General features: G+C 30.8%; 124 protein-coding genes, 2 pseudogenes and 1 other annotated feature (2 of these 127 cut by a window edge). Of the genes and pseudogenes, 25 read left to right on the top strand and 101 right to left on the bottom strand.

What is annotated here, in order from left to right; translation table 11 throughout:
- Positions 1 to 153, top strand: partial view of a sensor histidine kinase gene (locus P8F83_RS09790; RefSeq protein WP_326514456.1) — the final stretch only. The gene continues 1,329 nt to the left of window position 1, outside the view; the window shows 153 of its 1,482 coding nt (coding positions 1,330–1,482); its start codon lies beyond the left edge, outside the window; it ends in the stop codon at positions 151 to 153.
- 120 nt (positions 154 to 273) lie between these two features.
- On the opposite strand, the gene ymfI is transcribed toward P8F83_RS09790, so the two are convergent.
- From ymfI to glyA, 4 genes are all read right to left on the bottom strand, one after another.
- On the bottom strand, positions 274 to 1,017 hold the full coding sequence (gene ymfI, locus P8F83_RS09795) for an elongation factor P 5-aminopentanone reductase (RefSeq protein ID WP_326514457.1): 744 nt from the start codon (positions 1,015 to 1,017) through the stop codon (positions 274 to 276).
- A gap of 8 nt (positions 1,018 to 1,025) precedes the next feature.
- Positions 1,026 to 1,964, bottom strand: coding sequence for a dipeptidase (locus tag P8F83_RS09800; protein ID WP_326514458.1), 939 nt, complete (start codon positions 1,962 to 1,964; stop codon positions 1,026 to 1,028).
- Positions 1,965 to 1,976: 12 nt separating this feature from the next.
- Positions 1,977 to 2,834 (bottom strand): metallophosphoesterase, encoded by an 858-nt coding sequence (locus P8F83_RS09805; RefSeq protein WP_326514459.1) that lies wholly within the window; start codon positions 2,832 to 2,834, stop codon positions 1,977 to 1,979.
- Positions 2,835 to 2,920: 86 nt separating this feature from the next.
- Positions 2,921 to 4,153, bottom strand: coding sequence for a serine hydroxymethyltransferase (gene glyA, locus P8F83_RS09810; RefSeq protein ID WP_326514460.1), 1,233 nt, complete (start codon positions 4,151 to 4,153; stop codon positions 2,921 to 2,923).
- Positions 4,154 to 4,315: 162 nt separating this feature from the next.
- Here glyA and P8F83_RS09815 point away from each other — a divergent pair, with 162 nt between their 5' ends.
- Both P8F83_RS09815 and P8F83_RS09820 read left to right on the top strand, forming a co-directional pair.
- Positions 4,316 to 5,083, top strand: coding sequence for a threonine/serine exporter family protein (locus P8F83_RS09815; protein ID WP_326514461.1), 768 nt, complete (start codon positions 4,316 to 4,318; stop codon positions 5,081 to 5,083).
- Between the two features lies 1 nt (position 5,084).
- On the top strand, positions 5,085 to 5,519 hold the full coding sequence (locus P8F83_RS09820; RefSeq protein ID WP_073019913.1) for a threonine/serine exporter family protein: 435 nt from the start codon (positions 5,085 to 5,087) through the stop codon (positions 5,517 to 5,519).
- A 26-nt stretch (positions 5,520 to 5,545) separates the two neighbouring features.
- Here P8F83_RS09820 and P8F83_RS09825 read toward each other — a convergent pair whose 3' ends face one another.
- From P8F83_RS09825 to P8F83_RS09935, 23 genes are all read right to left on the bottom strand, one after another.
- A complete protein-coding gene (locus P8F83_RS09825) occupies positions 5,546 to 5,815 on the bottom strand; it encodes a metal-sensitive transcriptional regulator (RefSeq protein ID WP_021801350.1) in 270 nt (89 codons plus the stop codon).
- Between the two features lie 192 nt (positions 5,816 to 6,007).
- Positions 6,008 to 6,622 carry an acetate uptake transporter gene (locus tag P8F83_RS09830; protein ID WP_326514462.1) on the bottom strand — a complete coding sequence of 205 codons (615 nt, stop codon included), beginning with the start codon at positions 6,620 to 6,622 and terminating at the stop codon, positions 6,008 to 6,010.
- Positions 6,623 to 6,791: 169 nt separating this feature from the next.
- A complete protein-coding gene (gene aspS, locus P8F83_RS09835) occupies positions 6,792 to 8,573 on the bottom strand; it encodes an aspartate--tRNA ligase (protein WP_326514463.1) in 1,782 nt (593 codons plus the stop codon).
- Between the two features lie 16 nt (positions 8,574 to 8,589).
- The gene (gene hisS / locus P8F83_RS09840) at positions 8,590 to 9,843 is read right to left on the bottom strand and encodes a histidine--tRNA ligase (protein ID WP_326514464.1); all 1,254 of its coding nucleotides are present in this window, start codon (positions 9,841 to 9,843) and stop codon (positions 8,590 to 8,592) included.
- Between the two features lie 12 nt (positions 9,844 to 9,855).
- Positions 9,856 to 11,283 (bottom strand): coproporphyrinogen III oxidase, encoded by a 1,428-nt coding sequence (locus tag P8F83_RS09845; RefSeq protein WP_326514465.1) that lies wholly within the window; start codon positions 11,281 to 11,283, stop codon positions 9,856 to 9,858.
- Positions 11,284 to 11,293: 10 nt separating this feature from the next.
- On the bottom strand, positions 11,294 to 11,893 hold the full coding sequence (locus P8F83_RS09850; protein ID WP_326514466.1) for an MBL fold metallo-hydrolase: 600 nt from the start codon (positions 11,891 to 11,893) through the stop codon (positions 11,294 to 11,296).
- 12 nt (positions 11,894 to 11,905) lie between these two features.
- Positions 11,906 to 12,355: a D-aminoacyl-tRNA deacylase gene (gene dtd, locus P8F83_RS09855; protein WP_326514467.1), complete on the bottom strand. Its 450-nt coding sequence runs from the start codon at positions 12,353 to 12,355 to the stop codon at positions 11,906 to 11,908.
- 16 nt (positions 12,356 to 12,371) lie between these two features.
- Positions 12,372 to 14,549, bottom strand: a complete 2,178-nt coding sequence (locus P8F83_RS09860) for a RelA/SpoT family protein (RefSeq protein ID WP_286907807.1) — start codon at positions 14,547 to 14,549, stop codon at positions 12,372 to 12,374.
- A gap of 107 nt (positions 14,550 to 14,656) precedes the next feature.
- A complete protein-coding gene (locus P8F83_RS09865; RefSeq protein WP_286907809.1) occupies positions 14,657 to 15,175 on the bottom strand; it encodes an adenine phosphoribosyltransferase in 519 nt (172 codons plus the stop codon).
- 13 nt (positions 15,176 to 15,188) lie between these two features.
- Positions 15,189 to 16,055: a DHH family phosphoesterase gene (locus P8F83_RS09870; RefSeq protein WP_286907811.1), complete on the bottom strand. Its 867-nt coding sequence runs from the start codon at positions 16,053 to 16,055 to the stop codon at positions 15,189 to 15,191.
- Between the two features lie 287 nt (positions 16,056 to 16,342).
- Positions 16,343 to 17,191, bottom strand: coding sequence for a protein translocase subunit SecF (gene secF, locus P8F83_RS09875; protein ID WP_326514468.1), 849 nt, complete (start codon positions 17,189 to 17,191; stop codon positions 16,343 to 16,345).
- Between the two features lie 4 nt (positions 17,192 to 17,195).
- Positions 17,196 to 18,452, bottom strand: coding sequence for a protein translocase subunit SecD (gene secD, locus P8F83_RS09880; protein WP_326514469.1), 1,257 nt, complete (start codon positions 18,450 to 18,452; stop codon positions 17,196 to 17,198).
- A gap of 46 nt (positions 18,453 to 18,498) precedes the next feature.
- Complete coding sequence (gene scfB, locus P8F83_RS09885; protein WP_326514470.1) at positions 18,499 to 19,863, bottom strand: thioether cross-link-forming SCIFF peptide maturase; 1,365 nt, start codon at positions 19,861 to 19,863, stop codon at positions 18,499 to 18,501.
- A 69-nt stretch (positions 19,864 to 19,932) separates the two neighbouring features.
- Complete coding sequence (scfA, locus tag P8F83_RS09890) at positions 19,933 to 20,070, bottom strand: six-cysteine ranthipeptide SCIFF (RefSeq protein WP_021801337.1); 138 nt, start codon at positions 20,068 to 20,070, stop codon at positions 19,933 to 19,935.
- Between the two features lie 262 nt (positions 20,071 to 20,332).
- On the bottom strand, positions 20,333 to 20,698 hold the full coding sequence (locus P8F83_RS09895; RefSeq protein WP_021801336.1) for a TIGR04086 family membrane protein: 366 nt from the start codon (positions 20,696 to 20,698) through the stop codon (positions 20,333 to 20,335).
- A 55-nt stretch (positions 20,699 to 20,753) separates the two neighbouring features.
- The gene (gene yajC, locus P8F83_RS09900; RefSeq protein WP_326514471.1) at positions 20,754 to 21,032 is read right to left on the bottom strand and encodes a preprotein translocase subunit YajC; all 279 of its coding nucleotides are present in this window, start codon (positions 21,030 to 21,032) and stop codon (positions 20,754 to 20,756) included.
- Positions 21,033 to 21,048: 16 nt separating this feature from the next.
- Positions 21,049 to 22,191 carry a tRNA guanosine(34) transglycosylase Tgt gene (tgt, locus tag P8F83_RS09905; RefSeq protein WP_326514835.1) on the bottom strand — a complete coding sequence of 381 codons (1,143 nt, stop codon included), beginning with the start codon at positions 22,189 to 22,191 and terminating at the stop codon, positions 21,049 to 21,051.
- A gap of 209 nt (positions 22,192 to 22,400) precedes the next feature.
- Positions 22,401 to 23,426 (bottom strand): tRNA preQ1(34) S-adenosylmethionine ribosyltransferase-isomerase QueA, encoded by a 1,026-nt coding sequence (gene queA / locus P8F83_RS09910; protein ID WP_326514472.1) that lies wholly within the window; start codon positions 23,424 to 23,426, stop codon positions 22,401 to 22,403.
- 14 nt (positions 23,427 to 23,440) lie between these two features.
- Entirely contained in the window at positions 23,441 to 24,472 is a 1,032-nt protein-coding gene (gene ruvB / locus P8F83_RS09915; RefSeq protein ID WP_238902333.1) for a Holliday junction branch migration DNA helicase RuvB, read from the bottom strand.
- A gap of 10 nt (positions 24,473 to 24,482) precedes the next feature.
- Complete coding sequence (gene ruvA, locus P8F83_RS09920; protein ID WP_326514473.1) at positions 24,483 to 25,085, bottom strand: Holliday junction branch migration protein RuvA; 603 nt, start codon at positions 25,083 to 25,085, stop codon at positions 24,483 to 24,485.
- Positions 25,086 to 25,235: 150 nt separating this feature from the next.
- Positions 25,236 to 26,144 (bottom strand): PhzF family isomerase, encoded by a 909-nt coding sequence (locus P8F83_RS09925; RefSeq protein WP_326514474.1) that lies wholly within the window; start codon positions 26,142 to 26,144, stop codon positions 25,236 to 25,238.
- Positions 26,131 to 26,754 (bottom strand): GNAT family N-acetyltransferase, encoded by a 624-nt coding sequence (locus tag P8F83_RS09930; RefSeq protein ID WP_326514475.1) that lies wholly within the window; start codon positions 26,752 to 26,754, stop codon positions 26,131 to 26,133. The genes P8F83_RS09925 and P8F83_RS09930 overlap by 14 nt, the downstream gene beginning before the upstream one ends.
- A gap of 220 nt (positions 26,755 to 26,974) precedes the next feature.
- Positions 26,975 to 27,991, bottom strand: a complete 1,017-nt coding sequence (locus P8F83_RS09935; protein ID WP_326514476.1) for a PDDEXK nuclease domain-containing protein — start codon at positions 27,989 to 27,991, stop codon at positions 26,975 to 26,977.
- Between the two features lie 261 nt (positions 27,992 to 28,252).
- Here P8F83_RS09935 and P8F83_RS09940 point away from each other — a divergent pair, with 261 nt between their 5' ends.
- Positions 28,253 to 28,909, top strand: coding sequence for an FBP domain-containing protein (locus P8F83_RS09940; protein WP_326514477.1), 657 nt, complete (start codon positions 28,253 to 28,255; stop codon positions 28,907 to 28,909).
- Positions 28,910 to 28,962: 53 nt separating this feature from the next.
- Here the strand turns inward: P8F83_RS09940 and P8F83_RS09945 are convergent, their stop codons facing one another.
- From P8F83_RS09945 to P8F83_RS09970, 6 genes are all read right to left on the bottom strand, one after another.
- Entirely contained in the window at positions 28,963 to 29,631 is a 669-nt protein-coding gene (locus P8F83_RS09945; RefSeq protein WP_326514478.1) for a DUF3990 domain-containing protein, read from the bottom strand.
- A gap of 117 nt (positions 29,632 to 29,748) precedes the next feature.
- Entirely contained in the window at positions 29,749 to 30,642 is an 894-nt protein-coding gene (locus P8F83_RS09950) for an MBL fold metallo-hydrolase (protein ID WP_326514479.1), read from the bottom strand.
- A 59-nt stretch (positions 30,643 to 30,701) separates the two neighbouring features.
- Complete coding sequence (locus P8F83_RS09955; RefSeq protein ID WP_326514480.1) at positions 30,702 to 31,358, bottom strand: pentapeptide repeat-containing protein; 657 nt, start codon at positions 31,356 to 31,358, stop codon at positions 30,702 to 30,704.
- 23 nt (positions 31,359 to 31,381) lie between these two features.
- Positions 31,382 to 31,828, bottom strand: a complete 447-nt coding sequence (locus tag P8F83_RS09960) for a GNAT family N-acetyltransferase (protein WP_326514481.1) — start codon at positions 31,826 to 31,828, stop codon at positions 31,382 to 31,384.
- Positions 31,829 to 31,838: 10 nt separating this feature from the next.
- Entirely contained in the window at positions 31,839 to 32,747 is a 909-nt protein-coding gene (locus P8F83_RS09965; RefSeq protein ID WP_326514482.1) for a GNAT family N-acetyltransferase, read from the bottom strand.
- Positions 32,748 to 32,831: 84 nt separating this feature from the next.
- On the bottom strand, positions 32,832 to 33,725 hold the full coding sequence (locus tag P8F83_RS09970; RefSeq protein ID WP_326514483.1) for an AraC family transcriptional regulator: 894 nt from the start codon (positions 33,723 to 33,725) through the stop codon (positions 32,832 to 32,834).
- A gap of 133 nt (positions 33,726 to 33,858) precedes the next feature.
- On the opposite strand from P8F83_RS09970, the gene P8F83_RS09975 reads away from it, so the two are divergent.
- Positions 33,859 to 34,536, top strand: coding sequence for an HAD family hydrolase (locus tag P8F83_RS09975; protein WP_326514484.1), 678 nt, complete (start codon positions 33,859 to 33,861; stop codon positions 34,534 to 34,536).
- A 58-nt stretch (positions 34,537 to 34,594) separates the two neighbouring features.
- Here P8F83_RS09975 and P8F83_RS09980 read toward each other — a convergent pair whose 3' ends face one another.
- Complete coding sequence (locus P8F83_RS09980; RefSeq protein WP_286907856.1) at positions 34,595 to 35,188, bottom strand: hypothetical protein; 594 nt, start codon at positions 35,186 to 35,188, stop codon at positions 34,595 to 34,597.
- A 65-nt stretch (positions 35,189 to 35,253) separates the two neighbouring features.
- Positions 35,254 to 36,075 carry a patatin-like phospholipase family protein gene (locus P8F83_RS09985; protein ID WP_315108279.1) on the bottom strand — a complete coding sequence of 274 codons (822 nt, stop codon included), beginning with the start codon at positions 36,073 to 36,075 and terminating at the stop codon, positions 35,254 to 35,256.
- A gap of 188 nt (positions 36,076 to 36,263) precedes the next feature.
- Between P8F83_RS09985 and sufC the strand changes: the two genes are divergently transcribed.
- The 5 genes from sufC to sufU are packed head-to-tail and all read left to right on the top strand — an operon-like array spanning position 36,264 to position 41,156.
- Positions 36,264 to 37,016: a Fe-S cluster assembly ATPase SufC gene (gene sufC, locus P8F83_RS09990; protein ID WP_286907860.1), complete on the top strand. Its 753-nt coding sequence runs from the start codon at positions 36,264 to 36,266 to the stop codon at positions 37,014 to 37,016.
- Positions 37,017 to 37,025: 9 nt separating this feature from the next.
- On the top strand, positions 37,026 to 38,432 hold the full coding sequence (sufB, locus tag P8F83_RS09995; RefSeq protein WP_021801312.1) for a Fe-S cluster assembly protein SufB: 1,407 nt from the start codon (positions 37,026 to 37,028) through the stop codon (positions 38,430 to 38,432).
- A 10-nt stretch (positions 38,433 to 38,442) separates the two neighbouring features.
- Positions 38,443 to 39,534: a Fe-S cluster assembly protein SufD gene (gene sufD / locus P8F83_RS10000; protein ID WP_326514485.1), complete on the top strand. Its 1,092-nt coding sequence runs from the start codon at positions 38,443 to 38,445 to the stop codon at positions 39,532 to 39,534.
- On the top strand, positions 39,527 to 40,747 hold the full coding sequence (locus tag P8F83_RS10005; protein ID WP_286907864.1) for a SufS family cysteine desulfurase: 1,221 nt from the start codon (positions 39,527 to 39,529) through the stop codon (positions 40,745 to 40,747). The genes sufD and P8F83_RS10005 overlap by 8 nt, the downstream gene beginning before the upstream one ends.
- Entirely contained in the window at positions 40,734 to 41,156 is a 423-nt protein-coding gene (gene sufU, locus P8F83_RS10010) for a Fe-S cluster assembly sulfur transfer protein SufU (RefSeq protein WP_073019981.1), read from the top strand. The genes P8F83_RS10005 and sufU overlap by 14 nt, the downstream gene beginning before the upstream one ends.
- Before the next feature lie 142 nt (positions 41,157 to 41,298).
- Here the strand turns inward: sufU and P8F83_RS10015 are convergent, their stop codons facing one another.
- The 19 genes from P8F83_RS10015 to P8F83_RS10105 all read right to left on the bottom strand — a co-directional run bounded on the left by P8F83_RS10015 (position 41,299) and on the right by P8F83_RS10105 (position 56,448).
- Positions 41,299 to 41,649, bottom strand: coding sequence for a DUF2200 domain-containing protein (locus tag P8F83_RS10015; protein WP_073019982.1), 351 nt, complete (start codon positions 41,647 to 41,649; stop codon positions 41,299 to 41,301).
- Positions 41,650 to 41,666: 17 nt separating this feature from the next.
- Complete coding sequence (locus P8F83_RS10020) at positions 41,667 to 42,542, bottom strand: carbon-nitrogen hydrolase family protein (RefSeq protein ID WP_315108292.1); 876 nt, start codon at positions 42,540 to 42,542, stop codon at positions 41,667 to 41,669.
- A gap of 169 nt (positions 42,543 to 42,711) precedes the next feature.
- The gene (locus tag P8F83_RS10025; RefSeq protein ID WP_326514486.1) at positions 42,712 to 43,455 is read right to left on the bottom strand and encodes an ABC transporter permease; all 744 of its coding nucleotides are present in this window, start codon (positions 43,453 to 43,455) and stop codon (positions 42,712 to 42,714) included.
- The gene (locus P8F83_RS10030; protein WP_326514487.1) at positions 43,442 to 44,173 is read right to left on the bottom strand and encodes an ABC transporter ATP-binding protein; all 732 of its coding nucleotides are present in this window, start codon (positions 44,171 to 44,173) and stop codon (positions 43,442 to 43,444) included. The genes P8F83_RS10025 and P8F83_RS10030 overlap by 14 nt, the downstream gene beginning before the upstream one ends.
- Positions 44,174 to 44,236: 63 nt before the next feature.
- Positions 44,237 to 44,998, bottom strand: coding sequence for a MerR family transcriptional regulator (locus P8F83_RS10035; RefSeq protein WP_326514488.1), 762 nt, complete (start codon positions 44,996 to 44,998; stop codon positions 44,237 to 44,239).
- A gap of 83 nt (positions 44,999 to 45,081) precedes the next feature.
- Positions 45,082 to 45,504: a VOC family protein gene (locus tag P8F83_RS10040; RefSeq protein WP_326514489.1), complete on the bottom strand. Its 423-nt coding sequence runs from the start codon at positions 45,502 to 45,504 to the stop codon at positions 45,082 to 45,084.
- A gap of 34 nt (positions 45,505 to 45,538) precedes the next feature.
- The gene (locus tag P8F83_RS10045) at positions 45,539 to 46,087 is read right to left on the bottom strand and encodes a GNAT family N-acetyltransferase (protein ID WP_326514490.1); all 549 of its coding nucleotides are present in this window, start codon (positions 46,085 to 46,087) and stop codon (positions 45,539 to 45,541) included.
- Between the two features lie 101 nt (positions 46,088 to 46,188).
- On the bottom strand, positions 46,189 to 46,494 hold the full coding sequence (locus P8F83_RS10050; protein ID WP_315108303.1) for an AzlD domain-containing protein: 306 nt from the start codon (positions 46,492 to 46,494) through the stop codon (positions 46,189 to 46,191).
- A complete protein-coding gene (locus P8F83_RS10055) occupies positions 46,491 to 47,204 on the bottom strand; it encodes an AzlC family ABC transporter permease (RefSeq protein ID WP_326514491.1) in 714 nt (237 codons plus the stop codon). Before P8F83_RS10055 ends, P8F83_RS10050 begins: the two co-directional genes overlap by 4 nt.
- 220 nt (positions 47,205 to 47,424) lie before the next feature.
- The gene (locus tag P8F83_RS10060; protein ID WP_326514492.1) at positions 47,425 to 47,796 is read right to left on the bottom strand and encodes a nuclear transport factor 2 family protein; all 372 of its coding nucleotides are present in this window, start codon (positions 47,794 to 47,796) and stop codon (positions 47,425 to 47,427) included.
- 12 nt (positions 47,797 to 47,808) lie between these two features.
- Positions 47,809 to 48,216 carry a FosX/FosE/FosI family fosfomycin resistance hydrolase gene (fosX, locus tag P8F83_RS10065; RefSeq protein ID WP_326514493.1) on the bottom strand — a complete coding sequence of 136 codons (408 nt, stop codon included), beginning with the start codon at positions 48,214 to 48,216 and terminating at the stop codon, positions 47,809 to 47,811.
- A gap of 66 nt (positions 48,217 to 48,282) precedes the next feature.
- Entirely contained in the window at positions 48,283 to 49,359 is a 1,077-nt protein-coding gene (locus P8F83_RS10070; protein ID WP_326514494.1) for a serine hydrolase domain-containing protein, read from the bottom strand.
- 32 nt (positions 49,360 to 49,391) lie between these two features.
- Positions 49,392 to 50,009, bottom strand: a complete 618-nt coding sequence (locus tag P8F83_RS10075; RefSeq protein ID WP_326514495.1) for a class I SAM-dependent DNA methyltransferase — start codon at positions 50,007 to 50,009, stop codon at positions 49,392 to 49,394.
- Positions 50,010 to 50,155: 146 nt separating this feature from the next.
- On the bottom strand, positions 50,156 to 50,884 hold the full coding sequence (locus tag P8F83_RS10080) for an ABC transporter ATP-binding protein (protein ID WP_326514496.1): 729 nt from the start codon (positions 50,882 to 50,884) through the stop codon (positions 50,156 to 50,158).
- A complete protein-coding gene (locus P8F83_RS10085; protein WP_326514497.1) occupies positions 50,877 to 51,647 on the bottom strand; it encodes an ABC transporter ATP-binding protein in 771 nt (256 codons plus the stop codon). The genes P8F83_RS10080 and P8F83_RS10085 overlap by 8 nt, the downstream gene beginning before the upstream one ends.
- Complete coding sequence (locus P8F83_RS10090) at positions 51,647 to 52,705, bottom strand: branched-chain amino acid ABC transporter permease (protein ID WP_326514498.1); 1,059 nt, start codon at positions 52,703 to 52,705, stop codon at positions 51,647 to 51,649. The genes P8F83_RS10085 and P8F83_RS10090 overlap by 1 nt, the downstream gene beginning before the upstream one ends.
- A 2-nt stretch (positions 52,706 to 52,707) precedes the next feature.
- A complete protein-coding gene (locus P8F83_RS10095) occupies positions 52,708 to 53,601 on the bottom strand; it encodes a branched-chain amino acid ABC transporter permease (RefSeq protein WP_073019999.1) in 894 nt (297 codons plus the stop codon).
- An 18-nt stretch (positions 53,602 to 53,619) separates the two neighbouring features.
- Positions 53,620 to 54,780: an ABC transporter substrate-binding protein gene (locus tag P8F83_RS10100; protein WP_326514499.1), complete on the bottom strand. Its 1,161-nt coding sequence runs from the start codon at positions 54,778 to 54,780 to the stop codon at positions 53,620 to 53,622.
- 627 nt (positions 54,781 to 55,407) lie between these two features.
- Positions 55,408 to 56,448, bottom strand: coding sequence for a MarR family transcriptional regulator (locus P8F83_RS10105; protein WP_326514500.1), 1,041 nt, complete (start codon positions 56,446 to 56,448; stop codon positions 55,408 to 55,410).
- 148 nt (positions 56,449 to 56,596) lie between these two features.
- On the opposite strand from P8F83_RS10105, the gene P8F83_RS10110 reads away from it, so the two are divergent.
- A complete protein-coding gene (locus P8F83_RS10110) occupies positions 56,597 to 58,237 on the top strand; it encodes a SulP family inorganic anion transporter (RefSeq protein WP_326514501.1) in 1,641 nt (546 codons plus the stop codon).
- A gap of 101 nt (positions 58,238 to 58,338) precedes the next feature.
- On the opposite strand, the gene P8F83_RS10115 is transcribed toward P8F83_RS10110, so the two are convergent.
- The 12 genes from P8F83_RS10115 to hflX form a co-directional block, all read right to left on the bottom strand.
- The gene (locus P8F83_RS10115; protein ID WP_326514502.1) at positions 58,339 to 58,689 is read right to left on the bottom strand and encodes a hypothetical protein; all 351 of its coding nucleotides are present in this window, start codon (positions 58,687 to 58,689) and stop codon (positions 58,339 to 58,341) included.
- Positions 58,690 to 58,708: 19 nt separating this feature from the next.
- Complete coding sequence (locus tag P8F83_RS10120; RefSeq protein WP_326514503.1) at positions 58,709 to 59,542, bottom strand: SGNH/GDSL hydrolase family protein; 834 nt, start codon at positions 59,540 to 59,542, stop codon at positions 58,709 to 58,711.
- A gap of 120 nt (positions 59,543 to 59,662) precedes the next feature.
- Positions 59,663 to 60,019 carry a FlxA-like family protein gene (locus tag P8F83_RS10125; protein ID WP_326514504.1) on the bottom strand — a complete coding sequence of 119 codons (357 nt, stop codon included), beginning with the start codon at positions 60,017 to 60,019 and terminating at the stop codon, positions 59,663 to 59,665.
- Positions 60,020 to 60,194: 175 nt separating this feature from the next.
- Positions 60,195 to 60,644: a MarR family winged helix-turn-helix transcriptional regulator gene (locus P8F83_RS10130; protein ID WP_326514505.1), complete on the bottom strand. Its 450-nt coding sequence runs from the start codon at positions 60,642 to 60,644 to the stop codon at positions 60,195 to 60,197.
- A gap of 133 nt (positions 60,645 to 60,777) precedes the next feature.
- On the bottom strand, positions 60,778 to 60,990 hold the full coding sequence (locus P8F83_RS10135; protein ID WP_073020010.1) for a hypothetical protein: 213 nt from the start codon (positions 60,988 to 60,990) through the stop codon (positions 60,778 to 60,780).
- A gap of 86 nt (positions 60,991 to 61,076) precedes the next feature.
- Positions 61,077 to 61,913: a deoxyribonuclease IV gene (locus tag P8F83_RS10140; RefSeq protein ID WP_326514506.1), complete on the bottom strand. Its 837-nt coding sequence runs from the start codon at positions 61,911 to 61,913 to the stop codon at positions 61,077 to 61,079.
- Between the two features lie 293 nt (positions 61,914 to 62,206).
- The gene (locus P8F83_RS10145; protein WP_073020012.1) at positions 62,207 to 62,944 is read right to left on the bottom strand and encodes a YebC/PmpR family DNA-binding transcriptional regulator; all 738 of its coding nucleotides are present in this window, start codon (positions 62,942 to 62,944) and stop codon (positions 62,207 to 62,209) included.
- Between the two features lie 117 nt (positions 62,945 to 63,061).
- A complete protein-coding gene (locus P8F83_RS10150) occupies positions 63,062 to 63,712 on the bottom strand; it encodes a YigZ family protein (RefSeq protein ID WP_326514507.1) in 651 nt (216 codons plus the stop codon).
- Positions 63,713 to 63,722: 10 nt separating this feature from the next.
- On the bottom strand, positions 63,723 to 65,129 hold the full coding sequence (pdxR, locus tag P8F83_RS10155) for a MocR-like pyridoxine biosynthesis transcription factor PdxR (protein ID WP_326514508.1): 1,407 nt from the start codon (positions 65,127 to 65,129) through the stop codon (positions 63,723 to 63,725).
- 113 nt (positions 65,130 to 65,242) lie between these two features.
- Positions 65,243 to 66,127 (bottom strand): nucleotidyltransferase domain-containing protein, encoded by an 885-nt coding sequence (locus P8F83_RS10160; RefSeq protein WP_326514509.1) that lies wholly within the window; start codon positions 66,125 to 66,127, stop codon positions 65,243 to 65,245.
- Positions 66,128 to 66,161: 34 nt separating this feature from the next.
- Positions 66,162 to 66,383, bottom strand: a complete 222-nt coding sequence (locus tag P8F83_RS10165; RefSeq protein WP_073020015.1) for a hypothetical protein — start codon at positions 66,381 to 66,383, stop codon at positions 66,162 to 66,164.
- Positions 66,384 to 66,448: 65 nt separating this feature from the next.
- Positions 66,449 to 68,236: a GTPase HflX gene (gene hflX, locus P8F83_RS10170; protein ID WP_326514510.1), complete on the bottom strand. Its 1,788-nt coding sequence runs from the start codon at positions 68,234 to 68,236 to the stop codon at positions 66,449 to 66,451.
- Between the two features lie 198 nt (positions 68,237 to 68,434).
- Here hflX and hpt point away from each other — a divergent pair, with 198 nt between their 5' ends.
- From hpt to P8F83_RS10185, 3 genes are all read left to right on the top strand, one after another.
- Complete coding sequence (gene hpt / locus P8F83_RS10175; protein ID WP_021801272.1) at positions 68,435 to 68,956, top strand: hypoxanthine phosphoribosyltransferase; 522 nt, start codon at positions 68,435 to 68,437, stop codon at positions 68,954 to 68,956.
- Between the two features lie 91 nt (positions 68,957 to 69,047).
- Positions 69,048 to 70,058, top strand: coding sequence for a sugar ABC transporter substrate-binding protein (locus tag P8F83_RS10180; RefSeq protein WP_326514511.1), 1,011 nt, complete (start codon positions 69,048 to 69,050; stop codon positions 70,056 to 70,058).
- A gap of 10 nt (positions 70,059 to 70,068) precedes the next feature.
- Positions 70,069 to 71,076 carry a sugar ABC transporter substrate-binding protein gene (locus tag P8F83_RS10185; RefSeq protein WP_326514512.1) on the top strand — a complete coding sequence of 336 codons (1,008 nt, stop codon included), beginning with the start codon at positions 70,069 to 70,071 and terminating at the stop codon, positions 71,074 to 71,076.
- A gap of 105 nt (positions 71,077 to 71,181) precedes the next feature.
- Here the strand turns inward: P8F83_RS10185 and yunB are convergent, their stop codons facing one another.
- The gene (gene yunB, locus P8F83_RS10190; protein WP_181600823.1) at positions 71,182 to 71,820 is read right to left on the bottom strand and encodes a sporulation protein YunB; all 639 of its coding nucleotides are present in this window, start codon (positions 71,818 to 71,820) and stop codon (positions 71,182 to 71,184) included.
- Positions 71,821 to 71,913: 93 nt separating this feature from the next.
- Between yunB and P8F83_RS10195 the strand changes: the two genes are divergently transcribed.
- Entirely contained in the window at positions 71,914 to 74,346 is a 2,433-nt protein-coding gene (locus tag P8F83_RS10195; protein WP_326514513.1) for a transglycosylase domain-containing protein, read from the top strand.
- 42 nt (positions 74,347 to 74,388) lie between these two features.
- Here P8F83_RS10195 and P8F83_RS10200 read toward each other — a convergent pair whose 3' ends face one another.
- From P8F83_RS10200 to P8F83_RS10210, 3 genes are all read right to left on the bottom strand, one after another.
- Positions 74,389 to 74,967: a hypothetical protein gene (locus P8F83_RS10200; protein ID WP_326514514.1), complete on the bottom strand. Its 579-nt coding sequence runs from the start codon at positions 74,965 to 74,967 to the stop codon at positions 74,389 to 74,391.
- A 63-nt stretch (positions 74,968 to 75,030) separates the two neighbouring features.
- Complete coding sequence (locus P8F83_RS10205; protein ID WP_326514515.1) at positions 75,031 to 75,414, bottom strand: hypothetical protein; 384 nt, start codon at positions 75,412 to 75,414, stop codon at positions 75,031 to 75,033.
- A 38-nt stretch (positions 75,415 to 75,452) separates the two neighbouring features.
- Entirely contained in the window at positions 75,453 to 75,845 is a 393-nt protein-coding gene (locus tag P8F83_RS10210) for a DUF2721 domain-containing protein (protein WP_021801267.1), read from the bottom strand.
- A gap of 222 nt (positions 75,846 to 76,067) precedes the next feature.
- Between P8F83_RS10210 and P8F83_RS10215 the strand changes: the two genes are divergently transcribed.
- Together P8F83_RS10215 and P8F83_RS10220 are read left to right on the top strand one after the other, a co-directional pair.
- Positions 76,068 to 76,457, top strand: coding sequence for a YtxH domain-containing protein (locus P8F83_RS10215; protein ID WP_326514516.1), 390 nt, complete (start codon positions 76,068 to 76,070; stop codon positions 76,455 to 76,457).
- A 1-nt stretch (position 76,458) separates the two neighbouring features.
- On the top strand, positions 76,459 to 76,773 hold the full coding sequence (locus P8F83_RS10220) for a DUF948 domain-containing protein (protein WP_238902380.1): 315 nt from the start codon (positions 76,459 to 76,461) through the stop codon (positions 76,771 to 76,773).
- A 22-nt stretch (positions 76,774 to 76,795) separates the two neighbouring features.
- Here the strand turns inward: P8F83_RS10220 and P8F83_RS10225 are convergent, their stop codons facing one another.
- Positions 76,796 to 77,872, bottom strand: a complete 1,077-nt coding sequence (locus P8F83_RS10225; RefSeq protein ID WP_315108338.1) for a GNAT family N-acetyltransferase — start codon at positions 77,870 to 77,872, stop codon at positions 76,796 to 76,798.
- 214 nt (positions 77,873 to 78,086) lie between these two features.
- Here P8F83_RS10225 and P8F83_RS10230 point away from each other — a divergent pair, with 214 nt between their 5' ends.
- The 4 genes from P8F83_RS10230 to P8F83_RS10245 are packed head-to-tail and all read left to right on the top strand — an operon-like array spanning position 78,087 to position 82,367.
- Entirely contained in the window at positions 78,087 to 78,626 is a 540-nt protein-coding gene (locus P8F83_RS10230) for a helix-turn-helix domain-containing protein (protein ID WP_021801263.1), read from the top strand.
- A gap of 15 nt (positions 78,627 to 78,641) precedes the next feature.
- A complete protein-coding gene (gene potA / locus P8F83_RS10235) occupies positions 78,642 to 79,691 on the top strand; it encodes a spermidine/putrescine ABC transporter ATP-binding protein (protein WP_315108341.1) in 1,050 nt (349 codons plus the stop codon).
- Entirely contained in the window at positions 79,684 to 80,520 is an 837-nt protein-coding gene (locus P8F83_RS10240) for an ABC transporter permease (protein WP_326514517.1), read from the top strand. The genes potA and P8F83_RS10240 overlap by 8 nt, the downstream gene beginning before the upstream one ends.
- Positions 80,520 to 82,367, top strand: a complete 1,848-nt coding sequence (locus P8F83_RS10245; RefSeq protein WP_326514518.1) for an extracellular solute-binding protein — start codon at positions 80,520 to 80,522, stop codon at positions 82,365 to 82,367. The genes P8F83_RS10240 and P8F83_RS10245 overlap by 1 nt, the downstream gene beginning before the upstream one ends.
- 52 nt (positions 82,368 to 82,419) lie before the next feature.
- On the opposite strand, the gene ndk is transcribed toward P8F83_RS10245, so the two are convergent.
- Complete coding sequence (ndk, locus tag P8F83_RS10250) at positions 82,420 to 82,818, bottom strand: nucleoside-diphosphate kinase (RefSeq protein WP_326514836.1); 399 nt, start codon at positions 82,816 to 82,818, stop codon at positions 82,420 to 82,422.
- Between the two features lie 142 nt (positions 82,819 to 82,960).
- Here ndk and P8F83_RS10255 point away from each other — a divergent pair, with 142 nt between their 5' ends.
- Positions 82,961 to 83,233, top strand: a complete 273-nt coding sequence (locus tag P8F83_RS10255) for an acylphosphatase (RefSeq protein ID WP_181600834.1) — start codon at positions 82,961 to 82,963, stop codon at positions 83,231 to 83,233.
- A gap of 32 nt (positions 83,234 to 83,265) precedes the next feature.
- On the opposite strand, the gene P8F83_RS10260 is transcribed toward P8F83_RS10255, so the two are convergent.
- The 22 genes and pseudogenes from P8F83_RS10260 to P8F83_RS10365 form a co-directional block, all read right to left on the bottom strand.
- Complete coding sequence (locus tag P8F83_RS10260; RefSeq protein WP_326514519.1) at positions 83,266 to 84,240, bottom strand: glycoside hydrolase family 73 protein; 975 nt, start codon at positions 84,238 to 84,240, stop codon at positions 83,266 to 83,268.
- A 102-nt stretch (positions 84,241 to 84,342) separates the two neighbouring features.
- Positions 84,343 to 86,013 (bottom strand): 2-isopropylmalate synthase, encoded by a 1,671-nt coding sequence (gene leuA / locus P8F83_RS10265; RefSeq protein ID WP_326514520.1) that lies wholly within the window; start codon positions 86,011 to 86,013, stop codon positions 84,343 to 84,345.
- Positions 86,014 to 86,133: 120 nt separating this feature from the next.
- Positions 86,134 to 86,325, bottom strand: a binding site (T-box leader).
- Positions 86,326 to 86,368: 43 nt separating this feature from the next.
- Complete coding sequence (gene speE / locus P8F83_RS10270) at positions 86,369 to 87,214, bottom strand: polyamine aminopropyltransferase (RefSeq protein WP_326514521.1); 846 nt, start codon at positions 87,212 to 87,214, stop codon at positions 86,369 to 86,371.
- Between the two features lie 14 nt (positions 87,215 to 87,228).
- Positions 87,229 to 87,648 (bottom strand): adenosylmethionine decarboxylase, encoded by a 420-nt coding sequence (speD, locus tag P8F83_RS10275; RefSeq protein ID WP_021801253.1) that lies wholly within the window; start codon positions 87,646 to 87,648, stop codon positions 87,229 to 87,231.
- A 360-nt stretch (positions 87,649 to 88,008) separates the two neighbouring features.
- Positions 88,009 to 88,575 carry a hypothetical protein gene (locus P8F83_RS10280; protein WP_021801252.1) on the bottom strand — a complete coding sequence of 189 codons (567 nt, stop codon included), beginning with the start codon at positions 88,573 to 88,575 and terminating at the stop codon, positions 88,009 to 88,011.
- A gap of 127 nt (positions 88,576 to 88,702) precedes the next feature.
- Positions 88,703 to 89,653: a hypothetical protein gene (locus tag P8F83_RS10285; RefSeq protein WP_238902389.1), complete on the bottom strand. Its 951-nt coding sequence runs from the start codon at positions 89,651 to 89,653 to the stop codon at positions 88,703 to 88,705.
- Between the two features lie 209 nt (positions 89,654 to 89,862).
- On the bottom strand, positions 89,863 to 90,819 hold the full coding sequence (locus P8F83_RS10290) for a D-2-hydroxyacid dehydrogenase (protein WP_326514522.1): 957 nt from the start codon (positions 90,817 to 90,819) through the stop codon (positions 89,863 to 89,865).
- Positions 90,820 to 90,855: 36 nt separating this feature from the next.
- Entirely contained in the window at positions 90,856 to 94,509 is a 3,654-nt protein-coding gene (metH, locus tag P8F83_RS10295) for a methionine synthase (protein WP_326514523.1), read from the bottom strand.
- A 164-nt stretch (positions 94,510 to 94,673) separates the two neighbouring features.
- Positions 94,674 to 95,549 (bottom strand): annotated as a pseudogene (locus P8F83_RS10300) (metal ABC transporter permease); the annotation flags it as partial.
- Between the two features lie 260 nt (positions 95,550 to 95,809).
- A pseudogene (locus P8F83_RS10305) lies at positions 95,810 to 96,679 on the bottom strand (metal ABC transporter permease); the annotation flags it as partial.
- Between the two features lies 1 nt (position 96,680).
- Positions 96,681 to 97,430 carry a metal ABC transporter ATP-binding protein gene (locus P8F83_RS10310; protein ID WP_326514524.1) on the bottom strand — a complete coding sequence of 250 codons (750 nt, stop codon included), beginning with the start codon at positions 97,428 to 97,430 and terminating at the stop codon, positions 96,681 to 96,683.
- A gap of 40 nt (positions 97,431 to 97,470) precedes the next feature.
- Positions 97,471 to 98,400, bottom strand: coding sequence for a metal ABC transporter solute-binding protein, Zn/Mn family (locus P8F83_RS10315; protein WP_420022621.1), 930 nt, complete (start codon positions 98,398 to 98,400; stop codon positions 97,471 to 97,473).
- Positions 98,401 to 98,426: 26 nt separating this feature from the next.
- Entirely contained in the window at positions 98,427 to 99,062 is a 636-nt protein-coding gene (locus P8F83_RS10320) for a metal-dependent transcriptional regulator (RefSeq protein ID WP_326514526.1), read from the bottom strand.
- Between the two features lie 347 nt (positions 99,063 to 99,409).
- Positions 99,410 to 99,709 carry a hypothetical protein gene (locus tag P8F83_RS10325; protein WP_315108358.1) on the bottom strand — a complete coding sequence of 100 codons (300 nt, stop codon included), beginning with the start codon at positions 99,707 to 99,709 and terminating at the stop codon, positions 99,410 to 99,412.
- A 29-nt stretch (positions 99,710 to 99,738) separates the two neighbouring features.
- Entirely contained in the window at positions 99,739 to 100,137 is a 399-nt protein-coding gene (locus tag P8F83_RS10330; RefSeq protein WP_021801247.1) for a hypothetical protein, read from the bottom strand.
- 109 nt (positions 100,138 to 100,246) lie between these two features.
- Complete coding sequence (locus tag P8F83_RS10335; RefSeq protein ID WP_315108360.1) at positions 100,247 to 101,047, bottom strand: ZIP family metal transporter; 801 nt, start codon at positions 101,045 to 101,047, stop codon at positions 100,247 to 100,249.
- 72 nt (positions 101,048 to 101,119) lie between these two features.
- Positions 101,120 to 101,665 (bottom strand): phosphatase PAP2 family protein, encoded by a 546-nt coding sequence (locus P8F83_RS10340; protein ID WP_326514527.1) that lies wholly within the window; start codon positions 101,663 to 101,665, stop codon positions 101,120 to 101,122.
- Between the two features lie 98 nt (positions 101,666 to 101,763).
- The gene (locus P8F83_RS10345; RefSeq protein ID WP_286908643.1) at positions 101,764 to 102,147 is read right to left on the bottom strand and encodes a YkvA family protein; all 384 of its coding nucleotides are present in this window, start codon (positions 102,145 to 102,147) and stop codon (positions 101,764 to 101,766) included.
- Between the two features lie 71 nt (positions 102,148 to 102,218).
- Positions 102,219 to 102,860 carry a carbonic anhydrase gene (locus tag P8F83_RS10350; protein ID WP_315108470.1) on the bottom strand — a complete coding sequence of 214 codons (642 nt, stop codon included), beginning with the start codon at positions 102,858 to 102,860 and terminating at the stop codon, positions 102,219 to 102,221.
- 37 nt (positions 102,861 to 102,897) lie between these two features.
- Positions 102,898 to 103,248, bottom strand: a complete 351-nt coding sequence (locus P8F83_RS10355) for an arsenate reductase family protein (RefSeq protein WP_326514528.1) — start codon at positions 103,246 to 103,248, stop codon at positions 102,898 to 102,900.
- Positions 103,249 to 103,356: 108 nt separating this feature from the next.
- Positions 103,357 to 104,217 carry a 2-oxoacid:ferredoxin oxidoreductase subunit beta gene (locus tag P8F83_RS10360; protein WP_326514529.1) on the bottom strand — a complete coding sequence of 287 codons (861 nt, stop codon included), beginning with the start codon at positions 104,215 to 104,217 and terminating at the stop codon, positions 103,357 to 103,359.
- Positions 104,217 to 105,896, bottom strand: a complete 1,680-nt coding sequence (locus P8F83_RS10365; protein ID WP_326514530.1) for a 2-oxoacid:acceptor oxidoreductase subunit alpha — start codon at positions 105,894 to 105,896, stop codon at positions 104,217 to 104,219. Before P8F83_RS10365 ends, P8F83_RS10360 begins: the two co-directional genes overlap by 1 nt.
- 359 nt (positions 105,897 to 106,255) lie before the next feature.
- On the opposite strand from P8F83_RS10365, the gene P8F83_RS10370 reads away from it, so the two are divergent.
- Positions 106,256 to 106,801 (top strand): hypothetical protein, encoded by a 546-nt coding sequence (locus tag P8F83_RS10370; protein WP_326514531.1) that lies wholly within the window; start codon positions 106,256 to 106,258, stop codon positions 106,799 to 106,801.
- A gap of 101 nt (positions 106,802 to 106,902) precedes the next feature.
- Positions 106,903 to 107,412 (top strand): flavin reductase, encoded by a 510-nt coding sequence (locus P8F83_RS10375; RefSeq protein WP_326514532.1) that lies wholly within the window; start codon positions 106,903 to 106,905, stop codon positions 107,410 to 107,412.
- Positions 107,413 to 107,543: 131 nt separating this feature from the next.
- Here the strand turns inward: P8F83_RS10375 and P8F83_RS10380 are convergent, their stop codons facing one another.
- Positions 107,544 to 108,284 carry an SDR family oxidoreductase gene (locus tag P8F83_RS10380; protein WP_326514533.1) on the bottom strand — a complete coding sequence of 247 codons (741 nt, stop codon included), beginning with the start codon at positions 108,282 to 108,284 and terminating at the stop codon, positions 107,544 to 107,546.
- Positions 108,285 to 108,426: 142 nt separating this feature from the next.
- Here P8F83_RS10380 and P8F83_RS10385 point away from each other — a divergent pair, with 142 nt between their 5' ends.
- A complete protein-coding gene (locus P8F83_RS10385; RefSeq protein ID WP_326514534.1) occupies positions 108,427 to 109,356 on the top strand; it encodes an AraC family transcriptional regulator in 930 nt (309 codons plus the stop codon).
- Between the two features lie 95 nt (positions 109,357 to 109,451).
- Here P8F83_RS10385 and P8F83_RS10390 read toward each other — a convergent pair whose 3' ends face one another.
- The 6 genes from P8F83_RS10390 to P8F83_RS10415 all read right to left on the bottom strand — a co-directional run.
- Positions 109,452 to 110,570 carry a TMEM165/GDT1 family protein gene (locus P8F83_RS10390; RefSeq protein ID WP_326514535.1) on the bottom strand — a complete coding sequence of 373 codons (1,119 nt, stop codon included), beginning with the start codon at positions 110,568 to 110,570 and terminating at the stop codon, positions 109,452 to 109,454.
- A 691-nt stretch (positions 110,571 to 111,261) separates the two neighbouring features.
- Positions 111,262 to 112,980 carry a dihydroxy-acid dehydratase gene (ilvD, locus tag P8F83_RS10395; RefSeq protein ID WP_326512706.1) on the bottom strand — a complete coding sequence of 573 codons (1,719 nt, stop codon included), beginning with the start codon at positions 112,978 to 112,980 and terminating at the stop codon, positions 111,262 to 111,264.
- Between the two features lie 10 nt (positions 112,981 to 112,990).
- A complete protein-coding gene (locus P8F83_RS10400; protein WP_326514536.1) occupies positions 112,991 to 113,995 on the bottom strand; it encodes a sugar kinase in 1,005 nt (334 codons plus the stop codon).
- A 1-nt stretch (position 113,996) separates the two neighbouring features.
- A complete protein-coding gene (locus P8F83_RS10405; protein ID WP_326514537.1) occupies positions 113,997 to 114,611 on the bottom strand; it encodes a bifunctional 2-keto-4-hydroxyglutarate aldolase/2-keto-3-deoxy-6-phosphogluconate aldolase in 615 nt (204 codons plus the stop codon).
- Positions 114,612 to 114,676: 65 nt separating this feature from the next.
- A complete protein-coding gene (locus P8F83_RS10410; protein ID WP_326514538.1) occupies positions 114,677 to 115,162 on the bottom strand; it encodes a PTS sugar transporter subunit IIA in 486 nt (161 codons plus the stop codon).
- A 13-nt stretch (positions 115,163 to 115,175) separates the two neighbouring features.
- Positions 115,176 to 115,343, bottom strand: partial view of a 6-phospho-alpha-glucosidase gene (locus P8F83_RS10415; RefSeq protein ID WP_238902404.1) — the final stretch only. Its footprint extends 1,161 nt past the window's final position; 168 of the gene's 1,329 nt are visible here — the last part of the coding sequence; its start codon lies beyond the right edge, outside the window; it ends in the stop codon at positions 115,176 to 115,178.

Raw genomic sequence — 115,343 nt, forward strand, 5'->3', positions numbered from 1 at the left:
AGAGTAAGAGATAAAAACTCATCAGGTTTAGGATTATCTATAACCAAAGGAATTCTTGATCTTCATAACAGTTCCTACGGAATACAAAACACTTCAAATGGAGTACTATCATACTTCACTTTAAACTTAAGTGCAGATGAGAAACTTGAGTAATTGAAATTTTAAAATTGAGAATCAACATTAAATAGAGAAATTCATGAAATGAATTTCTCTATTTAATTGACTATTCTTCTCTACTAATTGTCAATTAATATATTAGTTCTCAACTCTCGACTAAATAAATCCACCATCAACTGTTATTATTTGTCCAGTTAAATAAGAACTTTCATCACTACATAAATAAGAAACTACTTCTCCTATTTCTTGAACCTTTCCAAACCTTCCTATAGGGATCTCCATTTCTAAGCTTTCTCTATCTTCTTTACTCATCCAACTATTCATTTCTGTATCTATAACTCCTGGAGCTACCCCATTAATTCTAATATTACTAGGGGCCATTTCTTTAGCTAAAGCCTTAGTAAAAGAGTTTATTGCCCCTTTTGTGGAAGAATATACAGCTTCACAAGAAGCTCCTTGAACTCCCCATATTGATGATATATTAACTATTGAACCTTGTTTTCTTTCTGTCATATGAGGTAAAACAGCATGGCTCATATTTAAAGTTCCCTTCATATTAGTATCTATTAGTTCATATACTTCTTTAATGTGCATATCCATAAAAAGTCCTACTTTAGATATACCTGCATTATTTATAAGTATATTAATCTTCCCAAAACTATTTATAACTTCCTGAGCTAATGTTTTACACTCGTCATATATACTTACATCAGCTTTTATTATATGTCCATATCCACCTGCTTCTTTTAAAAGTTCAAGTGTTTTTTCTGCCCCAGATTTATTGCTTTTATAGTTTATTACGACGGTTGCTCCTCTTTTTGAAAGCTCTAAAGCTATTCCTCTTCCGATCCCAGAAGAAGCTCCTGTAACAATTGCTACTTTACCTTTTAAACTGCTCATTTATCCTCCTAAGCTAGTACATCCTTTAATACTCTTAATGCATTTTTATAAAATATCTTCTCAATTTCCTCTTCTTTAAATCCATTTTTAAGAAGTTCTTCTGCTAAAATCGGCATTTTTGATGCATTTTTTATTTCAACCTTATTATCTATCCCATCAAAGTCGCTTCCTAAAGCTATTACATCTACTCCTCCAACATTTTTAATGTGTTTTAAATGAAGTATCATATCTTGAATTCTAGATATCTTGCTGCCACCTAAAAAAGGAGCACAAAAGTTTAATCCCATAATTCCACCTTTTTCAGAAAGAATCTTAATCATATCATCTGTTAAGTTTCTTGAGTGGTTTGTTATAGCTCTGGCATTAGAATGAGTAGCTACAAAAGGTTTTATACTTTCTCTACTTACATCATAGAAACCACCATCAGATAAATGAGAAACATCAACAATAATTCCTAAGTTATTCATTTCTCCTATTAACTCAAATCCAAAGTTTTTAAGTCCCTTGCTTGAACACTCTTTTATACAATTAGGATAACCTATAGAATTCTCAAAGTTCCAAGTTAAAGTTATACCTCTTATACCTTTATCGTATACTTTATAGAGGTTTTCTATATCTCCTTTTAAAACTTCACCTTCTTCTATTGTATATAAACATCCTATTTTACCTTTATCTTCGATAGCTTTTATATCTTCAAATCTTTTTATAACTTCTATATCCTCTTCATTTAATTTGATCTGATTTTGGAAGTTATGATACATAGAATCAAATTTCTCAAATGAATCTATTTCCTTATTTAGTTCAACAAAATAGGCAAAAAACTGAATCATAGCATTTCCTGTTTTAAGTTTTTCTATATCTACTGTACCATTACTCTTTTTTAGAGAATTTTCTCTATTATCAAGTATAAATGAAGGTGTGTCACAATGCATATCTATAAATTTCATAATATATTCTCCTTAATAATTTATGATTTTTCTCGTCAATATAATTTTACCATCATCTCCTAAATCTAAATACCATTTTATTAAATTTAATTTTCCTTCTATATATTCAATGGTAGTTATATGATTTGGATACACGCAACAACCGTCATTATAATAATACCCGCTTTCATGATTACCTAATCTTGCTTTATGGGTATGACCTGCTATAACTTTTTTATTATTTTTAATACTCCAATTAAGTATTCTCTTATCAACTACTTTTCTTCTAGCTATGTTTTGTGCTGGTAAAGTTGGAGTCTTTATGCCAATTGACTCAACTCTAGCCCATACATTTCTTAATAAGAAACAAGATATTCTCCAAAAGGTGCTATTTATCTTATCTATTTGATGACCATGAAAAACAAAAAATTCATCTTCTCTTATTTTGAACTTTAAAGCCTCATAAAAATCTAAATCTCCATATAAAGCTTTAAGTGTTTTATAAAATTTCTCATCCTCACTTCTCTGTAAAAGACTAGTAAATTCATGTTTGTATTTTTTTACAATATCGTGATTTCCCCAAAACAGATAAAGCCTATGCTCCTTCTTAAACTTTAATAAAATTTTAAATATTTCTTCATAATAATAACCTATATATCTGTAATCTTTATTTCTCCATAAATCATCACCATCACCTATCTCTACAAGCTTAAAATTATTTCTCAAATAATACTTAAGTGCACCTTTATAGGTATTGTAATTATTCATCATTGGATCTTTATAACTTCCATCTCCTCTATGACAATCACTTATAAATACTACTTTGTCCTTGCCTTCTAAAGTTATAGTTTCAGCTTTTTTATATAATTCATCTATTATCTTAGTATACATAAAACCTTTTTAATTTATTGCTATACATTAATCTTATGTTTTTTAAAGAAAAAAATCACCATATTAAATATGATGATTTTTTATTCTTAATATAGTGGATGTTTTTCACATAGAGCTTTAACTCTTTGTTTAGCTTCCTCTAAATTTCCTTCTTTATTTTCAATTACGTAGTTTATGATACTTGCAACTTCCTTCATATCTTCTTGATTGAAGCCTCTAGTAGTTACAGCTGCTGTACCTATTCTTATTCCTGAAGTTACAAATGGACTTCTTGTTTCGTTCGGAACAGTATTTTTATTTACTGTTATACCTACTGAATCTAATAAGTTTTCAGCTTCTTTACCTGTTATATCTTTATTGTTTAAATCTAAAAGTATAAGGTGATTATCTGTACCATTTGATACTATCTTAAATCCAAACTTAACTAATTCTTCTGAAAGTACTGAACAGTTCTCAACTACGCTTTTACCATACTCTTTAAAAGATGGGTCTAATGCCTCTTTAAAACATACCGCTTTTGCTGCAATTATGTGCATCAATGGACCACCTTGAATTCCAGGGAAGATATTCTTATTTAAGTCCTTTGCATACTTCTCTCTGCAAAGTATAAGTCCGCCTCTAGGTCCTCTTAAAGTTTTATGAGTTGTTGAAGTTACAAACTCAGCATATGGTACTGGATTTGGATGAACTCCAGCAGCAACTAGACCTGCTATATGAGCCATATCTACCATAAATAAAGCTCCAACTTCATCACATATTTCTCTAAATTTCTTAAAATCTATAGTTCTAGAATAAGCAGAAGCTCCAGCCACTATTAGTTTTGGCTTACACTCTAATGCTATTCTTCTAACTTCTTCATAGTTTATTTCTTCTGTTTCTTTATCTACTCCATAAGAAACAAAGTTAAATAACTTACCTGAAAAGTTTACTGGTGAACCATGAGTTAAATGTCCTCCATGGCTTAAATCCATACCTAAAACTGTATCTCCTGGATTTAAAACAGTAAAATAAACTGCCATATTTGCTTGAGAACCAGAGTGTGGTTGAACATTTGCGTGTTCAGCACCAAATAATTCTTTAGCTCTTTCTATAGCTAGTTCTTCAACTTCATCAACTACGTGACATCCTCCATAATATCTTTTTGATGGATATCCTTCAGCATATTTGTTAGTAAGATATGATCCCATAGCTTCCATAACTGCCTTAGAAGTAAAGTTTTCTGATGCAATTAATTCAATTCCATATTGTTGTCTTTCTAACTCTTTTTCAGTTAGTTTTGCTATTTCTGGATCAACTTTTTGTAGATTTGTAAAATCCATTTTAACACCCCAATTTCTATAATTTCGTAGACTAAACATGATTTGACATCATATATGGTATTGTATCATATATGACTTTAAAAATAAAACAACTTTCTCTATTCTTTTTTGAAATTACTATGCTATAATACATTCAGAATATCTTAAATCGAGGGGATTTTTATGGACATAAATAAGATACTATACGTAGCTACTTTTGCTGGCAGAATAATACTAGAAAGCGGTGGAGAAACTTATAGGGTTGAAGAAACCATAAATAGAATATGTACATCCTTTGGAATGGATGATGCAGATAGTTTTGTAACTCCAACTGGAATAATGGTATCAGCTTTTCACAAAGATAAAGGAACAGTTTCATTAATTAAAAGAGTTAAATATAGAACTGTTAACCTTGAAAAGGTTCATATGGTTAACGACTTATCAAGAAGTATAGGTCAGCAACATATGACTGTAGCCGAAGTTAATAAAGCTTTAAAAGAAATAGATAAAAGTTCAAGATATGGAACTAAAACAACTTTGTTTTTTTCTGCTTTAGGAGCTGCTGGATTTTCTGCTTTATTTGGTGGAGATATCAAAGACTTCTTTTCAGCATTTTTTATAGGTTTAATAATAAAAGCATTTTCTATATTAAGCAGTAATTTATTAATAAATGACTTTTTTATAAATAGTATAGGTGGAGCTATTGCAGCCTTATTAGCACTAATTTGTGTTAACTTAGGACTCGCATCTAATTTAGATATGACTATTATAGGTTCAATTATGCTTCTGGTTCCAGGTCTTGCTATTACAAATGCCATAAGAGATACCATGGCAGGTGATTTAGTAGCTGGGCTTACTAGATCTGCTGAAGCTTTTTTAATAGCTTTAGCTATAGCAATTGGAACAGGTGTGGTTTTAAGTTTTTGGTTTAATTTATATGGAGGAATATAGGATGTTAAAAGAAATCTTAGTTTCATTAATAGCAACCTTTGGATTTGGAATAATCTTTAATATACATGGAAAAAATCTTATATTTGCATCTTTAGGTGGAGGTTTAGGCTGGATTGTTTATAAAACTGCCCTTAACGATGGTTTATCTTTATCCTTATCTCTGTTTTTAGCTTCAACTATTTTTTCAAGTTATTCAGAGATATGTGCTAGAATATTGAAAACCCCTGTTACAACCTTTGTAATATGTGCTTTAATACCTTTAGTTCCTGGTGGAGGAATGTATTACACAATGTATGAAGTTGTACAAGGCAACATAGATAAAGCCCTTAGCCTAGGATTAGAAACATTAGCTTCTGCTGGTGCTTTAGCCCTTGGAATAATCTTCGTGTCTACCTTAACTAGACTAATGAGAAATTATCCTTTAAGACAAAAATAGAATTGACAACCGTCAATTCTATTTTTTTATTTTACAAAACTATTTAAGGTTTTTATTAAATTTTCTAATCCCTCTTCGTTATCGCTGCCTTCTTCTATCCCTATGCAATTTCTAGCATAGTCTTCTAGAATAAGTCCTCCTACTTTGTTTATAGCAGCTCTTATAGCTGATATTTGGACTAAAACATCTGAACAGCATACATTTTTATCTATCATTCCTTGAATACCTTTAACTTGGCCTTCAATTCGCTTTAATCTTGTTAATATATTCTTCTTCAAAGCTTCATCATTTTCCATAAAATCATCTCCTTTATATAATGTCTCGCTATTATAAATTTGCTATCTATATAACAGGAGCCGCTATACCCATACCTGGTATATAACTAGTATATATTATAATCATTATTTTATGCAATAATAGATTAGGTCTATATATCTATAAAAATAAACCTTAGAACACAAATCTAATGTATTCTAAGGTTTTATTAATTATTTTTTAAATATTCCAAATGGTTTTCCAACTGGTAAAAATACTTTCCCAAAGTGTGGATTAAGTACTGCTGCTGCAGAACCATAAAAAGAAAATAACGCTATCAACAGTTCTGAGTAGGCTGCTAAGTTATGTGTAAACTCTGTAGCTATTTTAAAAGATGAAAGAGTTAATCCTAAAAATAAGAAATCAATTAAAACAAATATTATAAATAAAACCTTATGTGTTTCCATTGCTCCTACTGTCATAAAAATTGAGAATATTAAATATCCTAAATATGCAAATCCAAGTTGTTTAGGATCTACGCTTGAAGCTAAAGCAGCTCCAAATACTCCATTTTTTATCATCCAAGATGTTCCTACTGCAAGCCAAAAGAAACCAAAGGCTCCAAAAGCCGTTGTTCCAAAAACATTTTGTCTTTTTGAATCATTAAAGCAAGCAAATAATTGTGCAAATCCTCCTAAGAAAATCGCCCATGGTAAAACAAAAGATACTCCATCTGTTAAACCAAGTTTTTGTGAAGAAGCTACGATTGTTACCATAGCAAGTCCAAATAGTCCTAATGCTGATGGATCAGCGTTTAGGATTTTTACATTTTGTGTTTGATTGTTCATGGTTACCCCCACTATTTTATTTATTAAATCCAGAGTATAATTTATCAAAATTTGTCGAACTTGTCAAAGGTTATATTTTCATTATATAAGATTAAAATTTTTAACCTTGAAGATTTATAAATATATAAGAAAAAAATCCAGCCTCATACGAGACTGGATTTTCATTTAATTATTCAACATTTATCTTAGCAATACCAAGTTCTGATAATTGTTTTTCATCAACAACATTAGGTGCTTCAGTCATTGGACAGAAAGCATTTTGGTTTTTAGGGAAGGCAATAACATCTTTTATGTTATCTGTTCCAGCTAAGAACATTATCATTCTATCAAGCCCAAAAGCCAATCCTCCATGTGGTGGTGGACCATACTTAAATGCTTCAAGTAAGAAACCGAATTTCTCCCAAGCACTTTCTTTCGTAAATCCTAAAACTTCAAACATCTTAGCTTGAAGAGAACTATCATGAATTCTTATAGAACCTCCACCAAGTTCTTCTCCATTTAGAACTAAATCATAAGCCTTAGCTCTAACTCTGCCTGGTTCTGATTCTAAAAATTCGATATCTTCATCCATAGGTGATGTAAATGGATGGTGAGCTGCAAAATATCTGCCCTCTTCTTCGTCATATTCAAATAGTGGGAACTCAGTTATCCAGCAGAAATTAAATTCATTTTTATCCTTAATTAAGTCAAACTTCTTAGCAAGTTCTAGTCTTAATTGACCTAGTCCTTGGAATACTACAGAGTTTTTATCTGCTAGTATTAATATCATATCTCCTTTTTCTGCTTTCATCTTACCAATTACAGCATTCATTTCTTCTTCTTTTAAGAATTTTGATATAGGAGATTTTATTTCATCTTCTTTTAATTGAATCCAAGCTAATCCTTTAGCCTTAAAGGTCTTAACGAATTCACCTAATCTATCAATATCTTTTCTTCCCATGGAAGCTCCACCTTTTAAGCATAAAGCTCTAACTGAACCGCCATTTTCAATTGCATCTTTAAACACTTTAAAATCGCAAGCTTTAACTTCATCAGTTAAATCAGTGATTTCCATTCCAAATCTTAAGTCAGGTTTATCTGAACCGTATTTCTCCATAGCTTCTTTATAGACCATTCTTTTTATAGGAAGTTTAACATCTGCTCCTATAACATCTTTAAATACTTTTTGAATTAAACCTTCATTAACAGCTATAACATCATCTTGCTCAACGAAACTCATCTCTAAGTCTATTTGAGTAAATTCTGGTTGTCTGTTTGCTCTTAAATCTTCATCTCTAAAACACTTAACTATTTGAAAGTACTTATCGAATCCTGACACCATAAGTAATTGTTTAAATAATTGTGGTGATTGAGGAAGTGCATAAAACATTCCTGGATAGTTTCTTGAAGGAACTAAGTAGTCTCTAGCACCTTCTGGTGTACTTTTTGTAAGCATAGGAGTTTCAACTTCTAAAAATCCATTATCAATTAGATAGTTTCTAACAGAGTTAGTTGCTTTACTTCTAATCATGAAGATTTTTTGCATATCTCCTCTTCTTAAATCTAGATATCTATATTTAAGTCTTATATTTTCAGCTGCATCTAAATTATCCTTTATGTATATAGGAGGAGTTTCAGATTCTGATAATATCTTAATAGATTCTCCTTTAAGTTCTACCATACCTGTTGGCATATTTGCATTTGGAGATTCTCTTCTAATAACTTCTCCAGTTACAGCTATACAATATTCCGGTCTTACTTTGTCAGCTTTCTCAAAAGCTTCTTTATTTATCTCTTCACCAAAAACTACTTGTAAAATTCCAGTTCTATCTCTTAAATCAAGGAATTCTAATCCACCTAGATTTCTATTTCTTTGAACCCATCCCATAACAGTAACTTTACTGCCTATATGTTCTTCTCTAAGTTCACCACACATAATGGTTCTTTTTAATCCATTTAAGGCTTCGCCCATGCTTTTGTCCTCCTAATTACTTTACTATTATATTCTTAATTTCCTCTAAGGAATCTAATTTAACTTCGAATATTTCTCCATCACTCATTCTCTTAAGCTTTGCAGTTTTATTAGTTATTTCATCTTCACCTAATATCATTGAATATGATGCGTTTATTCTGTTGCTATGTTTCATCTGAGCTTTTACACTTTTTTTCATGTGATCACATTCACACTTAACTCCAAGTTTTCTAAGTTCATAAGTTAATGAGAAAGCTTCTAATCTAGCCGCATCTCCAATTGAACCTATAAAAATATCCATGTAGTTTGGCTCAGGAATTTCTATTCCCTCTTCTTCTAAAGTTAAAAGAAGTCTTTCAAGTCCTAATCCAAAACCTATAGCTGGAGTTTCAGGACCGCCCATTTCGCTTATTAGGTAGTCATATCTTCCACCACCACAAACAGTAATATCTTTATTTATAATTTCAAAAACGGTTTTAGAATAGTAATCTAAGCCTCTAACTATTTTAGAATCTATTTGATAGTTAATGTGCATAACTTCAAGATACTTCTTTAAATCATCAAAGTGATCATTACATTCATCACATAAAAAGTCTAAAATTACAGGCGCATCTTTAGTGATTTCCTTACACTTCTTTTCTTTGCAGTCTAAAATTCTCATAGGATTTTTTTCAAATCTACCCTTACAAGTTTCACAAAGACCGTCATAGTTTGCTTCTAAAAACTCTCTTAATGCCTTATTAAAATTAGGTCTGCATTTAGGGCATCCAAGACTATTTATGTTTAAAGTTAAGCCTTTTATTCCAAACTCCTCTAAAGCTCTCATAGCTAAAGATATAACCTCTGCATCTACAGAAGCTTCTTTTGCTCCAAAAACCTCAATCCCATATTGATGGAACTGTCTAAGTCTTCCCTTTTGCATTTTCTCATATCTAAAACAAGGTGTAAAATAACAAAGTTTTGTTGGCTGTGGATCTGCATAAATAGAATTTTCTATAAATGCTCTTACAGCTGGAGCTGTTCCCTCTGGCTTAAGAGTTATACTTCTTTCTCCCTTATCTAAAAAAGTATACATCTCTTTTTGAACTACATCAGTAGTTTCTCCAACTCCTCTTAAGAAAAGTTCTGTATGCTCAAAAATAGGAGTTCTTATCTCCTTAATTCCATACTCTTCAGATAATTTTTTTAATTTCTCTTCTACAAAATGCCACTTGTACCCATCCTTAGGCAACATGTCTTTAGTACCTTTTGGCGCTTGAATCTTCTCCATTAAATATCCTCCCTACTTATATAAGGTATTAAGTAAACTAATTTTATTCTCTATCATCTCATCTATTCTGTTAATGTACTCATTAACATCTTTAACATTTGCAGTTCTCTCTATTCGATTTTCATCTTTAAAAACAACCTTAGATACTGCATCTGCTCCTAACGCTATTATAGTTTCTATGTCTTCAATCATAACTATGTTATAAATACATTCACTACCCTCTTTAGAATACCCTATATTCTCCATATTTCCAACCATATTTTTCTGTCTATACATATAGTAAGGGTTCATTCCTAACTCTTCTGATAGCTCTCTTGTTTTATCGTACATCTCTTTTAGTTCTTCTTGTTTAGGTCTATAAAGTTTTCTTCCTAAAACTAATTCTTCATGTAACCTTGATGCACGTTTTATAGACATGCCATGAACTGTTAAAGAATCCGGTTTTAAGTCCATTATTTCTTTATAAGAATTATTAACTTCTTGTATTCCTTCTCCTGGAAGTCCTACTATTATATCCATGTTTATATTTTCAAAACCTAACTTTCTAGCTAAGTTAAATTTCTCAACTACAGCTTCTTTTGTATGACCTCTACCTATAGTACGAAGAGTTTCATTGTTCATACTCTGAGGGTTTATACTTATTCTAGATACTTGGTAGTTTTTCATAGTTATAAGCTTCTCTTCAGTTATAGAATCTGGTCTTCCACACTCAACTGTAAACTCTAAAGGTTTAAAAGGAGTTATAATCTTTTCATATATAACCTTCATTAAATCTTCAAAGTCTTCATTATTTACGGATGTTGGAGTACCTCCTCCAAAATAAACAGTATTTACTTTAATAGACTTACTTAAGATATATTCATTTATAGCATTGATTTCTTTCTTTAAGGCTTCCAAATAAGTTGGTACTTGTTTCTTACAAGCAGAGATTGGATTAGACGCAAAAGAACAGTAAAGACACCTAGTTGGGCAGAAAGGCATTCCTACATAAATGCTAACTTGGTCTTTACTACTCTTTAAAAATTTCTCTTCTCTTTTAGCAACTTCAATACACAACTTGCTTTTTTCAGCTGAAGCTAGATATGATTCTTTATAAGTGGCTACAATCTCATCTTCACTTTTTCCATCTTTAAGTAAAGATGATGCTATTTTGCTTGGTCTTATACCAACCATTGTTCCCCAAGGATGTTCTTCTCCTGTAACTTCAGTTAAAAACTTAAATACACCTCTTTTTATGGACTCTTTTTTATTTTCCTTAAGCTCATAAGCTTTTTCATGGTCCTTATGATTTAAGGTCATCTTGTCTGATTCAATAAATACCTTAAAGTCATTAGACTCTGACTTATTTATCAAAACATCTTCAAGCAGATAAAATATATTAAATATTAGAAATACGTCGTATCTAAAATTCTCATCATTAAGTTCTATATTAATTGCCATTCTTTTTCCCCTATCTAATAAAAGGATTGTTCTTTTTTTCAAATCCTATGGATGATTTAGGTCCATGTCCTGGATATACAACTACATTATCATCAAGTACAAATAACTTTTCCTTTATACTTTTTGTAAGAGTTCTTGAATCTCCACCATCAAAGTCTGTTCTTCCAACACCTAGTTGAAACAAAGTATCTCCTGAAAAAAGATGGACATTATCTATAAGAAAACTAATTCCTCCTGGTGAATGTCCCGGTGTATGAATACACTTAACTTCAAAACCTGCTAGGTTTAAAACATCTCCATCTTTGATTAATCTATCGGCTTTAGGAAGTTTACCAAAAACATAAGCTCCATCCATATAAATTATCTCATCTTCGCAAATATAAAAAGGAGCTCCTGTTAGATTTTTCATGTCAACTACTCCACCTACATGATCAAAGTGCCCATGAGTTAAAAGTATTGCTTCTATTTTAGCTCCTAAAGAGTTTATTATATTGTTTAGATACTCCGCATCTCCACCTGGATCTATTATGAAGCCTTTTTTTGTTGCTTCATTTACTATGATGTAACAATTAGCTCCAAGTTGACCAGCTTCAACTCCTTTTATAAGCATAGTTCATTCCTCCTAAAAATTCTTTTTACTATCTAAAAGTAAGGTAACAGGTCCATCGTTTATTATCTCAACTTCCATATCAGCTCCAAACTCTCCAGTTTGAATTTTAAGGCCTTCTGTTTTACAAAGCTCTATAAAATCATTATATAGTTTTACAGCATCTTCTCCACCTAAGGCTTCTATAAAACTTGGTCTTCTTCCTTTTCTTGCATCTCCATACAAGGTAAATTGGGATATTATAAGAAGTTCTCCCTTAACATCCTTTACAGAAAGATTCATTTTATCATTTTCATCAGAGAAGATTCTTAAATTAAAAATCTTCTCTTTTATATATTTAAGATCTTCATCATTATCGTCTTTAGTTATACCAACTAGCACATTGATGCCTTTTGATATCTCACCTACTGTCTCTCCACTAACTTTAACACTACTTCTCTTAACTCTTTGTACTACCGCTCTCAAACTCTTAGCACTTCCTTTAGTTATTCATTCTATAAACATCAAGAACACCTTTAAGTTTTCTTAACTTTTTCATTAAATCTTTTAGTTGATCGATACTATCTATTTTGATTTTTATGTTAGTAACAGTTAAGTTTCCTTTTAGGGTTTTAGCATTTACTGCATTTACACTGATTTTTGCTTCACTTAAAATCAGCATAACTTCTGCAAGTAGACCCATTCTATCTTCTGCCTCTACTTGAAGTTCAGCAGTATAAGCTGTTCCTTTGGAAACTCCCCAACTTACTTCAACTATTCTTGTTTCTTCGTTATCTTCAAGCTCTTTAACATTTAAGCAATCTTTTCTATGAACTGAAACACCTCTACCTTTAGTTATGTATCCAATAATGTCATCCCCAGGTACAGGGTTACAACATTTTGCAAATCTTATCATTATATTACTTAAGCCTTTAACAGTTATTCCATAAGACTTATTAATATTTTTCATTTTTTGTGCTTTAGCAGCATTTTCTTCAATAGTTTTATTTATATTTTCTAAAACTTGCTTATCATCTGGAGCTACTTCTTCTTTAAGTCTTCCTAAAACCATAGAAGCTGATACTACTCCAGTTCCCACTGCTGCATATATGTCTTCTTGATTGTGGAGATTATATCTCTTTAAGAACTTTTCGTATAACTCTCCTTTAGTTAGTTCAGAAAAAGTTACAGCCTGTCTTTTAGCTTCTTTTTCAATTAACTCTTTCCCTTTATATATATGCTCATCTCTTTGAGCTCTCTTAAACCATTGTTTTATCTTGCTTTTTGCTTGATTACTCTTAACAATACTTACCCAATCTATATTAGGTCCTTTAGCTGTGCTACTTGTCATAATCTCTACAATCTGACCAGTTTTTAAATTATAATCAAGTGGAACCATCTTTCCATTAACTTTAGCTCCTACACATCTATTTCCAACATCGGTATGTATCTTATAAGCAAAATCGATAGGTGTAGATTCTGAGGGAAGGTTTATTACAACTCCTTTAGGAGTAAAAACAAATATCTCATCGGAAAACAAATCTATTTTAAAACCTTCAATGAATTCTTCTGCATCTGAGGTCTCTTTACCCCATTCAAGCATATCTCTAAGCCAAGTTAACTTTTGTTCAAAAGTTTCTCCCTTGGAGTTATCCCCTTCTTTATACTTCCAGTGAGCTGCTATACCATACTCAGCTGTTTTATGCATTTCAAAGGTTCTAATCTGAATCTCAAAGGTTTTTCCTTGTGGTCCTATAACTGTTGTATGTAGTGATTGATACATATTAGGTTTAGGCATAGCTATATAGTCTTTAAATCTACCTGGAATAGGTTTGTATATAGTGTGTACTATCCCTAAAGATGCATAACAGTCTTTAACTGAATTAACTAAAATTCTAATGGCAGTTAAATCAAAAATCTGCTCTATGCTTTTGTTTTTGTTAACCATCTTTTTATAGATACTATAAAAATGTTTTGGTCTTCCTTCAATATCCGATTCAATTCCTGATTGAGATAGCTTATCCTTCATTTCTTGAATTATATCATCTATAAAAGCTTCTCTTTCTTTTCTTTTTTCTGCTATCTGATGAACAAGATCGTAATATTCTTGTTGATGCATATATCTAAAAGCTAAATCTTCTAGCTCCCATTTAATCTTTGATATACCTAATCTATGAGCTAAAGGAGCGTAGATATCCAAAGTTTCTTTCGCCTTTTGTTTTTGCTTTTCCTCGCTCATGTATTTGAGAGTTCTCATATTATGAAGTCTATCTGCAAGCTTTATAATTATAACTCTAATATCTTTAGCCATTGCTAAAAGCATTTTTCGTACATTATCAGCCTGCTGTTCTTCTTTTGACTTATATTTTATCTGTCCAAGCTTAGTTACCCCTTCAACTAAGTCTGCAACTTCTTTATTAAAAAGCCTTTCTAGATCAGCATGACTATATTCGGTGTCCTCAATTACGTCATGAAGTAATCCAGCTACAATAGTATTCGTATCCATCCCAAGTTCAGCTAAAATGCCTGCAACATCTAATGGATGAATTATGTACGGTTCTCCAGACTCTCTTTTTTGAGTTGAATGTGCTTCATTAGCCAAATTATATGCTTTCTCTACTAGAGAACAATCTATGTTATTGCAATTTATATTGATTTTTTTCATTAAGTTATCAAGCATATGGATTACTCTCCCCTAAAATAATATAATTAAATGCAAAGGCTGGTATAAATACCAGCCATATTTACCTTATATTATATATCAACAGATATTGTTTTTCAAGAAATTTAAATATCATACTTAAGCAAAGTCATTATATCATGACCTACTAATTTATCTCTGCCTTTTAACTCTTCTAATTCAATAACAAAGTTTAGAGAAACAACTTCTCCACCAACTTTTTCAACGAGTTTAGTAACCGCTTCTATAGTTCCACCTGTAGCTAAAAGATCATCAACTATAGCTACTCTTTGTCCAGGTTTAATAGCATCTTCGTGAATCTCTAATGCATCAGTACCATACTCTAAAGCATATTCTATTCTTGTTGTTTTATAAGGAAGTTTACCAGGTTTTCTAACTGGTACAAAACCTATTCCTAAAGCATAAGCTACAGGAACTCCAAATATAAAGCCTCTTGCTTCTGGTCCAACTATTAAATCTACATTTTTATCTTTTAAATAACTTACCATTTGGTCGATAGAATATCTAAACGCTTCCCCATCTCCAATTAAAGTACTTATATCTTTAAAGCTTATACCAGCTTTAGGAAAGTCCTCTATTATTCTTACTTTTTCTTTCAAATCCATTTTATGAATCCCCCTAATTAATTGTAGATAATTTTTTTTTCTCAAAATTAAGATATTTAACAATCTGCTCAGCTCTATCTTTATCAGAAGTTGTTAAAAGCTCAACTACTATTTTTGCAGTATCCATTTTGCTAACTGAGCTGCTTTTAGGCTTAAGTAATTCTAAAATACTAACTATGTTATGTTTTTCTATGGCTTCTATATTTAAATACTCAAGAATTGAGCTTAATCCATAGTTATCTGTTTGCTTTAAATATGTAAGTCCTTCCTTTAAAAAAACCTTATTCTCACCAGTTTCTTCACTTGCGTTATAAACGCTGCCTAAGAAAATCAGATCTAAGTACCTGTTTATACTTTTCATATTATAGTATATTGCTATAGCCTGCATAAGTTTAAAGGTTAAAGCAGAAATTGATAAATTTTTATATCTGTATGAACATCCTATTTGATTTGGATTTATGTAAATTGTGTTATATACTTTCTTAGGTTTTATGTTTTCTAGTACAATTGTTTCTATATTCAAAGATTCGCAGAGTTCTAACTCCTTTGTACTCTTAAAGGTACATCCAACAGTAATCAGTAAATCTGCTCCTAGAAAGTGTATTCTATTTTTTATATCCTCTTCTTTTATAATATGCTCAGAATTTGAGGTTTCCTCGATACAATATTCTACATCACCATTTAAATATTTAAGTATGAGAATTAGAGAAGATAAAGCGCAAATACCATCTACATCACATCGTCCGTAAACCACAATCTTTTTTCTAGAGTTTATAGCGTCTACTAGTTTCTCTATGGCTTTATTCATATTTTTTATTATAAAGGGATTATATCCTGATATATAATTCGGGCGATAAATCTGCTCCCATTGTTTGCTCATCTCTAAACTCCTCCATATTTATCTAAGGCTAGATGCTATTAATATAACATTTTATCTAATATTTGAATTATTTTCATTTGATTAGTTTGTCTATTATAGCACTAAGCTTATGGTTAAGTTTAACCATAATTCCATGGATTATAATCCACTAAAATTAAGCTTCACCTGATAGAAAACATCTATATTATAAATGAATTTAACCTATTTTACAAATACTTTTCATAGAAATAGTTAACCTCCAGTAAAAAATACTGGAGGTTTTTGTAAAATAAGTATTTTTAATCTTATTATTTTCTATTTTTTAGCAATACCCATACTGGACTCGCTATAAATATAGATGAATATGCTCCACATGCAATTCCTATTATTAATGGGAATGTGAATTCTCTAACAGATGGAACAAGTACATTAACTGCTGTTATAGTTATTAATGTAGTTAAAGATGTAATTATAGATCTAAAATAAGTTTGAGTTATACTTACATTAGATACTTCAGCATGAGAAACTCTACGCATCTTCTTCTGATTTTCTCTTATTCTATCAAATATAACTATAGTATCATTAATTGAATATCCTATTATAGTTAATATAGCAACTATAAATGGTGTGTTAAGCGGAATATTAAATATTGCATATACCGTAACAGTTATTACAATATCATGTAATAGTGCAACAATTGCTGCTACTCCAAAGTTAAATTCAAATCTTATAGCTATATATATAAGCATTGCAACTGCTGCAATTCCAAGTGAAATTAGAGCGTTTCTAGTTAAATCAGCACTAACAGAAGCTCCAATCTCTTGTTGGTTTAATAGAGCATCGTCTTTAAGTGAATACTTTTCTTTTAATTCTTTCATAAGTTCTGAAACCTTATTTGAATCAAATTCTTTAGCCTTAACTTCTAATTGAGTATCATTTAAAGTATTAGTTTCTGCATCATCTGCATATTTTTTTACTATTTCATCAACTTCTGTTTTATTAAATTCAGCTCCCATATCAATAGTTATTTTAGTTCCGCCTTGAAAATCAAGTCCAAGATTAAGGCCACCTCTATAAACCATAGCGCCTATGCCTATGGCTATAACTAAAATTGAAATACCAAACCACAATTTAGTTTTTTCTATTATCTTTAGCATGTCCTTACCCCCTTTTAACCCTGAAGCTCCAAAGTTTACTTAAAAGCCCCATCTTAGCAGCTAAATTCATAAGCGTTCTTGTTACAACTATTGCTGTAAACATTGATACTACAACCCCTATTAAAAGAGTAGTAGCAAATCCTTTAACTGCTCCGGTACCAACAAAGTACAATACTAAAGCTGCAATTATTGTAGTTAAGTTTGAATCAACTATTGATGACATAGCATTATCAAAACCTTCTTTAACGGAACTTAAAGGTGATTTACCTTTTTTAATTTCTTCTCTTATTCTTTCAAATATAAGTACATTTGCATCAACTGCCATTCCTATAGTTAATAAGAAACCTGCAATTCCTGATAAGGTTAATGCTGCTTTAATAGATGCAAAAATAGTAAGTACTAATGTAGTATAAAGAAGTAACGCAATCGATGCTAAAGCTCCTGGAACTCTATATAAAACTATCATAAGTAAAAATATTAATCCTATTCCTATAATTCCAGCTTTCACTGCATTAGGAAGAGCTGTTGCACCAAGTTGAGCCCCAACAGTTTCAACTGAAGCTACTTTAACTGGTACTGGAAGCGCACCTGCATTTATTACTCCAGCTAAGTTCTTAGTTTCTTGTAAACTACTATTCCCTGTAATTGTAGCAACTCCGTTGCTTATAACACTGTTAACTGTAGGAGATGTTAATAATTCATCATCCATATAGATAGAGATTTGTTGTCCTACATACTTTGCTGTTGCATCTGCAAACTTTTTAGTTCCTTCATCTGTTAATTCTAAACTAACAACTGGCTTACCTGTTTGCTGATCAACTTGAGAACTTGCTTTTTTAACATCTTGCCCTTTTAATATTACATCTTTTGCTTCATTTGGAGCCACAAATTTTAATTCCCCAGTTTTATTTAAACTATCAACTATTTCTTTAGAGTCAAATTTTCCTGGGATATCAATTCTGATTCTATTATCCCCTTCGGTAGTTACTACAGTTTCAGAAACTCCAACTTTATTTACTCTTAAAGAAAGTAATTCTTTAGTTTTGTCTAAATCATCCTTTGATACATTATCAGAGGTAATTTCCATTCGTACTGAAACTCCTCCTTGAAGATCAAGACCTTTAGTTATAGCTTTGTCGATATTTTTATATTCGTACCCAAATAGCTCAACTCCAAAAAAAGTTACATAGGTAAAAAGGAATATAAAACCACAGATTAATAAAAATAATATAGTGCTTTTGCCTTTTCCTTTTGTTCTCATTTTTATCCCCCTTGGTTATTTATTTTTTAATAGGAGAGTATCCTATTTAATCTACCATAGTTTGTGCTTTAAGTCCTATAGCGCATTCAATTCTCTTTTTCTGCATTTCACATCCAACTTCATAAGGAACATGGATATCATTATTAAAATTAAAGTTATTCGCTTGGCATCCTCCACTACAGTAGAATCTAGCCCAGCAGTCTTTACATTTAGGTTTATTGTATATATGAGCTTTTTTAAATGTTTTAGATAGGTCACTATCTATCTCCCCATCATTTATGTTTCCAAGTAAGAATTCCTTGTTACCAACAAATTGATGGCATGGATATATTTCACCATCTGGAGTTATAGCTACATATTCAAAACCAGCTCCGCAACCTGATATTCTCTTATAAACACATGGCCCACCATTTAAATCTATATTAAAGTGATAGAACTTGAAGGAATCACCTTCCTTGTGTCTTCTAAGCATTTCATTATATAAAGAATCATATTGTTCAAAAATCTTTGGAAGATCTTCTTTTCTAAGTGCTAGTTCGTTATCCTCTGGTAATACCACTGGTTCAACAGAGATTTCTCTAAAACCTTCATTAACTAAAGACATAACATCTTCATAAAAGTCTGTGTTGTTTCTAGTAAAGGTTCCTCTTACATAGTACTGTTTAGATTTATCTCTTTTATCAACCATTGATTTGATTTTAGGTAATATTCTGTCATAGCTTCCTGATCCATCTCTTCTGATTCTTACTGCATCATTAACAGACTTTCTACCATCTATGGATAATATTATGTTTCCCATATTTTTATCCATATATTCCATTATTTCATCATTTAAAAGAGTTGCATTAGTAGTCATGGTAAATCTTATGTTTTTCTTGTGTATCTTTTCTTGTTCTCTAGCATAATCTACTATCTCTTTTATTGTATCAAAAACCATTAAAGGTTCTCCACCAAAAAGGTCAACTTCTATATTTTTTCTTGGGCCAGACTTCTCTATAACAAAGTCTATAGATCTTTTACCAGTTTCTGCACTCATAGGTTTTCTACAACCTTTGTATTCACCTTCTTCTGCAAAACAGTATTTGCATTTAAGGTTACAGTCATGTACTACATTTAAGCAAAGCGCTTTTATATAGTCCCTATCTTCATCATTTTGGGCAATTTCTTCATAGTAATCTTTTGAATATAAAGCCTCTTCATTAACTAATTCAACTAAATCCTCATAGGCTTCATTAATTTCTTGTTCTGAATATACACCCTTATATCTTTCAACCACTTCATTAACTGGTGCTAATCTATCATTATCTATTAGTAAATCAAATATAAGCTTGTCAACTAAATGAATACTTCCTGAATTAACATCTATAACATAATAATTATCTTCAAGTTTAAACTTATGAATTAAACTCATTTTTTTCCTCCTAACTACAATTGTGGCAGTAACATAAGTTACTGCCACTTTCTCATACCTACACTTAAATTAGTTTTCACATGCTAAGTTAGCAACTGTACAAGATGTTTTACATGCTGATTGGCATGAGTTTGCACATTCCTTACAGCCTGGCTTACAAAGACTATTTTTTAGGCTTGACTTATTAATAGTTTTAATATGCTTCACGTCATACTCCTCCATTCTGATACAATTCCATTAAGATTATAGCATAGTTTTTTCTTAAGATAAAGTGAAACTTTTCATATGGAGTTTTAATCTTCCATATGAATTTAGTTGAACTAATCTAGAGTCGTGCCACTGTTATCTCCCATCTTAATTCGGTATGGGAGTGTTACAGTGGCTAGACATCAGATAAAGAAGTTTATTCTTCAATTGGGTTTTAGAACCATACTATATTGTTAATAGTTTTTAAACTCATTTAATTTTTCTATAGATTTATTCCAAGCATTCCAGAAAGCAGTCCTATAGCTACTGCAAATATGAATCTGTAAAAGTCAAATAATCCAAGTGCCATAGATCCAGTTGCTATTGAAGATATGATTCCGATAAGAATATAATATAGAATTCCTACTAATAATCCTACTAACCATCCTTTAGAACCATTTCTTTTTGCTGAATAAATGGAACCAAACACTATACTTATACAAGTTACAACAACATATCCTACATATAGTGCTTTGGTTGAAAGATCCATAAAGCTCATTATCATAGCTAATATCAACATCATAACTATGGTTGATATAAATGAGACAAATACCCCTTTCCCTGAATTTTTGATTAAATCAACTCCCAAAATTAAACACCCCCTTACATTCACTATAATTATATGAACATAAGGGGTGAAGTTATTACATATTACTCTCTTCTGTTAATAAAGATGATATTCCTTGTTTACTAAATGTAAGTCTGACATTGTCAGGCTCAACCTCTATTACTACATTATCCTTTTCTATAATCACTACTTTCCCTATTAACCCACTTCTAGTAATTATTCTGTCGTTAACTTTTAGTTCTGACAACATATTGTTGTAAGCTTTTTTTCTTTTCTTCTCAGGAATAATCAATACTCCATAAAATACTACAAGAATACCTACTAATATCAATATTTGTAATTGACCACCACTCATATTTCTTTACCCTTTCTTAAGCTCTTCCACCCCAAGCTTCAAGCTTTTCTCTCTTAAACTCATCAAAATAGTCTCCATCTATAGCTTTTCTTATATCTTCCATAAGTTTATTGTAGAAATACAGGTTATGTAATACACAAAGTCTCATAGCTAACATTTCTTTTGCCTTAAATAAATGTCTTATGTATGCTCTAGTGTAGTTCTTACAAGTTGGGCATTCACAGCCTTCATCTATAGGAGCTGAATCTAACTCAAACTTAGCATTCATTAAGTTTATCTTTCCACTCTTTGTAAATACATGACCATGTCTTCCGTTTCTAGCAGGAAGTACGCAGTCAAAGAAATCTACTCCTCTTTCAACTGCTTCTAATATATTACTTGGGAGACCTACTCCCATTAAATATATAGGTTTATCTTCTGGAAGATGAGGAACTACTGCATCTATTACTCTATACATCTCTTCATGAGTTTCTCCAACTGCTAAACCTCCTATAGCATATCCATCTAAGTCCATCTTTGCTATAGTTTTAGCATGTTCTTCTCTTATATCATCATAAACTCCACCTTGATTTATTCCAAAAAGCATCTGCTCTTTGTTTATAGTATCAGGTAGTGAGTTTAATCTATCCATTTCAACTTTACATCTTTCAAGCCATCTTGTAGTTCTAGCTACAGACTTTTCTACATACTCTCTAGTTGATGGATTAGATACACATTCATCAAAAGCCATAGCTATAGTTGAAGCTAAGTTACTTTGAATCTGCATACTTTCTTCTGGTCCCATGAAGATCTTCTTTCCATCTATATGTGAGTTAAAGTAAACTCCCTCTTCTTTTATCTTTCTCATAGCTGAAAGTGAAAACACTTGGAATCCACCTGAGTCTGTAAGTATAGGTCTATCCCAGTTCATAAACTTGTGAAGGCCACCTAAGTTACTAACAACTTTATCACTTGGTCTTAAGTGCAGATGATAAGTATTAGATAACTCAACTTGACAACCTATTTCCTTTAAATCCATAGATGAAACTCCGCCTTTTATAGCAGCTAAAGTTCCAACATTCATAAAAACTGGAGTTTCTATAGTTCCATGAGGAGTTTCAAATCTTCCTCTCCTTGCTTTTCCGCTTTTCTTTAAAAGTGTATATTTCTTTGACACGATATGCTCTCCTAACTATTAGTATTTAATTTATAAACTAGTTTCTTCAACTTTAACTAAGTTTAGCAATCTTTGATAGACTTTTGCAGACTTTAATAATCTTTAACAATCTTTGTCAAACTTTAATGATATTTTACTGACTTTGCAAAGTTAACTGAATAAGTTTAATGAAGTTCGTACCTCATTGTCAACTCTCAACCATCAACACTAAACTATTTAATAAACATAGCATCTCCAAAGGAGAAAAATCTATATTTCTCTTCTACTGCTGTTTTATAAGCTTTCATTACATTATCCTGACCAGCTAAAGTTGAAACTAACATGATCAAAGTTGATTCTGGTAAGTGGAAGTTAGTTATCAAGTTGTCAACTACTTTAAACTTATAACCTGGGTAGATGAATATGTTAGTCCAACCTGAAGCTTCTTTAACTTCTCCATTCTCATCTCCTACAGTTTCTAAAGTTCTTGTTGAAGTTGTTCCAACTGAAATAACTTTGTTTCCTCTCTTTTTAGTTTGGTTTATTATGTTGGCAGTTTCTTCTGATAATACATAAAACTCTGAATGCATATCATGTTCTTCTATGTTCTCAACTTTAACTGGTCTAAAAGTCCCAAGACCTACATGCAAAGTTAGATAAACTACATTTACACCCTTAGCTTTTATTTTCTCCAAAAGTTCTTCTGTAAAATGAAGTCCAGCAGTTGGAGCTGCTGCAGAACCTTTCTCTTTTGAATATACAGTTTGATATCTCTCTTTATCTTCTAAAGCCTCATGTATATATGGAGGAAGAGGCATCTCTCCTAAATCATCTAATACATTTTCAAAAAGTCCTTCATAATAAAACTTAACTATTCTATTACCATTATCTAAAACTTCCTGAACTTCTGCTGTAAGTTTACCATTTCCAAAAGTAAATCTAGCCTTAGGTTTAGCTTTTTTACCGGGTTTAGATAGACATTCCCACAAATCTTCTCCAACTTTCTTAAGAAGTAAAAACTCTATCCTTCCACCTGTACCTTCTTTTTCTCCAATAAGTCTTGCAGGTAATACTCTTGTGTTATTTAAAACCAAGGTATCTCCTTCATTAAAATACTCTATTACATCATAAAAATGTTTATGAGAAACTTCACCTGTTTCTCTATCTAACACCATAAGTCTTGAACTTGTTCTATCCTCTAAGGGATGTTGAGCTATAAGTTCCTCTGGCAAATCAAAGTAAAAATCTTCAACTTTCATATCTAGCACCTTCTCTAATCAAATAATGTAGTTTGACTTTCATCCTTATTTTCAATCTTAATTCTTCCCAAATGTGTATAAGCCTTCTTAGTTGCCATTCTTCCTCTAGGCGTTCTTATGATGAACCCTCTTTGAAGAAGATAAGGTTCATAAACATCCTCTATTGTACCAAGTTCTTCTCCAACAAAATATGAAAGAGTTTCTATACCAACTGGGCCTCCGTTAAAGTTATCTATAATAGCTTCTAATATCTTGTTGTCAACTCTATCGAAACCTTCTTCATCAACCTCTAAAAGTTCTAAAGACTCTTTTGCATCTTTAATGTCTATGAAATCATGTTCTTTAACTTCTGAGTAATCTCTAACTCTCTTTAGAAGTCTGTTAGCTATTCTTGGAGTTCCTCTTGATCTTCTTGCAACTTCATAAGCACCTTCAGGCGTAATACTGCAACCTAAGATATCTGCACTTCTCACTATGATTTCTCTAAGTTCTTCATTTGTGTAATACTCCATAGATGAAAGAATTCCAAACCTATCTCTTAAAGGAGCAGTAAGCATACCAACTCTAGTTGTTGCTCCTATTAAAGTAAACTTAGGTAACTCAAGTCTTATAGACTTTGCTGAGGCACCTTTTCCTATAATGATATCTAAGGCATAGTCTTCCATAGCAGGATAAAGTATTTCCTCAACACTTCTGTTCAGTCTATGTATTTCATCAATAAACAAAACATCAAACTCATTTAAAGAAGTCAAAATAGCAGCTAAATCTCCTGCTCTTTCTATTGCAGGTCCAGAAGTAACCTTTAAATCTCCACCCATCTCCTTAGCTATAATATTGGCCAAAGTTGTCTTTCCTAAACCTGGCGGCCCATATAAAAGTACATGGTCTAAAGCTTCTCTTCTTTTTTTAGTTGCTTTTATAAAAATATTAAGTTTTTCCTTTACCTTCTGTTGTCCTATATACTCGCTGATTTTCTGAGGTCTTAAACTTAATTCGCCTTGGGAATCTTCTAGAATTTCTTCTCCTGTAGTCATTCTATCATCCATTTCCCCACCCCTATCTCATAAGCATTTTTAAACACTCTTTTATTATATCTTCAACTGATTTATCAACATCAGCATTAGAAAGAGCCTTCTGAGCTTCTTTCTCAGTATATCCTAGTGCCATTAATGCACTTAAAGCTTCATTAATATTGTTAGCGTAAATATTATTCATATCAATATCAATTGAAGCATCTTTATTATCTAAAAGCTCATCTGCTTTAAACTTATCTTTAAGCTCTAATATAACTCTCTGAGCAGTCTTTTTACCTATTCCAGGTGCTCTTACTACATGTTTTTCGTCACCTATCATTATAGCATACTTAAGATTATCGACCGTGCTTATAGATAAAAGCGATAAAGCAGCCTTAGCTCCAACTCCATTAATAGTTAAAAGTATATTAAACATATCAAGTTCTTCTCTAGATAAAAATCCATATAAACCTATAAAGTCCTCCCTAACTATCTGTTGAATATAGATAGTTATTTCTTCATCAAGCTTTGGGAGTTTAGCTAAAGTAGAGCCAGACGTGAAAATTTTATATCCAATTCCATTATTCTCGACTACTATATAATCCTTATTTATCCCTTTATGTAAACCTCTAATATATTCGTACATTTTCTCACCTCAACCTTTAAAAACCTACATAATACTTTAGCATTTATGGAGTATTTTATCAATAAGAATGCGAAAATTTGTTTGGAGGGTAGAAATGAAAAAACACCTATGACTATTTTCACAAGTGCTTTCTCTAGATTAAATTAAACTTTAATCATTTAATATAAGTTCTGATTTAAATACTATTACAGCATTTCCAGATATTTTTACTTCTTTAGGTTCTTCATCTTTTATGCCAACCTCTACTTCTATAATACCTGGCCTTTTCATAGCTTCACCTTGCTTTGCTTTAAACTTAAAGGAAGAGTTATCGTGTTTAACAAGATTATGATGGACTAAATATGCCCCTAAAGGCCCATTTGCATTTCCTGTAACAGGATCTTCATTAATTCCTATACTAGGTGCAAACATTCTTCCATGAACTAAAATATCACTGTCCTCTGAATCAACCGTAAAAACATAATATCCATTGCAATTTATAATACTACTTAACCTAGATAGACCAAAATAGTCTGGATTTAAGTTATTTAAAACAACCTTATCTTTAATCCCGATCATGACTTTAGAGTGTCCCGTAGATACAATTTGAATTTTATATTCTTCAAGTAAATCATCCTCTTTTATATGTAAAGCTTCTAGAAGACTTTCTTTGTTTTTATCTTCAATAATATCACCAAATTCAATCTCTCCTTGAGTCATGACAATTCTATAATCTTCATCTTCCCTTATTATATCAACAGGTAAAATTCCAGCTCCAGTTTTGTGGTATATTCTCATGCTATCTAAATTATTTTCAATTCCTCTTACATAGTGAGCTGCAATAGTTGCATGTCCACAGATTGGAACTTCATTTTTAGGAGTAAAAAAACGTACATGTACATCATACTCATTGTTATCTTTTGAAAATATAAACGCAGTTTCTGAATTATTTAGTTCTCTAGCAATTTTTTGCATCTCATCATCTTTTAATCCATCTGCATTAGTTATAACACCTGCTGGATTTCCAGAAAGCTTTTCTTTAGTAAATGAGTCAACTTGATATAAATTATATTTTCTCATCTTTTTCTCCTATAATATATTCACTTTTACTAAGTCTATAATAAAAATATTCTTTACCTTCAATTTCAATCTTATCTATTAATCTAAATCCACATTTTCTTATGACATTATTTGAAGCTAAATTATAGGTTAATACCGTTGCATTTAACATCTCTGTATTGGTATTCTCAAAAATATATTTTATTAAGCCTTGAGCAGCTTGAGTTCCATACCCCTTACCTGTATATTCATTAGAAATAGCATGCCCTATTTCCCTATTTGGTGGAGGTAATTCCTCTTTTAAACCTGAATTGATCCACCCTATAAGTTTATTACTCTTTTTCAATATAACCCCTAATCGAAAAGCACGTCCTTTAACCTTAGAGATATCAGGAACAGAATCTAAAAACTCTCTATTCTCTTTAATTTCATATTTAATTAACCATTCTCTACGTGTCTCCTTAGTTGCTATCCAATCAGGTAAAAACTCTGCTATTTCTGGTTGTAAGGTAATATTATATATATCCTCCAGATCCTCCATTTGGAATTCTCTTAGTATAATATCCTTACAGTTTATAGTAAAAATATTTGCTGAATTTTCATTATCAAAGTTTGTACAATTAGTGACCATTATAATCTTCCTCTCTTTCAGTTTCTAAACAAACCCTCTCATTTAACCCATATTTGTTTAAAATATCTTTTATCTCATGCATATGTTTTTAACATACCCTTTCATGATAACATCAAAATTTTTATTGAAACAACCTAATGATTAACTCCTAAATAAACCTGCACTTGTAAAATAATGTTTTTGTAGATTAATTTAGAATAGATAAGTACTAAACTTATGATTATTCTAAAGTATCCTCTATTTCTTCTATTGTTGGTAATGTTCCCTTTAATTCCTCTGGTATTTTTTCTAACAGCTTATATTCACTAACACCTATTGGTTTTGTCATGTCTTTAAGGGAGTATTCTGCTACAAGTCTATTCTTCTCTTTACAAAGTATTATACCTATTGACGGATTATCTATTTCAGTTTTTAATATATCATCTACAGCCGAGAGATAAAAATTCAACTTACCTGCATATTCGGGTTTAAACTTGCCAGTTTTTAATTCTATTACCACATAACATCTTAATTTCAAATTATAAAACAGAAGATCTAAGTAGTAATCATCTCCACCAACTTGCAGCTTATATTGATTGCCAATAAAAGCAAATCCTGATCCTAACTCTAATAAAAATTTAGTAACTTTCTTTACTAATTGATTTTCTATGTCTCTTTCGTTCATTTCTTCTGTCATTGTAATAAAGTCAAATATATATGGATCTTTTAAAGTTTCTATAGCCAACTTATTATTAGGAGCTTTTAGTTTTTCCATAAAATTTATTGTTTTTAAATCATTGTTTTGTCTCTCAAATAGCTTGCTTTCAATTTGGTGAACTAAAGTATTCCTGCTCCATCCGTTTTCTATGGTTTTATAGACATACCAATCTCGCTTTTCTTTCTCTTTAACTTTTTCCAATAACGTAATATTATGATACCAAGGAATTTGTGCAAGTACCTCTTGCACAAATTTAATATCAATATATCCCTCTGCAAACTTCCTCATATACTTTAGATTTCTTGGAGAAAATCCCTTTAATTCTGGAAATTCCAACTTAATTTCCTTTGCTATATTATCAATAACCTTAGCTCCCCAACCCTCTTTTTCTTGATATTCTAAAATAGTTCTTCCTATCTTCCAATATAAAATTAATAACTCCTTATTTACAGCCAATAAAGCCTTTTGTCTTGAGGTTTTTATTTGATTTTTTATGCCACTTATCAAATTTTTATATTCACTAGATTTTTCTATGCTCATATTAAAAGTTACCCTACTTTCTTTAATCTTTTTTATTAAATATTTCGCTCTCATTTTCTCAGTTCATCATTCTAATATTATATCACATTACATATTTGTATTAATATACACACTACTCATTCATCATCAACTTCTCACTACATTCAATCATAATCTTTACAGAATTATTTATTGATTTGAATCCAACCTTGGTCCATGATAAACTTTCACTTGTAGAAATAATATTTTGCAGATTAATCGGAACAGAGAGGTAATAATTTTATGAATACTTTTATTAAAAAATATGAATATAACTACATAAAGAGATGTTTAAAAGATTTAAAGAATTCTTTTAAAGGTTGTGTGGATAATGATATAATTGCTGCTAGTAAAATTTATATACAAGATAAGATATTTAACGTATTTTCATCATTGTCCGAAGATGAGAGGGCTCTTTTAGATATTACAAACTTAACTAAGTCCACTGAAGTTGATGAATATCTAGTTAAATTAGAAGAGTATGTTTATGGAATGCAAAAAATTACAGTTGCTCAGTTAAAGAAACTCTTTAAGAAAGAAAAAAAACTTAAACTTCCAAACCAGGAGGATCAAGATTCAAAAAATGTGTATTTAGGTTGGGTTGATGAGTCAGTTAGAAAGCTATTTATAGCTTATAAGTTAAATGATAGTCTTGTTGGTATGTCTTGTAGAATATCAAATCCAGATCCAAATTCACATATATGTGTACTTTGTAATAGAATTGGTAAAGAAAGCGAAGTAGCTTTTGTATCCCCTATATGCAAAACCTCAAACTCTTTTGACGGAGCCTATAAATCTATAGGTTTTGATATTTGTTTGGATAGCAGTAAATGTAATGATAGAATAGAATCTATAGAAAAGCTTGAAAAAATATTAAAAGAAGTTAATGATATAAAATAATATTTTTACACTAAAGGACTTACCATTTAAGGGTAAGTCCTTTAAATTTAAAATCATTGAATTTTATTGTTAAGTATATCCTCTAGATTTAAAACAATACTTTTTAAACTTACACCATTATTTTCATCATAAATAAAAAACTTAAGTTCAATTATATTACCAGTATTTCGAGCTTTATTAAAGTCTTCCTGAGTTATATCAAAATATTCATGCATAGGGGATTTTAGATATTTTGTACTTCTTTTTGAATGAAAGGAAAATTGATTGTTTTTTAATGTAGATTTTAAATACATTCTAAAAGTTTCCTTATCAATTTCACCTTTATCGTAGTTATTAAGTATTGATATAAGCTCTGCTGTAGCCATATATCCACTGACTAAATCATATCTAAAGTCCTTATTATGATCTCCTTTAGTGTTTTTATCTCCCACTAAATTTTTTCTAGCAAATCTAAGCCAAGTCTCAGATGCTCCACGAAAACGCCTATACCTTATTTTTGTATCTTTAAATATTTTGTTATCTAGATTGAAAGTGGTCACAACTGCTTTAATCTCAGGATTATACTCCTTACCCATATGACTTATAGCTATCCTTTTAGCCCATATTATTGCCTGTTCTTTAATGTTTGTAGTATAAAATCCAGTACCAAAGTCAGCAGAAGTTCTACTTTTTTTGTAATCAACTGTAGTTACTGCTATATCAGAACCATGATACAAGTACATATAACTCCTCCATAATTTTTTCCATATTATATTTATCCATTAATTATAGTATTTTAGAAAATTGAAAATGTTAATGTACTTATTTATTTAAAGTTTAAAGCTTTCTTTAAGGTCTGCTTATAGCGGTGAATACTTTAAGAAGCCGTCTTCCATAATTAGTTTGATTTTTTCTATATCATTTAAGTACTCTATGTAAGATTTAAGCATTCTTTCAACGGTGTAATATTTATATGTACTTCCTACCTTGATGTTTAGATTTTCAAGTACAACTTTCATGATACATTCAAATGTCATGGGCCTATCTATAAGTTCATATATAGCCATGGCCCTACTCTCATAGAAATCAATATTATCATCTATTAGTTTTGTGATGTCATCATATATTCCTTTATGGGCTACAACATATTTACTGCATTTAATATCATAAAGTTTAGCTTTACTTTTCATATCTTCACTCAATATAAAGGCATAAGGAAGCTTTGATCCCTTCATAACCTCATAACTTATAAGTGCATCTCCTACATAGAAAACATCATCTGGGGTCATTATGCATATGTGTGATGGACTATGTCCAGGTGTATGAAGAATATTGAAATTAACACCACATACTGATATTTCTTTTTGATGTTTTTCTATTATGATATCTGTTTTAAATATCATATGTTCATGATGTTCTCTTACATCTCTTATAGTTTGTTCTCCATAATAAAGTTTAAGATTATCAAGTGAACTACTTATAACAGCTTCAAGTTCACTCATAGCAATTATAGAATTATGTTTTTCCTTGATGTAAAAATTATTACCAGCATGATCAATATGAAAGTGACTATTTATTATAGCTACTACCTTAAATTTGTTATTTTCTAAAACTTCCTCTATTCCTTTTCTTTCACCTTTTGCCCAGCCACTATCTAACATTATTATTTCATTCTCATTAATTTTATAAAATGGAATATAAGTCATTCCAGTATCTATACAATAGGTATTTCCTTTAACTTCTAGTATCTTCAATTTAACTTCTCCTTCTGTAAAAAAATAAGCAGAGTTAAAAGAACTCTGCTTAACTAACCTTATTCTTTGATTATAAGTCCAAGTAATCTTGAAAAATCCATAGCCTGCATAGGAGATACTATGGCACCTTTTATGTCATCTATACTTAAGCTTACTCCTTCAAACTCACAATCGCTTATATCCATTCCATTTAAACTAGTTCCAGACATTTGACTTAGTTTAAAATCACATCTTCTGAAACTTACTTTATTTAGCTTGCAATACTGAAAACTACTATTTTCAAATATTGAGTCAGTTATAGCAACATTTTTCATTTCCCCATAATTCATAAGAACAAACTTGCCATTACTGTTTTCTATATGAACATTCTGAAGAGAAGAATCATTAAGTTTTAACCCTATAAGTTTGCAGTTTACAAACTCTGTTCTATGTATAACTGCTCCACTAAAGTCAGCATTAGATAAGTCACAGTTCTCAAATCTTACATCAGTAAGTTCTAAAGACTCTAACTTAACTCCGTTAAAGTCTACTCTACTAAATACAACTCCTTCAAAGTTAACACTACTTGCTTCACTTACTTCGACTTCACACTCAGTTATGTAAAGATTCTCTATTACGCTTTCATCTTCAAGTCTAAGTTCATTTATACTTTTATCTTCAATTCCTTTAACTAACTGAGGTTTAGCTATTTTTATAGTTTTTTGACTAGTACTCATATTTTCTCCTCTTACCTTAACCTTTATAAACTTAATTCCATAAATTCATCTGTTTCTTTAAATCCAAACTTCTTATATACTGGTCTACCTAATTTTGATGCATGAAGCCACATTTTAAATATACCTGCTTTTTTAGTTTCCTGAACTAACATTTCTAAAAGTTTAGATGCTATCCCTTGACCTCTATACTCATCTTTAGTGTACATATTAGTTATATAAGCTTTTTTACCTGTTTTATTTGTGTAACTTGGTGGAAAATCATAAAAAACCACAGCTCCAGTAGCTACAATTTCTCCTTTGTCTTCTACAACCAATTCAGTTAACGTATTATTTTTTATTTTCTCATGAAAGAATATTTTTAGTTCATAATCTATATTTTTATCTGGCGATATGCCTTCATCTATTAGTTGTTTTTTTCTAAGCTCTATCAAAATATCAATTTCATCAACTTTAGCTTTACGATAGTTCATATCTCTTCTCCTAAAGTTTCATTTCATAATAATCCATTACAGAGGTTTCAACAAATCCACAAGACTTATATAAATTAAGTGCATTAGGATTTTCGCTATCTACTTGCAGCATAACTTCCTTAGCTCCATCTTCTAAAAGAGTATTAACTGCAAATTTTAACATCTCTCTTGCATACCCTTTTCTCCTATGCTTTGGTAAAACCCCAAGTCCATAAATTCCACCTTTATCAGTTAACTCAAGACGAATTTTTCCAATTATTTCATTGTCCTTTTCAGCTAAGTAAGTTCTAATACCCTTCTTTTCCTCTTCTTCCGGAAGTATCATTTTTTCTTTATCATTTTCTTCTGGAACTTCTTCTCCAAAATAAATAGCATCCTGTTTTGCAAGTTCATAGGCATCTTCATTATTAGCTTTTCTAAAAGTTAAGTTTGATAGTCCTTTTGATGTTTCTGATGGGCCTTCTTGCCTAAAATACATTTCATATTCAGTATGGTTATATGTCGCACCTAAGTTTTTTATAAATTCTTGTCCTTCCTTTGATGTTCTATCACTTAATAAAAACATATTATTTGAATTTCTTCTTTTCCATTCATCAATTACTAACTCACTTAACTTCTTAAAAACACCTTGTTTTCTGTAATCTGGATGTACCATTCCATTAACCTCAATAGGTGTGTTAAATCCACCAAAGCTTCCAATCCCTATGTACCCTATGAGTTTTTCTCCATCAAAGTACATAAATTCATTTGTATTGTTTGTTATCTTTGAGCTTTCATTTGATGATGCAAGTTTATAATCAAGTTCTAGCTTTAATGCAACCTTATCAATACACTCTTGTTGTAACTTATTTATTACTTTATAATCTTCTTTATTTATATTTTCCTTAAGCTTGATCCATGGATTTTCTATGTTCTTCATAGTCCACCTCCTGATAATAATTCTATCTCTTCCACCATTTTACTCTCATAAAATACTAGTGTCTATTTAATTTTTTGTACAGAATCATTTGTTAACACCCAGCTTCTTATACTCTCTAGGCGTTACTCCTATATACCTCTTAAAAACTTCTGAGTAATAACTTGCATTTGAAAACCCAACAGCTAAAGCTATTTCTGTAATAGATACATTCTCCTTAAGTAAAATTACCATACTTCTCTCAACTCTATATCTTAACAAATATTCAAAAGGGGTTTCCTTCATATACCTTTTAAATGAATGACTACATTCGCTTTTAGAAATATTAGCTGATTTAGCCATATCTTCTAATGATATTTTTGAGCTAAAGTTTTTGTGGATAAAAGTTACCACATTTTTTATATAATCTATACTTTTAGGATTGTTGCCTTCCTCTTTAAGAATAGATTTTGTATTTTGATAAAACACACCCCATATATTAATCAGAAGTGCAGTTATTTCAATTTCATAACAAGGGGATTTTTCTTCATAAATGAATATTATCTTTTTGATCATCTCTACTATTTTATTTTCCCACTCATTATTAGCTTTAAATAAATACAAGGAAAGTTTATTACAATCTAATATGGGCTGAACATACTTTTTTTGAATCGCAGTTTCTTCAACTCCAAGCAAATCTGGATTAAAAGTTATAACCTTATAATGACAAGGCTTACCATCAATAGCACTTCCTAAATGTAGTGCTTTAGAATTAACAAAAGAGCAGTCACCAGCAGAAAGCACAGTTTCATGGTTATTTGCTTGATATAACATTTCACCTTCATAAACATAGGTTAATTCAATCTCTTTATGCCAATGACAATTAAAGTAGTTATTTTTATAATTTAAAATACTTTCGTCACTTACCTTTAAGGGGAGCTCTGTTGTACCATGTAAAATTATTTCCATATCGTTCTCATTTGTAACAATTACCTTTTCCATAATAGCTCCCTCCTAGTTTTAAGATTTGCAATATTGTTATATTTATATGCAATAATATTATATTTTCTATCCATATAATTGCATTATACTTATAAATATAACAGGAATCAATAAGTCAGGGGAGGATTATAATATGAATAATATAGGTGTAGTTTTTGATTTTAATGGTACACTTTTTCATGATTCTGATAAACATGAAAAAGCATGGAGACAGTTTTTTAAAAATGAATTTAATCGTGATGTAAATGATGAGGAATTTAAAAAATATGTTCATGGTCGCAATGGTGATTTCACATTAAAATTTTTATCTGGAAAACCCTTAACAGATAAGGAAGTTTCCTCATACTTAGAGATTAAAGAAGAAATTTATAGAGAGCTTTGTTTATCTGATAAATCTAACTTTCATTTAGCTACTGGTGCTGAAATTCTTTTGGATGAACTTAAAGAAAGAAACATTCCAATCACAATAGCAACAGCCTCTCAACTTACAAATCTAAAGTTCTATATTGAAAGCTTCAATTTAACTAGATGGTTTGATGTGGACAAGATTGTATATGATGATGGTACAGTTCTTGGCAAACCTAACCCTGACTACTATATAAAATCATCTAAAAAAATAGAAATATTACCTCAAAACTGCATTGTATTTGAAGATGCTATTTCTGGGATTCAAGCTGCTTATAGTGCTGGAATAGGCAAAATAATTGCTGTCACTTCTTCTAAAAACGAATCAACATTTCAAAATATGGTTGAAGTTTACGATGTAATTCATAACTTCCATGATTTTGATAGATTTCTTTTAAGACCATAATTCCCAAAATGAAAAATGCGCAATAAAAAAACCGTTACAAAAAATAACGGTTTTTCTTCTATGATAGGAATTCACTTAATTTTTCTTCAGCATCCTCTTTTGTTGTAAAAGAGAATTCAAAATTAACTATCTTTTCTTGGTCTAAGTCACTTAATTCTTTAACCATCTTATAATTTTTAAATACATCCTTTGATTCATCTTCTATAGTAGGTTTTCCACTGCTATCAGCTTTATATATAGCAAAGTATCCATCTTTTTCGCCTAAGTAATAGCTGTTAGGAGTTAATTTCTTTACTGTACTCCTACTGAAGACCATCTGTTCTTCCCCTTCTTTTTCTAAGGAGTAGTTCTTATTTTCTAATGTATTTAAAAGTTCATCTCTATTAATATCTCCAGTTATAGAGTTTTCGCTCTTATAATCTTTAAGCTTCATTGACTTTTCAACCTTATCATTGTTCTTAAATATAAGGGTAATAGAGTCCTTTAAGCTTTTATCTTTTTCATTTAATAGCTGTTCTTCTTTAACTTGTTCTTGCTCAACTTCATATTTGTGACGTATATATTTTGAAACCCCTACATAAGTACCTGCAAAAACTAATACCAAAAATAAAGAACTTAAAATAATTACTGGAATAAGCTTTCTTTTATTCATAATAATCTCACCTCTTAGGTGTGATTATGTCCATTATTATCCAAAATATTCATTTTAATAGTAATTTATCTGATTTTTTTACCATCTAAATATCCTAATTTATATAAACCCTCTAACTTATTTTTATCTTTTGTAAATCTATCAACCTGAAGTTTTTCGCTAGGTCTTATAACTATAGCTTTACCTTGTTTCTCAAGCTCATCAATTAAATCTAACTGCTTGTTATAAACCTCATGTCTAGTTTCCATAAGCTTAATTAAATTAGGATACTTTTTATAAAATCTTTTTGCAAGTCTAATGGACTTATCTTTTTCTTTTTTATAACCTAAGTTTCTTGTAAGAACTACTACAAATTTTTCATATCCATCTCTTAATGCCTTCTCTATTGGAATTGGGTCTGCTATTGCTCCATCTAAAAGTTTTTTATTCTCATATTCAACAATTGGAGAAACTAATGGAAGAGATGAAGAAGCTCTAACTATTAAGTTAGGATCATTAAGCTCCTTTTTATTATAATATATTGACTCTCCTGTAACTATGTCCGTTACCCCAATATAAAAATCTCTATTATCATTTTCAAAAGTTTCATAATCAAATTTAACTAAGTTGTTTGGAATTTCATCAAATATAAAATTCATGCCGAATAATGATTTTTCTTTAAAATAATTCCTAAAACTTAAATATCTTTTATCATTTATGTAGTCAATCATTATTCTTCTATTTCTTCCCCTTTGTTTTGAAATATATGAAAAAGCATGACAAGCTCCTGCCGATACTCCTGCTACATAAGGAAAATTAATATCATTCTCCAAAAAATATTCTAATACTCCTGCTGTGTATATGCCTCTCATTCCGCCGCCTTCTAGAACTAATGCTGTATCTTTCATATGATTCACTCCTATAATTTATTCTATCTTTAAATTATAACAAACTATTTTAAAAATTATAACATAATTTATGTAACCATTGGAAATTTATATATGTATACTCTGTTTTACTATTGACTTACTAAGTTTTGGGTGATACTATAAAATAAATCAGAGTAAAATTATCGGAATTAAGAGGTGTTCGTTTTATGAAAGAAGTTTTAATTGATATAAAAAACTTAAAAACTAAAGTTGAAGATAAAGAAATCTTAAAAGGCTTAGATTTAAAAATTAATAAAGGTGAAGTTCATGTAATTATGGGACCTAATGGAGCAGGTAAATCTACCTTAGCTTACGCTATAATGGGTCATCCTAAGTATGAAGTATCTGAAGGCTCAATTTCCTTTGAAGGTGAAGATATATCAGAGTTAAAGGTAAATGAAAGAGCTAAAAAAGGTATCTTCTTATCCTTCCAGAATCCAGAAGAAGTTCCTGGAATAACAGTTGAAAACTTTATACGTTCTTCTAAAAGTTCTGTTGAAGATAAACCAATAAGTCCATTTGCTTTTAATTTTAAATTAAAAAATCAAATGAAAAACTTAAGCATTCCTGAGACTTATGGAGAAAGATATTTAAATGTGGGCTTCTCTGGTGGAGAAAAGAAGAAAAATGAAATTCTTCAAATGCTTCTGCTAGAACCTAAACTTGCTATATTAGATGAAACAGATTCTGGTCTAGATGTAGATGCAGTAAAAATTGTTTCTCAAGGGGTTTCAATGTTTAAGAAAGAAGATAATTCTATATTAATCATTACCCATAACACTAAAATATTAGAAAATTTAAAAGCTGACTTTGTTCATGTTTTAATCGATGGAAAAATAGTTAAAACTGGATCTGAAGATCTTATAAGTGAAATCAACGAAAATGGTTTTAACGGCTTTAAAAATCTTATAGAAAAGTAAGGTGATAATATGGAAAAGAGAAAAACCTATGTAGAAGACGTAGATAGAGGCATATATGATGTTAAAAATGAAGATAAATTTAGTTATAAATCAGATAAAGGGTTAACAAAGGAAGTTATATTATCTATTTCCAAGGAAAAAAATGAACCCGATTGGATGAGGGACTTTAGACTTAAGTCTTTAGATATATATAACTCTATAGAAGTTCCTACTTGGGGTCCTGATATAAGCGACCTTGATATGAACAACATAGTTACTTACGTTAAACCAGACACTTCAATGAAACATACTTGGGATGATGTTCCCGATGAAATAAAAAATACTTTTGAGTTATTAGGTATTCCTGAAGCCGAGAGAACTTCCCTAGCTGGAGTTGGCGCTCAATATGATTCAGAAGTTGTATATCATAGTATCAAAGAAGATCTAGTTAAGTTAGGTGTAGTTTACACTGACATGGAGACAGCTGTAAGAGATTACGAGGACATAGTAAAAAAATACTTTATGAAATTAGTTCCTCCTCAAGACCATAAGTTTGCAGCTCTACATGGTGCAGTTTGGTCAGGAGGTTCTTTTGTTTATGTACCTAAGGGAGTTGAAGTTGATATTCCACTTCAATCTTACTTTAGATTAAACTCTCCAGGAGCTGGTCAATTTGAACATACTCTAATAGTTGTTGAAGAAGGTGCTAAACTTCATTTTATAGAAGGTTGTTCAGCTCCTAAGTACAATGTAACTAACCTTCATGCAGGTTGTGTTGAACTTTTTGTTAAAGAAGATGCAACTTTGAGATACTCAACTATTGAGAACTGGTCGAGAAACATGATGAACTTAAACACTAAAAGAGCTTCTGTTGACAAAAACGGAAAAATAGAATGGATATCAGGCTCTTTTGGCTCAAAAGTTTCTATGTTATACCCAATGAGTATATTAAAAGGTGACGGTGCTTCTTCTGAGTTTACTGGAATAACTTTCGCATCATCTGGTCAAGAGCTAGACACAGGTACCAAGGTAATTCATGCAGCTCCTAACACTTCATCCACTATAAACTCAAAATCTATATCTAGAGATGGAGGTAAGGCAATCTACAGAGGAGTTGTTAGAATAACTCCAAATGCAGTTAACTCTAAATCTACTGTTTCTTGTGAATCTTTAATGCTTGATAACAAGTCAATTTCAGATACTATACCAGTAGTTCAGATTGAAAATGATGAAGTTGATATCGGACATGAAGCTAAAATAGGAAGAATATCTGATGATGCTATCTTCTACTTAATGTCTAGAGGTTTAAGTGAAGATGAAGCTAAAAAGATGATAGTTAGAGGTTTCGTTGAACCAATTTCTAAAGAACTTCCACTTGAATACGCAGTTGAAATGAACAACTTAATTAACTTAGAACTTGAAGGTGCTATAGGATAGGAGGGATACAATGTCATTACAATTAACTAACTTAAACGAAATACCAGTAAAAACTTTTAGATGGCTTGGAATAAACAATGTTTCTTTAAAAGATGTTGAAGTTCCAACTATAACAGAGTTTAAACACAACTTTGAATCAGTTGATGCAGACTCTTACAATCTAGACTTCTCTTCTCCTAAGTTTCCTAAAGTTCTAGACTTTGAAAGAGAAACTTATGGAGTTTCTGAAGGAGTACTTAATCAAGTTAACAAAGAAGCTAACTCTAGCTTTTACTTAAATATAAAGAAGTCAGTTTTAGAAACTATCATAGTTAATTACAAGTTAGACTCTAAAAGTCCAACTCTAATAGCTAATAACTTCATCTTAGCTGAAGAAGGTTCAACTGCTACTGTCATAGTCAATCTTGATTCAACTGAAGACGAGTTTAACTATGCTAACTCTTTAATTAAGATCTATGCACAGAAAAACTCACAAGTAAATGTAGTTGTAATTCAAAGATTAAATGGCAAAAGTGTGAACTTAACATCTTCTGTATCTATACTTGAAGAAGATGCTAGAGTTAATTATAGTTTCATCGACTTAGGCTCACTTAACTCACTTTCTAGTTACTACTCTTACCTAAATGGAGAAAACTCTAACTCTAGTTTAGACTCTCTTTATATAGGTGAAGGTAAAAAGATAATAGACATCAACTACTCTCTTATTCAAAGAGGAAAGTCAACTTTAGGAGTAATAAACTCCAAAGGAGCTCTATTAGATGAAAGTAAAAAAATCTTTAGAGGTACATTAGACTTTAAGAGAGGTGCATCAGGCTCTATAGGAAAAGAAGAAGAGTATGTTATGCTACTTTCCCCTAAAGCTAGAAACAGTTCAATTCCACTACTTTTATGTAGGGAAGATGATGTCCAAGGAGAACATGCAGCTTCTGCTGGAAAAATAGATGAAGACACTCTATTCTACTTGATGAGTAGAGGTTTATCTTTAGAAGAAAGTAAAAAGTTACTCATTTTAGCTCACTTTACACCAATTATAAATAATCTGCCAGAGAGTTTAAGAGAAGATTTAGTTAATTCAATAGAGGAGAAACTTAAAAATGTCTAACAGTTATAAAGATTTATTTCCGCTAATTAAAAATAATGAAAATCTAATCTATCTTGATTCGGCAGCAACAAGTCAAAAACCTTATACTGTAATAGAAGCTTTAAATGAATATTATCATAAATCCAATGCCAATCCTCATAGAGGCGCTTACGGCATTTCAATAGACTCCACTAACATTTATGAAGCAGGAAGAGCCAAGGTTAAGGAACTTTTAAACCTTCCTTCCTCTCATGAGGTTATATTTACTAAGAATAACACTGAAGCTTTAAACCTAGTTGCTTACTCCTACGGATTAACCTTTATTAATGAAGGTGATGAAATTGTTGTTTCAATAACAGAACATCACTCAAACTTAATCCCTTGGCAGCAGGTAGCTAAAGTTAAAAAGGCAACTTTAAAATATCTTTATATTAATGATAACTATGAAATAACTCAAGAAGAGATAGATGAAAAGATAACTTCAAAAACAAAGTTAATAGCTGTAGGTCAAGCTTCCAATGTACTTGGAACTATAAATCCAATAGAAGCTATAATAAAAAAGGCACAAGAAGTTAATGCAAAAGTTATTGTAGATGGAGCTCAAGGAGTACCTCATATAAAAACTGATTTATCTAAATATACTCCTGACTTCTATACCTTCTCTCCTCATAAAATCTTTGGTCCAATGGGTATAGGAGTATTGTGTGCAGATAAAAAACTATTAGATGAAATGCCTCCATTTATGTACGGTGGTGACATGGTTGAGTATGTATATGAACAAGAAACTACCTTTGATGAAGTTCCTCATAAGTTTGAAGCAGGAACTCAACATGTAGAAGGCGTTTATGGTTTAACTAAAGCAATAGATTTCATTAATACTATCGGATATGAAAAAATACACACATATGAACAAGAACTTTTAGAATATGCTCATGAAAAACTTAATTCTCTTTCCTATGTTAAGATAATAGGCCCAAAAGAGGCCCATGATAAGGTTGGTGTTGTTTCATTTGTAGTTGATGATATCCATCCTCATGATTTAGCTACCATACTAGATTCAAAAGGTATAGCATTAAGAGCTGGTAATCACTGTGCTCAACCACTTTTAAGATACTTAGGTGTAAATGCAACCAACAGAATCAGTTTATCTATTTATAATGAAAAAACTGACATTGATAAACTTGTAGATGCCTTAAACTATGCAAGGAGGTTATTTGGACATGGACATGAGTAAACTATACACAGAACTTATAATGGAACATAACAGCTCCAAAAGAAATAAAAGAGAACTTGAAAATCCAGACAAAACAGAAAGAGGTCATAACCCTTCCTGTGGAGATGAGATATCACTTTCAGTAAAATTTAATGGAGACATCATAGAAGATATGGCTTTTACAGGTAGCGGCTGTGCCATATCACAAGCTTCAACTTCTATTATGATAGATCTAATCAAAGGTAAAAGCAAACAAGAAGCTTTGTCCTTAGTAGAAACTTTTATCTCCATGATAAAACGCGAAATAACAAATGAAGAAGAACTTCTAGCTCTAGAAGACGCTATGGTATTTCAAAACATCCAAAACATGCCTGCAAGAGTAAAGTGTGCAGTACTTGCTTGGCACACTTTAAAGGAATCACTCAAATAAATTAAGAGTTAAAAGAGAATAGTTAAGAGTTATGGGTAAAATTCCTTAGGAATTTTTGATTAATTAAAGTTTTTGCTTCTGCAAAAATCATCCATTACTATTAACTCTTAACTATTCATTATTAGACTAATTTCTGAACTCTCTATTTTCTTAATATTTTCTCCATGGTTTTACCTTTGGCAAGCTCATCAACTAACTTATCTAGATATCTGATTTTTTGCATTAATTCATCCTCTATTTCTTCTACTCTATATCCGCAAATTACTCCTTTTATAAGTGAAGCATTTGGATTAATATGAGGTGCTTCTTTAAAGAAGGTTTCCATATCCACTTCATTAATTATTTGCTTATGTAACGAATCTTCATTATACCCAGTAAGCCAAAAAATAACTTCATCCACTTCTTCTTTTGTTCTTCCTTTTCTCTCAACTTTTTGTATATAGAGTGGATAAATCCTCGAGAAAGGCATTGCGAAAATTTTTAAATTCTTCATTTTTTATTTCTCCTTTACTATTTCCTATAGTCTTTTCTTATAAATGGCTCCTCAATGTTTTCAGAAATCAGCAATTTATATTTCTGTGGATGGCGGTATGCATTTCCATGAACTTCACTATTTCTATACTTTCTGATTTCATCAACAGGAAAATCAGCTATATAAATCCCCTCTTGTTCACCTGCTTCAATAATAAGAGTATCTCTTGATTCAGAATCGGAAGGGCTATAAGCCATACCATCAAAAGCTGTAGAATGACCATTACAATCTGGTTTGCCTTTAGGATAATTTACAGTAGCAATTCCAACCATATTCTCATAAGCTCTTCCCCTTAATTGTGAAATGCGGTTTATTTCCATAGGGCAAGCATTAGGAACTAAAATAATCTCTGCTCCCTTTAGCATAAGAATCCTTGCACTCTCTGGAAATTCTCTATCATAGCAAATCATTGAACCGATTTTTACATTTCCTTGCTCTGTATCTAAATCCCCAACATAAAAATCATCCCCTGGTGTTAATCGACATTCATCTCCAAAATCACAAGTATGTACTTTTGCATAAGTAAATACCTTATTTCCAAAACGATCAAACAAACAAATACTGTTCCTTGGTAATGGATCATACTTTTCTAAGAAAGTTATTCCGATTGCCATATTAAGTTCTTTTGCAATCTTCCCAAAGGAATTAACAAATGTACTATCACTAGATACAGCACTTGTCTTCAGCTCATCTATATCTTCTGGAATATTATACCCAACGCTCCACATTTCAGGAAACAATGCAATATCTGCACCTATCTCTTTAGATTTTCTGCAATACTCTAATCCTTTTTGTAAGTTTTCTTCTAAACTGTCTTCAGGCATAATTTGCAATAGTGCAACCTTTAAATTCATAATTTTATACCTCCCCACAAGACTTAGATTTCTTATATCCTTACTTATAATCATATCATTTTTTACTTGCAAATCATAACAATAATCATATTATCAAACTAACAGGTTCATCAAAATATCAAAAAAGGCCTCTCATAGTCTATCAAACCATGAGAGCCCATCAAATTAATTACTCCCACTTAAAAAATTTTATAGAAATGCTTATACATATAACTGCGATAACAATCATCAAAGTTGCTGGAATTAAAACGCTATCTGCAGCCAATCCAAGAGAGGCAGCTTTAAGAAGTTTTATTCCTTGGGTTAAAGGTAATATATCAGCAACCTTTTGAAGGGCTACGGGCATTACTTCATAAGGAAGAGTAGCTCCAGAAAATATAAGCATTGGAAAGTACAACAAACTTGCCGTCGCACTTGCAACTTTCATGTTTGGAGCAATCCCTCCTACTAATACTCCTATGCTGAACATAGACAACATTACTAGAAAATATGCCCCTAAAAAATGAATCCAGGAACCTTGAACCTGATAATCAAAAAATAATGCTCCTACTATATAAATAAGAACAAAAGAAGTAATTGAATAAAGAGCATAAATAACAAGTTGGACTGTTAGTATGAGTGTTGGGCTTATAGGTGTAACTTTAAAGCGTTTTAGTATCTTTCTATTTCTATAATCGGATACTACTAAAGGCAGCCCCATAACCCCACCAGCACAAATAGCTATAGTTGATATCCCGCTAAAAGATTGAGCCAACAAAGTATATTCTGCCCCCTCAAAAGCAGGTTTATTTCCAAATACTAAACCCAAGATAACAATCACGATTACAGGCATAAATATAGCAAAGATAAGCATATCCATTCCCCTTAGGGATAATTTTAACTCTGTTTTAAATAAGGCTTTAAATACTTTCATTTTCTTCCTCCTCATCTGTATACCAAAGGTAAACATCTTCAAGTTTTTCATATGGACTTCTTGTAATTGCCTCAGTTACTGTACCATGAAAAACACTTTTTCCATCTTTCAAAATCATGATTCTATCACATAAAACTTCAACCTCATCCATAAAATGAGAACTTAATAAGATAGTAATTCCTTTCTTCTTTAATTCAGAAAGATTCTTCCATACCTCTCTTCGTGCCTTAGCATCCAATCCAGTAGTTAATTCATCTAAAAATATAACCTGTGGATTAGGAATTAAAGCGAGAACTATAAAAAGTCTCTGCTTCTGCCCCCCAGAAAGTTCACTAACCATGTTTTTCTGCTTATCAAAAAGTCCAAATTGTTTTAAAAGAACTCTATAGTCCTGTGATGTTTTATAAAGAGAGGCTGTAATTTCACAAAACTCACCAACCTTTATTTTATCTTGATAATTAGCTTCTTGAAATTGAACCCCTGCCCTTTCAAATAACTTTTTCCTATGAACTTTAGGGTTCATTCCTAAAATAGATACTTTTCCACTATCCTGCTTCTTTGTTCCCAAAATACATTCAATTGTTGTGCTTTTACCTGCACCATTAGCACCTAATAATCCAAACACTTCTCCATGGTAAATAGATAAATTAATATTCTCTACCGCTTTAATATCTCCGTAAGACTTATATAGCTCCTTTACTTCAATGGTTGCTTCCATACAGATTAATCCCTCCTCTGCTTTTCTTTCATAAAAAGAATAACACCAGAACAAAGTCTGGTGTCAAAGTGTATGCTTTATATAAAATTGCTTTTTCATTTTATCAAGCTGAATCAGCATAATTTTCGCATTTTTTTCAGCAAAGTTTAGTGATGTAAGTAGTTTGTCACATACAGAAATTACATATTCATCTTCATTTGGAGTGTCAATAACCTTACGAATATTAGCTTCTGGATTTCTGTCTAGTACATTTAGCATTCTTAAAATGGATGAAAGAGAATAATTTGCAAAGCGTAAAGAACGTATTATCTTTAGCAATTTAAGATCCTCATCTCTATACACTCTATATCCATTTTCTTTTCGCTTCACCTTAAGCAAACCATTCATTTCCCAATTTCTTAATGCGTCTATTGAGACATTAAGATAATCGGCAGCCTCTTTTCTTGTAAAACAGTTTGTATCTTTTTCCTCCACTTTACTTGATAATAACTCCTTAGTAATTTCTATGGCTTCCTCAGCATTTTTCTGTTCATTTTTAATTTTCTCAAGATAGTCTTTAGTTAAATAAAATGCCTCATCAAACTTACCAAGTACAGAAGTCTTTATAATAGAAATAGCTTGCTTTCTAAGACCATTTTGCACAATTTCGATCTCTAGAGCAGTTCTTGCAAGTTTAATCTGCTCAACATGAAAATCTGTAAAAACACGATACCCATTTGCTTTCCTCTCTGCTTTAGGAATAAGTCCAAATTTTTCATAAAGCCTTACTGTATTTGGATGAATTCCAATAACACGTGCAACCTCTGATGTTTTATAAGTATTCATTTTATCACCACCATTCTATAATTATAATATAACTATGATAAAGTCTGGTGATATAGTGGATACTTTTTTTATCATTTAATATCTTATTTAACTCTTTTAAACATAGGATGATTTTCATTAAACTCAACCAAATCCCACAAATTTCCGTACAAGTCCTTAAACACTGCAACTATTCCGTAATCCTGCTCTTTAGGTTCTCTAACAAACTCTATTCCTTCTTTTCTCATTTCATTATAGTCACGCCAAAAATTATCAGTTCCTAAAAATAGAAAAACTCTTCCTCCTGCTTGGTTTCCTATAAAAGGCTCTTGTTCAACCTTAGATGCTCTTACGAGTAATATTGTTGTTCCATTAGAACCTGGTGGAGATACTACCACCCATCTTTTGTCTTGCTTTTCTTGATAGGTATCTTCTATCAATGTAAAATTTAGTTTTTTTGTGTAAAATTCTATTGCCTCGTCATAATCTTTTACCACTAAAGCTATATGCACAATTGACTGTATCATACTATTTTCTCCTTACTCTTTTATACCTTAACTTCTATATCATTTTCCCCATTATGATTTCATCATGATATGTCCCATCTTTAAGTTTAAAAGCATTTTTCACAGTTCCCCAAACTTCAAAACCATGTTTTTTGTATAATGCAATTGCCTTCTCATTATCTGAAAACACACCTAGTTCAATCTGCTCATATCCAATTTCCTTTGCTTGATTGATTACTTCTTTAACAAGTGCATTTCCAATTCCATTATTCCAATACTTTTTCTTTATAGAAATTCCAAACACTGCTCTATGTTTTTGTTTAATACAATTACCTACACAGTTTATTCCTACACTACCTGCAACTTGATTATCAATAAATGCCGCAATCATCATATTTGTTTTACTATTTAGATTATCTTTAAGAAATTCTATTTCCTTATCAATTGTAATATCAATTTCCTCAGCATATCTAACCATAAAATGTGTTTCATCTGATGATATCTTTAGATATTCAATCATTTTTTCTGCATCATTTTCATTAGGACTTCTTAAAATACAAGTTGTACCATCTTTTAGTTTTATTTCTTTTTCTCTAAATTCCATTAAAACTCCCCCTTAAATTACTATTAATATTTGATATCAGACATTAAACTAAATACTCAGTTCATCAAGCCATGAAAAAGCCCATCAAGTTATCAAAAAAATCATCTCAAACTTATAACAACTAAAGAAGTAACTATTCCAACTGCAACTGATAATATCAAACTGCCTTTTATCCATGAACATATGGCCGATGCAGCTAGTCCAACAAAAGTTGGTACTAAAAGTTCTCCTTTTGACTCCATAACCCCTCTAACAATAAGTGCACTTAATGCTGTATAGGGTATGTATTTTAAAAATCTCTCAACCATTGGATTAATAGGTTTATCTGATAAAACAACTAACGGAACTAATCTAGGTATATAAGTTACTAACATCATTCCAATTATAAGAACTAAATAACTTTTCATTTTGCTCCCTCCTCTGGCTCTTTTATTAAAATAACACCAATAAGAGTAGCAACTATTATAGTAAATATAAGACTCCATTCACTTGGAATAATCTTAAAATAGGATATTAAGAAATATATTCCCCCGGAAATAAGTGATATAAATAAAACTCCACTAGATTTTTTAATCTCTGGCATAAGTATTGCCATAAACATTGCATAAAGTCCAATCCCCAAACTACTTTGAAGCGATTCTGGAAGTATAGTTCCGACTAAGTACCCAGCTATTGTTCCACATATCCATGATACATAGGACATTCCCTGCATTCCTAATAAAAATGGAACATTAAGTTCTCCCTCTTTAAGTGATGAAATAGAAAAAGTCTCATCTGTTACCCCAAAAGCAATAAAATAAAGCCACTTTCTTTTTACATTCTTAAGCCTTAACGCTAAAGATGCACTCATCATTCCATGTCTCAAATTAAGTAAAAATGTTGATAGTATTATACTACCTGTCCCAATGCTGGCTTTAATTAAGTCTAGAGCCATAAACTGACTTGCACCTGCATAAACAAACACCGAAAACAGAAAACTATCTAAAAGTGATATGTCTGTTGACTTAGATAACAATCCAAAGGCCATAGCCACTGGAAAATATCCAACTACCACAGGTATTGAAGTTATAACTCCATCTTTAAAACTACTTTTAACTTCATATGTTCTTTCCACCATTTGCCCCTCCTTGTTGAAAATAACACTTCTATTATATCATAAAAATAAGACCACCAAATGGCAGTCTTATAATACTACTTGCTTTAACTTAGTTCATTTTTAATAGCTTTGACTTCTTCAATAGTTAACCCCGTACCTTTAGCAACAATATCTAGATCCAATCCCATCAGCAAGAAGTTTCTAGCGTTTTTCTCTACTAACATCTCAAATCCCCTTTGATTTAGTTATATGGAAAATATATTGGAACCTTAGATTGATATTCCTTAAGTTCTATTATCTTATCCTCTTCACTAAAAGTAATCCATGATACTCCGTTAAACCCATCCACTTTTCCTTTATACTCACATTCAAAATACCACTGGCATACTAATATGTTATCATAAACTACATGTTCTTTTATATCCCAAACAAGTACTATCCCCTTTTCATTCCAGTCTTTAAACCACTTTTCGACTTGATCTAAACCTTTGTAAGCTGGTCCATAACACTCACTATAAAACACATCTTTATCAAAAACTTCTTCTAATATTGAAAAGTCTTTCTTTATCCAGCAGTTAAAATATCTTTTTACAATATCAAGTTTATTTTTCATAATACCCTCCATTTAACATAATTTATTGTACTTAAGCAATCTTTCTGATAAAGTTCCAGTATGTAGTTCAAATAAATGGTTATCGAAATCATAAAAATACAACGAGCGACCTTCTCCTTCAACTCTTGCTCTAGGTGTTTTTAAATCAACTCCTAATGAACTTACTCTTTTTTCATAAATATCAAACTCTTCATCTGGTATTTTAAATGCAGTGTGGTTATATGTACGCTCTTCCAAAGATTCCCCTTCCATTATTACAATCCACTGATTGCTTATTTTAAAAAACTTTTCTTTTGATAATGAAAAAGTTTTATTTCCACTTGAATATACTTCCTCTGCATCAAATATTACTCTAAAGAATGTAGATGCAAGTTCTAAATCTTTCACAATAAAAGTAATATGACTAATTCCTTCAATCACTTTAATCACCTCTGTCTTGTATTCTAAACCCTTTCATAAAAGTATTTCATCCTCATACCTTTACGTTTAATAAGTTTCACCCAAAGTATTATGAATATCCCATCCAAGTGCCCCTGCACACCAACCTTGATTTGCCAAAATAACCACAGTTATATCTTTCTCTGGATAGTAGTAAAGTCTACAACTAACCCCGTATTCTTCTCCAGTATGTCCACATCTTATTATATTCTTTCCTTCTATGTCTAACACAAAAGAGTTGCCATATCCATACATCCAAGTGTACCCTCTAGCTCCATTTGCTTCTTCATCAATAACCTTAGGTGTAAATATCTCTTTACTCATTTTTTCACCAAGTAAAGTATTGTTTCTTAGAGCTTGCATAAACTTTACTAAATCATAAGCTGTTGAAGTTGCTCCTCCATCTGCTGCACCATCTGGAGTTGAGGTGTAGATATTCTTCTCTAGGCCTATTACATTTTTATTTGAATCTCTAATGACTTCGTATCCTTCAGCAACTCTATCACAAACCTTGTCCAATGATAAAAAATCCGAGTTTTTCATATCTGCTTTCTTAAAAATATTTTTTCTTATATAATCAAAATAGGATATCCCTGAAGCTTTCTCAATTATTAGTCCTAGTAGTATATATCCTGCTCCATTATAGTGATACTTTTCACCCGGTTTATTGATTTGATCCTTGTTTATAAATAAAAGAAGATAATCTGAATTACTTCTCATCTTATATATAGGAAAGTCTGTCCACATTTTTTCCCATTCTTCATCACCTAAACTTTCATCAAAGTAATCTCCTATTCCAGAAGTATGAGTAAGTAAGTTCTCAACCGTAACTTCATTTGAGATCTTTGTATCTCTTAAATCTAAGTACTCTACCGCTTTTGTTTCAAAATTCAGCTGTCCTTTTTCAATTAATTGGAGAATTGCAACTGAAGTAAACATCTTTGATACTGATGCTATTCTGAATCTAGTATCCAAAGTGTTTTTTATACTCCAACCTCTATTTGCATATCCACAAGCTTTTCTGAATATCTTTTCCCCTTTTTCGTTTATTAAAATAACTCCTGAGAATTCTTGTTTCTCTTCTTTCTCATCTATTATCTTATTAAGTTTATCTAAATCTCTCATATCATTAACTCCTTAAATATCTCTAATTTTCACTATCTAAGTTTTTTTTGTGCTTTCATTATAAATAAAGAGTATTTTACCTTTTCATCATCTATTTTCTTTTGATCATAATAAAAGCTTTTAGAATTTATATTCTTAAATCCTTGCTTAGATAAAATATCTTTTAGTTCTTCTTGATCAAAACCATTGTGTCCATTAAATCCTGGCTCATTTTTATGAAAACTTCCATCTTCCTTATCTAAATCTACTATGATAACCTGTCCACCATCATTAAGCAAAGTATAAAACTTATTTGCAAGTCCAGAAATATCTTGAATATGATGCAAAACCATGGAAGTATATATAAGATCAAACTTTTCTATTATCTCTTCATTAAATAGGTCTATAGCATATGGTTTCATATTATCAACTTCATATTTCTCAATCTTCTCTTTCACCACATCAATCATACCTTTTGAAGAATCAATTAGAGTAATGTTCTCAAATTTCTCAACTAAATTAAAACTTATAAGTCCTGTTCCACAACCAAACTCCATAACAGAGTATTTTTTATTTATATCAATTGAATTAGCTATTTCTTCTGATATTATCTTAGCTCTATTAATTCTTCTATCTGTATCCCACTTTTTAGCATAATCTTCAAAAAACATAAAATCTCTCCTTTTTCCTATAATACTATTATAATGCAATTTCCAACATAATAGTATTCTTAAATATTCAGTTATTTTTAAAATAAAACAAAGCTATAACAATAAGATATCCCTTCTTATTGTTATAGCTTTTAATAAATACATAACTAAACTATATTCTTTTTAACAGCTTCCCCTAAATATGCTTTCTTAACTTCTTCATTTGTAAGAAGATCTTTTCCTGAACCTTCTAAGATTATCTTTCCAGTCTCCATAATATAACCAATATCAGCTATCTTTAAGGCTGCATTAGCATTTTGTTCTATAAGAAGTACAGTAACGCCTTCTTCTTTGTTTATCTTTTTAATTATTCCAAACAGTTCTTTAACTATTATTGGAGCAAGTCCTAAGGAAGGCTCATCCATCATTATAAGCTTTGGTTTAGACATAAGAGCTCTTCCTATAGCAAGCATTTGCTGCTCTCCACCAGATAATGTTCCTGCTGCCTGCCAAGTTCTTTCCTTTAATCTTGGAAATAGAGAATAAACATTTTCTAAGTCTTTATCTATATGATTTCTATCTTTTCTAGAATAAGCACCTATTTTTAAGTTTTCAAGTACAGTTAAGTCTGCGAAAACTCTTCTTCCTTCTGGAACTAGTGCTATACCTTTTTCAACCATCTTTTCTGTTGTTAGTTTAGTTAAGTCTTCACCTTCATAAACTATGGTTCCACTCTTTGGTTTAACAAGTCCTACTATAGATTTTAAAGTTGTACTTTTTCCTGCACCATTAGCTCCTACTAGAGTTACTATCTTTCCTTTAGGAACTTCTAGACTTACTCCTTTTAAAGCTTCTATTCCACCGTAAGCTACTACTAGATCATTTATTTTAATCATCTTCAGACACCCCCAAATATGCATTTATAACTTTTTCATCATTTTGTATTTGAGCAGGTGTTCCCTCAGCTATTGTTATTCCATATTCAAAAACCTGTATCTTATCTGATAAACTCATAACCATCTGCATATGATGTTCTATCATAAATATAGATAATTTAAACTTGTCTTTAACTTCTCTAACAAAGTCTGTAAGCTCATCAGTTTCTGTTGGATTCATCCCAGCTGCTGGCTCATCTAATAAAAGGATTTTAGGATTAGTTGCTAAGGCTCTTGCTATTTCAAGCTTTCTCTGTTTTCCATAAGGAAGAGAACTAGCCTTTTCATTTTTTAAATCCTCTAAACCTACTTCCCTTAAAAGTTCAATAGATTTTTCTACCATTTCTTTTTCTTCATTTCTGTATTTAGGCAATTTAAAAATAGCTCCAAGGAAGTTTGATTTAATGTGTACATGATTACCTATTAAAACATTATCTAGAACGGATAAGTCTTTAAAAAGTCTTATATTTTGGAAGGTTCTAGCTATTCCCTTTTGAGTTATTAAATCCTGTCTTAATCCAGTTATATCTTCATTATTTAAAAACACTTTCCCATTTGTAGGAGTGTAAACATTAGTTACCATGTTAAAAGCTGTTGTTTTACCAGCACCATTAGGTCCTATTAAGGAAACTATTTCTCCCTCTTTTATCTCCAAATTAAAATCTTTAACAGCAGTAAGGCCTCCAAACTGCATTGTTGCATTTTCTACCTTCAATAACGCCATTACTTAACTCCTCCTTCTGTTAGAGATTCATCTGTAGCTGTTTTCTTAAATAAGAATTTCCAGTAAAACTCTTTAGTTCCCATAATACCATTTCTAAAGAAAAGTACTATAACCATAAGTATTACTGAAAAGACAACCATTCTAAGTCCAGGTATTCCATTAAAACTTATAAAACCAAAGTTAAATTGTTTTTCCATATCAAGAAATCTTAAAAGTTCTCCAAGTATTGTTACTATAAAAGCTGAAATTACTGTTCCAGTAATACTTCCCATTCCTCCAATAACAATTATAAGAAGTATATTAAATGTAAGAACGAATTTAAACATGTTAGGATCTATAGTTCCCATTAAGTTTCCTAAAAGTCCCCCACCTACGCCAGCAAAAAATGCACCTATAGTAAAGGCTATGGTCTTATGTTTAAATAAATTAATTCCCATACTTTCTGCTGCAATTTCATCTTCTCTTATTGCTTTTAATGCTCTTCCATAGGAACTTTTAATAAGAGATATCAATATTATTATAGTTACTATAGCAACTCCAAAACTCCAATATAAATTAGTAGCTCTTGGGATTCCTCTAAGTCCTAAAGCTCCGTTAGTTAAACTTTGAGCATTATTTAAAACTATTCTTATTATTTCTGCAAATCCTAAAGTCGCAATAGCTAAGTAGTCTCCTTTAAGTCTTAAAGCAGGTGCCCCTATTAAAAAGGCTATAAAGGCTGAAAGTAATCCTGCTATAAGCAGTGCAGGAAGAAAAGGTATTGATATACTATTAAATGGAGCTATTAAAGGTTCCATAAAAAAGTTTTGAGTTTTTACCTTTTCAGTCATAGTAAGTAATGCTGTTGTATATGCACCTACTGCTATAAATCCAGCATGACCTAGTGAAAACATGCCAGTAAACCCATTTATTAGATTCATACTTAATCCAAGTACTGAGTAAATTGCACATAAATTTAAAATCCTTACCACATATGAATCTAAGTTCCCATTAGCTACTATAAGCAACAAAAATATAATTATAATCAAAGCTATATTTAAAATCTTATTATTCTTCATATTTACACCTTCTCTGCTAGATTTTTGCCCATTATTCCCGTAGGTTTAAATAGCAATATTACAATCAAAAGTATAAATGCAAAAGCATCTCTATAACCAGTTAAGCTTGGTAAAAAAGCAACTATCATGATTTCCCCTATTCCTAAGATAAATCCTCCAATTACTGCTCCTTTAATGTCACCTATTCCACCAATAACTGCTGCAATAAAGCATTTAAGTCCTGGAATCATACCCATAAGTGCTACTATTTGAGGATATTTCATAGACCACATCATAGCACCTACTGCTGCAAGCATTGAACCTATAGCAAAAGTAACGGATATTACTCTATTAACGTTTATTCCCATAAGCTTGGCTGTTTCAACATCCTTAGCTGAAGCTCTCATAGCCATTCCTATATTAGTATGGTTAACTAAATATAAAAGTCCAACTAATATAACTAATGTTACTACTGGAATTATAAAAGTAAGGTTTTGTATTGAAACTCCACCTATAGTTACAACATTTGTAAATATCTCTGGTGTAGGAAAAGCCTTAGGTCTTCCTCCAAATAATACAACAGCTAAATTTTCAAGTAAAAAAGAAACTCCTATAGCTGATATTAATACAGAGATTTTTGGGGCATTTCTAAGAGGCTTGTAGGCCGTAAACTCAATAGTCATACCAAGTACTCCTGTAATAACTATTGCAATTATAAAAGCAAAGTACCAAGGAAGTCCAAAAGTTGCTACTCCAAAAAATGCAAAATATGCTGCCATCATGAATATATCTCCATGGGCAAAATTGATAAGTCTAAGTATTCCATAAACCATAGTGTATCCTATAGCTATAAGCGCATATAAGCTTCCTAAAGATATTCCATTTGTCAAGTGTTGCATAAATATACTGAAAGTCATATTTTCACCCCTAAATCATTATTCTTCTGGCTTAATAGTATCAAGATAAGTAAATTTACCATCCTTAACTACTTTTAAAACTGCATCTTTTACAGCATTATTATTTTCATCTATAGTTATATAACCTGCCGCTCCTGGGAATTTAGCTGTTTTAGCTATCTCATCTCTTATCTTAACTGGATCTGCTGAATTTGCTCTTTCTATAGCGTTAATTATTACTAAATAAGCATCATAAGATAGTGCAGTAACTGCAGCTGGTTCCTTATTATATTCTTTTCTATAAGCATCAAGGAAGGTTTTAGATTCTTCAGTTATAGGAGTTTCTGTTGCAAAGAAAGTTGAAAATACTGTTCCCTCAACGGCCTTTTGTCCTATTTCTAAAAACTCAGGTGTTTCCCAAGTATCTCCACCTAATATTGGAACTGTTATTCCAAGTTGCCTAGCTTGTTTAATAATTAAAGCTCCTTCAGTAAAGTTTCCTGGCGCAAAGATTACATCTGGATTTTGCATTTTTATATTTGTAAGTTGAGCTGTAAAATCCTGATCTCCTGTATTGTAACTAGATTTAGCAACTATGGCATCCTTATCTCCAGTTAAATCTTTAAATGCATCTGAGAAAAACTTACTTATTCCTACAGAATAATCACTAGAAACTTCTTGAAGTAAAGCTACCTTTTTAGCTTTTAATATGTTAGCCGCATATTTTGCCATAACAGTTCCTTGGAATGGATCTATAAAACAAACTCTAAAATAATAGTCGTTTCCTGCTGTTACTAGAGGATTTGTAGCAGATGCTGCTACTGCTGGAACTTTTGCATCCATAACTATATCTCCAGCCGCCATTGAATTACCACTTCCCCAGCTTCCTATAATTGCATTTACCTTCTCTTTTTCAACAAGATTAGCTGCTGCTGTGGCTGCCTCAACCTTGTCCGATTTATTATCAGTAAAAACTAGTTCAATCTTCTTTCCTAATACCGTAGGATATAGCTTGTTTGCAAGTTTAGCCCCCTCAACTTCAAGCTCTCCACCTGCTGCATTAGCACCTGTCATTGGTTCAAATACACCAATCTTAATTACATCACTTTCTACATACTCTTTTGATTTTTGCTTACAACCAGCTAAAGTTAAACTAGTTGATACAGCTAGTACCAAAAGTAAAGAAATCTTTTTTCTCATTATTAAATAGCCTCCCTAATTGACACAAACTTAACTAAAATCTAAACATTTCTAGCCAAAACTCATTTTTATTAATTTATCAAATATACCAATTTAATCATAATAAAATATCAATAAAACTTTGTAAGTATTATTAACTACATCATATTATCATGATATTTTTTTAATTGCAATATGCCTCAATTCCTCAATCCAGAACTTTTTTATATACATATGTCCTCCAAACAAACACATGCATTTTATACTTCTTTACAAATGGATTTACTTTTAAAACATTAGTTTTTAATTTATTACGCTAATGTAATAAATCTATTCTTTAAGAGAAAGTTTTAACAATTTATGAAAGTGTACTTTTCCTTATAAGTAACCCCTTTCATATCACCGTAATTTCATAAAATCATTCTTTTTTAATAGAAATTGTAATTAAGTGGAATAACCAAGCTAAATGATAACTAAAATCATCAAGTGTACTCCAAGGGAGTACACTTGCCGGATAAATATTTTTTTAATTTTTTTATAAAAATATCAAATTTATTTTGCAAAAAAGGATGACCTCGTTTTCAGGTCATCCTTATATAAAAATTAACATTATAAAAAGGAGGACATATTCCTCCTTACATTAAGTATTTACATTAAAAGCTTACTAATTATTAAAGATGTTTTCTCAAGATACTCATTTACAATATTGTTTTTTAATATCTGATTCATTTTCTCTAATATCTCATTTGCTTTAATCATTCTATTTTCATCAATAATTTCTATAGATTTATATATATTTAAATAAACTTGTGAAACATTAAAATCTTCTTTTATTAACTGTTCTCCCTCTTCAGTTATATATAAAAATAAAGAGTTTTTATATACAGATTTTTCTTTTCTTATTAATCCTTTTTTATAGATATTTTTAACTATCACATTAGCTGTTGAAGGGGAAACATATGCTATTTTGCTTAGCTCAACAGATGTTATTCCTGGAAAGGCCTCTATAATCCATAAACATCTAAGTTGAGGATAGGTTAAATCTAAAGGCTTAAGCATTTCTCTATGAATACTCTCTATATTTAAAACAATTGTTCTTAAGCAGTTATAAAAATAAATTAACTTATGAATTAAATCTCTACCTTCCTTATCAAAATCCTCAATATGTATTTTGTAATTTCTCAAATTCATCCTTTCTATGTATTTGAGAACCAACTTCTTGTTCATATTTATAACAACTTCTTCAAATAGTGAATTTAAGAAATCCAACTCCAAGTTACTCATCTTGTTCTGTAATTCAAATATAGGAAATTCTTCACCTTTATGTATTTGATTATCTTCTATACACTCATATCCTTTTTCCGTTACATAGAGGTTATAGCTCTTTTTATTTTGATTTTCTTTATTAGTTATAAGCTCTTTTTTTATAAGATTTCTAAGTATTTTACTTACTGTGGGAGGTGCCCATCCAGCTATTTCTGCTATTTCCACTAAGGACACTCCAGGAAAAAGAGCTGTAATCCAAATCACTCTAAGTTGTGGTAGTGTAATATTATTTTTTTCTACGTATTTGTTATAATTCCACTCTATATTTAAAAATAGATATCTTGATAAGTTATAAAATTTATGTACATGTAACAAGTGCTTTTTTAATTGAGTATCTTTTATACTTTTCTTATTACTTCTCATTTTTATTTCCTTTTCCTTTAAAGTTTCTCAATGTAATTTTATCATTAATTTAAACTTTTTTCCCTTGTTATTTTAAAAGAAAAATGCTATTATAAATCTGTTTTGAAATTTCAACATTCGAATGCTAATAATAAATGGAGATGATATCTTGTTAGTACCAAAATTATTTACCTGTATAAAAAATTATAATAAACAACAATTCCTAAAGGATTTATCCTCTGGAATTATAGTGGCAATAATAGCACTTCCTCTTTCAATAGCCCTAGCTATAGCCTCTGGTGTATCACCTGAAAAAGGCTTATATACTGCAATTATTGGTGGATTTATTGTTTCCTTTTTAGGTGGAAGTAAAGTACAAATTGGAGGTCCAACTGGAGCCTTTGTAATAATAGTCTATGGAATAATTGAGAAATATGGATTAGATGGCCTTATAATATCAACCATTATGGCGGGACTTTTCTTAACTATTATGGGATTTCTTAAGTTAGGAAGCCTTATAAGATTTATACCAGCCTCTATAACTTCAGGTTTCACAAGTGGAATTGCAGTAGTAATATTCTCAACTCAAATAAAGGACTTTTTAGGACTATCTATAAAATCTGCTCCTTCAGAGTTTATACATAAGTGGGGAGCATATTTTAAAAATCTCAACACCTTTAATCCTCAAAGTTTATTAATATCATTATTAACCTTGGGTTGTATAATTTTTTGGCCTAAAATTAACAAAAAAATACCCGGTGCTTTTTTAGCAATTATATTAACAACAGTCATAACATTGACTTTTAATTTAGATACACCAACCATAGGTAGTGTTTTTGGTAATTTATCCTCTTCTCTACCATCACTCTCTATTCCTAGTGTAAATTTGTCTACTATACTCAACTTGGTTTTCCCAGCACTAACAATTGCTATCCTTGCTGCAGTAGAGTCTTTACTTTCTGCAGTTGTTGCAGATAACATGATTGACGGGCGTCATAGATCTAATATGGAATTGGTTGCTCAAGGTTTTGCAAATATCTTTTCTGGATTATTTGGAGGAATACCTGTAACTGGAGCTATAGCAAGAACAGCTGCTAATATAAAAAATGGAGGCAGAACTCCTGTTGCTGGAATGGTTCATTCAGTTATACTTTTACTAATAATGTTTTTATTTATGCCCTATGTTAAGTTAATTCCTATGGCATCTCTAGCAGCAATATTAGTTATGGTATCATACAACATGGGAGAATGGGATGCATTTAAAAACTTACTAAAAGCCCCTAAAAGTGATAGCTTAATCTTTATAGTTACATTTTTATTGACTGTTTTCTTTGACTTAGTATTTGCTATAGGTGTTGGAGTAGTTCTTTCTTCATTATTATTTATGAGGAAGATGGCCGAATTTACTAGTGTTAAGTCTATAATAGATGATATAGATAGTGTTGACTTATTAGAAATAAAAAACACTCTAAAATATCCTGAGGATGTTGCTATGTATGAAATAAATGGACCATTTTTCTTTGGTGCAACAGATAAATTCATATCAGCTATTAGAGATATTTCCTCCATGCCAAAGATACTTATAATTAAAATGGACAAGGTTCCTATAATGGATTCTACAGCATATCATTCTTTTGAAATGCTCTTAGATATATGCAATAAACAAAATACAAAACTTCTATTACTTAATGTACAACCTCAACCTTTAAATACACTAAAGAAATACGGGTTTGTAGATAAAATAGGTAATAAAAATGTTTGTGTAAGTTTAAATGATGTCATTAATCAATCGAATTATCATACGGCTTAATATATTATATATAAGCTATATTTCTAAATATAATACCGTTAAAATGGCTGTGGAACTAATTATTTAGGTCCACAGCCATTTTTATTTTTAACTATGATTCTTTAAGAACCTGAATAGTTTATTTTTGTTGATCCTGACTCAAGCCACTTATCTAAAGCATTTTTACTAAATATATAAGTCTCTCCAATTTTCTTATATGGTAAATCATTATGTTCGTCTTCTATAATCTGTTTAAGTTGAAACTCTACTATACCTAAATACTCTGCAGCACTTTTTAAATTATAGGCTTTTTCTTCTGTTTTTTGAGATTGTTGCTGTTGTAAAGCAACATTCAAACTATTTGGGAAATAACTTACTGGTGCAGTTTTTATAGCTCTTCCTATAATTGAAGCTGCAATTATTAAAGAAAATGATAAAACTATTATTGAAATTGCTAATAACTTGTCCCTCATAAAAACACCCCTTTTATACTTATTTATAATTAGCGTCTAAATAATCCCCAATAACTTGAGCATATAGCTTGGCCCCTTCAGTGCTTAAGTTAACACCATCTTCTAAGTTAGAGTTCATCTTGCTTCTTAACATTGTATAAAGTTCTTGTTTTTCGCTTTCAGCATACATGTCCACATATCCAACTTTATTCTTTTCTGCAATTTCCTTAATGGCATCACAATATTTTTTTAGCTGAGCATTTGCTCCACCAACTTCATTATACCAATTAGCAGGATGTTTTTTGTAATAGTAATTTGCATTTCCACCCATGTTACCATTACCTTTATTTCCTTCGATAACTTTGTTAGGAGCAACTAAAATAGGAATAGCTTTCTTTTCTTTTATTTGTTTAATCATAGACTCCAGATTACTTTTAAATTTATCTAAAGGAACATTTTCTTTGTTCTTATCTACAAAATAATGATCATTTAATCCAAAATTAATTATCACAAAATCAGGATTTTTTTCTAAAGCATCTTTATTAAGTCTCTCTAGTCCTTGGGTAGATGTATTCCCATTAACCCCTGCATTTGTAAGTTCCAAACCAAATCTTTCCTTTAATAAATCAGTCCATAACTTATTCCCAGTTTGAAAATTCTCTCCATATGTAATATTGTCGCCTAAAGCAACAACCTTCGCACTTTTTATAGATTTAGTTATTACTTCCTCTTTAGGCTCTTCCTTTACTGGTATGTTAGATGCCACTGGCACTATCTTTGTTTTTTTATTAAAACTATACATGCCAAAAACTACAGTTAATATTGTAACTATAGATAATAGTACTACAAATAAAATTAATTTCTTGTTCTTCACACTTCTTCCTCCATCAACTATAATTACTATTATTATATCATTTATGGAAGTTTTTTAAACCTCAATAACAAAAAATCATTTCAAAACCGAGGTTTCAAAATGATTTTTCTATAGATAATTTTATGCAAAGGCGTCTATTAATGTTCCTTGTGTTTTTTCATAAGAAGATTCTTCCTCATTACTTTTTAATGTGGAAACATTATTTTTACCTTGAGAAGAAACTTCTGATACTTTTTGAGTAGCATTACTGTTGCTACTGCTTTGAGCTTGCTTTTGCTGTATTTGAGCATCAATCTGCTCTATTTGTTGTTGTAGCTGCTCAACTTTTTCTTGTTTTGTTTTATCATCTAACTTACTTGAATTCACTTGTAAAAGCTGTTGCTGAAGACTTTCTCTTTGCTTTTTTAATGCTTCTAAACTGCTATCTGAAGCTTTATATGTACTAGTTGAAGTATTAGAAATCGAACCAACATTCATTTTTTTTTACCACCCCTTGTTATTTTATGCAACCTCTTATTTTAATAATAAAGCTAAAAAATCAAGATATTATGGTAAAAATATGTGAATATTGTGTGACATAATCTAATTCTCACTAACTAGTTATACAACTTCGACTTCCAGTTCTATTTTTTCATTTGCCAGTCGTTTTTCTCTATCTATCATTTATAGACTCTTTCGATTTCTTTTTGTTCTCCACCATTCTCTGGAGAAGATTTAACGCCATTTTCTTTTCTTCTTCAGTGAAATCTGATGTTAATATATCATTCCAATCTAATAAAACTTTTCTGATATCTTTAATGATATCTTTCCCCTCAGTCGTTAAATAAACTCTATAAGCTCTTTTATCATTTTCATCTACAGATCTTTTTACTAAACCTTCCTCTTCAAGCTTTTTTAATGCTTTAGCAGTTGTTCCTTTATCTATAATTAACTTACAAGTCATTTCCTCCTGAGTTACACCTTCATTGTTTTCAAGAAAAAGTAGAAACGTATATTGTCCACTCCCTATATTTCCAATATTAAAATTTTTGTTAAAATACATAGCTCCTGATCTATACAATATAGAAATATATCTTCCAATGCTATCAATATTTTTTTGCATCTCATCCACCTTTAAAAAATAATAGTTGCTCATGCAACTATTACAGTATAAATTATTAACAATTTACTTACAAGTATAATTTTAATAACTAAAAAGGTTATTTCTTAAAACCCTTAAGAAATAACCTTAAATATTAACTATTTTTTTTGCTTATTAAATAAATTTGTTGACTTATTATATTTTCCATTGTGTCTTGAATTACAAAATCTTCTTTTTTACTTCTGCCTTCATAATATCTTACTTTAACATTTTGTACGTCATTGTTACTAGAATTAATAAAATTAGCATTAAAAACAACTTTAAACCCTTGCTCGTGACCACTTTCAACTGCTTCTATTAGATTCATCTTCACAACACCTCAACACATAATTTTTAGTTATATATATTATATTCTATAAACTATTAGAAAATCCTTTAATCGATTACATATTTTTAAAAATAATTTAACTTTTCTTTTATCATTTTTATTTCTCTTTTGTGACCTTCATTATCTAAAGGTGTTTCAGCATAAAAAGGTAAAGTTTTTATATAAGGATGCTCCATTATTTTTATTATTGAATCTAGTCCTATATTTCCTTCACCAACAGGTACATGTCTATCTTTTCTTTCACCAAAAGCCATTAAGCTATCATTTAGATGAATGGTTTTTAATTTCTCTATTCCTATTATCTTGTCAAACTCCTCCATAACTTCATAGATATTATTTTTAATGTCATATCCAGCAGAAAAAACATGGCATAAGTCCATACATACCCCTATCTTATCCTTATAAATTATTTTATCTATTATGTTCTTTAAATGTTCAAACCTAAACCCAACTTCAGTCCCTTTCCCAGGCATAGTTTCAAGTAAAATCTTGATTTTTTCATTACCTGTTATTGATTCATTGAGAGCATTAGCTATTTTATTTATTGACGCTTCAACTCCTAAACCTGTATGACTACCTGGATGAAAAACAAAAAACTCAATTCCTAATTTGTCCATTCTATGAATATCTTCTTTAATAACAGTCCTACCAAACTCATACACTCCTTCATCGCTACTGCCAAGATTCATAGTATAAGGTGCATGTGCTTGTAGTGGTCCAAACTTATACTCTTTTCTCAATTTCTGAAATTCATTAACATCTTTTTCATTATAAGCCCTAAAATTTGATCCTCTAGGATTTCTACTAAAAAACTGAAAAACATTAGCCTCCATTTCTATAATGTCCTTAGCAGCCCTTGCATATCCTTTAGCTGTTGTCATATGTGGTCCTATATATAACATAAAAGTCTCCTTTAGTTTCAGTATATATAGCTAGTGTTTTCAACTTCATAAATACTATTCTAACTTTGTTAGTTTACATGGTTTTTACAAAACTTAACTTCATTATTTAACTAAATCAAATTATAATTAATTTATCATCAAATACTTTAAAGGAAGGCATCCTATTCCATTTTTATCACCGTCCACACTAATGCCTTCCTATTTTTTTTATTAAATTATTTCTGTATTTAATAAAAAAATCACTCCTCCAGTTGTTTTATACAACCTTTAGAGTGATTATATTTAAATTGGTCTTACCCTTCCCATCCATCTGGGAACTCTGCATTGTGGTAAACCTCTTGAACATCATCGTCATCTTCAAGTAAGTCAAGCATCTTTTGGAACTTCTTAGCATCATCTTCATTAATTGCTGTATATGTATCTGGTATCATTTTTACAGCAGCTTCTAAGAATTCTAAACCTTCTGCTTCTAAGGCTTCTCTAACTGTACTAAAGTCATCTGGTGCAGTTGTTATTACGAAAACTTCCTCTTCTGATGAGAAATCTTCAGCGCCTGAGTCTAAAGCTAACATCATGATTTCATCTTCATCTTTGTCTTCTTTTTCTATAACTATTTCACCTTTTTCTTGGAACATGAATCCAACACATCCGCTTGCTCCCATATTTCCGCCACCTTTTGTGAAGGCACTTCTTACATTACCAGCAGATCTATTTTTGTTATCTGTTAGAGTTTCAACTATAACAGCTACTCCTGATGGACCATATCCTTCATAAACTATTGTTTCATAGTTTACTGAACCAAGTTCTCCTGAAGCTTTTTTAATAGCTCTTTGTATATTATCACTAGGCATATTCTCTGCTTTTGCTTTTGCTACAGCATCTCTTAGTCTAGCATTAGTTTCTGGATTAGCTCCACCATTTTTAACGCTAACAGCTATTTCTTTACCTATCTTTGTGAATATTTTTCCTCTCTTAGCATCTGTTTTGCCTTTTTTAGCTTGTATATTATGCCACTTTGAATGTCCTGACATTATATTTCCTCCTAACTTTGTTCCCTTATATGTTAACCCTTAAGGTCAATATCCTAAACCATTATAACATAGCATAAATTCCATCTGCAACTTGAAGTGGGTAATTTAGCCATATATCTATTCTAAACTTTTCAAAAGTCTATATTCTTCTTTGAAGAACATTTCAATATCACCTTTATTGATAATTGCTTTTCCATTAGTAGCCTGAGTTATTTCTTTTACAGCTTTATTCGACGCTTCTAGTTCTAATAATAAATGAATTTTTACATTCTCCCCATATTCTGAGTCCTCAATATTCCAATTGTTTTCTCCACATATATATTGAATTTTACCTATTAAATCATAGTTTATATCTATAGTTACTGGAATTCCTTTAACTTTTTCTACTATCCCTCCAGCTTTTATAGCTATTGATGCACCTTTAGTGTATGCTCTCGTTAATCCCCCTGCCCCTAATAATACACCTCCAAAATACCTGGTAACTACTATAACACAATCTACTAGCCCTGTTTTTTTAATCACCTCTAAAATGGGTATTCCTGCTGTTCCTTGAGGTTCACCATCATCAGAATATCTTTGAATATTCATTTTTTCTCCTATTACATAAGCCCAGCAGTTATGTGTAGCCATTTTGTGCTGACCCTTTATTTCCTGCACAAATGCTTTTGCTTCTTCTTCTGTTTCAACTCTTTTTATGTGACCTATAAATTGAGATTTCTTTTCTTCAAAATCATCCTTTGATTGTCTTTTAATTGTTAAATAAGACATGCTTTTCCCCCTATTGCTGTAATTCTTTTAATATTTTCTCCATTCCCTCATCAATTTTATCGTGGGTTGTTTGAGAGAAACCTATTCTAAAAAAATCGTCCCCATCTACTTCTTTTTTATAAAATAAGGCTCCTGGCGATATTAGTATCTTTTCTTTCTTAAGTATAGAAAAAAGCCTTCGTGAACTTGGAGAATCTTTTTCTAAAACCTTTAAGAAAAAGTTTAATCCCCCTTTTGGATCTATGTACTCAACTATATCTTTGAATTTCTCATCCAATATACTTTTCATATGTAAATATCTAGACTTATACTCTCCATTTAAATATTCTATATGCCTTTTCCAATAGTTATGCACTATGTAACGCTCCAAAGCCCTTTGCATTAAAGATGAGGTAGATATATCTGTATTTATTTTAGATATATACATACTTTCTTTAAACTTTTCTGGTGCTATTACATATCCTATTCTTATTCCTGGCATAAAAATCTTTGAGAAACTCTTAATATATATTACTCTATCATAAATATCATACGCCTTTAATGGTTTATATTGCAAATTATCGTCATAAATTAGTTCTGATAAATAGTCATCCTCCAATATATAAAAATCATATATATTAGACAATTCTATAAGTTTTAGTTTTTTTTCGTTTGAGTAACTAATTCCTGTTGGATTTTGAAAGTAGCTCATTATATACATGAATTTTATTTTTTCTTTTTTCAGTATCTTTTCTAGTTTCTCTAAATCCATTCCATCTTTATCAATTGGAACTTCTATAACTTCTGCTCTTTTCCATCTAAATACAGAAAGAGCTCCTCCATAGGTTGGGTTCTCAACAACTACCTTGTCATTTACATTTAAGATGGCCTTTGAAGCTATGTCTATTCCTTGCTGGGCTCCAGAAACTATAAGTATGTCTTCTTTTTTAACCCTGCCACTCCAAAAGTTTTTACTTATTTCTTCTCTAAGTTTATCATAACCCAAAACATCTTGATATAATAAAGCCTCAGCTCCATCTCTATCGAAAACCTCATTTATAACCATTTGTAGATCCTTAACTGGAAAAAAGGAAGATGATGTAGTCTCCCCTGTAAAATCTATATACTCTCTTAATGAACCTGCATTTAACAGTTTGAAAGTTTTATTATATTCTTTTTGAAAACTCTTAATTGTCTCTTTTTTTCTAGCATAGGTTCCACTTCCTATTTTCATAATAGCGTATCCATCAGCTTGAAGTTTTTTATAAGCACTTACTATAGTTACATTATTAACTTCAAGAAAATTAGAAAGCTCTCTTATGGTAGGCAGTTTAGTTCCATCTTTTATCTTTCCAAACTCTATTAACTTTTTTATATGTTCAGAGATTTGTATATACTTAGAGATATCTTCATCAAACTCAACTAAGAACTTTTTCATTTCTCCTCCATTTTTTAGTTGAGAGTTAATACTCTATAAATTACAGTGAAAAAATCCAGCAAAGCTGAATTTCTCAATTAATTGTCAACTCTCAAATTTCAGTTGTCAACAAGCTAAATGTTGTTATAAAAATACACATTTTCCTTATATCTAAAACCATTTAAACTTTGTTCTAAAATTCTTCTATTTAAAATCTTATTTTTATATAACTCATTTAATATAACTTCCATATTTATATATAGACCTTTGAATAACTCTTCTTCCTTTAAAAGCTGAGGAGTAACCCAGTTATCCTTATTTTTTATATAATCTATTAAAATTCTTGAAGACTGTTTTAAATTCACATTTAGATAGTTTTTTATGTACGTAATCATTTCTTTAATTGCTTCTTCCTTGTTAACCTGCTCAAAGAAAATCTTGTCTACTATTTCTTTAAAGGAATCATTTAAACTTATTGCCATGTTTATAGAGTCTTTACTTACTAAATATCCATTATTGTTTATGTACAGCTTGGCAAAGGACTCCATAGCCTTTAAAGACAGTTCAAAGGCTGTGTATCTTCTATTATTATATAAATACTTATTAAGTACATTTATAGATTTTAATGTTTCTCCTAGATAAACCAGATTCATTTTTTCTTTTTCAATGTCCGGTACATATCTAAGTTCATCATGTATTTTTCTTATGGATAAATCATTGCATATTATAAGTCTTGAAGTTATTAATATCTCATCAATCTTCTTATTTGAATTATTCATTAAGTTATTTTTAGATATAAGTTTTAAATGAATAGGCACTTCATTTAAAGTTATATTAATATCCTTTATATCATTGATTAAGTTATCAATAACTACCAATAAATCTATATTAGACCCTTCCCATAGATCGCCGCTTACCATTGAGCCATAGGCTAACACTGCTAATACATGTTTATTTTTTTCTAAATCTTCTTTTATACTTGAAAAAGCCTTCTGGTATTCCACAATCTTTGTATTCATATAACTCACCCCAATATTTTAAGCTTATTATATATCATATGTACAAATCTTGTATACTTTTTTCTGCTTCTTCTCCACAATTATCACAGTGAAATATGTGTACACAACAAGAGTTTATATACTCTATCTCTTGCTTATTTCCATAGGGATCTCTATATTCCTGCTCTCTCCCAATGTCATTCATTAAACCTCCACATTTCCCACACTTTATCGTACTACTTATTATCTTGTTACATATAGGACATATTTTCTCCATAAAAAATCCCTCCTGCATCATAGTTTATTCTAAATTAAACCATTTATACAGGAAGGATAATTTAATTATTTTAAGATAAGCTCGCTATACTTGTTGTAAGCTTCATCATCTACTTCTGCTTTGATGTAAGTTCCTTCTTCTTTATAATCTTCTTCAAGTACATTGCTGTTGTTGTGAAGATATGAAACTATACCACCTTGATCGTAAGGTATGATAAACTCTGCAAGTTTGAGTTTGTTAGGTAACTTATCCCCAATCTTTAATAGAAGTTTATCTAAGTTTATCTTTTGTTTTGCAGATATCTCAATGATTTCATAGTTTGAGAACTCATCTCTTAGTTCAGAAAGAGCTTCTTCACTTGCTAAGTCTATCTTGTTTAGTACCAAGAAACCATCTTTATCTCTTGCACCAAGTTCAGCTAAAACTTCTTCAACTGCTTTAATCTGTTCTTTAGCTGTATCTGAAGCTGCATCAACTACGTGAAGTAACATGTCAGAGTATATAACTTCTTCTAAAGTTGACTTAAAAGCTTCAACTAGTTCATGAGGAAGCTTTCTTACAAACCCAACTGTGTCAGTTAAAGTTATTAGTCTGTTATCAAGTAGGTTTATGGCTCTAGTTGTAGTATCTAAAGTTGCAAACAACATGTTAGCTTCAAATACTTTTTCTTTTTTATTTCCTTCACCTATTGATACCATGTCACACAAAGTGTTTCTAAGTGTTGACTTCCCTGCATTAGTATAACCAACTAGAGAAACTTGAGGTATACTTTGTTTTCCTCTTCTTTCTCTTTGAACTTCTCTATTTTTCTTTATCTTTTTAAGTTCATCACCTAAGTCATAAATTCTTTCTTTTATATGTCTTCTATCAGTTTCAAGTTTCTTTTCTCCAGGTCCTCTAGTCCCTATTCCACCACCAGTTCTAGATAGTATGGTTCCAAGTCCTGATAGTCTAGATGCTCTATACTTAAGTTGTGCAAGTTCTACTTGAATTCTTGCTTCTCTAGTTTTAGCTCTTCTTGCAAATATCTCAAGTATTAAAGTAGTTCTATCTATAACTTTAGTTCCTATAGCTTCTTCTAAGTTTCTAACTTGAGAACCAGATAGTTCTTCATCAAAGATTACCAAGTTTGCTCTTAAAGTCTGTTTAAGACTCGCAATCTCTGAAACTTTTCCACTTCCTATAAACAAAGCTGCATCTATCTTAGCTCTATTTTGAAATACCTTGTTTAAGACAGTTATATCACAAGCTTTAGCAAGTTCACCTAGTTCATCTAAACTTTCTTCTGTATCTGTACCAACAAGTATAGCTCTTTCTGCTAAGTCTTCTTCAACATTACTTCTCTTTAGAGCAGTTTCTAAGTTCTGAATTTTCTCTCCTATATTAAAGTCAAAACTTTCGTTTAAGTTTAACCCTAACATGGTTTCAACTATTAAAATATCATTCTCTACTGCACAAAAACCTATGGATACCTCTTTAGGAGTACCATCAACTACACCAACTGCAACTAGTGCATCTAGTTTAAGTTTTAAAAGTGCAGTTACATCAAGTGCAGACAAGTGTGAGTTTCCATTTGGATGAGTATGAACTATTCTAACTCCTGCTAACTTCTTCTCACTTATATCTATAATAGGAAGTTCTACCGAGTTTGAGTCACCTACTGCAACTGAAACTATGTTTCCTCTTCTATCTATTCCTACAGATATTTCTCTTTCAACTAATGATGTCAATCTTGAGATTGTATCAATTATTTCCATAGAGCAATATTCATACTTTAAAACTTTTAATTTATATATTTCTTCTAACTCTTTTAAATAAGAGTTTTTAATTCCTTCAATATTTCCATAAATCATAAAATTTCACCTCATTTTCTTTAATTGCTAAAACTTTCAATGTAATTTTAAACTATATAATACTAGATGTAAACTATATTAGTTTGTCTATTTTGAATGAAATTATAGTAGGTGTTGAAATATAGCAAAAAAATTGTTAATATGGATATTATGATTTTAGTATTTTTAAATATTCTATATTAATTGTTGGAGGATACCATGGAAGATAAAAAAAGAAATATACTTATTTCAGAGGAACAAATTTCCGTAAGAATTAAGGAATTAGGAAAAGAGCTTTCAGAAGAATATAAAGATAAAAATCTATATGTTCTATCACTTTTAAGAGGAAGCTTTATATTTTCAGCTGATTTAGTGAGAGCTTTAGATGTTAAAACTAAAGTTGGTTTTATGACTACATCAAGCTATGGTCACGCAGAAGAATCTACAGGTAAAGTAAAGGTTATTAACGACATTCCTGATAACATTGAGGGATATGATGTTTTAATAGTTGATGATATAGTAGATACAGGATACACAATGGAGTTTATAGTTAACCATGTTAAATCATTAGGAGCAAAATCAGTAAAATCTTGTGTTTTATTAGATAAACCTTCAAGAAGAAAGGTTGATATAAACCCTGACTATAGATGTTTTGAAATTGAAGATGTTTTTGTAGTTGGCTTCGGGTTAGATTATGGCAATTACTATAGAAATGTTCCTTACGTATTTAACTGGGAATAATACATACATATTTAGGTATCACAAACTTAGTTTGTGATACCTTTTCTTTTATATGAATATTATAATATATATTATTTTTTTAGGTGATCTAATGTTTATATCCATGCCAGAGTCATTTAATGTTCAAGTTAAATATGATGAAAACTTAGTTTTTAATAGAAAAGAGACAATTATAGGTATATCACTGCCTTTAGGTGGTGGTGAAGAGAGATGGCCATCTGACAGCAACTTTCTTAAAGATTATGCAAGAAGAAGAAATGCAGTATTAAAATTTTCAGAGCTTACTATAACTACCTCGGACCAGTTAGCAGAAGTTGAAAAACTTCTAGCACAAGGAATAGATGTGTTAATCATAGCTCCAGTAAATTCAGAGGAAGCTTCAATAATAGTTGATAAAGTTAAAGCGTATAATATTCCTGTTGTTGCTTATGATAGATTTATTTTTAATAGCGATATTGACTTTTTTGTATCATTTAATGCGCTAAATATAGGGGAACTACAAGGTAGATATCTAACTCAAAGAGCTCCTACTGGCAATTACATTGTACTTGCTGGTGATCCAACTGATTCTAACTCAATATTATATAAAGATGGGGCTATGATTTATATTAAACCTTTAGAAGCTATTGGGAGAATAAAAGTAGTTACTGATGAATTTATTAAAGATTGGAATCCTGATGTAGCTTATGATGTTGTGAAAAAATCCCTAGTAGCAAATAACAATAATATTGTTGCAATCTTATCTCCAAACGATGCTTTTGCAGGTGCATCAATAAAGGCACTAAAGGAACAAAATCTTGCTGGAAAGGTTCTTGTTACTGGACTAGATGCAGAACCATCGGCTCTTAAAAGAATTCTTGATGGAACACAATCTATGACTATTTTTACTGACTTCAGAAAAGAGGCAGAAGCTGCAATTGATATTGCAATAAAATTAGCTAATAATCTTCCATTAAGTATTTATATAGAAATTAATAATGGAAAAAAAGAAGTTCCTTCATTATTGCTGGTACCAATAGTTGTTGATAGAAATAATATACAAGAGGTTCTTCTAAATAGCGGTTATATTACTCTACACGATATTTACTCCTTGCAAAACTGAGGTGATATGAATGTTTATAGACTTACCAGAAAATTTTTATATGAAGGTTCAATATGATAAGAATTTATTAATAGATAGAAAAGAAATAAATATTGGTATATCCTTACCTGTAGGTGGCGGAGAAATCAGATGGCCTGAAGATGGTAGGCTACTTGAAGATTATGCAAGAAAACAAAATGCAATATTAACTTACTGTGAAACCTCCAGCTCTACAAGTCAGCAAAGCACAGAAATTGACGCACTTTTATTAAAAAACATAGATGTTTTAATCATTGCTCCTGTGAATTCAGAAGAAGCTTCTACTATTGTTGAAAAAGTTAAAAAGGCAGGTGTTAAAGTAGTTGCATATGACAGAATGATTTTAAATAGTGATGTTGATTTTTTTGTAACCTATAGTTCTCTTAGCATAGGTGAGCTTCAAGGGAGATATCTCACAACTAGGGCTCCTCGTGGTAATTACATTTTTTTATCTGGAGGAAATGATGATGCTAATTCAATATTATTAAAAGAGGGGGCAATGGTTTATATTCGTCCTTTGCAGGCTATAGGTAATATAAAAATTGTTACTGACGCATCAATTAATGCCTATAATACTGAAGTTACTTATAATGTCGTGAAAAATTCTCTTCTTGAAAACAATAATATTGTTGCTATTTTAGCCCCAAATGACGCCATGGCTGGAGCTTCAATTAAAGCCTTAGAGGAAGAAGGTCTTGCTGGTAAGGTCTTAGTAACTGGACATGATGCAGAGCTTGATACTGTAAAAAGGATACTCAATGGAACACAAGCTATGACTGTTTTCACCGATTTTAGAAAAGAAGCGCAAACTGCTATTGACATAGCTATAAATTTAGCTAGCAATAAAATTCTTAACATATATCCCACTGTATATAATGGTGAAAAAAATGTCCCCTCAATACTTCTAACCCCAGTAACTGTTGATAAAAATAACGTAAACGAGGTTCTCATAAATAGTGGGTATATAAAGTTTAGTGATATTTATACACTTCATAATTAATCCTATATTTAATTTATAAAATTAACCTCCCTGCATAACATTGTAAAAATCTAGTTAAACTTATTAAGGTTGAAGATAAACATATGTATATCTTCAACCTTAATTTTATTTTCCAAAGTCCAAATTAGTAGTAGGTACTTTTCCCACTATTATAGTTTCAGCAACTGGTATGGTGTTCTTTATCTGTACTTCATCACTTTTTGTTGCAATTATAACTTTTATTGAAGTTTCAACCTCAAGGTAAATCTTATGCCGCGTTTGGTTAATTCCAGCTGACTCAAACTCAGATATATAATTTGTCTTTACACTTCCTATCGGTTGCATTCTAACTTTAACTGATGGTCCTAAATTAGATAATATAACATTTTTACTTATATATCCTATAGGTATCTTTATCCCAACAGCACCCATATCTCTTAACTTATTTTGAGACTCTAAAGAAACCTTAGCTGCTAAAGAGTTTAGTTTTATAGTATCGGCTCTAATCATGGTAATATTTCCTTGCCCATCCTTTTCTATTTTCATAATATCATCATAATTAAATTCTTTATCATATAAGTCCAAAATGTTTCGATCTATGACTTCAATAGCTCTTGTTCTCATCTCTCCATCTGCTACAACCATGAGGGTTGACAATATTATTTTATCTAACATGTATATAAATAATATTAACAAGCTAATAATTATAGATAAAAATACTAATATTCGTTTATTAGTTGATGTTTTTTTAGTATAATATTTCATATGCAACCTCTCAATTTTATTATTAACATTTTTTATGTTATAATGATTACTAAATGATGATTAATTCATTTTCATGTGTTTTAGGAGGAAAGAATGGACAATAACAATAAAGAAAATAAAAAACCTAAAAATAAATCCAAGAAAAAAAAGAAATCCCGAAAAGTATTTAAAACAATTGCGTTATCTATTGGATTTATTATATTAACTGGAATTATAGTCGCCTGTGGATACGCTTATGCAATAATTAAAAGTGCACCAGAATTAGACGTTAATTCAGTTTTAAGTTTAAGTGAACCTTCTGCCATATATGATAGCAATGAACAGCTAATCGATACTGTACACACCGAAGAAGAGCGTTACGTGGTCTCACTTAATAATATGTCTGATTATTTGAAAAATGCCTATGTGTCTATAGAAGATGAGAGATTTTATGACCATATAGGTATAGATTTAAGAAGAATTGCAGGGGCTGCTTTTACTGATGTTAAAAATAAGTTAACTGGAAAATCTGGTCTGCATGGTGCATCCACTTTAACCCAGCAGCTTTTAAAAAATACTATCTTAACTAACGATGTTACTATGGAAAGAAAATTAACAGAAATGTACCTTGCTACTAAGTTAGAAAAGATACTTCAAAAAGATCAAATCTTAGAAGCATACCTTAATACCATTCCTTTAGGTGGTAAGTTATACGGAGTTGAAGCTGCTTCAATGTACTACTTTGGAAAACCAGCTGTACAACTTAATTTAATACAAAGTGCTTATATAGCTGGAATTACTCAAGCTCCATCTTATTACAGTGCATACACAGAAAAAATGCAAACTGACCCTACTCCTTTCATAAATAGAACTAAAACCGTTTTATCAAAAATGAAGGATCTAGGTAAAATATCAGAGGAAGAATATAACCAAGCTATTAGTACTCTAGATGAAAAGAAAAGAGATGCTTACGAATTTAAAACTCAAAAGATATCTTATAAATTAAATTACGAATGGTTTGTTAATCCAGCCATTTCTCAAGTTAAAAAGGACTTAAAAGAACAATTAAAACTAAGTGATGCTGAAATATCAAAGATGTTAGTAAATGGTGGTTTAAAAATATACACTACCATGGACAGGGCTCTTCAAGATCATGCTCAAAGTGTTTTAGATAACGAATCTAACTTAAAAGATTTTGGTAGATCCTCTGAAAAAAATGATAAGGGTGTTTATACTCTTCAAGCTTCTGCTGTAGTTATGGACTATAGAAGTGGTCAAGTTAAAGCTATGATAGGAGGACGTGGTGAACAAGATGCTAATTCTTTAAACAGAGCTTACAGCATATTAAAACCTATAGGTTCATCTACTAAACCTTTAACAGTGTACGCTCCTGCTATAGATTTAAAAATGGTTAATGCTGCAACAGGATTTAATGATGCTCCACTACCAATGGAGTTCCAAAATAAATATAAAAATGGCAGTGAACTTTATAATCCTAAAAACTCACCTAACCAATATAGCGGCTTTATTCCTATAAGAGTGGGTTTAAGAGAATCTAAAAACGTTGTTGCTGTACAGGTTGAAGATAAAATAGGTTTAAAAAATGGTATAGCATATGGTGAGCAGTTTGGTCTTGTTTATTCTAATGACTCCAAATATATGCCTTCTGTAGCTCTTGGGGAATTTCATAGTGCAGCTAATAATCCAGATGGCGGTAATCCATTTATATTAGCTCAAGCTTATGGAACTTTTGGTAATAGTGGTATTTATACAGAAGGTGCTCTTTACACTAAGGTTGTAGATGCTACAGGAAAAACCATATTAACCAAAACTCCAAAAACTAAAACAATACTTTCAGCTCAGGCAGCTTATATAACTTATGATTTACTTAAAGAACCAGTTGAAAACTACTCTTCAGGAGGAGCTAAATTTGGTGCTATGCCAGTACAAGGTAAAACAGGTACTACTTCAAGCAGCAAAGATTTATGGTTTGCTGGTTTAACTCCATACTTATCTGGTGCTGTATGGGTAGGTTATGATAAAGGTGAGGACCCATTAGCCGGAGGTAGTGGTCTAGTTGCTACTTTATGGGGAAAAATAATGTCAAAGGCTCATGAAGGTTTAGAGGTTAAAGATATAAATCCACCTTCTGGAATGACTAGAATGTCTTTATGTTCTCTATCAGGAAAGCTTGCAACTGAAGCCTGTAAACATGATCCTAGGGGAAATAAGGTTGTTAGTGAATGGGTTATAGATGGCTCAGCACCTACTGAAACCTGTGATATTCATGTTACAGCTAAGGTTAATAAGCTTAATGGAAAGCTTGCAACTGCAAGCACTCCTGCAAACTTAATTGAGGAAAGAGTGTTTATTAAAGGTGCTACAGGTGCCGATGCTAAATATGCTCTTCCTACAGAACAAGATGATTACAAACCATCTGATGACAAAAAAGATAATGATAAAAAAGACGATGACAAAAAAGATGATGATGCAGAACAAAATGATACACCAACAACTAATAATCCAACAAAGCCTGCAACTCATTAAAAATAATAAACAAGGAGACTGATTAAAATTCAGTCTCCTTGTTTATTTTCTTGAACTAAGTCCAATCAAACATTCCCTATCTTCTGTTGTAAAAGATAGTGTAGCAGGGTTATAATCTCTTCTTATTATGCTATTAAAAACCTTTGACGCAACCTCATTATAATTACCGCACAAATCAGTTATATCATCATTAAAAAACTGTACTATCTCTTTTTTTATAATACCAACTACTTGCCCAACAGTTTCTGCAACAGCAGTTGGAATTATACCATCTGTAATTACAAATCCTCTATATAATGGGTTTCCACCTAATGCATCCGTTAAAAGCTTTGACAGCTCTTCCCCATTTAATTTATGAATACGAGGATATACTCGTATCTCACAAGGTGCATAAACCTTTATTTTTAATCTACTTTCGCCGTATACGTACTCTGGAACAAGCATATTGGCAATAGCTTTAGCTTTTTTATTATCATTAACTAAAATCCTAACAACATATTTCTCACAAGATCTTTCCTCAAGTTCTCCAACTTCCACTTGAGGGTCTAATCCAATGGTACAAGCAATTTTGTTTCTTTGAGTTACCCATGGTGGAGATAACTTAGTACCTGAGTGTATCATATAATTACCCCCTTTTAACTTCCTATTTTAGTATATTCTTCCAGTCGAATAATGTTGAATATTTTAAGTTAACTTTTGAAAACAAATTTGCTTATGAATCTGATTATTGCTTACATCAAGAGTATATTTATATATGTATGGGCAATTATTTTCTCTCCAAATCCTCATATAAATTGCATCAGCTTTCTCTTTATAATAATAATTTTCCTCATATTCATCACTAAACTCTAAAAATTCTTTAATTGAGGACATTTCTAGTTCTACATCACTATTTTTAGAATTTTTGAACAAGGGATATAAGTATTTGAGAGGAAGTACATATTTATTTTTATCTTTTTTCTTCCCCTCCAAAATAAGCCTCTTTATAAAGGTATCTTTTTCCTCTTCTTTTATATACAATTCTAAAAATAGGAGACCTCTTTTATTTTTATTTACCTTTAACTTCATATTTTTCTCCTATTCTTTATCATAAGTTAAGCTCTAGATTAACAATCTTCTAAATCTTCAATTTGTACACTTATTGCTTTAACAGATATCTGCACTTCATAAATAGATAATCCTAAAGAAATAAGTAAAGCTATAAGTGACATTCCAAAGGTTATTTCTCCCAGTAAATATCTATCTAAAAATATACTAAACATTGATAATACGCATAAAAAGAAACTTATTGCAGCAGCAATTTGAGTATATCTTATAATTTGTATTCTTTTATTTAAATTTCTAATCTGCTTTAAAAATCTAGGCTCCTTTTCTTTTCTATACTGAATATCTAAACTTCTTAATAACTGAGCTAAGTTTAAAAATCTTGTTGTATATGCAGATATCAACAATGAAATAGCTGTAAATAATAAGGCAGGTGTGGTTAATTCAAACTTCATTACTCTTCTCCTATTTTTAAAATGTTATAATATTATAATATTGTAATGTTCCAACATTATAACATTGTAATATTATAATAATACTTCTACAAATTTATTTCAAATATTCACTTATTTTTACTAATTAAACATATAACTTCTTCTCTATCCATATTTAACTTGTCCATTTTTGTACTATGTAGTATAATTATTCTATAAATTCAGAAAATGGAGGTACTAAACATGGGATTAAGAGATTTAGTAGAAAAAAAGAAAAGAGAACAATTAAAGAGAAAAAAGATAGAATCAGCAAAGAAAATTAGTGCAGGTGCTACTGCTGGTATAGCTCTTGGAGTTCTAGGTGGATTACTTTTAGCTCCTAAGTCTGGTAAAGAAACAAGAGAAGACATTAAGGATGCTTATAAAAAAACTAATGAAAATATAAAAAATACTGTAAATGATACAATTGCTTTAGCTAAAGACAAAAAAGAAGAAACTATTTCTAATGTAAAAGAAGCTAAAGAAAAAATTGCTTCATACCTAGAATCTAAGAAAAATACTGATGTAGTTAATAAGGAGATTGAAGAAGTTAAAGAAGCAGTTGAAGAAATAGCTGATAACTTGGAGGAATAAGATGTACGTTGATATAAGATATATATTTTGGGGCATTATAGGAATAGCTCTTGTTATAACCTTAGGTTACTTAGCCCTAACTTTTAAAAAACTATCAAGTTTATTAGACAATATTAACTCTACCCTAACTTCTAATAAGGAAAACATAAATAAAACAACAACTAATATTGCTGATATAACTGGCAATGTTAAAGATATAAGTGATGCAGCAACTGACGTTACTGCTGATGTTATTGTTGCTAAAGATAGCCTTATAAACAATATGGTTATTTTTAAAGACATCTTGTCAATAATTTTAACTACATTTAAAAAATAAAAAAGCGACTATGTCGCTTTTTTTATTCTATATATTCTAATAACTTTTCTGTTAACTCTTCTCCTACTATAGCATTAATAATTTTAAAAGTTCCTTCCATTGAACTCTTCCCACCTCTAGCTGTAACTATTCTCCCATTATCTACAAAGTTTTTTCCACTTATAGTAGTTGAAGGCGATAATACTTGAACTTTATCAACTATAAAATTAGGAGCTGCAATAGTGTGATCCTTAATTAATCCGCATTGAGCTAAAAGTAAGATTCCCTCTCCAGTAGCAATTATAAAATCCGAAGACTTGTACTCATTTTTTACGAAACTGCAAAGTTTTGAATCATTTAATACATTATTGAAGCTGCTTCCCCCTGGTATTATAAGTATATGGGAAGAAAGTTCATTCTCTATACCTCCTCTTGGAATTATATCTACTCCATTTGAAGCTTTGACAGTCCGCTCTCCTACTGTATATAAATCAAATATTTCTTTATCAGCAACTTTATTTAAGAGATTAAATAGTTCAAAGGTTGATGCTATTTCCATAAAATCTACACCATCATAAACTACACAACATACATTTTTCTTTTCGCTTTTAGATATGGTTAAAAAAGAACTTTTAGAAATTCTATAAGTAAATTCTCCTTTTTGCTGCCTTATGACTTCAAAACCAAAGGTATCCTCTATGCTTTCAGGATATCTATTTAATACCTTTTCCATCATAATTTGTCCACCAAATTCTAAAAAATAATACTCTAATAACAATCTAATTGCTTCTTTTCCATATCCTTGTCTTCTGTATTTATCTTCTATTTTAATATTAAACCTAGCTATCTTAGTTGCAGAGTCATATCCATGAAAACTGACTTCTCCAATAGGTACATTATCTATATTATAAATCAAACAATAAAAATTCTTACCATCAGAAGGATAAATCATTTTTTGATAAAATAGCTGCCACTTTTCTTTAGGGAAATTAAAAACGCCCCCTATATCCTCCATTGTCTTTTCATCATTCCACAATTTCTGGGTATATTCTAATTCATTGAATTCCGGCTGTTTAATGTATATTAATTTCCCATCACGCCTATATAAATTATTTTTCATATAATCACCCATAATTTCCTTTGATACTAATAATATCTCATATTTTAACTTTTTTATCAATTGCATTTTATTTTTGATAGTTATTTGTAACTTATGAGGTAAAAAAATCTTGATTTACTTATTTATTGACTATATAATAATATTTGTTTGTTTAGTAATCTTAAACTTTCAGTTTAGTAAAACTTACATTTCACAACTTAAAAGGAGTGTTTATATGCAAATAGGTGATAAAATACGACGATTAAGAATCGAGAAACAATTAACTCAAGAAGAATTAGCTAATAGATGTGAACTCTCTAAAGGATTTATTTCTCAACTAGAAAATGATCTAACTTCTCCATCTATAGCTACTTTAATAGATATATTAGAAATCTTAGGTACTAACCTTACAGAGTTTTTTAGTGAAGACAATCAAGAAAGAGTTACTTTCACTAAAGATGACATGTTTGAAAAAGAAGACTCTGAGCTTAAGTATTCCCTTATGTGGTTAATACCTAATGCTCAAAAAAATGAAATGGAACCTATTATGATAACTCTTGATCCAGATGGAAGATATGTAGAAGAAGAACCTCATGAAGGTGAGGAATTTGGATATGTATTATCTGGTATAATAACTCTTCATTTAGGCGACAGAAAATACAAAGTTAGAAAAGGCGAAAGCTTTTATTTTAAACCTAGGGAAAATCATTTTATTTCTAATCCTGGTAAAACTTCAGCAAAAGTTATATGGATTAGTACTCCCCCATCATTTTAGAAAGAGGTGTTTGTTTTGTCAGAAAACATTATTGAAATTAAAAATGTATCAAAAAGTTATGATGAGCATAAGGTATTAGATGACTTATGTATTAGTGTAAAGAAAAATGAGTTTTTGACTCTTTTAGGTCCTAGTGGTTGTGGAAAAACAACAACCTTAAAGATATTAGCAGGTTTTGAATCAGCTGATAAAGGCGACATTATTTTTGAAGAGAAGGTTATTAATAATATTCCTCCATATAAGAGAGCTCTTAATACTGTGTTCCAAAAGTATGCATTATTTCCTCACATGGATGTATATGATAATGTATCCTTTGGTTTAAAAATAAAAAAGCTTTCTAAAGATGAAATAGATGAAAAAGTTAAAAATATTCTTAAATTAGTTTCTCTTGATGGGTTTGAAAATCGTAGTATTGACTCCTTATCAGGTGGACAACAACAAAGAGTTGCTATAGCTAGAGCCTTAGTAAATGAACCTAAAGTTTTGCTTCTAGATGAACCTTTAGGTGCTTTAGATTTAATACTTAGAAAAGAAATGCAACTTGAACTTAAAAAGATTCAACAAAAGTTAGGTATAACCTTTATATTTGTAACTCATGATCAAGAAGAAGCATTAACTATGTCTGATAAAATCATAGTTATGAATAACGGTAAGATTCAACAAATGGGAACGCCAGAAGATATCTATAATGAACCTGCAAACTCTTTTGTAGCTAGATTTATAGGAGAAAGTAACATATTACCTGGAATTATGAAAGAAGATTTTAACGTAAACTTCTGCAATAAAGATTTCGAATGTGTGGACAAGGGCTTCTTAGAAAATGAAGAAATTGAAGTGGTAATACGCCCTGAAGATATAAAGATAACTTCCAAGGAAGAAGGAATGTTATTTGGAACTGTAACTTCAGTAATTTTTAAAGGTGTTCATTATGAGATAGAACTTATGGAAGCTGATAGAAGATGGATAATACATAATACTAAAAACGCTTCAGTTGGAGATGTTCTAGGAATGAATATATTCCCAGAAGATATTCACATAATGAGAAAGGTGAGTGAAAATGAATAAGAGAAAAGGACTTGCAGCTTACCCTTACCTAGTTTGGAGTATTCTATTTATAGTTATTCCACTACTTATAGTGTTATTTTTCAGCTTCACTGTAAAAGCAGATGATTCTTATGTTTTTAGCTTAGAGAACTATCAAAAACTATTTTCAACTCAATACCTAAAGGTTTTTGGAAGAAGTTTAAGCTTAGCTTTAATCTCAACTTTAGCTTGTTTAGTTTTAGGCTACCCTATTGCTTATATAATCTCTAAAAAAGCTGCTATTAGTAGAAATATGCTTATAATGCTTATTATTCTTCCTATGTGGATGAACTTTTTACTTAGAACCTATTCTTGGCTTTCTATCTTAGGTAAAAATGGTATCATAAATACTCTTTTAATGAAGATAGGTTTAGGTCCTATAGATATACTTTATACAGATACTGCTGTTATTTTAGGAATGATATACAACTTTTTACCTTTTATGATTATTCCTATTTATACAGTACTAATAAAGATTGATTCTGATTTATTAAATGCTGCTGCAGATTTAGGGGCAGATAGATCAATCGTATTTAAAAAGGTTATTTTCCCACTATCAATCCCAGGGGTAATGTCTGGTATAACAATGGTATTTATGCCTGCTGTATCAACTTTTATAATTTCAAGCCTTCTAGGTGGTGGACAATACATGTTAGTTGGTAACCTTATAGAACAGCAATTTACGAATATAGGTGATTGGAATTTTGGATCTGCTATTTCAATTTTTATGATGATAATAATTCTTATATCTATGGCTATACTGTCTAGATATGAAGGTGACAACAGTAAGGAAGGCGGTGCTATTTTATAATGAAAAGATTAGAAAGTATAAGCTCAAAAGTATACATGTTTTTAATTTTCTTATTTCTATATGCACCTATACTTGCTTTATTAGTGTTTTCCTTTAATGATTCTAAATCCATGGCATCTTGGCAAGGATTTACCTTCAAATGGTATATAGAGCTTCTTCACAACGATAAGATCCTAAGAGCCTTATATAACACCATACTTATAGCTTTATCATCAGCAACTATAGCAACTATTATAGGTACTATTGCAGCTATCGGCATATTTAATATGAAAGGTAAACTTAAGAACATTCTATTAAACATAAACTATTTACCTGTCCTTAACCCAGACATAGTTACAGGTATAGCTTTAATGAGTTTATTTGTTTTCTTCAGTCTTACTTTTGGATATAAAACAATGCTTTTAGCCCATATTACCTTTAATATACCCTATGTAATATTATCTGTTTTACCTAAACTTAAACAGATGCCTGTTAATATAACAGATGCAGCTTTAGATTTAGGTGCAACACCTAGTTATACTTTAAGAAAGATAATCATTCCTCAAATACAACCAGGTATTTTAGCAGGTTTCTTGATGGCTTTTACCATGAGTATAGATGACTTTGTAATTTCCTTCTTTACTACTGGTTCAGGAGTTTCAAATCTTTCTATAGAGATCTTCTCAATGGCTAGAAGAGGAATTAAACCAGAAATAAATGCACTTTCAACTTTGATGTTTATTACAGTACTTTCTCTTTTACTTCTTGTAAATAAGAAAGAGTTAACTTCTGAAAAGAAAACTAAGAAAGTAACCAACAAAAATAACAATAGAGCCTTAGCTTTTGCTCTTGCTATTGTTGTACTTGTTTCTACTTTAGTATTTGTTGGAAAGAGTAACTCTACTACCAAAACCCTAAATGTATTTAATGTAGGTGATTACATAGATAGAGATTTACTTGACAAGTTTGAACAGGAGACAGGCATCAAGGTAAACTATGAAGAATATGATACAAACGAAATAATGTATCAAAAACTAAAGGGCGGTAATTCAGACTATGATATAGTTGTACCATCTGATTACATGTTAGAGAAAATGATTAAAGAAGATATGGTTGAGAAACTTAACTTTGACAATCTTCCTAACTATGAGTATATAGATGAAGATTATAAAGGACTTTCATATGACCCTAATAATGAATATTCTGTACCATATATGTGGGGAACAGTTGGTATAATCTACAACACAACTATGGTTGATGACCCTGTAGATTCCTGGAACATTCTTTGGAATCCTAAATATACTAAGGAAATAATGATGTTTGACTCCATAAGAGATACTCTAGCTATTTCTCTTAAAAGATTAGGATATTCTTTAAATTCTACTAATCCACAAGAAATAGCTAAAGCTAAAGATGAGTTAATAAAACAAAAACCTTTAGTTAAAGCATATGTAGTTGATGAAGTTAAGGATAGAATGATAGGTGGAGAAGCTGCTTTAGCTACAGTTTGGTCTGGAGATGCTATCTATATGATGGAAGAGAACCCTGACTTAGCTTATGTGGTTCCTGAGGAAGGAAGTAACAAGTGGTTTGATACTATGGTAATTCCTAAAGGTTCAAAACACAAAGAAGAAGCTGAAACCTTTATAAACTTCTTACTTGATCCAGAAAATGCAAAACAAAACGTTGAGTATATTGGATACTCTACACCTAATGCTGCTGCTTATGATCTTCTAGATGAAGAAACTCAAGAAGATGAGGCCGCATATCCTCCTGAAGATATTTTAGACAAATGTGAAGTATTTATAGATTTAGGAGATAAGATAAAACTTTATGATGATGCATGGCTTGAAATAAAAAGTCATTAAAACAAAAACGGATTCCTTAAAAGAATCCGTTTTTTATATGTTATTAAATAGCTTAAAACCAAAGTGCTATTTCCCTTTCAGCACTAGATTTAGAATCAGATGAATGTACTGAGTTTTCAGTTTTATTAACTGCAAAACGCTTTCTTATAGTTCCCTCTTCCGCCTTTTCTGGATCTGTTGCTCCATTTATCCTTCTTACTTCATCTACTGCATTTTCACCTTCTAAAATCACAGCACATAAAGGACTTCTTGTTATATATTTTATAAGGTTATCATAGAATGCTTTTTCTTTATGTTCTTCATAGTGTTTTTCAGCTAAACTTTTATCCACCTTAAAAAGCTTCATAGCTACTATTTTTAGATTATTACTTTCATAACAATCCAATATCTTTCCTATTAAATTTCTTTCAACTGCATCAGGTTTAATTAGAACAAAACTTTTCTCAATCATAGTCATAAATTCCTCCATATTCCAGTCTACTTAATATTATACCAAATATTCTGTATATTTCAAATATTAAAATATTTCTCTTTTATTTTTCCTTTTATGAAACTTTTTGATATAATTTTATTATTAAAGGTTGGAGGTAATTATGAAGAGATATCATATTATTGCTTCTGGTAGAGTTCAAGGAGTTGGTTTTAGATATTTTGTGCTTCTTAAGGCCAACACCCTTAATTTAACTGGAACTGTTAGAAATCAATCCAATGGAAATGTTGAAATTTTTGCTCAAGGAGACGAAGAGCATATTCTTAAACTAATAAGTGAACTTTATAAAGGAAATGGCTTTTCTTCTGTTGATGACATAAGTTCAAAGGAAGTTCCTTTAGAAAATAAAGAAAAATCTTTTAAACTAATCTACTAATGAAAAAATAGTTAAGTGTTCAACTCGAACCCTTAACTATTCCCAAATTGTTTATTAAATTTATTTTTTAATACAATGTTATCTAATATCATAAGATCGTTTGCCCTTACGATAGAGTATATATCTATTGCATATACCTTTTCACCTTTTGCATTTTCGGCTGTTGAGTATCCGCCTTTTTCTAAAGCCTTTGCCATAGCTTCGTAATCTTTAGCCTCAAAAACCCCCGCCTGTCTATATCTAGGATGAGTAGTTAAGAAGTTACCATAATCATCAAAAGACTCTGATACGGTGTCATATAACCTAAATTTATCTTTTATTTTTTCATTATGAAACTCTGTGGTTTCCATAGTTACGGTTTTTCCCTTCCAACTAGTATCAGCCTTTATGCCAAAGTAGTTCTTTGCCTGTTGGCTTAATACTGATTCTCCCCAGTGACTTTCATAAAAAGCTTGTGCAACTACTATAGAAGGTAATATACCATACTTTTCATAAACCTCTATTGCATAAGGTTTAACACTTTCAACAAACTTTCTTTGAGGCGAGTCTTTCTTTAAATTCTCTGAATATAGTCCCATTTCATCTAATTGTTCATAATATGATGTTACTCTTGATGTTTGTTTATCATCAAATTTTAAGTCCGCCGCTACCTCTAGCATATCTTTTGAGCCGTAATATGTTTTACCACCTGACTGTTTTTCTATTATAAAACTTTCAGCTATGTTTTCTATTTCATTTTCATCAACGTTTACTATGTAATTATTTGCTTTTACAGCACTAATTGCTGCAAGCTCTTTCCAATTTAACTGAATCTTTTCTACACCCATTTTATCAGCTTCATCTACATACAATCTAACTATATCCTTAGTTATTGCTATGTTTTTAAGTCTTGCTTGCTCTAACTTGTATCTGTTGTACTTTTTAAGAGCATATACTGACCCTAAAGCCCCTATTAGCATTATAACCATAAGCGCAGCTAAAATTTTAAGTCCTCTTCCTTTTTTCATTAAACCACCTCACTTTAACATAATATCATAAATCTCTTTAGTTTGAATATAAAAAACACCAGAAAATTTCTGGTGTTTTTATTAAAAATATGTTACAAATTCTTAACTTAACTTTATTATCCTTTTATTTACTGCACTTATTATTCCTTTTATGGAAGCTAGTATGATATTACTATCTGTTCCTACTCCATAATAACTTTCATTTTTATCATCTGTTACTTCAATATATGCAACTGATTCTGCATTTGAATCACTTCCTAAAGAGTGCTGAGTATATGATGTTACCTTACATCCTCCAAATAGTCCATTTAAGGCATGAACAAAGGCATCTATAGGCCCATTACCTGAACCTGTTATATTAACCTTCTCACCATTATTTTTCATCTCAGCCTTTATACATATGTCTTGACTTGAAAGCTCTTTACTACTGATTTCAAATCTCTCTAAGACTAGTGGAGCCGGTATATTTAAATAGTTATCTTTAAAGGCTTCTAATATAGTTTCAGCGTTAACTTCTTTAGCACTTTCATCTGCAATGTTTTGAATAACTAAACTTAAATCCTTTTGCATAAATTTAGGTATAGTAAATCCATAATAGTTTTGCATGATAAAGGCTATTCCACCTTTTCCTGATTGAGCGTTAATTCTAATTAAAGCTTCATAATTTCTGCCAACATCTTTAGGATCTATAGGTAGATATGGAACCTCCCAGTATCCGCCCTCTTTGTAATCAACAAGTCCTTTATTAATAGCATCTTGATGAGAACCTGAATATGCAGTGTATACAAGTTCCCCAGCATAAGGTTGCCTTTCTGGGATAATCATCTCGGTACAATCTTCATATATATCTACTACATTATCTATCTTACCAAAATCTATCTCTGGATCTATCCCTTGTGTATATAGATTTAATCCTAAAGTAACTAAATCTACATTCCCAGTTCTCTCTCCATTACCAAATAGAGTTCCTTCTATACGATCTATTCCAGCAAGCATAGCAAGTTCTGCAGTTGCAATTGCTGTTCCTCTATCGTTATGAGGATGAGAACTAAGTATGATACATTCTCTATTTTCTATATTATTTGAGAACCACTCTATTTGATCTGCATATATATTAGGTGTATACATCTCTACTGTTGTCGGAAGATTTAAAATAACCTTATCTTCTATAGTAGGTTTCCACTCCTTAACCACTGCATCACATATCTCTAATGCATACTCTAATTCTGTTCCACTGAAACTTTCTGGAGAATACTCTAAGGTAAATTTAGTTTCTGGATATTCTCTTGTTAATTCCTTTATAATTTTAGTACCTTCTACTGCTAAATCTATAACTTCTTGTTTAGATTTATTAAACACAACTCTTCTTTGTGCAACTGATGTAGAGTTATATAAATGTACTACTGCCTTCTTTGCTCCTTTAAGAGCTTCAAAGGACTTTTCTATAAGTTCTCTTCTTGCCTGAGTTAATATTTGTATAGTAACATCTTCTGGTATTAAATTATTTTCAATAAGATGTCTAGTAAAATCAAATTCTATTTGCGAAGCTGCTGGAAAACCTATTTCAATTTCCTTGTACCCCATTTCAACAAGGAGATTAAAAAACTCCATCTTTTTCTCTAAGCTCATAGGATTTCTAAGCGCTTGGTTACCATCTCTTAAGTCTACACTACACCATATTGGTGCTTTAGTTATGAGATTACTCGGCCACTTTCTTTCTTTTAATTCTACATTTTGATACTGCTTATACTTTTTAAATCCTTCTCTTTTCATAGTTTTGCCCCCTTTTTTATTTGAAATTGGACGGTAGAGTTCTCAGCTTCTTTTTAACTTTATAAATATATACGAAATTATTACAAACTCCTAAAGCATAAAAAGCGCCCTAACACTCCATATTGGAGCGCAAGGGCGCGGTACCATCCAAACTTATAACTTAATTAAAATAACGGTTATTAACCGGTTGAATCTACTTAATTTCAATTCACAGCTCTTTGAGCGAGTTCAGAAAATTCATCTGCAGACTTACACCAACCGACTGCTCTCTAAAAAACTCTTCTTCTTACTACTCTCATTCATCGCCTTTGATATTTTAGTAAAATATTATACTAATTCCATATAAATGTCAACCCTATTTTTCCAAATTATTTTTAACGTAATTAGGAAGAGCAAATGAACCTCTATGAATATCCTCATTATAATATTTAGTATAGTTTAATTTTTCTTTAAATTCAAACCCTTTAAAGTCCTTTATAGGATGATATTTTTTAGATGCAAATCCAAATAACCAATGTCCTGATGCATATGTAGGCATGTTGTATTGATAAACTTCACATATAGGGAAGATATTTTTAATCTTACTATATGATCTCTTCATTTCTCTAGCGTTATTAGGATAATATGGACTTTCACATTGGTTAACCATAATCCCATCCTTTGTTAAAGCTTTGAAACAGTCTTTATAGAATGACTCTGTAAACAGTCCCTCTCCAGGCCCTATTGGATCTGTAGAGTCTACAATTATTATATCATAATAATCTTCCTTATCTTTAACATACTCTAATCCATCTTGATAAAAGACCTTAACTCTTTCATCAGAAAGTTTACTTGAAGTAAAAGGTAGATATTTTATAGATGCTTCTACAACCACTGGATCTATTTCAACCATGTGAATCTCTTCAATATTTTTAAAAGATGTAAGTTCTCTAACAGTACCTCCATCTCCTCCACCTATTACTAAAGCTCTCTTTATATTAGGATTAACTCCTAATGCAACATGAGTTATCATTTCATGATAAATAAACTCATCCTTTTCAGTAACCATTGTCCATCCATCAATAACTAAAACTCTTCCAAACTCATAAGTATCTATAATATCGATTTTTTGAAAATCGCTTTGTCCTGTAAATATATGTTCCTTTACCTTCATTGAAAATTTAACATTTTCAGTTTGATTTTCTGTATACCACAATTCCATCTTTGTTCCTCCAACTATTTAACATCCATAGGTTTAAAAGTTATAACTTCATCCTGAACCTTAGAATAATTTCTTATTTTCTCAACCATTCCTCTAGCAATTTCTGTAGATTCACTTCTTTCTGCTTTTAGTACATCTTCTAAGTAATCAAATGCATCCCATGGATTTATTGTATCTCCACAGGTATATAAATCTACAGACGCATAACCATATTCTGGCCATGTATGAATTGTTAAATGAGATTCTTGTATTATTACTGCACCACTAACTCCCCAGGGATTAAACCTGTGAAAACAACTAGTCACTATCGTAGCCTTTGATCGTATAGCTGCCTCTCTCATATATTCTTCGATTATTTTATGATCCTTTAGTAAGTCCTTATCGCAATTATAATATTCAACTAAAATGTGTCTTCCCAATTGTTCTAGTTTCATTTTAATCCCTCCATTAATATTTAATATGTCCTATATGTTACATAAATATTTTTGTAGTAACACAGCGAATAACATAAAAACCTCCTTAAATCTTATTTATATAAACTTTTATATATATTTATATATATTTTGTTTACTAATATTAAATTTAAAGTTTAATTTATTAAACTTTTTTCATTTGTTTACTTTTACTAAACTTGATGTTTTATATATATTAACCAATAAATACTATATCATATTTTAAATGTTAATATATAATCCAAAATTAGACGAAAAAATAAGATCAGCTTACTTTATACTAAACTAATCTTAATTTACTCATATTTTCTTTTATTATTTATGATTTACTATATATATTGATTAAAAATTATCCCAAAGTTCTTCTAAATCTTCATAATCCATAAATACATTTTCTAAAAGGTCAGCTACATCATCTTCATTCCAATAATTATATTTTTCAACATTCTGAAGGAAAATCACATTCCCATCAGTTTCGCCTTTTACTAATTTTATTTTATTAACTCTATGAACATATTCTTCAATAGGCAAAACTAATTCGTTGTTAATACTAAGACAGCATAACCTTTCGTTAGTTTCATCTCTTACATCAAGAACTATCTCTTCTTCATGTAAAAGTTTTTGAAGAAAATCTCTTTGAACCTTATTTCCATAATCAAACCACATATCATAGATACTTTCTTCAACCTCCCCTATCTTAATTAAAATCAAAAGTATGGTAACTTTTTTATTCTCAATATAGGCAGTTTTTATTCTTATATCTACCTCTTGGCTAATATAGTCTAATAGATCTTTGTAGTCTTTTATAAATATAAAAGGTACATCTTTCCCATTAAAATTAACCACTAAAGGTACTGCAGCACCAGGTGGTGTCTGATCTAACACATCATTTACCGTTATATTATTCATATTATCACTTCCTATACTATTAAGTCTCTCGCTGAATATCTAAGATAGAGTATAAAAGTGACTATATAAAATAGCCACTTACCTATTTGGGTTTTGAGAATATTATAGCATAATTACTATATTTATACTATTTAACTTTTCTTAGTTCACTTAATTCCTCTTGTATCGCCTTAGCTAATTCCTCATAATCATTTAACAAATAATTATAGGCTAAGTCGTATATTTCCATCTCAACTTTGTATTCTTTTTCTCTATTTTTAATTTTTTCATCTTTTGTTCTATGTAAGTATTTTTCCACTAAACACTTGAAATATTCTTTATCTAAAAATTCCATTGATAATTTTAATTTTTCAAGATAATATAGGCTTTTCTTTTCCTTTATTAATAAAAAGTCAATAAACATAAAATATATGCTTTTATCATTAAGAGAGGCTTTAATTTTTTTAAAAAAGTACTCTTCATCTATTAATTCTTCTATATCTTCTTCCGATATCCTTAATGATCTAAGTCTGTTTCTCAAATTATAGATTCTAGAATATTCCTTAGTTTGAATTAATAAAGATATATACTTAGTATATGCTTCTTCTTTAGTTATTTCTCCCTGCCCTTGTATAGCAATTAAACAAAATAAGTCCTCTAAGTTTTCTGATGCTTTTTTAAATTCTAAACTACTTATATTGTACTTGTACTCCATCCAAAGCTCTTTTTCCCAAGTTAAACACCTAGAATCTAAGTTTTCTTTATAAACTTCTTTTTTGGATATTATATAAGCATTTTGTAGATTTCTATATGAATCTATATATTGTCTCTGCTTTTCCTTAATATACGCTAGATTAAGGTATGCATCTTCTATTTCACCAAACTTAAGAAGTACCTTTAAGCATAATTTTTCAGCTAATTCATAGTCTTCTAAGTTAACTGAACAATCTATCATAGAAACTAAACAAGTTAGTTCTTCATCCTTTTCTAAAGCTTCTTCTTTTGCCTTTGTAAACATATCTATAGCATCTTTAAATTTATTTTCTTTTTTAAGCCTAATTCCTTCATTAATTAATATCTGAAATTTACCTCTAGCCATATAGCATTCCTCCATCCCTAGAAGCAAGTGAAACTTGATATAGTCCCCCTTTTATTGTAATTTTTTTCTATGATAATATCAATAAAAAAGAAGGACTTGCCATAAAGATTATAAAAATCTCATTACAAGTCCCTATTTCTAAAATTCATAAAAGTTGCATTTTATATTTCTCTATTAGTTCTCAACTTTCAGTTCTCAACCATAAGTTGTTAAACTATTCTATTTTTCTTTTCTCCCTTATAAAAGGCTTCTATATTCTCAATTAAATACCCAAATAACTTTTCTCTAGCTTCTACACTTGCCCAAGCTATATGAGGAGTTGCAACAAGTCTATCCTTGTTTTTAATCTGTAATAAAGGACTATCTTTTCCTATTGGTTCTGAAACAAATACATCTAAAGCTGCACCTTTTATTAAACCCTCATCTAAAGCTTTTGCTAAATCCTCTTCTTTTACTATCGGTCCTCTACCCATATTTACTAAAACTGAACTCTTCTTCATCTTTTTTAAGTTTTCATAATTAATAAGTCCTAAAGTTTTATCATTAAGTGGAGCATGTATCGATATTATATCTGAAGTTGATAGAAGTTCATCAAGCTCTACCTTAGTGTAGTCAGCATTGTTGTTATTTCCTGATGCGGAGTAATATTGAACTTCTGCACCAAAGGCAGCAGCAATAGCCGCAACCTTTCTTCCTATTGCTCCAAGACCTATTATTCCCCAAGTTTTACCTGAGATATCATTAAACTCTCTATCTATATGAGTGAAAATAGGGCTTTTAGCATAATTTCCACTTTTCACATAGTCATCATAATAAGCAATTTCATTGTACAAATGTAGAAGAGTTGCAAAAGTATGCTGAGCTACTGAGTTTGTAGAATAACCTGCAACATTAGTTACTGCTATTCCCTTTTCTTTAGCATACTCAATATCTATATTATTAAAACCTGTTGCCATTTCGCAGATTAGTTCAAGATTTTTTGCGTTTGACAAATTATCTTTATTCAACTCAACTTTATTAGTTAAAATTACATTTGCATCCTGAATTCTTGAAGCTACTTCATTATCTTCTGTTAAATCATAATAAGTTACTTCTCCCAATGAATCTAATAAGCTAAAATCTACATTCCCCATACTTATTCCATCTAATATCACAATTTTTCTCATGAATACTCTTCCTCCTAAAATTCCTTCTATATCTTATTATAATAAGTAGTTATTAAGTCTCTTCTCAACTACTTCAATCTTTTCACCTGTTCTTCTTCTATAATCCTCTATTTGATCCTTCGAAAGTTTAAGAAGATCAAAATATCTTGATTTTGGAGCCCCAAAGTATAATCCACATACAGATGATACTGGGTTCATCATATAGCTTTCAGTTAAAGTTACAGAAGTTACTTCAGTTCCATTTAATAATTTAAATAGTTTCTCCATTTGTTTAGGATCTTTTAAAGATGGATAACCAAAGGCTGGTCTTATTCCTCTATATTTACTTTGGAATAGTTCCTTTTTAGTTATATTTTCTTCTTTTGAGTAACCCCAATATACTTTTCTTATTTCCTCATGTAATTTCTCAGCTGAAGCTTCAGCTAATCTATCACATAAAAGTTTAAGCATAATAGCTTTATAGTCTTCTCCGCTATTTTTTAGTTCTCTTTCGTACTCATTTACTTCAGTACCTGCTGTTACCAAGAATCCGCCTATATAATCAACTCTATTGCTATCTAACGGTGCTATAAAGTCAGCTAAGGATAAATAGGACCCTTCTGATTTCTCTCTTTGTTGACGCAAGAAATTGAAAGTTTCTAAAACTCCACCCTTCTCATCGTGAATAACAATATCTTCTCCTGTAGAATTACATGGAAAAATACCAAATACACCCTTTGGGCACACTTTGTTATTTTTCTCTAATTCATCTAACATTTCATTTGCTTCCTTAAATAGCTTTTTAGCTTCTTGTGCATACTTCTCATCTTCTAAAATTTCTGGATAAGTTTTTTTCATTTCCCAAGCTATAAAGAAGAAAGTCCAATCTATATATTCTCTAAGTTCTCTAACTGAATACTTGATTTCTTTTATTCCTATAAACTCAGGTTTATCTATTACTTCAGTATTCCAATCAAGTTTTAAAGCTTTCTCTTTAGCCTCTTCTATAGAAACATTTTTTATAGAAATAGCTTTATAATTTTCTCTTGCTTTTTCATACTCTTCTTTTACCTTTTCTAAATATCCTTTTTTATCTTTCATTAGCTCCTTAAGAATCTCTACAGTCTTTGAAGCATCTCCTCCATAAATTACTCCATTAGAGTAATTAGGTGCTATCTTTAGAGCTGTATGAGTTTTAGAAGTAGTTGCGCCACCTATTAATAATGGAACATCAAACCCTTGCTTTTCCATTTCTGAAGCTACATGTGCCATCTCATCTAAAGATGGTGTAATAAGTCCACTTAAACCTATAGCATCTACATTTTCCTCTTTTGCTCTTTTTAATATTTCCTCACAAGGAACCATAACCCCTAAATCTATAACTTCAAAGTTATTGCAGGCTAATACAACTCCAACTATATTTTTACCTATATCGTGAACGTCACCTTTTACTGTTGCTAAAAGTATCTTACCTGCTTTAGAGCCACCTTTTGAATTTTCAGCTTTTATATATGGCATCAATATCTCTACTGCCTTTTTCATAACCCTTGCAGACTTAACAACTTGAGGAAGGAACATCTTTCCTTCACCAAATAAGTCTCCAACGATTTTCATACCATCCATTAAGGGTCCTTCAATTATAATTAAAGCCTTATCATATTGTTTTCTAGCTTCCTCTAAATCCTCTTGAAGATAATCGCTTATTCCCTTAACTATTGCATGACTAAGTCTTTTCTCTATATTTTCACTTCTCCAAAGTTCTACTTTTTCTTCTTGCTTTCCACCTTGCTCTCTATACTTTTCAGCAAGTTCAAGAAGTTCTTCTCTAGCTCCCGGCTTCTTATTTAATACTACATTTTCAACTAGTTCTAGAAGTTCCTCCGGAATATCATCATAAATCCTTATCATTCCTGGATTAACAATTCCCATATCCATTCCGGCTTTAATCGCATGATATAAAAATACTGAATGCATAGCTTCTCTTATAACATTATTTCCTCTAAATGAAAAACTAAGATTGGAAACTCCTCCTGATATCTTTGCATAAGGTAGGTTTTCCTTTATCCATTTAGTTGCTTTAATAAAATCTACTCCATAATTATCATGTTCATCCATTCCAGTAGCTATCGCTAGTATATTAGGGTCAAATATTATATCTTCTGGTGGAAAGTTAATCTTATTAACTAATAAATCATAGGCCCTTTTACATATCTCTAGTCTTCTTTCATAATTATCAGCCTGACCCTTTTCATCAAATGCCATTACAACTGTTGCAGCCCCAAAACTTTTAATGACTTTAGCTTTCTTTAAGAATTCTTCTTCCCCTTCTTTTAGAGATATAGAGTTAACTATAGGTTTTCCTCCTATTGCTTGAAGTCCAGCTAAAATCACTTCCCATCTTGATGAATCTATCATAATAGGTTTTCTTGCAACTTCAGGTTCAGATGCTAAAAGCTTTAAGAAGTAATCCATCTCTTCTTTTCCTTCTAAAAGTCCATCATCAAAGTTTACATCTAAAACCTGCGCTCCATTTTCAACTTGTTCCCTTGCTATTGCTAAAGCTTCTTCATACTTTTTCTCTCTTATAAGTCTTGCAAACTTAGCTGACCCTGCAACATTTAATCTTTCACCTATATTTATAAAGTTATTTTCCTCTTTAACTTCTAGTAGCTCTAATCCTGCATAAGAACTTACTCTTTCTACTTCTGGTATAACTCTTGGGGAATACTCTTGTGTAAGTTCATATATAGCTTTAATGTGTGCAGGAGTTGTTCCACAGCAACCACCTACAATATTTAAATGATTTTCATCTAAAAGTTCCTTTAAATTCTTAACAGTTATTTCTGGTATCTCATCATATTCTCCTAATAAGTTTGGTAACCCTGCATTAGGATATACTGATATATATAAGTCCTGCTTTTTAGATAGTTCTTTTACAAATGGAACTAATTCCTTAACTCCAAAGGAACAGTTTAAACCTATAGATATTACATAATCGCTTTTCATAGATACTGCAAAAGCTTCTAAGGTCTGACCTGATAGAATTCTTCCACCTTTATCATTTATTGTTCCAGAAATCATTATAGGAAGAATCTTTCCTTTTTCTTCATAAACCTCTTCAGCTGCTATTATTGCAGCTCTAGCATTTAAGGAATCAAATATAGTCTCAATTAAAAGTACATCTACTCCACCATCTATTAGTCCTCTTATCTGAACTTTATAAGAATTTAAAACGTCTTTAAAACTCACGCTTCTATATGCTGGGTTTTCAACCTCTGGAGACATAGATAAAGTTTTATTTGTAGGCCCTATAGAACCTGCAACAAACCTTGGATTTTCTGGAGTCGAAAACTCATTAGCTACTTCTTTAGCTATTTTTGCTCCTTGAAAATTCAAATCATAAACTAAATCTGTTAATCCATAATCTTCTTGTGATATCACGTTACTGTTAAAAGTATTAGTTTCTATTATATGGGCTCCTGCCTCTAAATACGCTTTTTGTATTTCTTTAATAACCTCTGGCTTTGTTAAACTTAATAAATCATTATTGCCTTTTTGATCTTTATTAAAATCCTTTAATAATTCTCCTCTAAAATCATCTTCTTTAAGTTTATATGCTTGAATACAAGTTCCCATTGCCCCATCAAGAACCAGTATTTTCTTTTCAAGTTCCTTTATTAATAATGTATCTTTAAATAAATGCCCCCTCATTAGTTGCCTCCTTAATTTTCTAGCTTTTTGTACTTTTTTATACATTTTATTTCTTATTATACTATATGAATTGTAGTAATTCTAGCTATAAGAAAAATGAGAATAAATCTAAAAACAACAAGTTTTTAGATTTATTCTCATTTATATTTCTATGCCTTTTTTAATACTTCCTTTTTACTCTTCATTAAGCACTTACTCATCAGTCCATTTTTTGGTGTAAATATAAATACTAAGAAAAATACTAATCCAGTCATAAGTGCCATAGATCCCGCTATAGATACATCTAAAGTTTCTGCAAATTTATATCCTAATATCCCATTTATAGTACTAATTATAATATCTATAATAATCATTTTCTTTAAATCTTCTGTTAATAAATAAGCTGTTACAGGAGGTCCTATCATAAATGCAACTACCAAAATAGATCCTACAGATTCAAAAGCTCCTACCGCCGTTATAGAAACTAAGGTCATTAATCCATAATGTACTAAGCTTGGCATAAAGCCTAATACTGCCGCTAAAGCTGGATCAAAGGTAACTATTTTAAGTTCTTTAAAAAAGATTATCACAAATAAAAGATTTACAATTAAAATTGCTCCCATAGTATATATAGATTTAGCTCCTATATCCACTCCAAAAACTATAAGTCTATTAAATGGTGCAAAAGCTAATTCTCCCAAAAGCACAGAATCTGTATCTAAATGAACAGAACCAGCATATTTAGATATAATTATTATAGCTATACTAAATAAGAGCGGAAATACAATTCCTATTGAAGAATCCTTTGACAATAGCTTTGTATTATTAAGAAGCTCTGTTAAAAAGACTGTCAATACCCCCACTAAAGCAGCTCCTACTATTAATAAAGGAGAATTTAAATCTTTTGTTATAAAAAATGCAATAACTATTCCTAATAATATTGTATGAGTTATAGAATCGGACATCATAGACATTTTCCTAAGTACCAAAAATACTCCAGGCAATGAACATGCTACAGCTACTATTACTGCTATAACTTGAATTTCTAATTCAGCTGACATTATTCTCCCCCTCCTTTTATATTATTTTTTATATAACTAATTCCTTTATCATTTATAGACCACATATTATATTCCTTATTTACTAAACCTCTATAATTTAAAGAAGCTAGTAATTTCTCTAATTTTCTATTACTTTTTTCTTTCATATTTAGACTAGCCTTTATATTTTCAAAGTCAATATTATTACTATCTTCTCCTCTTTTAAAATGCAAATCATAGATATTTACCAATACTATATCTTCATATATTAATCTATACCCTTTACTATTTTTAAGAATTCTTCTAAATAACCCTCTATTAGGAGCAAATATTAAGCTTAATAATACAATTCCGCTTATGATTAAGACAATTGTAGGTCCTGTAGGTAAATTTGAAACTAGAGAGCTTACTATAGTTCCTGTTACTCCAGAAATTGCTCCAAATAAAGCTGATAGTAATACCATTATTGATAATCTATCTGTCCATTGTCTAGCTGCAACTGCTGGCGCTATAAGCATTGCACTCATTAATATAACCCCTACAGTCTGAAGTCCTATTATAATAGCTATAACAATCATAAATAAGATAAGCATATTTATTCTTCCTGTTGAAAATCCCACACTTTCAGCAAAGGCTTCATCAAAAGTTGCTATCTTAAATTCCTTCCAAAATAGTATAACCACTGGTATAAGCACAACTCCCAGTATAAACATTATTCTTACATCTCTTTCTAATAAAGTAGATGCTTGCCCATAGATAAACTTATCTAATCCTGCTTGATTTGCATTTGGAAGTTTTTGAATATAAGTCATTAAGACTAAACCTCCCCCAAAGAAAACAGATAATACTAAAGCTAATGCACTATCAAATTTGATTTTAGAATACTTTACTATAGAAGTAATAATAAAGGTAGCCAAAAGTCCTGAGATAAGCGCCCCTAAAAGCAATACCTCTGTTTTTTTAGTTCCAATTATAATGAAAGCTAAACATATTCCTGGAAGAGCAGCATGAGATACCGCATCTCCCAAAAGACTTTGCTTCTTTATAACTGCAAAACTTCCAAGTACTCCGCTTATTATTCCTAGCAGCATTGAACCTAATGAAACTAGCTGCAAAGTGTAATCTTTTGCAATAAGTTCAATAACCTTCATTTTACATCACCTGCCTAGTTAACCTATCAGCATGGCTCTTATAAGTTTTATTTATATTTTTATCATTAAACACTTCATTAACTGGTCCATTAGCAATAATTTCAGTGTTCAATAAGGTTACCCAATCAAAATATTCTTCAACTGTTTGTAGATCGTGATGAACTACTACTACAGTTTTCCCTTGATTTTTCATTTCTTTTAAAAGAGTTATTATTGCTTTTTCTGTTTTAGCATCTATTCCTTGAAACGGCTCATCCATAAAATATATATCGGCTTCTTGAACTAATGCTCTTGCAAGGAATACTCTCTGCTGCTGCCCTCCTGATAATTGGCTTATTTGTCTCTTATAAAAATCCTTCATTCCTACTTTCTCTAATGCCTCCATAGCTTTTCTTCTATCTTCTAAAGCAGGCCTTTTTAACCATCCTAATTTTCCATATCTGCCCATTAGCACTACATCTAGTACGTTAGTTGGAAAATCCCAATCCACACTGCCGCTCTGTGGTACATAACCTATATTTAACCTTTGCTTTTTATAATCTTCTCCATTAAATAAAGTAGTTCCTGTTATAGGTTTTATTAAATTCAACATTGCTTTTATTAAAGTTGATTTTCCTGCACCATTAGGTCCTACTATCGCCATTAAAGCTCCCTTTGGAACATTTAAATCTACATTCCACAAAACTGGTTTAGTATTATAAGCCACGGTCATTCTTCTAACTTCTATTGAAAATTTATTTTTTTCTTCCATTATTACTCCCTCCTTTTCCATTTTTCAAATCATCTGTCCCTTATTTTAATGCATTTACGATAGTATCAATATTACTTTTAACAGTCTTTATATAAGTTTCAGTCTTACGCTCCTCATCCCCTAAAGAGTCTGAGTATAGTTCTCCACCTATTTTCACTTCAAAGCCTTTAGCTTTAACTGCTTCTTGAAGTGCTTCAATATTCTTTTTAGGTACTGATGACTCAATAAATATTGCTTTAATCCTACGCTGCACAATAAAATCAGCTAATTTTCTAACATCTGCAGTTCCAGCCTCTGATGCTGTACTTATTCCTTGAAGCCCTTTAACCTCAAACCCGTAAGCCTTACCAAAATAATTAAATGCATCATGGGCTGTTACAAGAACTCTGCTTTCCTTTGGAAGTTCCTCTACTCTCTTAAGAATATAATCATTAAGCTCGTCTAGTTCTTTTAAATAACCTTCTAAATTCTTTTCAAATTCTTTAGAATGCTCACCATCTAATTCCTTTAACCCTTCGGTAACTTCCTCTGCGGCACTCTTCCATAACTTAACATCAAACCATACATGTGGATCGTAGGTAGAGCCATTTTGAGGTTTTATTAAATCTTGTTCATTTATCTTACTTGTAGCGCGTACTACTATTTTTTTACTATTAATTAGATTCTCAAATATTTCTTCCATTTTTCCTTCTAAGTGAAGTCCTGAATAAACCACCATATTTGAATTTTGCATAAGTTTTACATCTCCTGCACTAGCTTTATATAAATGTGGGTCTACTCCTGCGCCCATTAAACCTTGAACCTCAACATATTCTCCACCAATTGTCTTAGTTAAATCTGCTAACATTGTAGTAGTGGCTATTATCCTTGGTTTATCTCCTGCATTAGCTACTTTCTTCTCTTTATTAGCATTTTGACACCCAACTGCAAAAACAGCTGTTATTAATAATATACTTAATCTACTTAAAATCTTTTTCACTAATATAACCTCCTTTTCTAATCAACATAAATTTTTTCTGCAGCCTCCCTGCCTATAATTATACTTTTACCATCAACTTCTAGAGTAATTGGCCCATTATAAGGAGCAAAGCTAACCACTGTAAATTCATCTCCTATTTTTAAATCTAAATGAACCATATATTTCAAAAGTTCTTTTTCATCCGTAACTCTTCTAATTCTTGAGGTTTCTCCAACTAACAATGATTTCATATTTCTGTAATTAAAACTATTTTCACCATTTCTTATTATTGGATTACCATGGGGACATGTCTTTGGATAATTTAAATATTTATCTAAGTGCTCTTCAAGTTTTATACTTGTAACATGTTCTAATTTTTCAGCCTCTTCATGTACTTCATCCCATGAATATTTTAAATGTTCAACTAAAAACACTTCCCATAATTGATGTCTTCTTAAGACTTTTATAGCTTCCTTTTTCCCTTGTTCAGTAAGCTTTATTCCTTTATAAGGTGTATACTCTAAATACTCTTCTTCTAAAAGTTTTTTTATCATCTCACTTACAGAAGGAGCTGAAACTCCTAATGCAGAAGATATTTCTCTATTGTTAATTTGCTTTTGATATCCGCCTAACTCATAGATTATCTTTAAATAATCCTCTTTATTATCAGTCATTTTTCTCCTCCCCAGTTCCCTTAAAATATTTTTAGGTATGCCTAACTTAATATTATAATACTCCCTAATCCTATTTTTGTGAATACTAATTGAGAATTATTATCAATTGTTTAGCTTAAATTGCTTTTTTTGATAAATTTATAATAAATTATCTATTTATATATAAAATTAAAACAGCCTCCCTAATTAATTAGTTCAGCTGCTATTTATTAAAAACTATGTGCATCTATTTCATTATCTTCTTTTTTCCTAATGTAAAAATTATATTAATAACCTAATTATATTCCTCCAATTATTCTTATGCAAAAAAATGTAACCATATTATTATGATTACATCTTTTCTCATCTTAATTTATAAGCTTCCTGATATTCAAAACTCTATCTCTGTTTTTTAAGTCTAAAATTTCACAGTTTGTTTTGAAAAACCTTACACAACCTGATTTCTGTGTCCCTCTAACGCATCTATATTTTTCTCCATCTATCAATGAAATAAGAGAGTTATATTTATCAAAACCTAGAAACTTAACTTCCCTTCCCATATTTTTTAGCATTTTTAGACTTTCTCCTATAAGAGTATCAACGTCTTCACAATATCTTTTTAAACGTACCTCAAAGACTTTTTCATCAGAATTATTAATATTATCCATACTTTTATTTTCTCCAAATATATCTAAAATTAATCCCAAGATATATAGTTTTCTATATAGGTTAAAGCGGCTTCTCTGCAATTAGGGCAGTGTATATTATCAATTTCTTTTAAATTATTAATTTTCGCCATTTTATTATTACACTTGTTACAGTACATTTGCTCTTCAAACTTTACTCCATCTTGAAAATCAATTTTTAAAGCACTCTTATCTACAATTTCAGAGCATTCTTCACAATAGTATATTTGTCTAGTTACATGAAAATCTTCTACACAGTAATTTTCTAGTAACCTTTCTACAACATTAATATTTCTTTCATCTATAGTTTCCATTGTCTTCTCAAAAGTAGGTTTATACATGCCATACCCTAAAAGTAATTCCTTTGAAAACTCACATTTATTACATTTTATAATTATACCACTTCCCATGCTTTACTCCTCACCCCCTAATTATGAATATCTTCTAATATATCTATATTACATAACTGGAGATTTATTCTAAGTTATAAAAAAGTTATCTATATTTCACCGTATTTTGTTAACCTAGTGCAACATCAAGAAGCATCATAACTGCAAAACCTAAAATTGTTCCCATAGTTGCAATATCAGATCCTGAATCTGCTTGTGACTCTGGTATTAGTTCTTCAACTACAACAAATATCATAGCTCCTGCTGCAAAAGCTAGTGCATAGGGTAATATTCCTTTCATAGTTAGTACAAGGACTGCTCCTATAACTCCAGATATTGGTTCTACTACTCCTGAAAGCTGTCCAAACATAAAACTTTTCCATCTAGATAACCCTTCTCTTCTTAATGGAACGGATACAGCGGCTCCTTCCGGAAAGTTTTGAAGACCTATCCCTAATGCTAAAGCTATTGCCGATGCTAAAGTAGCTCCAGAACCACCATCAGCTAAAGCTCCAAATGCAACTCCAACTGCTAATCCTTCTGGTATATTATGAAGGGTTATAGCCAAAACCAAAAGTATACTTCTTTTAAGGGAGGTTTTAACCCCTTCCTCCTCTCCCTCTCCTTTATCAAGGTGTAAGTGAGGTAAAAATTTATCTACAACTCTTAGAAAAAATCCACCTAATAAAAATCCTATAACAGCAGGTATCCAAGGAATAATTCCCATTTCCTCTGCCATCTCTATAGAAGGTTTTAATAATGACCAAAAGCTCGCTGCTATCATAATTCCTGCAGCAAAACCTAACATGGCATTTAAAACTTTTTTATTTATGTCTTTAAAGAAAAAAACTACTGCTGCTCCAAGAGCAGTTATACCCCAAGTGAATAAAGTCGCTATAAGAGCAAGTAAGATAGGATTATAGTTTTCCATCTATATCAATCTCCTTTCCTTATCCAATATATGAATAAAAAAAGTAGATTGATATCAGAATTTATCGATTTTCTACACTTTTGCAAACTTTTTTTCTAAAAAATTCTCCCAAATTATATTACATATCATTGCAACTACAATTCCTAAACACATTCCAGCTATGACATCACTTAAATAATGTACATATAAATAAATTCTAGAAAAACCTATGATACATGCTAAGGTAATAAATAAGAATGAATACTTCTTAATGTGTAAACTTAAGATAGTAGCTGCAGCAAAAGCACTTGAAGTATGTCCTGATGGAAAAGAAAAAGAGCTTGGTGGCTTAACTATAAGCTTAATTCCCTCTATACTTATAAAGGGTCTCTCCCTTTCGATTATGTTTTTTAATGCTACATCTCCTATTAAATAGTTTATTAGAAGTACGGCTAATGTAAGTAATCCAGCTTTTCTATATTTTCTACTTATTATTAGGGCTAATGAAATTACAATCCAAATAGCACCCCCTTGACCTAAATTGGTTATGATAGGCAAAACACTATCCAAAAAACTATTTGATATATACTTCTGAACAAAATCAAAAGTATTTAAATCCAAACTTTTAATAAAATCCATTACTCTCCTCCTCAATAAAAACCTAAACTTTTCTAGTACTGCCTTCGCTAATTAATGCATGTATAGCTATGACAAAAATAAAAGCGGTATAACCGCTTTTAAGTAAATAATCTTCTTTCAACAACTATTAAATCATCTTCATTAATATTTTTAAACCAACTATCTAATCTATTTTTAGCCTTTTCCTTTACCTCATCATCAACGTGCCTTGCTATTTTTATTAATGCAAACATCAAAGCTCCAAAATCATCTGTAAATCCTGCAAGTGGTATAAAATCTGGTATACTATCTATTGGCGCAATAAAATATCCTAAAGCTCCTATTACTATTAGCTTTTCTTTCATAGATATCTCAGGTTTTTTCATAGCATAAAATAAAATTAAAATAGCATAAACAACTTTAGCACCTGCTTTAGTAGCATACTTTTTTAACTTTAAAAATAACTTGTTTTCAGAGTAATGATTTTTGTAGCTTTTTCTCATAAAAACACCTTCCAATTTAATTTATTTATATACTAGTAGTTTAACCATTTTATACACTCTTAATGACCTGTCTATATAGCTTTTAATGTATTAATAAGCTGATTATCTATATTATTTTCAATAACTTCTAATACTTCCACTTTTCCATCTGATTTATATATTGCACTTACTAGAATTATTTCTTTTTTTTCTATAAATTCCTTTATTATTGGACTTTCATATATAATATCTAATGTATTTTTAATATTTACTTTTATGGTGTTTAGATAGATATCCTCTTTAAAATGTGTTTTCACATATTTAACTGATGGTTCTATCTTCTTTAACACATATTTTATATTTCCATTAAACTCTGCTTTTTCCTCAAATTGATCTATTGCACCCTTAACTGCCCCACAGTTTTCGTGCCCCAAAACCATAACTATAGATGCTCCACCAACTTCAACTCCATATTCTATTGATCCTAAAGCATCTTCATTCATAACATTTCCTGCTATCCTAATTTCAAACAAGTCACCAAGTCCTTGATTAAATACTATAGTTGGTGTAATTCTAGAATCAGAACAGGATACAACTACTCCAAAAGGGTATTGATTTTCTCTTAAGCTTTCTATTTTATTATTTGATATATCTACCTCTTCATAGTTGTCCTTGTTATAAAAATTTTCATTTCCCTTAAGTAATCTTTTAAGATACTCCTTAGCTTCTAACATTCTGGTCAATTTATAGCCCCCTACTTACGACTTCTAATTATAATAATTCTTTTTCCCACTCTTTAAAACCTACTAAAACCTTATCTTTTGTTACTAATATAGGTCTTTTTACAAGCATTCCATTAGTAGCAAGTAATTCTAATAAAGACTCCTCTGAATCACTTTTTACTCTGTCTTTTAAATTCATTTCTTTATATAATTTCCCACTTGTATTAAATAATTTATTTATTGTTAGCCCACTTTTGTCTAACCATTTTTTTAATTCATCTTTAGTAGGATTATTTTCAACAATGTGTCTATCTATAAAGTCTATATTATTTTCTTTTAGAAATTTTTTAGCCTTTATGCAAGTAGTGCATTTAGGATAATTAACGAATAATGCTTCCATAATCTCCTCCTAACAAATTTTTATATATTATATCACAAATATCAATTATGTAACTACAAAAATAAAAAAGATGCTACATTAAATTTGCAGCATCTTATATATTTCCTATTACCTAAACTCATTAAGGAACTTTTCTACGTTTTTAACATTCCATTCCCTGTCCACTACTGGTGGGTTATCCCTAACAATTGGATGCAAGTCCTCAAACACAGATTTTCCTTCTTCTTTATAGATAATTCCTGTAGGAATCTTATCTCCAAATTCTAAAGCTTTTTCCATAGCTTTTGCTCTATCTGTTGGATCATATTCCTCTGGTAATCTATATACCCTATCTTTATACCACTTGAAAGTGTTAACCTTATTAAAGCTTACACATGGTTCAACTATATCTACTAATGCATAACCTTTATGATTTACTGCTTCTTTTAATACCTTAACCATAGTTTCCTTATCTCCTGAGAAAGCTCTACCAACAAATGTTGCTCCAGCTGATATTGCTATTGCTAAAGGATTTAAAGGATTTTGCATAACTCCTTCAAACTGCATTGAAGTTACCTGTCCTAAAAATGTAGTTGGTGAACCTTGTCCTTTAGTTAAACCATAGATTTGGTTATCTCCTACTATTTGAGTTATATCTACATTTCTTCTTATAGCATGAAGGAAGTGATTACCACCCTCGCCATAAGCATCTCCATCTCCACCTACTACAATTACTTTAAGATCCTTATTTACTATTTTAATTCCTTGAGCTGGAGGAAGTGCTCTACCATGAAGCCCATTAAAACCATTTATTTTTAAATAGTGCGGCATTTTAGCAGCTTGGCCTATACCTGAAACTATAACAGCCTCATGAGGTTCAATCTCAAGTTCAGCTAAGGTTTGTTTAATACCATCTAATATTGAGAAGTGACCACAACCTGGACACCATGCAATTTCATCTTTTGAATCATATATTTTTAAATCAAGCATTACTTGTTCACCTCACTCTTTACTCTTTCATAAAGCTCAACTCCGTTTATTTGGCGTCCATCATATTTTAATATGCTTCCGTCCATTAAAATTCCAGTTTCGCTAGCTATAAACTTACCTAGTTGACCATTATAGTTTTGTTCAACATTTATAAACTTAACTTTACCTTTTAACTTATCTAAAGTCTTTTTAGGTAATGGGAATATATCTCCAAAACTTAATGCTGCAACCTTAAGTCCTTCTTTATTTAATAAATCTGTAGCTTCCTTTAACGCTCCATAAGTAGAACCCCATCCAACTAATACTGTATCAGGTTCTTCTACTCCAAAATAAACTGGTTCTTCTATATCAGCTTCCATAAGAACTTGCTTTTTCATTCTTTTTTCCATCATAGAATTTCTAACTTCTCCTGACTCAGTTATATGACCTTCATCAGTATGTTCATCTGAATCAACTAACACAGTTTGACCTGGAACTTTACCTGGAACTAACATTGGAGATATTCCATCCTCTGTAAGTTCATATCTCTTATATTCTTCACCTTCTTTAAAAGGTCCATCTACCCACTTACCTTTTTCAATAGTTAAATCATCTAACTTATATGGTGCTACTGTAACCTTACTATCCGCTAAGTATTGATCAGTTAACAAGATAACAAGTGTTTGGTACTTAGTTGCTAGATTTAAAGCTCTAAAAGATTGATAGAAAGCATCTTCAGCATTTCTTACTGATAATACAGCTCTTGGGAATTCACCATGGGATGCTGTTAATAAGAAACTTAAATCACTTTGCTCTGTTCTTGTAGGTAATCCTGTAGCTGGTCCTGGTCTTTGAGAATCCACAACAACTACTGGTGTTTCCATAATACCTGCAAGTCCAAAAGCTTCAACCATTAAAGATACTCCTCCACCTGAAGAACCAGTCATAGCTTTAGCTCCTGCATAAGATGCACCTATTGCCATATTTAAAGCTGCAACTTCATCTTCAACCTGTTCTACTACTATTCCTGCTTCAACTTGCTTTTTAGAAAGATAAGTCATTACAGAAGTTGCTGGAGTCATAGGATACCCACAATAAAAGTTAACCCCTGCTGCCAGTGCCCCTAAAGCAATAGCTGTATTTCCATCAAGTAAAAGATGATCTTCTAAGTTTCCACCCTTTAATTGAAATTTTGTATCTATTAAATCATATCCTCTATTTAAAGCTTGTATATTTGTCTCTCTTATTTGAGGTGCGAATTTCTTTGGAAATATTTCTTCTACACCCTCTAAAGAAATTCCGAAAAACTTAATAACAGCTCCTAATCCCACCATTCCTAATGCTTTAGAAAGCTTTAATTCCAATGCAGTCTTTTTTAGTGGAAGTTTCTTAAATCTGCTATCTTCTGAAACTAATGCATCATCTCCTATAGCAACTCCATGTTCACTTAATCTTTCCATATGAAGATCTAGTGTGTTTTGATCTAATGCAAAAATAACATCAACATTAGGAGAATGAGTATATATAGGTTCATCTGAAAATCTCACTTGAAGGAAGTTATGACCTCCCCTTACTCTTGACATATAATCTTTGTTTGTAAAAACATAAAAACCTTTTTTCTTTAGTATTTTCTCTAAAAAATTACTAATAGTATCCATACCTTGGCCAGCAGCGCCGCCAATTAAAACATTATAATTCACTTCTAGTTACCTCCTTGATAATTAGGTGTCAATCTATCTTAAAAACTTAATAAAATTCAGTTCTTAATTCTATTATAAATGATAATTCTTTTTAATCAATAATTATTATCAATAGATATTCTTAATTATTATGCCCTAGGGAGGTATAGTTACCTCTAGCTTAAATTTGCTTATTATTTCGCAACTATTCTATAGCATTGTATATTTTATTGCTTCTCCTATATATTTATGATTTAGTAATCACACAAAGTTCACATGAAACTCACATAAGTTCTTGATTTTTGAACTATAAAGTTTATCTATACTTGATTTAGTAATATTTAAATTACTAATTTACAATATAAAAAGGAGATGGTTATATGTCATCAATCAGTAGTATTTCTAATCTTAATAACTGGTATCTTCAAAGTATAAAACAGGTAGCAAACACTACTCAATCAACCTCAAAAACAACTAATAGAGATTCTAATAGTTATTTAGATGATTATCAAAGTTCAATAAGCTCTATACAAGCTGCTCAAAATGTTCAGTTTTCTAATCCACTATCTAGTCTAGTTACTAATGGAACAATATCTGAAGATCAATTAACAGCTGTTCAGGATGCTTTTAGAACCTCAATGCAATCTTCTATATCTGGAAGTTACAGCAAAACTCAAACTAATCCCATAAGCTCTCTTGTAACAAGTGGAGTAATAACACAAAATCAAGCTGATGCAGTTAAAGATGCTTTCAAGGCCCAAGCAGATACTATTAAAGAAGCTATAAAACCACCTGCTCCAACTAGTAATAGCACAGCTACTCAAAGTACTCAATCATCAACAACTATCGATGATATATTGGAGTCACTACTAGAAACTATGCAGCAAAATTCTACATATTCTAGCTCTTATTACTCTGAAGCTTAGTTAACTATATCTCTCTTTAAATATTAACCCCCTTATTTTTAATAAGAACATATTATGGTAAAATGTTATTAAATTACTTAAAACATGAAGGGAGATATATTATGAGTACATTCGTAGAAATCAAACCAGAAGAATTAACCGAAAACCCATTTAAACTTATAGGCAGTGATTGGACTTTAATTACTGCTGAAAAAGAAGGAAATGTAAATACTATGACTGCCTCATGGGGTGGACTTGGTATTATGTGGGGTAAACCTGCAGCTTATATTTTTATAAGACCTCATCGTTACACTAAAGAATTTGTAGATGCTTCAGATACTTTTTCATTAACATTTTTTGATAACAGCTTTAAAAAACAGTTAGGTTATTTAGGCAGCACCTCTGGAAGAGATGAAGATAAAATATCAAAATCTAACCTAACAATAACACATGAAGGTTCTACTCCTTACTTTGAAGAAGCAAAACTTACTGTTATATGTAAAAAACTTTATGCTCAAGAATTATCAGCTGAAAGCTTTTCTGTAGATGGTTTTGATGACAAATTCTATCAAGATAAAGACTACCATACAATGTATATCGCAGAGGTTCAAAAAGTTCTTATAAAACAATAATTTAAAAGAGGTAATAAAAAGCTTCATACTTTTTATTACCTCTTAGTTTTACTGTGGAAATAATTTTAGATAGTTACCTCTATAATCCAACAGTTTATAGTATCCATCTATAAGTTCTATATTTTTACCTATTAAACAAATCCACCATTAACACGTATAGTCTGACCTGTTATCCAATTAGAATTATCACTTATTAAAAACTCAATTACTTTTGCAATATCCTCTGTTTCACCAAGACGCCCAAATGCATTCATCTTTTTCATTCCTTCTATTTGTTCTTCTGTTTTTCCAGTAGTAAAAAGTTCTGTATTTACTGGACCAGGTGCAACTGCATTAATTGTTATTTTCTTTGCTCCAAACTCCTTTGCCAATTGACGTGTTATTTGTTCAACCGCTCCTTTAGTTGCCGCGTAAAGACTATATCCAGGGAACATTTGACCTAAAACAGAAGTTGAAAAATTAATAATTCTTCCGTTATAAGCCATATGCTTCATAGCCTCTTTACATGCAAAATATGTTCCTTTTACATTTATAGAAAAATGATCATCGAAGTCCTTTTCACTTATTTCTAATAAAGGTTTTGTTCTCATTATACCTGCATTATTAATTAGGATATCTATTCTCCCAAAAGACTCTAAAGTCTTTTTAAACAAATCTTCTAATTCACTGACTTTACTTATATCAGCTTTTATTGCAATGCCTTCTCCGCCATTTTTATTAATCTCTTCTATTACTTCTAATGCCTTTTCTTCACTACTAGAATAATTAACTACTACCTTTATTCCTAGACTAGCTAGTTGTTTAGCTATAGTTTTCCCTATTCCTCTTGATGCTCCTGTTACTATAGCAACTCTCTCTTCTATATTTTTCATAACTACATCTCCTTTAAACAGTATTCTTGAAATAATTATACAATTCAAATAGATTAAAGTGGTATACAGTTCCTGTAGTATTATTGCCTAATCCTACAAAAGAAATTATAATTATTATATTAATCACAAAAGGATGAGTGTTATGTTTAAAGAAATTACTAAAACTCAAATAAGTACTGAATCCACGAAATCATTAGCTGAATTTATAGACTTGCATACTCACTCAGAAGGTATTCAAGATACTGAAATTCCAGCATTAAAACTTATTCGTTCAGCAAAACCATTTAAATCTCTTCACTCAATATATGACCCATCAATATGTATTATTGCGCAAGGTTCAAAAATTGTAACTTTAGCTCAAGAAAGTTACAGATATGATCCTGCAACCTATTTAGTAGCCTCTGTTCATCTACCTATATGCGGTGAAATAGTTGATGCTTCCAAAGATTCTCCATATCTATCACTTAAACTTAGTTTTTCTCCTGACGATATTCTAAACATAGTAAAGGATTGTCCTGATATGTGGAAACATAATGATGAAATCGGAAGGGGTCTTGTAGTAAATACACTTAAATCATCTATTTTAGAACCTGTATTAAGACTTGTAAAACTTTTAGATACCCCTAATGATATTCCTATTTTATATCCACTAATTACACGTGAAATTCTTTACAGAGTTTTACAAGATGAAAGTGGTTATTTAATTAAACAATTTGCTATGCTAGGAAGCCATGCGCAAGCAATATCTAAAGTTATTAAGATAATAAATCGTAACTACTATAAATCTTTAACTATTGAAGCTTTAGCCAAAGAGGTCTCAATGAGCATTTCTTCATTGCACACTCATTTCAAAAAGGTAACTGCAATGAGCCCACATCAATACCAAAAATTAATAAGACTTCAAGAGGCTCGTCGTTTACTTCTTTCTGAAACTACTGAGGCGGCTGATGCTGGATTTAAAGTTGGTTATGAAAGTCCTTCACAATTTAGTCGTGAATATGCTAGATTATTTGGACTCCCCCCTATAAGTGATGTTAAAAAATTAAAAGATTCTTTAATATCTGTTTTTTAGTTAAAAATGATAAAAAGGAGTTGTTGCTCATCTAGATTTCTAGATGAGCAACAACTCCTTTAATTCAAACATAATAGTATTAAATTATTATTTGTTTAATTATTTAAGGCACTAAAAACTTTATCAGCTATTTCAGAATCCATTTTTGTAAACTTACTTGAATAATCACTCCAAACTTCAATATTTTCTATACTTTTTCCAAAAAGTATTTTTTCAAGATTTTTTCTTATTTTATGTAGATTTTCATACTTTGGATTAGATGGATCATCCTTTATTACTTCTAAAGTTGTTATTAAACTCTCTATAACCTTATTTTTATCATATTTTTTTTCTAAAGTTTTTTCATTAATATCTACACTTTCATCAAGCAGTAACTCTCCTTCATTTAATCCTTTTTGTATAAGTATTTTAGTATGTCCTACTACACAGCTGTTACCTTTGCAGCTTCCACAGCTTTCTGTTCCAAGGCATATCTCACCTATATCACTTTGTATTTTGTTGTAATAGTCATATAAATCTTTTGAAGTCTTTTTAAACAAGGTTTGTCTTCCTTGTCTTCGTCTTATAATTTCTGGTCTTAATAAAAATACTACAGCTACAACTAATAAAGCTAAAAATAAAATAATATTTAATGGGGTCAAATAACTATCTGGTAAGGTTTCATATAACTTAGTTAATCCAAAGAACATAAATATAGAAGCTGCTATTATTTTCATAGTAAACTCAGGTATCTTGTCTCCAAGCTTTTTGCCTACAATAATTCCTAATGCACCTGTAGCTATCATACCTGAAACAGATCCTGCTAGTATAACTAAAGGATATACAGCATCTATGGATAAAGTTATTGCTGTTAATTGTGTTTTATCTCCTAGCTCTCCTATAAAAAAAGCCAATGCTACTGTTATAACAGCACCAAACTTAGATTTTTTATCTTCTTCCTCATCGTCTTCATCATCAGACTTTAAAGTCCAAAGAGAAAATCCTACAAAAGCAAAACCAGCAACTATCTGTATTGTATTTATTGGAATAAAGTTAGAGATATAATGTCCTAACAATATACCTAGTCCATGATTTAGAAAAGATCCTAGAAATATTCCTGCTATAACTTTTTTAACTGGAAATTTTGTTGCAAATGCCATTGCTAGTATCTGTGTTTTATCCCCCATTTCTGCAATAAAAATAAGTATAAATGCTTTTAACAATTCTTGAACCATTGGGCCACCTCTTAATATCCATATTTAAATAAAAAGTACAAATTATTTAATGTTGGGCATTTTATATTCGTACTTTTTTAATTTACTTAGTTTTTTAGACAAAAGAAAAGCGAGATATTTAGATTAATAAACCCTATAGTAAGGTCTACTAATCTAAAAGTCTCGCTACTTTAATCTTTTTAAAGCAAATAAAACCAGGATTTCTCCAGTATGTTGATTTTATTTATAGGCCTAGCCTCAGCTACTCCCTTTTAGAAATACGCTATCTTATTTTATTTAATAAAGTTATAATATCACATTTTTTTTATTTACACAATACTTATAAAATTTTTATATTTTTCATTTCACTATTCCTATTCTCCAATATTCCGCTGTTCCTCTTTTCCAACAGTCTGCTTTTGTACTGTTCTTATGTTTCCCTTTTCCAGTGCTCCACTTTTCCTATGCTTCAGCATCCCAATGCACCACTTTTGTACTGTTCTTATGCTCCACTTTTGAAAATTTCCTATTCTCCAACAGTCCACCTTTCCGCTTTTCCAATGCGCCTGTGCTTTTGAGTAACGATGCTGCGCTTTTGCACTGCTTCAAAACTCCTGCATGCCTCTGATTTATTTGTTTTCTCTGTAGAAAAATACTCTTTCCCCTAAATTTAAAAAGAGCTTAACAATCTGCTAAGCTCTTCTACTATTCTCTATCTTATTTTAATTACTCCACCTTCCATACCAGAAGTGGCTAAACTTGTGTACATGCCAAGTACTCCTCTAGTATATTTAGGTGGTTTTGGTGTCCATTTTTCTTTTCTTTCTTTTAGTATCTTCTCTATCTCTTCTTTTGATTTTTCTTGTCCATTTACTCCAACTATGTTTATTCCTCTGTTTTCTATATCTATGTGGATTATATCTCCATCTTTAACTAAAGCTATTGGTCCTCCATTACTTGCTTCTGGAGATACGTGTCCTATAGCAGGTCCTCTTGTTGCTCCTGAGAATCTTCCATCGGTTATTAAAGCTACAGTTGAGTTTAGTTTTTCGTCTGAAGCTATGGCTTCTGTTGTGTAGAACATTTCTGGCATTCCGGAACCTCTAGGTCCTTCGTATCTTATTATTATTGCATCTCCTGGTTTTATGCCTCCATTTATAGTTGCTTCAAAGGCTTCTTCTTCTGAGTCAAAGGCTCTAGCACTTAGTTTTATATCTCTCATTCCTTTAGGTAAGCTTGAGTGTTTAACTACGCAGCCTTCTGGTGCTAGGTTCCCTTTAAGTACTGATACTGCTCCTATTTCACTTAGTGGACTTTCAGCATCGTAGATAACTTCCGTGTAGTCCATCTTAGGAGCAGAAGCTAAATATTTACCATAAGCTTCTTCTTTATTGAATTCCTCTAAGTTTTCTCCTAGGGTTTTACCTGTAACTGTCATAACATCTAGGTGAAGGTATTTCTTTATTTTATTCATTATTGCAGGTACTCCTCCTGCGTAAAATACATAGTTTGCTGGCCAATGTCCGCTTGGTCTTACATTTAGTATAAATGGTATATTTCTATGGATTTTATCAAAATCTTCTGGGCGTATTTCTATATCAAGTTCCTTTGCTATAGCTGGTATATGAAGAAGTGCATTAGTTGATCCACCTATAGCTGCATGAACCATTATTGCATTTTCTATGGATTTTCTGTTTACTATGTCTGATACTTTTATTCCTTTTTCTACCAAACTCTTTACTGCTCTTGAAGCTTTTCTTGTGTATTCTTTTAATATTTCTGAGGTTGACGGTAAGAGCGCTGCTCCCGGTAGAGCAAGTCCTAAAGCTTCACCAAGTACCTGCATAGTTGCAGCTGTTCCCATAAAAGAACAAGCTCCACAGCTTGGGCATGCATTTTCTTTATAGAAATCATATTGAGCTGTAGTTATTTCTCCTCTTTTATGCATGGCACTGTAGGTTCCTACTTGGTTTAGGGTTAAAAGATTAGGACCTGCATTCATAATTCCACCGGGTATTACTACTGAAGGTATATTTACTCTACACATAGCTACTAGGTTTCCTGGCATTCCTTTATCACAACTTGCTACAAATAGTCCTCCATCAAAACCTGTAGCATTTGCATGAATTTCTATCATGTCTGCTATTATTTCTCTAGATACTAGAGAATAGTTCATTCCATCATGTCCTTGAGCTTGACCATCACATATATCTGTTGCATAATAGTCTGCTGCCTTTATGTTTAAACTTGTAAGCTCCTCCATAGCCTCATTTACTACTACATCTAAATGAACGCTTCCTGGATGGCTTTTACCATAGGTACTTTCTACTATTACCTGCATCTTTTCTAAATCTTCTGTAGTCCATCCCATTCCTCTTTTTAGAGAATCCATTTCTGGAGCTATTTTTCTTACCTTTTGAGAATATAACATAGTTTTCACCTTACCTCTCTATAGAATTTTTTTCCCCTATTATCTTTTCTACATCTCTTGGGTCTACTTGCATACTATCGCCTTTAATAGTGCATTTTAAAGTTGCTGCTGCTACTCCAAAGTCTATGGCTTCTTTTAGAGTTTTCTCTTTCATAATTGAGTAGATTACTCCTGATACAAAAGCATCTCCACTTCCCACTCTTTCAACCATTTTAGTTGTAAGTTTAACTGATTCTGCTTTTTCTTCCTCTCCTAGGGCGTAAGCGTAGTAGGTGTTGTTATCTTCTTTATCGTTTTGTCTTTCTGTATGGAAAATATACTTAAAACCAAACTTTTCTTTAAGTTTTTGCATTCGTTTAAATATATCTTCCTTTGTAGAAGTTTCTCTATCAAACATGGTTATGTCTTTATCATCTACCATTATTGGTTCTATTCCAAAACATATATCTGCAAAAGGAGCTAATTCTGTTGCATAGTTTTTAGCTTCCATAAAGGTTGCCATTTTGCTTCTAAAGTTTAAGTCCATGCTTATAAATATATTTCTCTTTTTAGCTTCTTTTACAACTTCTCTTACTATTTCTCTAGAGTTTTCCCCAACTGCTAAAGTTATTCCACTAAAGTGAAGCCAGGTTACCCCTTCAAGTATCTTGTTTATATCTATATCTTCTATAGATAACTCTGAAAAACTACTGTGTTTTCTATCGTATATAACACTGCTGTTTCTAACTCCTGAGCTTCTCTCTAAGAAGTAGTAACCTATCTTTTCTCCTTTAGTTAGAATATTCTTTATGTCAACTCCAACTCCTCTAAAATACCTTTTTACATTTTTAGCTATATCGTTATCTGGAAGAGCTGATAGAATAGCAGTTTCTACCTCCCAAGCTGAAAGCATTGAAGATATGTTAGCTTCTGAGCCTCCATAAAAACACTCAAACTCGTTAGAGTTTCCGTATACATCAAAGTTCTTTGGAGTAAATCTTATAAGTATTTCACCTATTGAAAGAAATTTTCCCATGTTATTTCCCTACCTTCTCCATAAATCTTCTTGCATTTTCTGCTATCTTAGCGCTGTCATTGTTAGTCCCAGCATTTAATATACTGCCTATTCCTACTGAATCTGCTCCACTATTTAACCATTCATTTAGGTTCTCAAGGTTAACCCCACCTGTTACCATTATCTTAACATTTTTAATTGGTGCTTTTATTGCCTTTATGTAACTTGGGCCTAAAGCTTCCCCAGGAAATAATTTAATAACCTTAACACCTGAGTTTAGGGCATTTACTATTTCTGTTGGTGTAAAACAACCCGGGATATACTCTACATTTTTTTCTGTACAGTATTCGCTTATAAGTTCGTCAAAGTTTGGTCCTACTATAAATTCTGATCCTGCTTTTATAGCTTCTCTAGCTGTATCAACATTTAGAACACTTCCTGCTCCTATAACTACATCTTTGTATTTTTCGACTAAACTTTTTATGATTTCTGAGGCATCTTTGTTTGTGTAAGTTACTTCTATAAGTTTTATTCCACCTTCTATGGCTCCCTCTATTATATTTAGTGCTTCTTCTTTGTCGTTTCCTCTTATTACTGCAACTATTTTGTTCTCCATTATGTTTTCAACTATGCTCATTTAAAACTCCTCCTAAAGGAACAAGCCTCACCTTAAGTGAAGCTTATTCTTTTTCTTTTATTATATCATTTTATTTCCAATATAATACTTTCACTTGCTTTCATAGTTTCCCCAACATGGTATTTTTTTATTTCATGACCGTTAGGTTCTGCAAGTATTAGCATTATTGTGTCATCTAAGTTTTCTCTTTTAAGAACTTCTCCATCAAAGCTTAGAAGTAAGTCACATTTTTTAACTTGTTGTTTTTCTTTGCAGTGGATACAAAAACCTTCACCTTTTAGGTTTACTGTATCTATTCCTACATGTATTAGTAACTCAATTCCCTCTTTAGTTCTAAGTCCTACTGCATGTTTACTTTCCATCATGATTGTAACTACTTCTGAGTCACAAGGAGCATATACTTTAGTGTCACTTGGTTTTATTGCGATTCCATCTCCCATCATTTTTTGAGAAAAGACTTCATCGTTAACCGTGCTTAAGTCTAAACTTTCTCCATCACAAAAAGCATACATTGCATTTTCATTTTTCTTCTTAAATAAATTTTTAAACATATATTTGCACCTTCTACTTAAGTTCTGGCCAGTAGCCTTTGTTTGCTTCAATCATATCGTCTAAAATTTGTTTAGCTACAAAAGCAGATGGAACTGGTTTATTCATAGTGAATGCCATAAGAGCTTTTTCATAAGAATTTTCTACAGCTGCCTCTACAACTAGTTTTTCACAAGCTTCTTG

The organism is Clostridium intestinale, assembly GCF_035905475.1.
GTDB classification, from domain to species: Bacteria; Bacillota; Clostridia; order Clostridiales; family Clostridiaceae; genus Clostridium_T; species Clostridium_T intestinale.

What these genes read in the sequence shown, in the direction of transcription:
- P8F83_RS10040 (WP_326514489.1), bottom strand. Translation starts at nt 45,504, where the DNA reads ATGATACAGTCAATTGTGCATATAGCTTTAGTGGTAAAAGATTATGAC.
- P8F83_RS10350 (WP_315108470.1), bottom strand. Translation starts at nt 102,860, where the DNA reads ATGTTAGAAGCTAAGGAGTATCTTAAAAGATTACTTAAGGGAAATGAA.
- P8F83_RS09980 (WP_286907856.1), bottom strand. Translation starts at nt 35,188, where the DNA reads ATGAATAAAAGAAAGCTTATTCCAGTAATTATTTTAAGTTCTTTATTT.
- P8F83_RS09955 (WP_326514480.1), bottom strand. Translation starts at nt 31,358, where the DNA reads ATGAGTACTAGTCAAAAAACTATAAAAATAGCTAAACCTCAGTTAGTT.
- P8F83_RS09865 (WP_286907809.1), bottom strand. Translation starts at nt 15,175, where the DNA reads ATGGATTTGAAAGAAAAAGTAAGAATAATAGAGGACTTTCCTAAAGCT.
- sufU (WP_073019981.1), top strand. Translation starts at nt 40,734, where the DNA reads ATGGACATGAGTAAACTATACACAGAACTTATAATGGAACATAACAGC.
- P8F83_RS10330 (WP_021801247.1), bottom strand. Translation starts at nt 100,137, where the DNA reads ATGGGAAGTGGTATAATTATAAAATGTAATAAATGTGAGTTTTCAAAG.
- P8F83_RS10015 (WP_073019982.1), bottom strand. Translation starts at nt 41,649, where the DNA reads ATGAAGAATTTAAAAATTTTCGCAATGCCTTTCTCGAGGATTTATCCA.
- P8F83_RS09800 (WP_326514458.1), bottom strand. Translation starts at nt 1,964, where the DNA reads ATGAAATTTATAGATATGCATTGTGACACACCTTCATTTATACTTGAT.
- ymfI (WP_326514457.1), bottom strand. Translation starts at nt 1,017, where the DNA reads ATGAGCAGTTTAAAAGGTAAAGTAGCAATTGTTACAGGAGCTTCTTCT.
- speE (WP_326514521.1), bottom strand. Translation starts at nt 87,214, where the DNA reads ATGGAATTGTGGTATACAGAAAATCAAACTGAAAATGTTAAATTTTCA.
- P8F83_RS10245 (WP_326514518.1), top strand. Translation starts at nt 80,520, where the DNA reads ATGAAAAGATTAGAAAGTATAAGCTCAAAAGTATACATGTTTTTAATT.
- P8F83_RS10025 (WP_326514486.1), bottom strand. Translation starts at nt 43,455, where the DNA reads ATGAAAGTATTTAAAGCCTTATTTAAAACAGAGTTAAAATTATCCCTA.
- sufC (WP_286907860.1), top strand. Translation starts at nt 36,264, where the DNA reads ATGAAAGAAGTTTTAATTGATATAAAAAACTTAAAAACTAAAGTTGAA.
- P8F83_RS10135 (WP_073020010.1), bottom strand. Translation starts at nt 60,990, where the DNA reads ATGAATCTAATAGAAGCAGTTGAAAGTGGTCACGAGCAAGGGTTTAAA.
- P8F83_RS10260 (WP_326514519.1), bottom strand. Translation starts at nt 84,240, where the DNA reads ATGAAAAAAGGAAGAGGACTTAAAATTTTAGCTGCGCTTATGGTTATA.
- queA (WP_326514472.1), bottom strand. Translation starts at nt 23,426, where the DNA reads ATGAAAGTTGAAGATTTTTACTTTGATTTGCCAGAGGAACTTATAGCT.
- P8F83_RS09845 (WP_326514465.1), bottom strand. Translation starts at nt 11,283, where the DNA reads ATGGCAATTAATATAGAACTTAATGATGAGAATTTTAGATACGACGTA.
- P8F83_RS09925 (WP_326514474.1), bottom strand. Translation starts at nt 26,144, where the DNA reads ATGAGAAAATATAATTTATATCAAGTTGACTCATTTACTAAAGAAAAG.
- P8F83_RS10150 (WP_326514507.1), bottom strand. Translation starts at nt 63,712, where the DNA reads ATGTCTTATTTAACAATTAAAAGACAATCAAAGGATGATTTTGAAGAA.
- P8F83_RS10255 (WP_181600834.1), top strand. Translation starts at nt 82,961, where the DNA reads ATGAAGAGATATCATATTATTGCTTCTGGTAGAGTTCAAGGAGTTGGT.
- P8F83_RS09820 (WP_073019913.1), top strand. Translation starts at nt 5,085, where the DNA reads ATGTTAAAAGAAATCTTAGTTTCATTAATAGCAACCTTTGGATTTGGA.
- P8F83_RS09860 (WP_286907807.1), bottom strand. Translation starts at nt 14,549, where the DNA reads ATGCTTGATAACTTAATGAAAAAAATCAATATAAATTGCAATAACATA.
- P8F83_RS09965 (WP_326514482.1), bottom strand. Translation starts at nt 32,747, where the DNA reads ATGAAGAACATAGAAAATCCATGGATCAAGCTTAAGGAAAATATAAAT.
- P8F83_RS10145 (WP_073020012.1), bottom strand. Translation starts at nt 62,944, where the DNA reads ATGTCAGGACATTCAAAGTGGCATAATATACAAGCTAAAAAAGGCAAA.
- ruvA (WP_326514473.1), bottom strand. Translation starts at nt 25,085, where the DNA reads ATGTACGAATATATTAGAGGTTTACATAAAGGGATAAATAAGGATTAT.
- P8F83_RS10290 (WP_326514522.1), bottom strand. Translation starts at nt 90,819, where the DNA reads ATGAGAAAAATTGTGATATTAGATGGAATAAGTATGGGGAATGTAGAT.
- P8F83_RS10045 (WP_326514490.1), bottom strand. Translation starts at nt 46,087, where the DNA reads ATGGAATTTAGAGAAAAAGAAATAAAACTAAAAGATGGTACAACTTGT.
- pdxR (WP_326514508.1), bottom strand. Translation starts at nt 65,129, where the DNA reads ATGAAAAAGTTCTTAGTTGAGTTTGATGAAGATATCTCTAAGTATATA.
- P8F83_RS10215 (WP_326514516.1), top strand. Translation starts at nt 76,068, where the DNA reads ATGGGATTAAGAGATTTAGTAGAAAAAAAGAAAAGAGAACAATTAAAG.
- ruvB (WP_238902333.1), bottom strand. Translation starts at nt 24,472, where the DNA reads ATGGATGATAGAATGACTACAGGAGAAGAAATTCTAGAAGATTCCCAA.
- P8F83_RS09850 (WP_326514466.1), bottom strand. Translation starts at nt 11,893, where the DNA reads ATGCTTATAAAAGGAGTTGAAGCTGGTCAACTTGGAGCTAATTGTTAC.
- P8F83_RS10005 (WP_286907864.1), top strand. Translation starts at nt 39,527, where the DNA reads ATGTCTAACAGTTATAAAGATTTATTTCCGCTAATTAAAAATAATGAA.
- P8F83_RS10405 (WP_326514537.1), bottom strand. Translation starts at nt 114,611, where the DNA reads ATGAGCATAGTTGAAAACATAATGGAGAACAAAATAGTTGCAGTAATA.
- glyA (WP_326514460.1), bottom strand. Translation starts at nt 4,153, where the DNA reads ATGGATTTTACAAATCTACAAAAAGTTGATCCAGAAATAGCAAAACTA.
- hisS (WP_326514464.1), bottom strand. Translation starts at nt 9,843, where the DNA reads ATGGAGAAGATTCAAGCGCCAAAAGGTACTAAAGACATGTTGCCTAAG.
- leuA (WP_326514520.1), bottom strand. Translation starts at nt 86,013, where the DNA reads ATGAAAAGAGAAGGATTTAAAAAGTATAAGCAGTATCAAAATGTAGAA.
- P8F83_RS10085 (WP_326514497.1), bottom strand. Translation starts at nt 51,647, where the DNA reads ATGGCGTTATTGAAGGTAGAAAATGCAACAATGCAGTTTGGAGGCCTT.
- P8F83_RS10390 (WP_326514535.1), bottom strand. Translation starts at nt 110,570, where the DNA reads ATGGTTCAAGAATTGTTAAAAGCATTTATACTTATTTTTATTGCAGAA.
- P8F83_RS10080 (WP_326514496.1), bottom strand. Translation starts at nt 50,884, where the DNA reads ATGATTAAAATAAATGATCTAGTAGTAGCTTACGGTGGAATAGAAGCT.
- P8F83_RS09805 (WP_326514459.1), bottom strand. Translation starts at nt 2,834, where the DNA reads ATGTATACTAAGATAATAGATGAATTATATAAAAAAGCTGAAACTATA.
- P8F83_RS10140 (WP_326514506.1), bottom strand. Translation starts at nt 61,913, where the DNA reads ATGTTATATATAGGACCACATATGACAACAGCTAAAGGATATGCAAGG.
- P8F83_RS09975 (WP_326514484.1), top strand. Translation starts at nt 33,859, where the DNA reads ATGAATAATATAGGTGTAGTTTTTGATTTTAATGGTACACTTTTTCAT.
- P8F83_RS10320 (WP_326514526.1), bottom strand. Translation starts at nt 99,062, where the DNA reads ATGACTGATAATAAAGAGGATTATTTAAAGATAATCTATGAGTTAGGC.
- P8F83_RS10380 (WP_326514533.1), bottom strand. Translation starts at nt 108,284, where the DNA reads ATGAAAAATATAGAAGAGAGAGTTGCTATAGTAACAGGAGCATCAAGA.
- P8F83_RS09815 (WP_326514461.1), top strand. Translation starts at nt 4,316, where the DNA reads ATGGACATAAATAAGATACTATACGTAGCTACTTTTGCTGGCAGAATA.
- P8F83_RS10030 (WP_326514487.1), bottom strand. Translation starts at nt 44,173, where the DNA reads ATGGAAGCAACCATTGAAGTAAAGGAGCTATATAAGTCTTACGGAGAT.
- P8F83_RS10310 (WP_326514524.1), bottom strand. Translation starts at nt 97,430, where the DNA reads ATGGAAGAAAAAAATAAATTTTCAATAGAAGTTAGAAGAATGACCGTG.
- P8F83_RS10185 (WP_326514512.1), top strand. Translation starts at nt 70,069, where the DNA reads ATGTTTATAGACTTACCAGAAAATTTTTATATGAAGGTTCAATATGAT.
- metH (WP_326514523.1), bottom strand. Translation starts at nt 94,509, where the DNA reads ATGAGGGGGCATTTATTTAAAGATACATTATTAATAAAGGAACTTGAA.
- P8F83_RS09870 (WP_286907811.1), bottom strand. Translation starts at nt 16,055, where the DNA reads ATGAGCAAACAATGGGAGCAGATTTATCGCCCGAATTATATATCAGGA.
- speD (WP_021801253.1), bottom strand. Translation starts at nt 87,648, where the DNA reads ATGAAACTAGAACAATTGGGAAGACACATTTTAGTTGAATATTATAAT.
- yunB (WP_181600823.1), bottom strand. Translation starts at nt 71,820, where the DNA reads ATGAAATATTATACTAAAAAAACATCAACTAATAAACGAATATTAGTA.
- P8F83_RS10070 (WP_326514494.1), bottom strand. Translation starts at nt 49,359, where the DNA reads ATGAGAGATTTAGATAAACTTAATAAGATAATAGATGAGAAAGAAGAG.
- P8F83_RS10115 (WP_326514502.1), bottom strand. Translation starts at nt 58,689, where the DNA reads ATGAGGGACAAGTTATTAGCAATTTCAATAATAGTTTTATCATTTTCT.
- P8F83_RS10360 (WP_326514529.1), bottom strand. Translation starts at nt 104,217, where the DNA reads ATGCTTGATTTAAAAATATATGATTCAAAAGATGAAATTGCATGGTGT.
- P8F83_RS10385 (WP_326514534.1), top strand. Translation starts at nt 108,427, where the DNA reads ATGTTTAAAGAAATTACTAAAACTCAAATAAGTACTGAATCCACGAAA.
- P8F83_RS10180 (WP_326514511.1), top strand. Translation starts at nt 69,048, where the DNA reads ATGTTTATATCCATGCCAGAGTCATTTAATGTTCAAGTTAAATATGAT.
- P8F83_RS10105 (WP_326514500.1), bottom strand. Translation starts at nt 56,448, where the DNA reads ATGAGAAGTAATAAGAAAAGTATAAAAGATACTCAATTAAAAAAGCAC.
- P8F83_RS10035 (WP_326514488.1), bottom strand. Translation starts at nt 44,998, where the DNA reads ATGAATACTTATAAAACATCAGAGGTTGCACGTGTTATTGGAATTCAT.
- P8F83_RS10195 (WP_326514513.1), top strand. Translation starts at nt 71,914, where the DNA reads ATGGACAATAACAATAAAGAAAATAAAAAACCTAAAAATAAATCCAAG.
- P8F83_RS10335 (WP_315108360.1), bottom strand. Translation starts at nt 101,047, where the DNA reads ATGGAAAACTATAATCCTATCTTACTTGCTCTTATAGCGACTTTATTC.
- P8F83_RS10370 (WP_326514531.1), top strand. Translation starts at nt 106,256, where the DNA reads ATGTCATCAATCAGTAGTATTTCTAATCTTAATAACTGGTATCTTCAA.
- hpt (WP_021801272.1), top strand. Translation starts at nt 68,435, where the DNA reads ATGGAAGATAAAAAAAGAAATATACTTATTTCAGAGGAACAAATTTCC.
- scfB (WP_326514470.1), bottom strand. Translation starts at nt 19,863, where the DNA reads ATGAGTTTAATTCATAAGTTTAAACTTGAAGATAATTATTATGTTATA.
- P8F83_RS09825 (WP_021801350.1), bottom strand. Translation starts at nt 5,815, where the DNA reads ATGGAAAATGATGAAGCTTTGAAGAAGAATATATTAACAAGATTAAAG.
- ndk (WP_326514836.1), bottom strand. Translation starts at nt 82,818, where the DNA reads ATGATTGAGAAAAGTTTTGTTCTAATTAAACCTGATGCAGTTGAAAGA.
- P8F83_RS10240 (WP_326514517.1), top strand. Translation starts at nt 79,684, where the DNA reads ATGAATAAGAGAAAAGGACTTGCAGCTTACCCTTACCTAGTTTGGAGT.
- P8F83_RS10160 (WP_326514509.1), bottom strand. Translation starts at nt 66,127, where the DNA reads ATGAATACAAAGATTGTGGAATACCAGAAGGCTTTTTCAAGTATAAAA.
- P8F83_RS09935 (WP_326514476.1), bottom strand. Translation starts at nt 27,991, where the DNA reads ATGAGCATAGAAAAATCTAGTGAATATAAAAATTTGATAAGTGGCATA.
- P8F83_RS10050 (WP_315108303.1), bottom strand. Translation starts at nt 46,494, where the DNA reads ATGAAAAGTTATTTAGTTCTTATAATTGGAATGATGTTAGTAACTTAT.
- P8F83_RS10165 (WP_073020015.1), bottom strand. Translation starts at nt 66,383, where the DNA reads ATGGAGAAAATATGTCCTATATGTAACAAGATAATAAGTAGTACGATA.
- P8F83_RS10095 (WP_073019999.1), bottom strand. Translation starts at nt 53,601, where the DNA reads ATGACTTTCAGTATATTTATGCAACACTTGACAAATGGAATATCTTTA.
- P8F83_RS10200 (WP_326514514.1), bottom strand. Translation starts at nt 74,967, where the DNA reads ATGATACACTCAGGTACTAAGTTATCTCCACCATGGGTAACTCAAAGA.
- secD (WP_326514469.1), bottom strand. Translation starts at nt 18,452, where the DNA reads ATGAGAACAAAAGGAAAAGGCAAAAGCACTATATTATTTTTATTAATC.
- ilvD (WP_326512706.1), bottom strand. Translation starts at nt 112,980, where the DNA reads ATGTTATATTCTCAAAAGGTAAGAAAAATAGCTCCAGAAATGGATTCT.
- P8F83_RS10285 (WP_238902389.1), bottom strand. Translation starts at nt 89,653, where the DNA reads ATGGCTAGAGGTAAATTTCAGATATTAATTAATGAAGGAATTAGGCTT.
- sufB (WP_021801312.1), top strand. Translation starts at nt 37,026, where the DNA reads ATGGAAAAGAGAAAAACCTATGTAGAAGACGTAGATAGAGGCATATAT.
- P8F83_RS09945 (WP_326514478.1), bottom strand. Translation starts at nt 29,631, where the DNA reads ATGTACTTGTATCATGGTTCTGATATAGCAGTAACTACAGTTGATTAC.
- P8F83_RS09985 (WP_315108279.1), bottom strand. Translation starts at nt 36,075, where the DNA reads ATGAAAGATACAGCATTAGTTCTAGAAGGCGGCGGAATGAGAGGCATA.
- P8F83_RS10345 (WP_286908643.1), bottom strand. Translation starts at nt 102,147, where the DNA reads ATGAGAAAAAGCTACAAAAATCATTACTCTGAAAACAAGTTATTTTTA.
- P8F83_RS10340 (WP_326514527.1), bottom strand. Translation starts at nt 101,665, where the DNA reads ATGGATTTTATTAAAAGTTTGGATTTAAATACTTTTGATTTTGTTCAG.
- P8F83_RS10090 (WP_326514498.1), bottom strand. Translation starts at nt 52,705, where the DNA reads ATGAAGAATAATAAGATTTTAAATATAGCTTTGATTATAATTATATTT.
- P8F83_RS10020 (WP_315108292.1), bottom strand. Translation starts at nt 42,542, where the DNA reads ATGAATTTAAAGGTTGCACTATTGCAAATTATGCCTGAAGACAGTTTA.
- P8F83_RS10220 (WP_238902380.1), top strand. Translation starts at nt 76,459, where the DNA reads ATGTACGTTGATATAAGATATATATTTTGGGGCATTATAGGAATAGCT.
- P8F83_RS10075 (WP_326514495.1), bottom strand. Translation starts at nt 50,009, where the DNA reads ATGTTTTTTGAAGATTATGCTAAAAAGTGGGATACAGATAGAAGAATT.
- P8F83_RS09970 (WP_326514483.1), bottom strand. Translation starts at nt 33,725, where the DNA reads ATGGAAAAGGTAATTGTTACAAATGAGAACGATATGGAAATAATTTTA.
- P8F83_RS10205 (WP_326514515.1), bottom strand. Translation starts at nt 75,414, where the DNA reads ATGAAGTTAAAGGTAAATAAAAATAAAAGAGGTCTCCTATTTTTAGAA.
- aspS (WP_326514463.1), bottom strand. Translation starts at nt 8,573, where the DNA reads ATGGGCGAAGCCTTAAATGGATTAAAAAGAACCATTATGTGTGGTGAA.
- secF (WP_326514468.1), bottom strand. Translation starts at nt 17,191, where the DNA reads ATGCTAAAGATAATAGAAAAAACTAAATTGTGGTTTGGTATTTCAATT.
- P8F83_RS09930 (WP_326514475.1), bottom strand. Translation starts at nt 26,754, where the DNA reads ATGGTCACTAATTGTACAAACTTTGATAATGAAAATTCAGCAAATATT.
- P8F83_RS10400 (WP_326514536.1), bottom strand. Translation starts at nt 113,995, where the DNA reads ATGGGAAAATTTCTTTCAATAGGTGAAATACTTATAAGATTTACTCCA.
- P8F83_RS10375 (WP_326514532.1), top strand. Translation starts at nt 106,903, where the DNA reads ATGAGTACATTCGTAGAAATCAAACCAGAAGAATTAACCGAAAACCCA.
- P8F83_RS09960 (WP_326514481.1), bottom strand. Translation starts at nt 31,828, where the DNA reads ATGAACTATCGTAAAGCTAAAGTTGATGAAATTGATATTTTGATAGAG.
- P8F83_RS10410 (WP_326514538.1), bottom strand. Translation starts at nt 115,162, where the DNA reads ATGTTTAAAAATTTATTTAAGAAGAAAAATGAAAATGCAATGTATGCT.
- P8F83_RS10355 (WP_326514528.1), bottom strand. Translation starts at nt 103,248, where the DNA reads ATGGAAGCATTATTCGTTAATTATCCTAAATGCACTACTTGCATAAAG.
- sufD (WP_326514485.1), top strand. Translation starts at nt 38,443, where the DNA reads ATGTCATTACAATTAACTAACTTAAACGAAATACCAGTAAAAACTTTT.
- hflX (WP_326514510.1), bottom strand. Translation starts at nt 68,236, where the DNA reads ATGATTTATGGAAATATTGAAGGAATTAAAAACTCTTATTTAAAAGAG.
- P8F83_RS10100 (WP_326514499.1), bottom strand. Translation starts at nt 54,780, where the DNA reads ATGAGAAAAAAGATTTCTTTACTTTTGGTACTAGCTGTATCAACTAGT.
- P8F83_RS10280 (WP_021801252.1), bottom strand. Translation starts at nt 88,575, where the DNA reads ATGAATAATATAACGGTAAATGATGTGTTAGATCAGACACCACCTGGT.
- P8F83_RS10210 (WP_021801267.1), bottom strand. Translation starts at nt 75,845, where the DNA reads ATGAAGTTTGAATTAACCACACCTGCCTTATTATTTACAGCTATTTCA.
- P8F83_RS10125 (WP_326514504.1), bottom strand. Translation starts at nt 60,019, where the DNA reads ATGAATGTTGGTTCGATTTCTAATACTTCAACTAGTACATATAAAGCT.
- P8F83_RS10230 (WP_021801263.1), top strand. Translation starts at nt 78,087, where the DNA reads ATGCAAATAGGTGATAAAATACGACGATTAAGAATCGAGAAACAATTA.
- P8F83_RS10060 (WP_326514492.1), bottom strand. Translation starts at nt 47,796, where the DNA reads ATGAAAAATAAACTTGATATTGTAAAAAGATATTTTAACTGCTGGATA.
- P8F83_RS09940 (WP_326514477.1), top strand. Translation starts at nt 28,253, where the DNA reads ATGAATACTTTTATTAAAAAATATGAATATAACTACATAAAGAGATGT.
- P8F83_RS10325 (WP_315108358.1), bottom strand. Translation starts at nt 99,709, where the DNA reads ATGGATAATATTAATAATTCTGATGAAAAAGTCTTTGAGGTACGTTTA.
- P8F83_RS10055 (WP_326514491.1), bottom strand. Translation starts at nt 47,204, where the DNA reads ATGGTGGAAAGAACATATGAAGTTAAAAGTAGTTTTAAAGATGGAGTT.
- P8F83_RS10225 (WP_315108338.1), bottom strand. Translation starts at nt 77,872, where the DNA reads ATGAAAAATAATTTATATAGGCGTGATGGGAAATTAATATACATTAAA.
- P8F83_RS10130 (WP_326514505.1), bottom strand. Translation starts at nt 60,644, where the DNA reads ATGCAAAAAAATATTGATAGCATTGGAAGATATATTTCTATATTGTAT.
- yajC (WP_326514471.1), bottom strand. Translation starts at nt 21,032, where the DNA reads ATGAGTGGTGGTCAATTACAAATATTGATATTAGTAGGTATTCTTGTA.
- P8F83_RS09830 (WP_326514462.1), bottom strand. Translation starts at nt 6,622, where the DNA reads ATGAACAATCAAACACAAAATGTAAAAATCCTAAACGCTGATCCATCA.